Genomic DNA, 113,886 nt, shown 5'->3' with positions numbered 1-113,886 from the left:
GAAGTGCAGAACGTGGGCACCTACAACAGCCTCGAGCGCGACGGCAAGACCATTACCTACGGCGGCTACTCCAGTCAGATCGTGGTGGATGAGAACTATACCCTGAAAGTGCCCGAAAGCCTGGATCTGGCACGCGCCGCGCCGCTTCTTTGCGCCGGTATCACCACCTATTCGCCCATTATGGAGTGGAAGATCGGGAAAGGGCACCGCGTCGGTATCGTGGGCCTCGGCGGACTGGGCCACATGGCCGTGAAAATTGCCGCTGCCAAAGGTGCTGATGTAACGGTGCTGAGTACGTCGCCGAACAAAAAGCAGGATGCCATGGACCTGGGCGCGCACAACTTCGCCGTGACAAAAGATGAAGCCACCCTCAAGCAACTGCGCAACTCCTTCGATTTCATCATCGACACCGTATCGGCTCCCCACGACTACAACCTATACCTGTCCATGCTGAAACGGGACGGTACCATGATCCTTTTGGGCGCGCCGCCGGAGCCATCGACAGTGGCCGGTTTCAGCCTGATTGCTCGCCGCAAACGGCTGGTGGGTTCCATGATCGGCGGTATACCGGAAACACAGGAAATGTTGGATTTCTGCGCCGAGCACAACATCATGTCCGACATCGAGCTGATCAAGATGGAAGACATCAACGAAGCCTACGAACGCATGCTCCGCAGCGATGTGAAGTACCGTTTTGTGATTGATATGGCGAGTTTAAAGTAGGTATTACTGAGCTATGGCGCGAGCGTCCTCGCTCGTGTCTACTATAGTGGGGCCTCTGGCCGCTAGATATTTTAATAACTGGGCCAGAGGCCCCATGATAGCAAGTCACGAGCGAGGACGCTCGCGCCATGGAAAAGGCTCTCCTGTTTTTAGGAGGGCCTTTTTTACTAGCTTTATCGTTCTAACTCACGCTGCAGATTCTTTCTTGCTTTATCTTCAAATTCCACCTGAAAAGCGGGAGTCTTGTAGATATGATCTTGGTTAAGGAAATGCTGCAACACCTTGCGTCTGCCTGGTTTGTAGATAAGGTCAGGGTACATGCTGTATTCTTTTCGCACTCCCTGGCTATACCTGTTATAACGTGCCTTGTCCGCACCAAGAATAGCGAGGTCCAGATCAAGAAGTAGATTAGTTAGTTCAGTCTCCGCTGTCTGGTGGGTCTTGGTGGCGAGGATCATCTCTTTAACTTGTAGAATGTCGGTCTCAGGTATATCGAGGTTACGCAGTCGGTCTTGGGCGAGAGCGGCGCTCTGTTCTTCGTTATCAGAACGCGTGGCTTTGTACACGATGTCGTGGTAGAAGATGGCAAAGAGCAGCAAGTCGGATGGATGACCCGCTGGGCTATACCTGTGTGCCAGTTCCAGCATATAGTGGATATGCCCGAGGTTGTGGTAGTGCCTGTCTTTGGCGGTGTAGGCCTTCTCCAATTCATCCCACAACTGCCCGATCAGCTCATCATCTGAGCTATACCTGCGACACAACGCTTCCCATTCTGATTTTACAAAGTCCTCCATCCGGTTTTATTTTTCAGGTCTGAAGCGTACGACAATTCTCACCTCTTGATTGATTTTCTTGCCATCCTGCGTAGCCGCCTGCCATTTTGGTCCCTGCGCTACCAACCGCATGGCTTCATCGTCGCAAGGCTTGCAAAGGCTCCGGACTACTTCCAGATTTTCGAGTGAACCGCTAGTCGTAACCGTTGCCCGCACCACGACACGGCCTCTTATCATATCGGAGGTATAGCGCAGGTTTTCTGCCAAGTACTGACGATAAGCTTTATGGCCCGCTTCAGGTCTGGCCGACACAACAGGAGCTGGATTGGTAGGTTGACGCGTTACGACCACTTCGCTTAAGGCACGGTTGTCCACCTGCATGTCCATGATAATGGTCCCAGAATTGACATCCACCCCTTTTTCTCTGGTATGGTAACCGATATACCGGAAAGCAAGGGTTGCTTTTTCATCCGGCAAAGTCAGCACGAAATTACCCTGTGCATCGGTGGCTACTCCCTGTGTAGTGCCTTTCACTACAACCGACACGCCGGGCAGCGGCGTACCATCCTGATCGACCACCTGACCATGTACCTGGTTCTGGCCGATTTGTTCATTTCGCTGCACCTGCACACCAGCTATCCGTCCTTTTAGCGCTTTGGCAACTGCGGTACTTTCCGGCATCATTGTGTTTCGCAGCGGAGTTGGCGGTACTGTCACCTCGGCCAGCTTTTGAGACTGAGCAGTTACAACTCGCTCAGGTACAGACTCTGTCAGATCAGCCACATTTATCTCAACTTCAACCTCTTCAATGTCATCAGCTAAAAGTGTTTCTTCCCGAACAGACTGACTGTTCGTGCGAGCCCGAGGCGAGTGAAGTGGAGCCGGCCTGGAAATGGCTGCTATCTGGCTCGGGCGCACCGTATCTGGCTTTGCATCTGCCACGGTTTCAGGTATAGCCGGTGCCTGCTCTTCGCTAAAGTCCATCGCTTCCTGAATCGCCTTCTCCTGCTGGACGGCTATACCTTGCTGCTCGCGTACCTGCTGGTAGTTGTAATAGAAAACCACAACCGTGGAGAGCAGCACCAGGGCCACGGCAGCGGCAACGCGCCAATCGGTTAGGTATAGGGGCACCGGCTTACGACTCTGGCGGCGACTTTTAACTTCAATGTGGGAGTTGATGTCTTCTACCTGGCTTTCTGTCTGGGCGGCATCCGACACAGACAGTCCTTCCAGCACATCCGAGCACAGGTCGCAGTCCAGCAGGTGGCGCTCCAGCTGGTGGTGCAGGGCATTGGGCAAAGTGCCTGCCTGGTACTGCTCCAGCAGTTCCACGGAAGGGTGGTCGCCCCGGTCCCAAAGTATATGTCGCTTATCTGGCTGCATGGTTTTTCTCCATGATGATTTTCAGGTTTCGCTTTCCGTTCTGGATGTAGCTTTTTACTTTATTAAGGTCGCATCCCGTGAGGGCGCTGATCTCTTTATAACTCTTCTGCTGCAAATAAAACAGCTCGACACATTCCCGCTGTTGCGGTGGCAATTCCTTCAAGGCCGCATGCAAAGCCTGTTCCAGTTGCTCAGATTCCTCCGCGTGAGTAGGATGCAGTGGTTCTGCAGTTTCCATAAAAGGCGATGTATTATCGGAGAGCGGCACCGTGCTTTTGTGCTTATTTGCCCTGAGCTGCATCAGGCAGTAGTTTCGGGTGGTCACGTGTAGCCAGCTTTTAAAGTTGCTGACCTCGTGCTGTAGCAGCGCTTTCGAAACATGTTCGAACAGCTGCATGGTGGCGTCTTTACTTTCCTCGGGGTCCTGCAGGTATTTCTGGCAGACCAGGTATACGAGTTTGGAATGGCGCTGAAACAGTTCTCCCAGATGTTCCAGCTCGCCGGTCTCCTTATACAGCCGCACCAGCTCCTGATCGTCGGGAGGCGGCTTGGCGTTGGTGAAGAGTTTGATGAAAAAAGGGAGCATGTGCCGGAATTGTTTTCTAAAGAAAAGAAAAATATTCTGAAAATTTTATGGAAAGCCTGTGGAGGTGGCATCATGTCGGAAACCAAAACATAATAGCCATGAAAAAGAACCTCTTCCTGCTCTTCGCCCTGATGCTGTTCGGGCTGACTGCAATCGCTCAAAATCGCACCATCACCGGCACTGTAACCGACTTGAATGGCGGCAATCCACTGCCCGGCGTGAGCATTACCATTAAAGGAACATCTAAGGGTGCCGCCACCGACAAGCACGGCAAGTACAGCCTGGCTATACCTGGTGATGATGCCACGCTCATATTTCGCTATATCGGTTACATGACCCAGGAAGCAAAGGTGGGCAAGCGGAATGTAGTGGATATAAAATTACAGTTGGATACCCATACAATGCATGAAGTGGTTGTGGTAGAGCAAAGCATACCCCGCGCGCTGGCAGGAAAGGTAGCGGGAGTTTTCTCAAGGAGAGATGCTGCAGAAAATATGACCTATGCACCAGCACACGTACCTCTGCACGATGCCGCTCCGCTCGTGCACAACACCGAGAACTATGATTTCATCAAAGAGAACTCCTTCCTGGATGCGCAGAAAAACCCGCTTTCCACATTCTCCATCGATGTAGACAACGCCTCTTACAGTAATGTGCGCCGCTTCCTGAACCAAGGGCAGCGCCCGCCTGCCGATGCGGTGCGCATCGAGGAAATGGTCAACTACTTCAACTACGACTACCCGCAGCCAACTGGTGATGCGCCCTTCTCTATAACGACCGAGCTGTCGGCCAGCCCCTGGAACAAAAACAACCAGCTTCTACATATTGGTTTGCAGGGCAAACGTGTTGCCACGGACCAACTGCCGGCTTCTAATTTGGTATTTCTGATCGACGTGTCCGGTTCGATGTTTTCGCCTGACAAGCTGCCGCTCGTAAAGGCTGGTCTGAAACTGTTGGTAGAGGAACTTCGTCCGCAGGACATGGTGTCGATGGTGGTGTATGCGGGGGCGGCGGGATTGGTGCTGCCTTCCACCTCCGGAAAAGAAAAGAAGAAAATAATAGATGCCTTGGATAAGCTTGAAGCAGGCGGTTCTACGGCCGGTGGAGCAGGCATCAATCTGGCTTATAAAGTAGCTGAGGAGAGTTTTGTAAAAGGGGGCAACAATCGCGTGATTCTGGCATCGGACGGTGACTTTAACGTGGGCGTGAGCAGCGACAGCGAACTACAGCGCCTGATCGAGAAGAAGCGTGAGACAGGTGTGTTCTTGACTGTTTTAGGCTTCGGAACCGGTAACTACAAAGATTCCCGTATGGAGCAACTGGCCAACAAAGGCAACGGTAACTACGCTTACATTGACAACATCCGGGAAGCGCAGAAAGTGTTTGTGAACGAGTTCGGCGGCACGCTCTTCACCATCGCCAAAGACGTAAAACTGCAACTCGAATTTAACCCCGCCAAAGTAAAAGCCTACCGCCTGATCGGCTACGAAAACCGCGCACTGGCTAATGAAGAATTCAACGACGACAAGAAAGACGCTGGTGATATGGGTTCAGGCCATACTGTCACCGCACTTTATGAAATCGTACCAGCAGGGTCTTCATCTGAATCACAGGCAGGCAATGTTGATCCACTCAAGTACCAGAAAACAAATCTCGACCCGAAAGCCAAACGAACCGGCGAAATGCTCACCATGAAGCTGCGCTACAAAGAACCGGATGGCGAGACCAGCAGGTTGATGACCACCACGGTAAGTAGTCAGGCTATACCTGTTGCGCAAACTTCCGACAACTTCCGTTTCTCAGCCGCTGTAGCTGCCTGCGGCATGCTGCTCCGGGACTCCGAGCATAAAGGTAACGCCTCATTCCCGATGGTGCTGGAACTGGCGAAGAATGCCCGCGGCAAGGATGAAGAGGGGTATCGGATTGAGTTTGTCAATCTGGTGAAGTCGATGGGGTTGTTGAGTGATGGGAGGTAAGTAAATTATTGACTTGTTGTAAAGAGGAAGGAGCGGGGTGCTCCTTCCTCTTCTTGCTAATGGTATAGCCTCTATGGCGCGAGCGTCCTCGCTCGTGTCTGCTATCGTGGGGCCTCTGGCCAAGGTATAGTGGAAATGTGTTTATGTATAGAGCCAATTTTTAGCTAGCGTAGCGGCGATTTTTGCAGGTATAGCAAACTGTGTTTTTTCATAGCTTGCCCTGGCCGGGCGGGCCCTACTTTTTGTCTTGACACAAAAAGTAGGCAAAAAAGTCAAGACCCTTTAAGCTCGCTGAACGCTCAAACAGTGGAGTGTCGTAAAGGTGCACCTGGCTCAGGAGATTTGTTACATTGTCAACGTGCAAGTTACTCTTGCTATACCTGCCAGTGTTCTGAGCTATAAAACTTATACCTGTCAAAAAGCAACGGCAGACTCCTTCCCCTGTTTTGGGGGTAGGGGCCCTCGACAAAAGGGTAAGGCTGGGATGGGGTGAGACTCCCCCTTCGAAAGGGGCAGGGGGATGTTAATCGTGCACGTGAATCCTGTCAATTCTTTAATCCGTGGGGGTAGGGGCCCACTGTAAATCCTGATTCAGACGGCTTTCCGCACCACCCAAGTCGTCATTGCCCGATCCTGCTCTACGAGCACCGTCTTCAGCGGCTCCAGTCGCTCGGCTCCTGATTCTCTCTCCATCGCATTCACCAACTTTTCATCCGCCAGAAACCAGACCGGGCCGTGTGCCATCCGGTAAAATCGGTCCCCCACCTGCTGCAGTTTCCCTTCCAAACCGATGGTGGTGCTGAAGCGGGCGAAAAGCATGCCGCCTGGTTTGAGTACACGCCAAAGTTCCTGTACGATTCCCTTGAAGTGCTCCTCACTTCGTGCGAAATGCAGCACAGCACTGCAAAGGACCACGTCAAATTTTTCATTCTCGAATGGCAGCGCATCCAGATCAGTGGCTACAAAGTTTCTGGCAGGCAGTGTTGGCGCCATTTCCGATGCCAGCCTTCTGGTTTGTTCAATCGCTTCCGTTGAAATATCGACTCCGTATACCTGCACACCGGCCTGCATCAGGTAGGCGATGTTGCGGCCTGCTCCACAACCGGCGTCCAGCAATTGCATACCTTTCTGGATGCGGCCTTTCAGTAACTGGTCGAACAGGTAGATGTCGATGTCGCCAAACTGGGCGCGAAGGGATGAGAGTGGGATGTGAAACATAAGGACTATTGTTCAGACAATGATGAGACAAGGCGTGAGAGGCTGAAATTAAGCATGATTTTACTATCCTTTCTGCTCTTTTTTTAAGAATATTGAACAGAAATATACCACGATAGTCCCTATGAATAACGCAACTGCAACCGAAACTGTGAAACGCTCTGGCCTGTCTGTGAGCGAGTTTATCCAGAAATACGCCAACCATCCGACCTATATTCCGCCTACCGGCCCTGTGCTGAACGCCAAAAACTGGCAATCAGAAGCGGCGCTGCGCATGTTTCTCAACAACCTCACCGACGAGGTGGCCGAGGACCCGAGCCGACTGGTCGTATACGGTGGCATAGGTCAGGCGGCGCGCACCGTGGCGGATGCGCAGAAGATCATTGAAGTGCTGCTCAACCTGGAGTATGACGAGAGTCTGCTGGTGCAATCGGGTAAGCCGGTGGGCAAGGTGCGCACCCATGCCGAGGCACCGCGTGTGCTGATCGCCAACTCCAACCTTGTGCCGCATTGGGCAACCTGGGAGCATTTCAACGAACTGCGTGCCCGTGGCTTGATGATGTATGGCCAGATGACGGCCGGTAGCTGGATCTACATCGGGACGCAGGGTATTTTGCAGGGTACCTACGAAACGTTCGCCGCCTGCGGCAGAATCCACTTCAACGACGACTTGCGCCACAAATTGCTCGTAACAGGCGGATTGGGTGGCATGGGCGGCGCACAACCCCTGGCAGCTACAATTGCGGGCGCCACTTTCCTGGGCGTTGACATCGATCCGGAGCGCATCAAAAAACGCCTCGAAACCCGCTACATCGATAAAATGACCTACGACTACGAGGAGGCAAAACGCTGGGCACTCGAAGCCAAAGAAAAAGGAGAGGCGATCTCCATCGGCCTGGTAGGCGACATAGGCGATGTGCTGGAGAAGCTGATCCAGGATAATATCACCCCGGAGATACTCACGGACCAGACATCTGCCCACGACCCGATCAACGGCTATGTGCCGAATGGAATGACCCTGCAGGAAGCATTGGCGCTGCGCGAAAGTGATCCGCAGGAGTACAAAGCCCGCTCCCTCAAGAGCATGGCCCGCCACGTGGGCTTTATGCTGGAGTTGCAGCAGCGTGGCAGCCGTACCTTCGACTATGGCAATAACCTGCGTGAGTTTGCGCAGCAGGGAGGCGAACCGAATGCTTTTAATATACCTGGTTTTGTGCCGGAATACATGCGTCCGCTTTTCTGCGAAGGCAAAGGTCCTTTCCGCTGGGCCGCTCTTTCCGGCGATCCGGAGGATATCCGTGTAACCGACGAAGCACTGAAAGAACTTTTCCCGGAGAATACGCATATGATCAAATGGCTGAACGAAGCTGAAGAAAAAGTTGCGTTTCAGGGACTGCCGTGCCGCATCTGCTGGCTAGGTATGGGCGAGCGCGAAAAAGCCGGTCTCATGTTCAATCAACTCGTGCGCGATGGCAAAGTAAAAGCTCCGATCGTGATTGGTCGCGACCACCTCGACTGCGGATCTGTAGCCTCGCCTTATCGCGAGACCGAAGGTATGCTGGATGGCTCGGATGCCGTTTCTGACTGGCCACTGCTCAATCTCATGTCCAACACGGCGGGCGGTGCTACCTGGGTATCGTTTCATCACGGTGGCGGCGTAGGTATAGGCTACTCGCAGCATGCAGGTATGGTGATTCTGGCAGACGGTACCGAACGAGCCGATCGTTGCCTGAGCCGTGTACTTCACAACGATCCTGCCATGGGCATCTTCCGCCACGCCGACGCCGGTTACGAAACTGCGCAGGCTAATGCCGAGAAATTTGGCTTGAACTTGTAAGCTTAAATTTGCCCTAGCCTCGTAACAGGTGAGGGCAAATTTTTATAATCATTTCCTATAACTGAGAAGCAAGTTTTATTGATCCCTGATCTTTGAAACTGATTCACTTTTGATTTTCAGATTCTTTCGAAATGAAAGTCTGCGCAGGTATAACAGGCAACAGTTTAAAACTATGAAACAGGATAACAACCATACCTTAATTGGTCCCTTCAAACAGGTCGTTACAATGGCTAGCTTGCCGCAGGCGGGCCCAATTGTGGATGAAGAATTGGAGGTGCTTGAGAACGCCGGCGTACTGGTCTACGAAGGTCATATCGTGCTGGTCGGGAGATATGATCAACTGCTGAAAATTGCGCAGGAAGAAGGCTATACCTTGCAGGAAATTGGTGAGCCTATGGTGCTCCTGCCCGGCCTGATCGATGCGCATACACACATCTGCTTTGCCGGCTCCCGCGCCAACGACTATGCCATGCGCGTCGCTGGGAAAACTTACCTGGAGATTGCCCGCAGTGGAGGCGGTATACTGGACAGCGTCCGCAAAACCCGCGAGGCCAGTCTGGTAGAGTTGGTGGAACTGCTTAGGAAACGCTGTGACCGTCATCTGGCAGAAGGAGTGACCACCTGCGAGGTAAAAAGCGGCTACGGCCTGACCACTGAGGAGGAACTGAAAATGCTCGAGGCGATTCAACTCGTCAACAATCATCATGCGCTGGAGCTTATACCTACCTGTCTGGCTGCCCACATGCGCCCCCCGGAGCACACCGACTCGCGGCTATACCTGCAGGAAGTTGTAATGCAGCTTTTGCCGCAGATTAAAGAACAGGGACTTGCCAACCGGGTGGATATTTTCATCGAAGACACAGCTTTTAATGAAGAAGATTCGCTGGAGTACCTACATGCGGCCAGGGAAATGGGCTTTGAGTTAACGGTGCACGCCGACCAATTCAGCACAGGTGGCAGCCGCATTGCGGCCGAAGCCGGAGCTGTCAGCGCTGACCATCTGGAGGCCAGTGGTGACGCTGAAATCGCTTTGATGCGGGAAGCCGGTGTTCTAGCCACGGTATTGCCGGGTGCGTCATTGGGTCTGGGTATGCACTACGCTCCGGCCCGCAAAATGCTCGACGGCGGTCTGTGCCTTGCCATTGCTACCGACTGGAATCCGGGCTCTGCGCCGATGGGTGATCTTTTGATGCAAGCCGCACTGCTGGGCGCAGCCGAAAAACTCACCAGCGCCGAAACACTTGCAGGTATAACCGTTCGCGCAGCAAAGGCACTGAATTTGTCCGACCGGGGTACAATTGAGAAAGGCAGACTAGCCGACCTGATCGCCTTCCCAACCGACAACTACAGAGAAATCCTGTACCAGCAAGGCAAACTAAAGCCGACTAAGGTATGGAAGCGGGGCAGAGAGGTATAGCATCTGTTGCTGCCTAAGTTCCTGCTGCGTCCAAACTTAGGGTTTCTATAAGGTTCCCCGATTAACAATTTAACCATCAACAATTCAACCCATAAATACATGTACAAACCCACAGCACCCGGCACCTGGAAAGGCAGAGTAGACGCTACTGATGGCGAGGAAGGAAAGCGTTGGCACCAAGGTATACAGTTGCTCAATTTGAGTGAGGCGACTGAACCGGCCGAGGCTGAACAGGCGATTGCTTTTCTGGGTTTCTGTTGCGATGAGGGAGTACGGCGGAATCAGGGGAGGGAAGGAGCGGTGCAGGGACCACCAGCGCTGCGGCAGGCCATGGCTTCGTTTGCCTGGCACCTGGAGGAAGGCACAGCCTTGCTGGACGCCGGGGATGTGTACTGCACCAACCAGAACCTGGAAGAGGCCCAGAACCAACTCGGCAAAAAGGTACATGCGCTGCTGACAAACACCTATAAAACGATCATCCTTGGAGGAGGGCACGAAACAGCTTACGGACACTTCCTGGGGATAAAACAGGCGCTGCCTGCCGGCAAGCAACTTGGTATTATCAATTTCGACGCCCACTTCGATCTGCGTAGCTACGAGAAACAGTCAAGTTCCGGCACGCCTTTTCTGCAAATGGCCGACGATTTGATAAACAGCAACCAGGAGTTCAATTACTTATGCCTGGGTATCCAGCAGTATGGCAACACGCAGAAACTCTTCAACACAGCCAGGGAGTATGGTGCTGATTACGTGTTCGCACCCGCCATGCAGGTATACAATTATGAGGCGCTGCGCGAGAAACTTCAGCAATTTATGGCGCTGGTGGATGTGCTGTATGTGAGCATTGACCTGGATGTGTTCGCTGCGGCCTATGCTCCCGGCGTGAGCGCCCCGGCTGCCTTAGGTATACATCCGGAAATTGCCCTGATCCTGCTACAAGAGATCATCAGCAGCGGCAAACTGCTCACCCTGGATGTGGTAGAACTTAACCCGACGCTCGACATCGATAATCGAACCGCCAAACTCGCGGCCTCGCTACTCTACCATGTGGTGCAGCAATGGAGTCAGGTATAGGCTCCTTTCATTTTATACAGTAAACACAAGCGCCCCGCCACAGAACCTGCAGCGGGGCGCTTGTGTTTACTGTAAAATACTAACGACCGACCTTGAACTTAGTCCAGTAAGTCGTGTCAGGGGTGATCACTTCTACCTGATAGGTGTCCGGCCGCAACTTGCCCAGGTCAAAGCGCCAGGCGGTTTCTTTTTTAGCTACGCTGACAGGCTTCTTATAGACAAGTCTACCCGCCTTGTTTTTCACTTCCAATCGTGCGTTTTCAGTTAGCACCTGGTTGAAGTCCAGCACAAAAGTGCCTTTCTTGGTAGGGTTCAGAAATATACCCGACAACGTTTCCATGCGGGTGATAGTGTCCGTTTTAGCTACCTTGAGTTGGTCCTGCTCCACGGGTGGGAGTTGGGTTGAGCTTCCCTGCGCCATGGCGCTGAAACCGGCCAGTAGCACTGCACCAGCCAGTAAGTACGTTTGTTTCATCTTCATATTTTATCTCCAGCACTTTAGGTATACCGGACCTATACATAATTTAAGCCAGATTTTTCCTGGATCAGAAAATTTCTTTAAAAACAGTGCAATTTTTTTAGAATGTTACCCGGTAAGCGATCACGCGGTTGTCGAAAAAAGTGGGAACATAGAGCAGGCCCTGCTCTTCGGAATAGTAAACATCCGCAGCGTTAATTTTCTTGTTCTTTGTATCCTGTATCTTCCAGTTGCGGCCATTCGTGTCGACGTAGTAGAGTTCACCATTCCAATTCGACACCACATAGCCATCCGCACTGATGCGGGCTATCCCGTCTGCCGACGGAATCTTATCGGTCCAGTCCATGAATTCTTTTTGTTCCGTATCCAGGAAGCGGACTTTGCCTGTGTTGAAGGACGCCACGATCAGGCGGTTATTGTCATGCAGCAAGCCGTTCGGGCGCTCGCGTTTGGTGTCGAGCCAGTGACTCACGCGGCCATTTCGGAACAGATAAATGGCACCACGCTGTGAATCTGACACATATACATTGCCGGCCTCGTCTACAGTTACGTCATTAAGCATCTGGGCTTTGTCAGCTTTGTGGCGGGCCAGCACAGCACCAGTCTGGGTGGCGATGGCGACAATCTCGTCCATGTCCGCTACATAGAGAATGTTGTTGTGCAGTGCCAGTCCCTTAGGATCGTTCAGTCCTGAAACCCAGTACAGCTGCTCTACATCGCCATTGGGACTGAGGCGGGAGATAAAGCCGTCACCATCTTTGCGGTCTTTGCTGGATTCGTTGATGTTAGAGACGTAGAGCACATTGCGCTCCCGGTCAAAGACCACAGATTCAGGGGAGCGCAGGGTGTTGTCTGTGGCCCAGACTTCGGTTAGTGTTACCGGGTCTTTGGAGGAAAAGAGTCCGCCACTGCAGCCCTGAAGGGAAAGTGCGGTCAGTAAGATCAGACTAAGGAAGGAGAATGGTCGCATAGTAAGGAGTTTTGTTTTACCCTACTACGCGATAGCGTGCTACCTGTTCTAGTCAGTTTCCAGCCCTAGCTTCTGCATGGTGCGTAGGCGGGATAATTTGCCGGTGGCTGTCTCGGAGAAAGTGGGACTATAGTACACCTCTTTCGGCATTTCGAACTTGTGCAGCAGGTTGCGCATTTTGTCCATCACTTGCTGCTCGGCTTCTTCAGGCAGTGGTTTGCCTTCCAGCACCAGAATTACTTTTTCACCCAGCAGTTCGTCGGGCTGGGAGGCCACAAAGAAGCGTGGCGCCTGCTCCAACTCGGCAAGTGCTTCTGAAACGGCTACTTCCACTACTTCCGTCTGCACTTTTACGCCACCCGTGTTGATGGTATTGTCCGCACGGCCAATCCAGCGGAAGCGGGTTGGGGTGAGGATCTCGACAATGTCGTTGGTCACCAGCATTTCGTTTGCGGTGAGGTCTCCTGTAATCGTTAGGCAACCCCGGTTGTCCTGGCCGATGGTAACACCTTCAATGGTTTCGTAATAGTCGGCAGCATTAGGGCCGTTGAGAAGGCGCAGGGCAATGTGAGAAGCTGTTTCTGTCATGCCGTAGGTATGGTACACCGGTACCCGCAGTTGCTGCAATTCGCGCTGCAACGAAAAACTGACCGGAGCACCCCCAACCAGTATCGCTTTCATGTTATCCAGGCGCTCCAACGCATCGCCGTGCTCATGCAGAATGGTCTGCAACTGCATCGGCACAAAAGAAGAGAAATGGTATACTTCGTCAGCTGGGGTAAGGGTGAGTGGATTTCCGACGGGCTCCACAATAGTCATCTGCATTTCTGCCAGCAGCCCGCGTACGATCATCATCATGCCAGCAATGTACTCAGTATTGAGGCATACCAACATGTGCTCATCTGCCTTCAGGCCCAGTAACTTGATGGTGCGGCGGGCGCTGAGTTCCATCTGCTTGCGGGTGAGCGTGATCTGTTTTGGCGTGCCGGTAGAGCCGGAGGTATGGATAGGAAACTCCTGTACTCCATTGAGCCAGTCGCGGCAGAATTCGAGGGTTTTCGCTTCGTAGCCATTAAGCGGCACGCTGTTGCGGAAAGAATAGGCCGCTATTTCGTCGTAGAAAAACTTATTTCCATTTAGGGTCAGGAACCTTTGCGTCATGGGGTGTCTCAGTAGTTGAAGCATGAGCAGCATCCATACTGCCTTGCCACGTGTTCATTTTTTCTTTCCGGAGTCTGGCAGGTATAGCCTGCAGCTCGTTCGTGCTTTTTTATACCTTACGCTTTAGCGTGCCGTCCGACTATCCCTACGTGTTATTCGCAGGTATAGACGTCGTGAATTTTGCTCAAAATTACGAGAATCGGGTATTAAGACCTAAATATGGGAGTGTATAAATTTAGGGAAGTGCTCCGCAAAGCGACCTGTTCTGTACTAGCACAAATTTGAGTGAAAGAAATTCTACCACTTTCCAGTGCATCAGGTATAAGGGGAGCTTATGGATTAATTGATGTCGGGCGGGTGTACCTCTCTTTCCCTTCTCTTTGGCTAGAGAAAGCAACCGATGCAGGTGTCCCTAATTGGCAGGTATGGCTCAGAATCAGCCCCTCAAGACTAATAAAGTATGTCCCTCTCTGGTCGGCTGATCAGGTTGTCCACAGAAAGACGGCCGGAGCCCAGGATCAAGAAGACGATCAGCAGGATCAGGACGATGACAGAAGACCAGAGCTCGGTGTTCTCAGAGTAAAAGCCCCGTTGCGGGTTGATAAAAAACACAGCGCCCAGCAGGATGGGTATCTGAAACAGGATGGCGATGCGCGTAACCAGGCCCATGGCAATGAGCAATCCGCCTACCAGATGCACAAACGCCACATAATGGGCCAATCCCAACGACACCCACTGAAACTGGCTGTGGCTCATGATGCTTTGCAGTGCTTCCGTATCCTGAATAAACATGACGCCTTTCACGAATAAAAAGATACCCAGCGCCATGCGCAGAAAGTCTACCCAAACCGGATGGTGTGTATCAGCCCAATGCTCAATCCGGTGCATGTCTTGCGTTAAGTTCATGGCTGTAAAGTTTTAGGTTTAACAAATTGGTGTACAATTGTTTAAACGAATTGTGCTGTTAAATGGATGATTTAATAATGGATATATTGTAGGGTTATGCTTTTCGAATTAGTGTGGGAGGTAGCGTTTGCCTTTTAACTAATGCCTTTTGTAGGTATAGCAACCTTTTATGCTTTGTAGCTTCCCCTGTGCGGCGGGCACTCACTTTTTTCCTTGATGAAAAAAGTAAGCAAAAAAATTAAGACGATTTTAAACTCGCTGACCGCTCAAACACAAAATCGTCGTTTATGCACTTGGCAGATACTGTTTGTTTCATTGCCAGCGGGACAAGATAGTCTTGCTATACCTGCCAGTGGTGTGTGCTACACAGCTTATACCTATCGAATGGCAGTTACAGGTTCCCCGCCTTAGACAAGGAGGGGCTAGGGGAGGTGATTCCCCTCTTGGGGTAGGGGCCCTCTTTGAGGAGAGGGGCAGCGATGTGTTAATCTTTCACCAAAATCCTGAAAATCCTTTAATCCTGTAAATCCTGATTCTGACAAACCATACCTCCTATACCTTACAAAGTCTTCAACAGCGCCTGCTTATAAGCGGCAAACTCACCAGCATTCTCTTTGCTGTCAGTGAAGATTTCCAGTATGCCTGCTCCGGCTTCCGGGGCAAAAAAGGCGGGGAGTGCATGCTCCAGTTCCTCGAGCGAAGAGCAGGCGGTATAGGCCATACCAAAATCGTTGGCGGTGTTGCGGGCGTCAAGCTGCTGGCGGGTTTCGAAGTACTCCTCCAGTTCAGGCTGCCGCTTCGGGCCGTCGATCAGCCGGAAAATTCCACCTGCGTGGTTGTTGATGATTACGATGCGCAGGTTGGTCGGCAAGTAGTTGTGCCAGAGTCCGTTGCGGTCGTAGAAGAAGGCCATATCGCCGGTAAGCAGGGTGGTGATACGCTCGCTGCAGAGGGCGCAGCCAACGGTGGTGCTGGTGCTACCGTCGATGCCGCTCGTGCCGCGGTTAGCGTATACCTGCACGTCCTGTTCCGGTTGAAGGGCCAGGATGTTGGCGTAGCGCACAGCCATGCTGTTGGCCAGGTGCAGGTTGCTCTGCTGTGGCAGGCTGGCAAGTACGCGGCTGATGGCAACTAACTCGCTGTAAGGTGAGCTGGAGGTATACGCTTTCAAGAACTTTCCCGCACTGCCTTCTATACCTGCCCACGATTCGATATAGCCAGGGTCTACGCGGGTGCTGCCGGACATGCTGCGGAAAAAGCTGGCGGGTGTGCAACGGATGATGCGGGTGAGTGACTGAAACGTATCAGCCACCTGCCCGGCTGGTTGTATGTGCCAGTGCGCCTTTGGCTTATATTTTCGCAGGTATAGCTTCAGACTTTTAGAGATGACCGACTTGCCGAAAGTGATCAGCAGATCCGGCTGCAGGGACTGCATCTTCTCCGGATCGGGGCAGGCCAGAATAGCATCCTGATGCCGCACCACACCAGGCATTTGCTGCATGTTGCTGATAATGTCGCCCACCGCCACGGCACCTGTCGAACCCATGAACGCCTGAAGGGTAGGCAAAAGCCTCGGATCATGTTTTCCCTGTCCGGCCACAACCAGAACACGTTTGTAATAGAGCATTTCCTGCTCTAACTTCAAAGCCTGCATCTGGCTGAGTTCGCATGGATTGTGGTCTTCTTCGATCACTTTCACCTGTGCATCATAGGACAGGTTTTCTCCATCGGCAGGGTAGAAGGGCTCGCGCAGCGGCACGTTGATATGCACCGGCCCGGCCGGGTATGTCACGGCTTCATTCAGTGCCTCCGAAACCATGCGTTCTGTGTGCCACACAGCATCGGGGTGCTCAAGCGCTACCGGGAAGTCGAAGCTGCGTTTGATGTGCCTGCCGTATACCTGCTGCTGCCGAATGGTCTGACCGTCGAGCTGATCGATCCACTCAGGCGGACGGTCGGCGGTGAGCACCAGCAAGGGTACTTGCGCAAAATAAGCCTCCGCCACAGCGGGCGCATAGTTGAGTGCAGCCGTGCCGGAAGTACAGATCAGCACCGTTGGCTTACCTGTTGTCTGCGCCATACCGAGGGCGATAAAGGCCGCGGCGCGCTCATCGCTCACCGTGCGCACCGTCAGTTTCGGGTGTCGGGCAAAGGCTATCGTCAAAGGCGCACAGCGCGAGCCCGGCGACAATACCACGTTTTCCACCCCCTTGCGGGCACAAATCTCGGCTATATTGACAACTGGCGCTTGGATCATTTTTGAATTAGTGAGTTTGTGATTGAGTGAGTTAGTGATTGTATGGTTAAATTGTTGAATGATTAAATTGATGATTAAGCTTGAATAGAGTGAATTTGGGGAGTTATAGAATGAAGCCTTTGATTATACTCAATCGTCAATTTTAACGCTTACTCAAAAGTATTAAAAACCACTCATACACTCCATCACTCATTTAAAACTCACTCATCCACTCCATCACCCATTCGCTAATTTAAAAATCCGCCAGGATTTTTCCCATCGTTTGAAGTTTATGCTGCGTTTCCTGCCATTCCTTTTCGGGGGAGGACTCGCCGGTGACGCCGGCTCCCGCGTATAGTACGGCTTCGTGCTGCAATAGCTGCATGCAGCGCAAGTTCACATAAAGGTGCGTGCCGGCTTCGCTGTTTACGGGACCCAGAAAACCGCTGTAGTAGCTGCGGTCGTAGCCTTCGTGATTCAGTATAAAGCGCAAGGCCGGTTCTTTTGGTAGTCCGCACACAGCGGAAGTTGGGTGCAGCAAGCGTAGCATGTCGGTGCCGAGGGTAGGGAAGTCCACTTCCTTCAGGTCCACCTTAAAATCGGTGCGCAGGTGCATCAGGTTGCCGGCTATTACGGTGCGGGGACCCACTTCGGTGTACTCGCGCAAACGTAGTTTTTTGAAACAACTCAGCACGTAACGTTCCACCATACCCTGCTCTTCTATCTCCTTCTCCCGCCAGATGGCGTTGGCCGTGGAGCCATCTTCGCAAAGGGGTTGCGTGCCGGCCAGAGCCACGGTTTTGAATAGCTTATGCTGGTCCACACTCACCAGTATCTCCGGGGTAGCACCTAGCCAGGTGCCCACTCCAGGTATAGCCACCAGCGATACGAAGGCATTGGGGTAAGCCGAACACATTTTTTCAAAGGCCTTGTGCAGGCTGAAGGCATCGGGCAAAGGTACAGTAGTGGTTCTGGAAAGCACCACTTTTTCCATCGACTCCGCCCGGATGGCATCGACAGCGAGACTCGCAGCCGCCTGGAAGTTTTCTTCGTTCCGGTCTGAGTGGCGGGCAGGGTTGGCAGGTATAGGCCAGGCATTAGGCTTCCTGTTTTCAGTCTGATTCAATGCTTGTGTAAACAGGCTTACTTTTGCCGCGGTGGCATCGGGTGCTGAATTAAGTTGCTTCGTGAGCGAACTGTAGGTGATATCTGCTTTCAGGAAAATGTGGCCGTGTGTTCCTTCCGTTTCAAAAGGGCAGAAGAGAAAGCCAGCCGGGCTCGTTTCCAAGTCAGGTATAGCCGAAGTAGTTTGCGGCGCAAAAGAGATGCAGGCCTGCACTTCGGTTTGCAAAGGCAGTCGCCAGACGGCAATGGCCTGCTGCTGACGTAAAGCTGTCGACAGTACCTGTTCCAGGGTATAGTTTTTTACATTTTCTCCTCCAGCTGACTGCTCCATACCTTATTTCTTATCGATGATGGCCACCGTCATGCGGCTGAGGCATACCAGATCGCCCGCCTCGGATGTGATTTTGATTTCCCATACCTGGGTGCTGCGGCCCTGGTGCAGGGCTTTGGCCTCGCCGTATACCCAGCCTTCGCGCGCGCTGCGGATGTGGTTGGCGTTTATCTCCAGTCCCACGCAGGCCTTCTGGCTTAGGTCTACCGAAAGCGCAGCGCCAATGCTACCCAGCGTTTCAGCCAGGGCCACGGAAGCGCCACCGTGCAGCAAACCCATCGGCTGGTGGGTGCGCCTGTCAACGGGCATCTTTGCGGTTAAAACACCTTCCTTGAAAGAGAGAATTTCAATGCCAAGGTGCTCCACCATCGTATTTTTACTCCACTCCCGCAGCTTTTCTAACGTAGACTCCATGTTGTATAGGCTTTGATTGCTAACTTCGCATTCTAGTATTGGTAAAGAGGCAAAATTAGAACAATTTTGAGTATTAAGAAAATATACCTGATCCGCCACGGACAAACCGATTTCAACCTGCAGGGTATTGTGCAGGGCAGTGGTGTTGATGCGTCGCTCAACGATTTGGGTCGTAGACAGGCGGCCGCTTTTTTCGAAAAGTACCAGCATATTCCCTTCGACAAAGTTTATACCTCTGTTTTGCAGCGCAGCATACAGTCGGTGCAGGGCTTCATCGACAAGGGTATACCGCATGAACGCCATGCCGGTCTGAACGAGATCAACTGGGGCACACGCGAAGGGACGCGCATCACACCGGAAGAGGACGCCTACTACCATCGTATGCTGCAGTCCTGGACCGAAGGTGAGACCAGCCTGTGCATAGAAGGAGGGGAGAGCCCGGAACTGGTGGCTGCCAGGCAGAAGCCTGTGGTGGATTTGATTTTGAGCCGTCCGGAAGAGGAAACCGTATTGATTTGTATGCACGGCCGCGCAATGCGCATATTATTGAGCCAATTGCTGCGCTATCCGTTGCGCTGCATGGACCAGTTTGAGCACCAGAATCTGTGCCTTTATCAGCTCGATTATACGGGTAGTATGTTCAGTGTGAAGAAGTACTGCGACATAGCTCATTTGAAGGATGTGCAGGTATAAATTGCCTGTTGCAACAATTTAAGAGGTATAGTTTGAATAAAATATTTTTAGGTCTAATTTTGGGCTTTATTGATTAGACGAAACAGGCGAACAAACAAGACGATAAATTATGGCTGAAGTGATACGAATGCCTAAGATGAGCGACACGATGACGGAGGGGGTGATTGCATCTTGGCTTAAGAAAGTAGGTGACAAGGTTAGCTCAGGCGATGTGCTGGCCGAAGTGGAAACCGATAAGGCGACCATGGAACTGGAATCATACGAAGATGGCACTCTGTTGCACATTGGTCCGAAAAAAGGCGATTCTGTACCTATTGATGCTGTAATAGCGATCATTGGCAAGGAAGGCGAGGACATTTCCGGTCTGCTGGGTGAGGCTGGCGGAAGCGCGAAGCCTGCTGCCAAAGAGGCCCCGAAAGCAGAGAAAGAGGAAGCTCCTAAGCAGGAAGAGAAGAAAGAGGCGGCTCCGGCCAAAGCTGACGCTCCTGCTGCCAAAACTTCCGTGGACACGTCCAACATCAAAGCCTCCGTTATCCGCATGCCGAAGATGAGCGACACCATGACAGAAGGTGTACTGGTATCGTGGCTGAAGAAAGTGGGCGACAAAGTGAGCTCAGGCGATGTGCTGGCCGAAGTGGAAACCGACAAGGCGACCATGGAACTAGAGTCGTACGAAGACGGCACGCTGCTTTATACCGGCGTAAACGCAGGCGATTCTGTGGCCATTGATGCGATCATCGCCATCATCGGCGACAAAGACGCTGACTACAAGGCCCTGCTCGATGCCGAAGGTGGTAAAGAAGGACGATCACGCGAAGAGAACGCACAGTCTGACGAGAACATAGAAGCCCGTACCGAGGCAACAACAGAAGATAAAGTACAGGAAACAGAAGTGCCGGCTGGCGAAACAGAGCAAATTGCTGCTGAAGGAAACGGCCGTATCAAAGCGTCTCCGCTTGCCAAAAAAGTAGCGAAAGACAAGGGCATTAAGCTGAACCAAATCAAAGGATCAGGAGAAGGTGGTCGCATTGTACTGCGCGACGTGGAGAATTTCACGCCGTCTGCTGCCTCTGCTGCACCACAAAAAGAAACTGCCAAAGCTCCTGCCGCTGCTCCAACTGCACAGGCTATACCTGGCGCACCAGCTGATGCCTACGAAGAAGTTAACGTGTCGCAGATGCGCAAAGTAATCGCGCGTCGTCTGGCCGAGAGCAAGTTCTCAGCACCGCACTTCTACCTGACCATGGAAATCGACATGGACAAGGCGATGGAAGCACGTGTATCCATTAACGAAGTGTCTCCGGTGAAGGTATCTTTCAACGACCTGGTGATCAAGGCGGCCGCTGCGGCGCTTCGTCAGCACCCTGCCGTGAACTCTTCGTGGTTAGGTGATAAGATCCGTTACAACAAGCACATCAACATTGGTGTGGCCGTAGCGGTAGAAGAAGGCCTGCTGGTGCCGGTAATTCGCAATGCCGACTACAAGTCGCTGTCAGCCATCGCGGCTGAAGTGAAAGACCTGGGTGGCAAGGCGAAGAACAAGAAGCTGCAGCCAGCTGACTGGGAGGGCAACACCTTCACCATCTCTAACCTGGGCATGTTCGGCATCGAAGAGTTTACGGCCATCATCAACTCGCCGGATGCCTGCATCCTGGCAGTAGGTGCCATCAAGCAAACGCCTGTGGTACGTGACGGTCAGATCAGAATCGGCAACGTGATGAAGGTTACCCTGTCATGCGACCACCGCGTAGTAGACGGCGCCGTTGGTTCTGCCTTCCTGCAGACCTTCAAGAACCTGCTCGAAAACCCGGTGAGAATACTGGTATAGGTATAGACAGAAGACTTTTATATAAAGGACTTTTGAAAGTATAAATTTGTATAAAGTGCAAAGGGCCTCTCCGGAAACGGAGAGGCCCTTTGCTTTTGGCAGGTATGGTTAACCCGAGTGACTTCACAAGCTATACGCCTGCATGCTGCTGTGTAGGTATAGGCACGCCCTGAGCTTCTCGGCTTTCTTTCAGGATTCTGCTTGCTGCATCAGATGCCACTACCAGTCCGGCTGCCATCATGATGATGTCCTTGAGCACCAGCCGGCCTGCGCCTGACAGGTATGGGAAGCCATGATCGGGTCCGCCCAGGTCAGGTACGTATACCTCTGGCGTGGTGATGAGGAAGGAGAGTGTCACGACCGACATACCTACCGTGAGCAAACCTCCCAGCAAACCGATCTTTGCGTTGTAGATACCGAGCAGGGTCAGCAGACCGATGGCGATGATGACTGCCCCGAGGGTATAGGAGAAAATGTAGGTGCCGTTTTCCTGATGCCAGGCAATGTTTTTGGGGACAACCTCGCCTTCCTTGTTTTTGTATTGCTGGTACTCGGGTGCGTCCTTGGTATAGAAAAAGCTCATCAGCGGGCTGTTGGCTACAAAGGGCACAATGCCGTCCGCTTCGTAATGAAAGGCTTTCAGGCCGCCGATCCAGGCCATGACAATGAAAATGGATATTCTGGTAAAATGCACAAAATAGCGCTGGGAATTCGAAAGCGTTTGGAGTAGTTGCTGTACGTTGTCGTTCATCAGTTAAGTATAGGATTGGTGACTATACAAAACTAAAACCTTGCAAAGGGTAAAAGAATGGACGGATCGGGCTATCTCATGGACAAATCCGCCACAACCGAGATACCTACTTTCTCCCTGAAATGGGTAGGGGAGATGCCGGTATGCTTCTTGAAGTAGCGGCTAAAATAATGCTCGTCCTCAAAATTGAGCGCAGCCGCCACCTCTTTGATGCTCTTGTGCGTCAGGTGCAGTTGCTTTTTAGCCTCCAGAATCACCCGGTCCTGTATCAGTTGGGAGGGAGACTTGCCGAAGTGTTTTTTAATCTTCCTGGCGAAAGCGCTGTGGGATAGCGCCATCTGCTCGGCATAGAATAAAGTATTGCGTTGTGTCAGAAAGTGAAGTTCTACCAGTTCCCTGAACCGCTCAATGGGATGAAGCGTACTTTCCGCCTCCAACTGCTGCTCCCGTGTTTTGATTCTGCTCGCGATGGCGAGGATTAGCTGCAGATAACTCCGCAGGATCGGCTCCGAGTGTGGCTCATTATGGTTGAGCTCAGACCGGAGCTTGTCAAAGATCAGAGGAATTTCGTCGTCTTGTAAAGTGATGAACGGCTGCTTGTAAATGTTATTGAACAGCAGGCCATTGCAGGCCACTTCATTTTTATGGTATTCGATACAGTAAAAATCCCCGTGGAAGGTAAGCTGGTCTACTTCAAAGTTCGGGTCGGAAGTGATGCTCAGGTGTTGGTAAGGAGAAGTGAACAGCACTATCTTCCCGGCAAAGGGATAGTCAGTAAAGTCTACGTTTAGCGTACCACTGCCCTCCATCAGCAATATGTTGTAGAACTCAGAAGCGTAAGGCCGGGCAAATGCGCTGCTATGGTGTTTATGCAGCAAAAACATGTCCTGATAAGCTTCCATACACGCTGGGTTAACTGAGGCTAAAGATAGCAACAGCAGCGCTATTTATCCAAATGCCGGATCACCCGGCAAGGGTTGCCCGCTGCAAACACATCGGCAGGTATATCTTTCGTTACCACACTTCCTGCCCCGATTACACTGCGGTCGCCTATGGTTACACCGGGGCAAATGACCACGCTGCCGCCAATCCAGACGTCTTCGCCAATGCGGATGGGTTTGGCGTACTCCACACCCGAGGCGCGTACCCGATGATCCATGGGGTGGGTGGCGGTGTATACCTGCACGTTGGGCCCGAAAAGGGTGCGGCTACCAATACGCACTTCCATCACATCGAGCACCACACAGTTGAAATTGAAGAACACCCTATCGCCTACGACCATGTTGGAGCCGTAGTCGCAGTAAAAGGGAGGCTGTAGCCAGAGTCCTTCCCCCGCGTTCGGAATCAGGGCTTTCAGGATGCGGCTGCGTTCTTCTACCTGGTCTTCGCGGCTGTCGTTGAGTTCTTTCAGGAGCAGGCGCGTGCGTAGGCGCTCGTCACTCAATTGCTTGCCCAGTGGGTCGTACAGTTCTCCCGCCAGCATTTTCTCTTTCTCGGTTTTCATAGGCAGGTATACGGCAACCGGCATGTTTGGCTATACTGCTGCCGCTTCAAACCAGTCGCGTAGAAGCTCCCGGTCAATCTCCTGCACGTTTTTGATCTTGATGTGCCGCATGTCTTTTCCGGTTCCTTCCAGCAAACCGTTTGGGTCGTTAAGTTTTTCGAACTGAAAGAAGCCGAGCGTGACGTAGGCTTTGGCCGTTTTGAAGTAGGCGAAATCCTTTTCGGTGCGGAAAACAGGGCGACTCCACTTAAATTCTTCGGTTACGCCGGGCACCGTGTCGTGCAGGAGCTGGCGCAGGGCTTCGAGGGTCTCCTTGTGCTTATCGGATGTGTTGATGTAGTCGGTTACTTGCGGGTGCATGGGTTGCTGTTTTATATCAGGTGGGACGTTACTACATAAGTGTCAGGTTCTGTAAAATTTGCTGGGCAACCTTGCTGTTTTTGCGGTAGAGGATTCTGAAAAACCGGCCCTGGTGTGAGAAGTAGATCACCTGGTAGGTTCCGCTTCCGAGCCCGGTATTGGTCGTAAGTTGCTCCATTCCCTTCTTCGTCATAAAGGGCTCCCCAGTATTTACGTCTACCTCCAGTCCGTACGTGATAAGCCTTTTCTCGACATCAAAGCTAAATGCCTTGTTTCCCTTAAAGTCGATGAAGGTGCCATTGGAGTATTTGCCTAAGTTTGTGTTTTTCCGGGCCGCTTCGTAGGTCTGATGCCCGAAATCTGCTGTTGGTAGGTATGTAGTGTCGTGCAAACGGAGCTCTTTTTTGAGCATAGTCAGCGAAAAGTGCTTAGCCGTGATCAGTTGAATAGTGGAATCGGGAGGCAGGTAGCTAAGGGGGTGTAGCGGTTGCGAAGTGTCGAGTTCAAGGCTCCTGGAGGTATACGCTGTGTAGCCTACTTTTTTCGGGAAATGTATTTCAATACCGAAATAGGCGTTGCTATACCGTATACCATCGTTTGGCTGCCCTGCCGTAGGAACAAGCGCATAGCTTAATCCTAGAAAAAGTAACAGTGTTTTTACCATTTGGGGAGGGAAGCGTGTGGGTGGGATATTTATTGTTTAACGGGTTTGGGCTAGACACGCCTTGGTGTGGTTTAGGCATTTTTGGGTGCTGGCATTTTAATTCCAAAATTTATAATCGAAGATCTGGTCGTTTTCATCCATTATTTGCCCCTTTTGAATAACAATAAATGTTCGCTTTACTTCGAACTCGTCTCCTCTGTTAATATAGATTGTGACCTTATTATCATTAAGTTCATATTCTCCTTCAGAAACAAATTCACTTTTATCGAATAATGTTATTCCATCTTTTGCAGCATAGTTGACAACATTATTTTTCTTAAACAAGAAAGCTATGTAGTTTATACTTTCAAGTTTATGCCCTGCATGCCAATCAGTATATTTATGGCCATCAGACAAATAATAGCCACTTTCTGTTAGTAAATCCATTCTTTGATTATGCTTATACCCAGCGTTTTGTGCATAGTATGGGCAAGGCGTAGCTGCAGCCTACAATATGAACCGTGTTGTGTGTTGCTTTTTTTGTTAATTTCTGAACTCTTCTTCAATCTTTTAAAAGGATTTTATAATCAATTATTATCTGGCCTATTGCCTTAATCCATTTTAGATCAGCAATATAAAATTCGTATTTGTCTTTAAGGCTTTTTAGAAAGTTTTCATCTAGGTTAGCTTCGGATTCTACTGGCACCAAAGAAGAATATCCTTTTAAGTTTAGAAGTTCATAGATATGGCTTTCTTCTCCTTTACTATTTATGATGTTAAACTGAATAGTCATGCCTTCATAAAATATATGAATTGAGTTATTGTTGTTCTTACAAAAAATGCTGCTTTTATCTTTAAATATTATTTGAAAGTTGTATTCATTAATAACTTTCTTTAACACATACTCAACATCTTCCGCAAAACTATCAAACTCTATTGGTCTCATTTATAGTTAATTTTTCGGGGATCAGAGCCTGTCTTTTTTAAGAATGTATAATAAGGCTTCTTATTGGTAGTAGCACATAACGTTAAGTGTAAAATGCGTTTTAATGCATTTTTACACAGTGTTGTGTACAGTTTTCGATTGCGTTTAGTACTTTGTTTCCCTTTAAGAAAATCCTTATTACAGAATTAAGTTGTGCTATATCAATATTGCTTTCAATTAGCTTAGTATTATTTTTAAGAACTAAAATCTTCAGTTCCTTAAGGTCATTAATTGTCTTTGGTAGCTCAATAATAGATTCGCAATTACCTAAAATTAAAAGTTTAACATTTTTACAGTCGCCAATATTTTCTGGTATTTCAGAATCATCAGTTGTAATCATTAACCGACTTAAGTTATTTATTAAAGGAACTTTTGATAAAATATCTAGCGAAGTTCTCCTTCCGATATAAAGTTCTTCCAATGAAGTCATTTTTTCAATTTCAGGAATCTGTTCTGTTGAAATCCCCGTCAACATGAGAGACTTAAGCTTTTTATTTACAGACAAATTTTTTAAATCAACCTTATACCACTGAAAATGATTATATATTTCAACAAGCTTCAAATTTTCAAGACGTTCAAAGTTTTCAGGGATGACAATCGGAAAATTTTGAAGTCTTAAATATTCTAAAGATTTAAGCTTTACAATATTCGTTAAATTTCTATTAACAGAACCATAGTAGTTGCCTTCATCTATTTCTAATATTCTTAATTGACTTAATTCTCCAATTGAAGTTGGTAAATCCTCAAGCTCTTGAGCTTCATGAATCCTAAGTCTTTCTAGATTGGTGAGTTTACTTATATTGTTATCTATATTTTTTAGTTTACTCGTCCAGAACTCTAGATTTTTGAGTGAGGTAATATTATATAATGAATTAGGTAATGAATCTAATTTATGAATGTTTAATCGTAGTGATTTTATTTTATTATCCCTCGCTAGCTGTTTGAAGATTTCATCAATCTCCTCATAATTACTGAACCTTATATCAATCCCCTCATAGTTTGTTAAACTTTTGAAGTCTGCAAAATTGTTGACTTGTTCAAGTTCGAATTTGTTTGTCTCAATGTTATAAGGTAAGTCACTATTTATTTTAATCTTTGAGAAATTAGAATTCGACTGCTTCTCCAAATCCATTTTAATCAAAACGCTATTTAAAATGGAATTGCTTGTGAAATTAAAATAGTCATTATAAACTATAATTTCTTCTGAGTCTGTAGTTTGTGACATAGAATTTTGTCCAGTCAAAAGCGATATTAATAATAAAAATACTTTCTCTATTTTCATTGTCCTTAATTGTACACAACTACTGTATAAACGTCACTATGACGTTTATCTGCACTATGTGCGGTGTTGCTAGCTTCTACTCAAAATCGTCCTGGTCTGCCAGAAACTGGCTTATAAGCCTTTTTGAGCTATTATATCTTATTTATTCAATATAGAAACTCTTTCTGAAATCACATCATTTTTTAGCTGAAATATTTCCTGTCAGAGCTATTGAGGGGATTTCGGACTATATTTTGATCTAAGCTTTTCTTAGCGCGCTCTACCAATGAAAAGAATTGTGCGTTTCTAATATGTATGAAGGTATAGGAAGCGTAATTTATTGAGTAATTGTAGAGTATAAGGGTTCGATTAAGCGTGTATAATCGGGTATATCCGTTTATACACCCTTAATATATCGGATTCTTAAGTAGTTAGTTTTTAAAGAGGCTCAAACTTAGTAAGTGTTTGATTAAGAAGGCTATAAATTGTATTTATCTGCAACCGCTCTCCGGCAAAAACAAAAAAAGCCGCTCTTCAACAGAGCGGCTTTTATATTTCTATACCTTATGGCTATACCCTACGGAATCCACTTAATATCCGAAAAGTCCGGCTTGCGCTTCTCCAGGAATGCGTTGCGTCCTTCTTTGGCTTCGTCGGTCATGTAAGCGAGGCGGGTGGCTTCGCCGGCGAACACCTGCTGACCTACCATGCCGTCGTCGGTGAGGTTGAAGGCAAACTTAAGCATCTTGATCGAAGTAGGGGACTTGGCCAGAATTTCCTGCGCCCACTGGTAAGCCGTATCTTCCAATTCTTCGTGCGGAATCACGGCGTTCACCATGCCCATGTCGTAAGCATCCTGCGCAGAGTAGTTGCGGCCCAGGAAGAAGATCTCACGGGCGCGTTTCTGACCTACCATTTTGGCCAGGTAAGCCGAACCATAACCACCGTCGAAGCTGGTTACGTCAGCATCCGTTTGTTTGAAGATCGCGTGCTCTTTGCTGGCCAGCGTAAGGTCGCAAACCACGTGCAGCGAGTGTCCGCCACCAACGGCCCAACCCGGCACCACCGCGATCACTACCTTCGGCATAAAGCGGATCAGGCGCTGCACTTCCAGGATGTTCAGGCGCGGCATGCCGGCATCGTCCACGTAGCCCTGGTGACCGCGTGCATTCTGGTCGCCGCCGCTGCAGAAGGAGTAAACCCCGTCCTTGGTAGAAGGTCCTTCAGCTGAGAACAGCACCACGCCAATGGAAGTGTCTTCACGGGTATCCAGGAAAGCCTCGAACAGTTCGCCCACAGTTTTCGGGCGGAAGGCGTTGCGCATGTTTGGCCGGTTAAAGGCGATGCGGGCCACGCCATTGCATTTTTTGTAGGTAATGTCTTCGTATTCCTTAACTGTTACCCAGTTTGCTTTGCTCATATCGTCGTTTTTTGATGTAAAATTATCGCATTTTCAGCTCTACAGCAAACTTTGCCACCAGGAGGCTATTTGTGTGCGCTCAAAGACAGGTCTTTTCTGGTAAATTTTACGACATGCGGAAAATTCAGGGTATACTGGTCGCTTGCGGGTTCATGCTTATACGCTGTACCAAAAATGTGGAGCATCCTGTTGTATTTCTGCTGCATTTCCTCACTACTCGCATGCAGTTCCATCACGAGCTGCTGTATATCGTTCAAGCGGCCCGATTCGCTCAAGTCGCTTAAAAGTTTAAATTCTGCGCCTTCGATATCCACTTTCACAAAATCGACGACCCTGTTTTCAGGCAACAATCCCGATAGTCTGTAGGCAGGCAGGCGTTGCTTTGTACCCTTGGCAATAGATGGATTCAGGGAGCCATTTAATCCGGCAGTGGCGGCAGGTATGTAAAAGTCTACTTCACCGTCGGTATCCGATAACACGTAGTTAAACAGGCGCACACCCTTCAGTTTATTAGCGGCTACATTTTGCTGCAGCAGGGTGAAGGCATCAGGATTTGCTTCATAAGCCCATACCTCGCTGTCGGGGTATAGCTGCTTAAAAAACAGCACCGCCATACCTATGTTCGCACCGCACTCTACAATAAATGGTTGAGTCGATGTGCTCTCGAAACGGTATACCTGTTTGATGAAAATATCGGTGTAGAGTTCTGTCAGAGTCACGTAGCTATACCCAGATACCGTAAAGCCTCCCAGTTGCAGTTGAATGGGGCCATCAGTTTTTTTGCTGAACTTGGCCTGAGCGTAAATGCGCAGGAGCGTCAGAAAGGTGCTCATACGACCTGCCAGATGCGTGTTCTGCCTGCTGAAGGCAAGCTTCCATAACCTGAAAAATGTCAGCATACGATATGGATTAACAGAGCGACCGGCCATGGCTATACCTGACACAAATGCTCCTGTTCTGCAAGGTACGGTTTCTTCTACAAATGTATTGCTCGCTAAAGTTGCAGCAAACCGACAATTTGTCGGCTGCTATACCTTTGGCTTTTTGTTTGCAGATGCCCTGGCTATAGCACAAGCTTTTTAAGGTATAACCGTATACCTTCACATAAACCAAAACACAGCAATGGCAAAAATAAGATCGACTACTGTAGTAGGTATATACCACAACGGAGAAGTATGCGTAGGTGCCGACGGGCAGGCTACCATGGACAAGCACATCGCCAAAAGCAATGTTAGAAAGATCCGCAAGCTGCTCGACGGCAAGATCGTGACAGGCTTTGCAGGCTCCACTGCCGATGCCTTCACGCTGCTCGAGCGCTTCGAGGAAAAGCTGAACGCCTACCAGAGCAATATGAAGCGCGCTGCCATTGAACTGGCCAAAGACTGGCGAAAAGACCAGTACCTGCGTAAGCTCGAGGCCATGATGGTAGTGGCTAACAAAGAGGAACTGCTCATTATTTCCGGAACCGGCGATGTGCTGGAGCCCGATAACCAGATCGCCGCCATAGGCTCGGGCAGCATGTTTGCCCACGCAGCCGCTTTGGCACTCAAAAAGCACGCTCCGCACCTGACGGCAGAAGAAATGGTACGTGAAAGTCTTAACATCGCCGCCGACATCTGCATCTACACCAACCACAACCTCATCATCGAGAAACCGGCCAAATAACCTCAGGTATAGCGCACATGGTGCAGACCATCGAACAGGCCATCCGGCAATTATACCCCATTTCAGATAAAACCTTTGGACAGCTCACGGCGCTCATGCAGCGGCAGGAGTTGCCCAAAGGCCATATCCTTTTTCGGGAGGGGGAGGTGAGCCACAAGGTATACTTTATTGAACGGGGCATCGCGCGCGCCTTCTGCTACCGCAATGATCAGGAAGTGACCTTTTGGTTTGGTGCCGAAAGTGATCTTGTTTTTTCCTATTACAGCTATGTGGCCAACAAGCCCGGCTACGAAACCGTGGAGCTGCTCGAAAACGCGGTGGTGCACGCCATAGACCTGGCCCGCCTGCAGGACCTATACCTGACCAACATCGAACTGGCGAACTGGGGCCGCAAACTGGCCGAGTACGAACTTATCAAAACAGAGGAGCGGTTCATGGTTTTTCAGTTCCAGTCGGCCACCGAGCGCTACAAGGCCCTGCTCCAGCAGAACCCCGGCCTGATCCAGCGCGTGCCGCTCAACCAGATTGCCTCATACCTGGGCGTTACACAGGTTACCCTTAGCCGCATTCGGGCAGAAGTCCGGTGATTTTTTAACATTTGTTAAATTTCTTCTGCCACTGAGTCCCGACCTTTGTCAAAAAAGGAAAAATGGGCTGGCTGTACTTAATCATTGCGGGCATGTTTGAGATCGGGTTTACTACCTGCCTCAAGCTATCAAACAACTTTAGTGTGCTGAAGTGGTCAATCGGCTTCTTCATGTGCATCTCCCTCAGCTTTTTCCTGCTTAACAAAGCCATCCAAACCATACCCATGGGCACCGCCTACGCCGTCTGGACAGGTATAGGCGCGGTGGGCACGGTCATCGTCGGTATGATCCTCTACAAGGAGCCGGCCGATTTCTGGCGACTGTTCTTCATCTTCCTGCTCATCGGCTCCATTATCGGGCTAAAACTGGTGTCGAAGTAGGGAGGGCAGGGATGTCATTTTAAAGCTTATCTTTGCCGGAGTACATATTTTTTTAACTCATAGAGAGTTGCAGGAGTATAAACACGAATCAGTAAACAGCATAAACACAAGGAAATGGAAGTATCTAATTTTTTAAAGAAGCACTACAAGCACTTCAACGCTGCTTCGCTCATCGACGCTGCCGAAGGATATAAGACGCACCTCAACAACGGGGGCAAAATGATGATCACGCTGGCTGGTGCCATGTCTACAGCTGAGCTGGGCATCATACTGGCCGAGATGATTCGCCAGGACAAGGTGCACGCGATCTCTTGTACCGGTGCAAACCTCGAGGAGGATATCTTCAACCTGGTAGCCCACGATTTTTATGAGCGCGTACCACATTACCGCGAGCTGTCAGCTGCCGACGAGGAAGACCTGCTGAGCCGCCACATGAACCGCGTAACCGATACCTGTATACCTGAAGAGGAAGCGATGCGCCGTATCGAGCATACGGTGCTGAAGTTCTGGGAAAAAGCTGACCAGGAAGGTAAATCTTATTTCCCGCACGAGTTCTTCTATCAGATCCTGTTGTCAGGTGACCTGGAGCAGTACTACCAGATCGACCCGAAAAACAGCTGGATGCTGGAAGCTGCTAAAAAGAATCTTCCGATCATCTGCCCGGGCTGGGAAGACTCAACTTTGGGTAACATCTACGCCGGCCACGTGATCAGCGGCGACATCAAGAATGTGCACACGATGCGCACAGGTATACAGTACATGATGTTCCTGGCTGACTGGTATACCCAGAATGCGAAAGAGGAGTCTACAATAGGTTTCTTCCAGGTTGGCGGCGGTATAGCCGGTGACTTCCCGATCTGCGTAGTGCCGATGCTGCACCAGGATTTGCAGCGCACAGGTGTTCCGCTTTGGGGCTATTTTGCTCAGATCTCCGACTCTACGACCAGCTACGGTTCTTACTCAGGCGCTGTGCCAAACGAGAAAATCACCTGGGGTAAGCTCGGCAAAGACACACCGAAGTATATGATCGAGTCAGACGCCACCATCGTTGCGCCGCTTGTATTCGCGATTGTGCTGGATATGTAACTTTTGAGACCAGGGAATTTCCTGACAAGAGAAGTTTTGGATAATAGAGAAGCCCGCTGTTGATGCAGCGGGCTTTTTGTTTGGCTGACGCCTGGCATCTGCTATTAAATATAGAGGTAGTTTAGTGCCGACCTGTAAAAGGTATAGGGAGGCTGTATTCTAAAAGAAGGTATTCCGGTACCCGTACTGGGTAGTTGGCAGCAGTGTGGATGCGTGTATGAATGTGCACCCGGAGCAGGTATAGTGACAAACAGTTAGTGTGAATTCTGATCCGGTACGGGCATGAAAATACTGAGGCTGAATCTTATATCAGTATTTACCAGTATATTAATCCTGTTATATATTCATAACAACCTATTCATGAAAACGACCTTGACACTTATCTTACTTCTCACCTGTACGCTTGCCTTCGGGCAGAAGAAGTTTGTGGCGGGCCAGTACGTGACGCACCAGGGAGACACCGTGCAGGTGCACATAAATGACCAGAACTGGAAGAGGAGTCCCACCTTTATTGAAGTGAGGCACGACCTGGTCAGCACCAACACGCAGAGACTCGGTGTGGCCGACATTAAAAGCTTCTCGCTCACTTCAGGTGACAGGTTCGAGGTGCATGCTGTGGATAAGGAAAAGACTGTGACGAAAATAGGCAGCACCTACATCTACGACAGCCAATCCAGCATTGTGCGGGACACCGTGTTTTTGCGTGCCCTGGTCAAGGGCAAGATGAGTTTGTACACATTGAATGAACCGGATGCACAGGAGCGCATCTACATTCAGAAAGAAGGCGAGACCCCTGTTGAACTGGTTTACCGATCCATTATACAGCGTGCAGGCGGCAAAAGAGGTATTGTGAAACTGCCGGTGTACAGGGGAATGCTGACTGCCAGGATGACGGACTGCCAGGATTTGATCAACAAGATAAGCAAGGTGGCCTTCAAGCCGTCGGCTTTGAAAAGTCTGGTGCAGGATTACAATATATGCGCAAGTGGCAATGAGGGAGACTATGTGGCCGCTGAAGAAAAGATAAAGTTCAATGTTTATGCCTTGGGAGGCGTTTCCTATACCTCCCTGAACATTGATGGCCATCCGAACAGGGCACTAAGCGAACCGGATTTCAAAGGTATGGGCTATACCTTCGGTTCCTCCTTTGTGGCTACTTTACCCAGAAGCCATGGCAAATATGCCCTGATAGGGGAGCTGCTCTACAAAGCATATCGGACGGAGGGAACCTTCCAACATGTGAACACACAGACGGAGCAGGTGTACACGGAATATACCACCACTTTCGAGATGTCCCAGATGGCTATCAACGTATTAGGCCGCTACGGAATCCTGGACAAAGGTATACGGCCGTATATTAGCCTTGGCATCAGCAACAGTTTTATCTTAGATGATAAAAGCAGGCAACTGGTTTATACTCCATCCAGTTCAACAGGAAGCAACAAAGAAGGGAATCCGATGGCAAGTAGCATACGGAAGCATGAGCAGGCGCTGCTGCTGGGTATAGGGGGAGAGTGGAAGAACATGCAGACGGAAATAAGGCTTGAAACCGGAAATGGCTTCTCTGCTATTGAGGGAGTGAAAACTGTCAATAATACGGTGACCGTCCGGTTGGGCTATAAAATAAAATAGAACGAACGTTGCTATACGCAAAAAGCGCAGCCTGTTTAGAACTGGCTGCGCTTTTTGCGTATGTACATCGCTGGCTTATTTTACTTCACCAGTTTCTCTGCTCTGTACACAGGGTCTGCGGCCTGCAGAATTTTACCTTTCAGCTTTGGGTTGTAGTTCGGATGCTCGGCCAGGAAGGTGCGGATGGTTTGAGCAGCCGTTGGCGTCTGGTAATACCCAAAGGTTGATTGCAGCCAGTTGGTAGGGAAAAAGATGTCTCCGGTCAGCTGAATTTCCTCCACTAGTTCCAGACTCTCGCGCAGGTGTTTTTCTGAAGAAGCAGCCCGCAGCGGGTGGTGCAGGTATGAGAGCGCAGTACCTACCCAGGCCTCCTTGTCGCGGTTGCTGCGGTCTTTGAGCGAGGCAAAAAAAGCATCGCGCACTTGTTCTTCGCCAGACAGGGCCGGCATCAGGAACTGCAGGCGCTTCTGGCGGTCCGGGTTTTTGATGCGGGCCAGTTGCTGACGCAGTATACCTTCGGAGTCGGTGTAGTCGCGCACGGCCAAGGATTGAGACAGCGAGGTATAGTCGTCTTCGGTGAGGGTGACGCCTGCTGGTGCCTTCTGGCTTTGCCATACCTGATGCAGCCGGTCCAGCGCTTCTTTTGTCAGGGCAATGTTTTGGTAGGTTTTGAAAAAGAGCTTTTTGTTGTTGCCGGACTTTTGTTTTTCCATCGCTTCCCACAGATTTTTTTCGAAGGCCGGAGCTAATTTAGCTCTTTGCTCCGGACTGGTGAATTTCCAGAACGTTTCACTCAGGTAGCCCGTCAGTAGCTTCAGGTTCAGTTCTTCCTGTTCGTTAGGTGATTGCAGGAGGGTAATATAATGCATCATGTCAGGTGTAATATCTACTCCGTTGAGCATGTTTTCATACAGGTTGATGTAGCTCGAGGCGCGCATCACAGGGTTCTGCAGTTTAGGTAGGTAGCTTATGCCTCGTGCATCAATGGGGAAGGTCCCGTAACCTTGTCCGGAGGAGTTAAACAGCACATAAAGCGGCCACTCTTTCCCAATCACCTCCTTAAACTCAATAGAAGCTTGATTCATGTTGACAGTATATTCCTCTACACGGTCATCATAAACCAGCGCTACTTCAAAAAGCTGAGGCCACAAGCGTTCTGACCCATCTTCGCCCTTTTGTGAAATGGAAAAAACGCTGATTTTCCCATCTTCTACATCCAGCTTACTGTCGAAAACCGGACGGCCCGGTTCGTTCACCCATACCTTATTCCACGCTTGCAGATCCGCGGGCGTGCGTGCATCCAGTATCTCGATGAGTTGCGGCCAGGTAGCATTGCTGTTGGCATATGTTTTCAGGTATACCTGCAGACCCTCCTGAAAAGCTTTTTCGCCCATCAGCCGTTCCAGCTGTCGCATCATAATGGGAGCCTTGTGGTAGATGATGTTCCCGTAAAGCGAGCCGGCATCCTGCAGGTTAGCCAGGTCCTGACGGATTGGGTTAGCGCCTGCCGTGCGGTCCACGCTGTAGGCAGCCGGGAAGTGGTCGATCAGAAACTTGAGATCGTAATTGCTATCCTTCACCGTTGTTTTCGAAATCTTGTCCGCCATGAAATTGGCAAACACCTCTTTCATCCACACGTCGTTGAACCAGCGCATCGTCACGAGGTCGCCAAACCACATGTGCGCCGTTTCGTGTGCGATCAGGTTAGAGCGTGCCACCAGCTGGTCCTTGGTAGCGCCCTCGTCCAGGAACAGGGTAGAGGCCATATAGTCGATCGCGCCCACATGCTCCATGCCGCCGTACTGAAAATCAGGTATAGCCACAAAGTCGAACTTATGGAAAGGGTAGGGGATTTGGGTATAATCCTCCATAAAGGCCAGCGCATCGCGGTGTATGCTGAAGACCGGGTCTATACTTTTAAGCTTATCCTGATCGGTTTCGCGGTGGTAAAAATGCATGGTGCGGCCCCGATCGCTGTTACTCACCTTGCTGAAGTTACCGGCTACAAAAGTAAAGAGATATGTCGGTATGGTATCGGAAGGCAGGTAGGTATAGGTCTTGATCGCGCCTGTCATCACCGAGTCTTGTAACGGAGCATTGGCCAGGGCTTTCCAGTTTTGCGGCAACGTGAGCGTGAGTTTAAAGACAGCTTTCAGGTCCGGCTGATCGAAGCAAGGGAATACGGTGCGTGCGCGGTCTGGAACGAGCAAGGTATAGAGGTATTCCTCGTTGCGGTTGAGCGAGAGGTTGCCGGCCGTAAACTCGAGCTGCACCTGGTTCTGGCCTTCTTTTAGGTAGCGCGGATCGATGACGATGTGCTCGTTTTGGAACACGGTCGGTATCTGTTTTCCATTCACCCGAATGGTATGCAGGTGGTCCAGCTGCTCCTTAAAATCGATCTGCAGGGCCTGCTCTTTGCTGAGCAGATTAAAAGTGATAGTCTCAGTAGCAGGTATAGGTGCGTCTTTGCCAGCGGGGATCTGCAGTTTGATGTCATACTGCACGTTGCTCAAGGTCAGATTGCGGTGCTCCGCCAGTTCGCGCGAAACGCCGGTGTCGACTGGTAAGGTATAAGCGCTGTTCGCAGGGCCTTTGCTGCAGCCACTCAGTATTGCCAGAGACAAAGCCAGGGAGGCGAATTTAAAGGTATAGCTGTGTTTGGACATAGTTTGTGTTGAGGGTGTCTGTAAATATAAGGGATTTTGAGAAGCGGGGATGCCTATTCCTGGCGTTGTAGTAATAGCTTGTTGCAGGTATAGCTGCTTTGTAGCAACTGCTGTTGCAGGTGTGGCGGACTGAATTGCTTTGTAGCTTGCCCTGGCCGGGCGGGCCTTACTTTTTGTCTTGACACAAAAATCGAGGGCCCCTACCCCCACTCGCTGACCACTCAAACAGTGTATTGTCGTTTTGTGCACCGGGCAAGGTGATTTGCTTTGTAGCTACTGTGCAAGATGGTCTTGCTATACCTGCCATTCGTCTATGCTACAGCGCTTATACCTGAAAATCGGGCAGTAGCAGAAGTCCCCCTTCGAAGGGGGCAGGGGGATGACAATCGTGCACGGATAGCTGAAACTACAGTGCATATACCCTGAATATGGTAATTACACATTCCCCGCCTTAGAAAAGGAGGGGTTAAGGGTGGTTGGACCCGGCATCTGTGAGAACCCTGTCAATCCGTGGGGGTAGGGGGCTCTCTAATCTTGTAAATCCTGATTGAGAACCTCACCGGTCTGGAAGACACCGCGAGGTCTTTGCTTTCTCCTTGTTCATTAACAGTCCCTAATCATCCCACCCCGTAAAAAGCAAAAGCCGCGAAACTCGCGGCTTTTGCTCCAAACAAACAATCAATAACAAACATCTAAATTACTATGCCGGCGTCATGGATTTCTCACGGTCCCAGTGGCGATGCTTTTTAATGGCCTCAACAAACTTATTGGCAAACTCACCAGCGTCGGCGTTGGCTCCGGCCGTGATCACACCGGAGTGGGAAACTACTTTGCCCGACTCCTTGTCAGCAAAGTTCACGCCTACTACAAAAGCTTTTTCGAACATATTGATGCCGAAACCGGAAGTGGCGATCGGCTTGCAATGTTTGAAGGCTTCGGCCACAAAGTGCAGGGCGTCACCCAGGCCCATCATCTTGCGCACGCTCTTCTCTCCATCCGGAATGTAAACCGCGTCAAACATAATGGACCCTGTCGTCACGTGGCTCATGTCTACCTCCAGTTCCTGACCGGTGCTGGAGATGCGCTGGCCCTGTACCTTCGACACGATTTTGGCATGGACACCAGCAGCCTCCAAAGCTTCCTTCACCTGCATCACCTCGTTGTAGTCGAAGCCATCTTCTATGAGGATGGCGACTCTGCGGGATTTGGAACCCTCTACCTTGTCTTTATCCATGCTGATGCTCGGCGATTCTGCCACAGACTTGCCCTGGCTGATTTTCTGAGAAGCGGCATCCTTTACAAAATTTCCGGTCGGCTCCGAATCCTGGTCTACCGGCATTTTGATGCCTATACCTGCGGCCACCAGAGCAGCAAGCTGTGGGTCTACTCGATAGAAATTGGCCACCTGCCTTTCACGGATGGCTTTACGTTCTACCTTACCCAGTTCGAAGTGGGCAGCTGACACCAGGTGATCTTTCTCCGCCTCAGTAAGAGAGTTCCAGAACATGGTGGCCTGGCTGTAGTGGTCGTTGAAGCTTTCGCTGCGGGCGCGGATCTTGTGGCCTTCCACCTTCTCCATGTGGTGCACGTAACCGCCCATGTTCTCCGGGGCCATCATCGGGCAGCCATTGCCAATCGAGTTCGGCCAGTAGTTGGCCTTGCCCTTGCCAATGGTCATCTTCATGAAGCCCGCCCCGTGGTGATTGTGTACCGGAGCCACCGGTCTGTTGATCGGTACTTCGGTGAAGTTGATACTACTAAAGCGGTTGATCTGCGTGTCAAGGTAAGAGAAGAGACGGCCTTGTAATAGGGGGTCGTTGGTCACATCTATGCCGGGTACCAGGTTGCCCGGGTGAAACGCCACCTGCTCAGTTTCAGCGAAGAAGTTGTCCGGGTTGCGGTTGAGTACCATCTTGCCGACCGGACGAAGCGGCACCAATTCTTCCGGAATGATCTTAGTGGCATCCAGCAGGTCGAAGTCATACTTAAACTCATCTTCTTCCGGCACTAGCTGCACGGAGAGCTCATATTCCGGATAGTCACCCATCTCGATGGATTCCCACAAGTCGCGTCGATGCCAGTCAGGGTCTTTGCCAGCCAGTTTCTGGGCCTCGTCCCATACCAGCGAATGCGCCCCCAACATAGCGCGCCAGTGGAGTTTCACAAAGGTCGATTTGCCAGCCTCGTTTATAAAGCGAAAAGTGTGTACCCCGAATCCATCCATCATACGGAAACTGCGCGGAATAGCCCTGTCTGACAGCAGCCACATGATCATGTGGGTAGACTCAGGCATCAGGGAAATGAAATCCCAGAAGGTGTCGTGGGCAGCAGAGGCCTGTGGCATTTCGTTGTCCGGCTCCGGCTTCACGGCGTGCACCAGGTCGGGGAATTTGATACCATCCTGGATAAAAAATACAGGTATGTTGTTGGCCACCAAGTCATAGTTGCCTTCTTCGGTATAGAACTTTGTGGCAAAACCTCGGGCGTCGCGCACGGAGTCAGCAGAACCCCGGGATCCTGCCACCGTGGAGAAGCGTACAAATACAGGGGTTTTGGTGTTTGGGTCGGTCAGGAATCTGGCTTTGGTAAATTCCTTTAACGAGCTGTCGTAGGGCTGAAAGTACCCGTGCGCACCCGAACCACGGGCATGCACCACGCGCTCAGGTATAGACTCGTGGTCCAGATGGGTCATTTTCTCGCGGAAGTGGAAGTCTTCCATCAACGTTGGTCCACGCTGCCCAGCTTTTAGCGAGTCGTCGGTGTGGTTGACCCTAAGGCCTTGGTCAGTGGTCATGTACTGACCATCCCCGTCTGACCGGAAATGTTCCAGTTGTTTGTTTTTACTGTTTTCGTCGATGTGGGTAGGCGTTGTCTTGTCCTTGTCTTTCTCGTCCATGGTTTAGTTTGTTTTTGGATGTAGGTGAGGTATAGCTTTTTGAAATCGTGTGTGGAATTCACTCCAACAATACGGGCGAGTATTTTAAGTGGTTAAGAAAAAGTGAAACTAAACAAGATTAAAATGGAATTAAAATAAGACTTTAAGAATAGCCCAAGCAGCTATACCTGTGCTTTAGTTAGATAAAACACAGGTATAGCGCAAGCAAGATTAGGAGTATTTAAAGGAAATTCGTTATTGCTTAACGCCCGGATATCATAGACTAAGTTCCTTACGACCGAAGCTGTACTCGTCTTCCTTTAGGTAGTAATCGCCGCATTTCTGCAGAATGGTCAGGTTGTCGATCGTGATCTCCCAGTTGAAGTTGTAATTGAAAAGAAAAGTAAGGACCGGGCCCAGTAATTCGGGGGAGGTGTCACCGAGGGCCAGTGAAATATGAGGGAGCCACATATTAGGGTTATAATAAACGCCCATTTCGCTGCTCATCTCCGATATATCGCGGTGCAGGCGGTCGTGTAACTGGTTGAGCGGGGCGGTGCGGAGTACAGGTATGTAGATGACCGGCTTCTCACCCGGAAACACGCCCAGGCCTGTGGTACGAATTGTGAAGGGTTCGGTCTCACGGCTGGTCTCCTGCAGGTATTGCTGCAGTTCCTCCATATCCGGGATCTCGGCCGTCAGCAGGGTCAGGTGCGGGTATGGCGTCATCTTCACTTCATTAAGTCCGAATTGTGAGTCGAGTAACTCAGTCAGTTCAGTGACACGTGCAGAATGGGAAGGGTCGAGCAGGGATGTAACTGCGATCATAAAAGGTTATTTTTTATTGCTGTTCTCAACATCTCGCACACACATTTCTCAAAAGCATAAAGCTATAGAACGAGGCACATGTGATAATGTTTGCCTGTACAGGGCTTTTTGCGGTGGGCAACGTCTCATTTTACGTACGGGGCGACTTTTGGTCTGTGACCCTTTAAGCTGGGGATGTTTCCCAAAATAAGTACCTTTGTAACTCAGCTTTCTGAATCTATGATTTCTATCAATAACCTTAGCTTTCATTTTGGCAGCCGCCCTATGTACGAGGATGCCAACCTGCACATCAAACCCAAAGACAAGATTGCCCTGATCGGGCTGAACGGTACCGGCAAGTCTACACTGCTGCGCATTATTGTGGGTGAATATAAGCCTGACGGCGGAAGTATCCAAATGAGCCGGGACACGACCATCGGTTTCCTGAACCAGGACCTGCTCAGCTACGAAACGCACGAGAGCATTCTGTCGGTGGCCATGCAGGCTTTTGACGAGGCCATCTCGCTGCAGAAGGAGATCGACCAGGTGCTGGTAGAGTTTGAGCATAATTTCCATGATAAGCTGGTTGATAAACTGGCGGCGCTGCAGGAACGCTTTGAGGCGCTCGGCGGCTATACCATGCAGGCCGAAGCCGAGTCGATCCTGGAGGGCCTTGGCTTCACGACCGAAGAACTGAAGCAACCGCTGGCCTCTTTCTCTGGTGGCTGGCGCATGCGCGTGATGCTGGCCAAGATCCTTTTGCAGAAGCCCTCGCTGCTGCTGCTCGACGAGCCGACCAACCACCTGGACCTTCCCTCCATCAAGTGGCTCGAATCCTATCTGGACCGCTTTGAAGGTGCCGTGGTGATTGTTTCGCACGACAGGGAGTTTCTGGACAAGACCACCAACATTACAGTGGAAGTGTCAGGCGCGAAGCTAAACCTATACCCGGGCAACTACAGCTTTTATGTAGAAGAAAAAGCCCTCCGCAACGAGATACAGAAGGGGGCCTACGAAAACCAGCAGGCCCATATCCGGCAGACGGAGCGCTTTATTGAGCGCTTTAAAGCCAAGGCGACCAAAGCCAAGCAGGCGCAGAGCCGCATGAAGCAGCTCGAGCGCATGGAGCGCATTGAGGAGGTGGCAGGAGAGGCAGCAAAAGTGAACTTCAGCTTCCGCTTTAATGTACAGCCGGGCCGTCACATCTTCCGGTTGGAGCACATGAGCAAGAGCTTCGGCAGCAAGCTTATTTTCCGGGACACGAACGTGCACATCGAGCGGGGCGACAAGATTGCGCTCATCGGTGCTAACGGTAAGGGAAAGTCCACATTGCTGCGCATCATCGCTGGCACCGAGCCAATTCAGGGAAAGCGCGAAATGGGACATAATGTAATCATGTCCTTTTATGCGCAGCACCAGCTCGAGGCCCTGAACGTAGAAAATGAAATACTGCAGGAATTGCAGCAGGCCGGCTCCGGTAAGACGGAGGTCGAACTGCGCACGCTTCTGGGCTCTTTCCTGTTCACCGGCGACGATGCGTTTAAAAAGATAAAAGTGCTGTCGGGAGGGGAGAAGAGCCGCGTGGCACTGGCCAAAACACTGATCTCGGAGGCCAACTTCCTGATGCTCGACGAACCGACCAACCACCTGGACATGCAGTCGGTCAACATCTTGATTCAGGCGCTGGAGCAGTACGAAGGTACCTTCATCATCATTTCGCACGACCGTTACTTTGTAGAGAATGTGGCCACCAAGATCTGGTACATCGAAGACTACCAGCTGAAGGAATACCCCGGCACGTACCACGAATTTGAGACGTTTCAGGAGAAGCGGGAGAAAGAAACAAAACGAGAGGCCGCAGCGGCACCAGTTGCTAAGAAAGACGAACCTAAGCCAAAGCGTGACAACAGCGAGTTCAATGCCCTGAACAACCAGCTAAAACAGGTAAACCGACAAATAAGTGAGCTGGAAAAGCAGGTGCAGCAACTAGAAAAGGAACTCGCCAAATACGAAACGGAGCTGGCTGACCCGAAGGTATATGGTAACCCAAGCCTGTTGCAGGAAACTTCCCAAAAGTTTGAATCCGTGCAGAAGGAACTGGATGCTGTCAACCAGAAGTGGGAAAACCTGATGCTGGAGGCCGAGGAGTTAGAAGAGCAATTGGGTAGCTAGAAAGGTATAAGTATCAGCTGGCAAGTTAGGTATGCCTGATTAGACCAGTTCATGTAATTTAAAATTGAAGCAGCAAGCCACGTGTTTGCTGCTTTTTTTGTGCTGTGTGAGGTATATTTAGTTGATTGTCAATGTTTAGACACCTTCAATAACCTATACTTAAATACAAAAATATGCGTATGTAAAAATTGCACTTTGAAATAAATTGCAATTATGCTATTTTGTTCCCGATACGCACTTTTTGTCTATGAAAACTTACTTACTATTGTTCCTGCTTGGTTTGAGCAGTGTACTTAATTCTGCCTTTGCGCAGGCGAGCGGTGAAATTATTGTACAGAAAAAAGGCCTTGGATTTGCCTATTACCAGCATGGCTATCAAATTAGTAAAAAACAACTATTGCACATTTTGGATCAACATCCTGAAGCGCGACAGGAGCTTCATAAAGGCCAGCGCAATTCATTCCCAGCCACGGCGCTCACTTATGCAGGTGGTCTCCTGATCAGCTATACTATAAGCAGGCAGTTAACTGGTAACCAACCTAACTGGCTGGTCTCCGGAGCGGGGGCAAGCCTGCTGACTTGCAGCATCCCTTTCGCCGGAGCCAAAATGAAACGGGAACACCAGGCCATTTATGTGTATAACGAGGGTCTGCGTTATGCCAAACGGCCCAACACAGATCTTCGCGTTGGGTATGCTTATAACCGGGCTTCGTTGGTCTTTACTTTCTGATCAGTTACATTTCCTAAACGCTGGCGTTGCACGTCCTGGCGAGTCTAAGGTATGAAACAACCACACAACCAAGGTATGGTTGCTCGTAAAATGGCCAGGCGTTTTTCTGCTGAGCTGCTGTTTCCAGAGTAAAATGCAGCTGAAAGTGCAAGGCCAAGGTATAGATCAGGCAGTTCAGGCATCGGATCAGGCTTTTGCAGGAGATCAAAAGAGGCAGGCACGACACATACGAAGATAGCAGGAATCCGTAGGTATAGCTTTCTCTTAACATACCATCCGGTGCTTCGTATTTATTACGGTGTAAACCCCCTTTCAATGAACGAATCAGACATACTTCATCAGATAGGACAACAGAGTCCAAAAGTAATTTTTCAGTATAGCCTTACACAACACAAGTTCGACTATTTGTCTCCGGCATTTTATGATATCTGGCATGTTGAGGAGTCGCAGTCGCAGAAGTTTCCGCAGCTGCTGATAGACTCTGTGATGGAGGAAGACCGTCCGGCACTAGCGCACAACTGGCAAAAGCTGCTGAAGGGGGAGCATGTGGATGAAATGGTGCGCATCCAGCAGCGCGGACAGAGACGCTACATACGCTGCATCGCCCACCCGATCTTTGACAGTGCGCAGAAGGTGGTTGCCCTGGCAGGTATAGTCGAAAACGTAACAAAGCAGCAGGAATTCGTCAACTACCTGACCGAGTTCGGGCAGCGGAAGAACAGCGCACTCGAAATGGTGGCGCATGACCTTCGTGGTCCACTGGCAGTCGTAAAAAGTGTAGCATCCTTACTCCGCCAGGATATACAGGATGACAAAAAGCAGGAACTGGAGCACTATACCGACATCATTGAAACGGCCTGCGTTCAGTGTACCGACCTGATCCAGGACCTGCTCAGCGAAGAGCACCTGCAATCGCCGGAGGTATACGTGAACAAGATCCGCATGGACATAAGCGAGCAGATCAGAAGCGTGGTAGGTTTTTACCAGAAGGGCCGGTTAGTGCAGCAGCAGTTTGTACTGCAGCTGCCAGACGATCCTTTGATGGCGGAACTCGACCAGATAAAGTTCTCCCAGATATTGAATAACCTGATCTCCAATTCCATCAAGTTCACGCCTCCCACAGGCACGATCACCATCCGGGCTTATCAGGATGTGGACTGGGCGGTGGTGGAGCACAGCGACAATGGCATTGGTATACCTGAGCACCTGCTTCCCCAACTATTTGAACGGCGGAGCAACGCCTCCAGAAAAGGGCTAAACGGTGAAAAGTCGCGCGGACTCGGACTGGCGATCGTGTATGAATTGGTGAGGCTGCAGGGAGGGACCATCAGTGTTGAGAGCCGGGAGCATGAAGGCACACGTTTCACAATCAGGTTGCCCAGGTATGCTGCCTAAGGGTGCCCTTTACGGGCGCGATTTATATAGGCCAGGCTTGCTTCGTCGAGCGGTTTGTGAAGGAATCCGCGCACCAGCGGGTAGTCCAGGGACTGTTCCTTGTCACTGACAGCAATGGAGGAGGTCAGAATAAAGACGTCCAGCTTTCCCTTTAGCGCTTCTTCATAGGGACGCAGGACATCCAGAAAATCCCAGCCATTTTTAACGGGCATGTTCAGGTCGAGCAGGATGACGTCCGGCAGGGGAGGAGGCCCTGTTAAAGACAAGTCGGCCAACGCGTCGTCTGCCGAGCTGTACGTGCAGATTTCGTTGGCAAAGCCCGCTTCCTCCAACACCAGAGAGGTCAGGTATATACTGATGTCATCATCATCAATTATGTAAACCTTGCTGACCATAGGCTGCGTGCTTAAAATGTAAGATGAAGGTTGTACCTAATTCCGGCTCACTGTCTACCTCAATCTCTCCTCCAATGGCGTTCATCTGCATTTTCACCAGGTATAGCCCGATGCCTTTGCCATCAGGTCCTGCATGAAAGCGCTTGTAGAGCTGGAACAGATGCGGCTTTACCGCCTCCAGATCCATGCCACTGCCATTGTCCTTTACACGTAGTTGCAGACTGTCTTCTTTCCTTACGGTATTTAACTCAATAAGTAAGTCACGCTGCGCAGACTTATACTTGATGGCGTTCGAAATCAGGTTATGGAGGATGCTGTAGACGTAGGCGCGGTTGGCCCAAAGCAAGTCCTCCTGCTTCAGATTCAGCACGATATGTCCGTTGATCGGGGTTAGCAGGTGCTGCAGGCTCAGTACCACTTCCGCCGCTACATCGACCAGGCTAACCATCTCGTGGGCTGCCTGCAGGTTAGCGGAACGCACGGCCAGTATTTTGTTCAGGTCACTGATCACATCGTCAAGCCGGCGGGCGGATGTCTCCAGGTTTTGCAGGCCCTGCATAAAGCGGCCGCTGTTGGTGTCCAGCTTCTGGAGTATGGTAGAAAGGCCAACCAGGTTAGCGACAGGCGCACGCAGGTTGTGCGACACAATGTAGTTGAACTGCTGCAGGTCCTGGTTCTGATGGTATAGGTGTTCGGTGGTTTTGAGCAACTGCTCCTGGTCGAACTTGCGATCAGTAATATCGGTGTGGATGTAGACGTGCTTTTCTATCTGGCCCTGCTCATTTGCGATAGGTGAAATGGTGACATCAGCCCAGACCATCTCGCCGTTTTTCTTGTAGCCGCGTATTTCATTCCGGATAGGTACGCCCTGTGCCAGCTGCTCTCTTACCCAGGCGAGTTCTCGCAGATCGGTATCGTTGGAGGTCAGAATGTCACTCGGGCGCCTGCCGGCTACTTCTTCCAATTTGTAGCCGGTTGCGTTACTGAAAGCCTCGTTCACCCATTCTATCTCGAGCTGGCTATTGGTGATGATCACGCCGTTGGTGGTTTTGCTGGCCACCAGCGAGAGCTTGCGGAGTTCTTCCTGCGCTTTTACCTGCTCCGTAATATCTACAAACGATACCAGAATGCCATCTTCAAAAGGACTCAGCGTAAAGCGCAGCACAGCTTTCAGATTATCAAAACGCTCGTCAAACTGGACGGGCTTTCTGGTCCTGTCTACCTCTAAACATTTCTGATAAAACTGGGTGTCTACCAGGAAGGGGTATTCTTCCCAGATCTGGCGGTTCATCAACTCGTTGAGGGAACGGCCCAGGAAATTGGCGAAAACCGTATTGCCAAAGCTATAGCGCCATGCGGTGTCCAGAGCAAAGAAGCCTTCCACCATCGCCTCCAGGATGTTGTGCAGCTTCTGTGACTGGGCTTTTACCAACAGGTTGGCTTCTTTTTCGTTAGTAATGTCTTTGGCGATGCACTGTACAGCGAGCACCCGTCCTTCCAGCACTACCGGTACCAGCGTGACCGACAAGTAGCGCTTCTGGCCATGGCGGTGCCTGATGCAGGATTCAAAGGTACAGGATTGACCAGTCAAGGCATGATAGAAGGCCTCAAATGTTCCTGCATGGTATTCCGGCAGCACGAAATCAGCAAAGTGACTTCCGGGGAAATCTTCGCGGGTATAGCCAGTCAGGTTTACCACAGCATCGTTGCAGGCTTCCACCTGACCGCTTATGCTCAGCGTAAATACAAGATCGGGGTTGTTGAAGAAGAGCGCTTTATAATAAGCCCGGCTTTCCTTTTTCTGCTGCAAAGCCTCCATTTTAGAGGTAATATCGCGCGAATTGGTGACAATGCCCCGCACATGCGGGTCATCTAGCATGTTGGTGGATACGCAGCTTAGCCAACGCCAGTCGCCGTTTTTTGCCCTGAAGCGGAAAGGTGCCAGGCTTATTTGCTTTGTAAGGCCGGAAGTATGCTTCGAAAGCTCCTCTTCGATTATGGGTACATCATCCGGGTGGATGAGTTCGAGCACATGAGTACCCAGCAGATCTTCAGGGTCATACCCCAAACCGGGACCGACGGAGTCAGAAACGTACTGGTAGTTGCCTTCCCAGTTGATAACTGTGATGAGTTCGGATCCGTGCCGGACAATAGAGGTGTAGAAATCTGGCGTCAGGGCCAGCGCTTCAGGCTGCGTAAAATTTACCTTCATAGAGGTGTATTGACAAAAAAACTTCCTGAATGTAATTGTAATTAGACAATATGGGTTCAATTGTTTGCTAAAATATAGTAGATTATTCTAAATGTTGAAAAATGGCTGTCTTATATCCTATATCCGGGTTCTTTGAAACGGTTTTGTTTTGATACCCAAGGCGGTGTAAATTATTTAAGGTAAGGTCTGAATTGGATTATAGTAATGATTCGCTGCAATAAAAATTGTACAGTATAGAAAAGCAAAAGCCGGACTGTCATGACACAGTCCGGCTTTTGTTATGAAGGCAGGTATAACTTATTCTGTTACAGCACGCAAGGCGTTTACGCGGCCGTAGCCATAGTAAGGGTCGCGGCCGGGTTTACCTAAGTCATCTGCAGTGGCGCGTAGTTTGGCCAGTACATGGGCAGGATCCATCTTGCCGCCGTTCTTGCCAACGATGAGTGCTGCCACGCCCGCTGCGTGCGGGCCTGCCATACTCGTGCCTACAGACCAGTAGTAGGAAGCTCTTGTGGGGTCCAGGTTGCTACCCGTGCTGAAAACGTAGTCGAACACATAAACATACTGTCTGATTCCACCAATAGTAGCTATCTCACTACCCGGGTATACATAATCACCACCTGGTGCAGCGAAGTGTACATCCGAAGTGCCGTAGTTGGAGTAAGAGGCGAAGTCATCCATAAAAGTAGTGAACGGGGCAAGCGCCCAGCCACGAGGAGCGGTAGCCGAGATGGAGATCACACCGGTAGAGGAAGAAGGTATGTGAACCAGCGACTTATCTGCATTTCCGTTGTTGGAATCGTTACCGGCAGAAGCGATTACGGTTACCCCGTTCTTAGTAGCATAGCTGGTAGCGCGGTTGATGGCAATCAACAATTCCTGCACGGCTTTGGTATCACTTTCGATAAAGTCATCAGTCGGATCATTTGGTGTGCCGTTGTCGTTCAGGAACTTACCGTTGCGCGGAAGGGCGGCTCCAAGGCTCATGTTAATCACGTTTGCGCCCTGCTGCGTGGCATGAATGATGCCATCGATCATCCAAGAGAAGGAACCCGAACCAGAGTCACGTAGCACCTTCACCAGGATCAGTTTTGCCTCAGGGGCAACACCAATAATGCCAATGCCATTATCGGCTGCGGCGATGGTGCCGGCCGTGTGTGTGCCGTGGCTACCCACGCCCGGCAGGGCATAGCCCAGCTTCTCGCCCGGTACAAAGTTTTTGCTGGCTGCCATGTCAATGTTTGGGGCCAGGTCTGCGTGGTCTAGGTCGAAGCCGCTATCCAGTACGGCTACCCGCACACCTTGGCCACGGTGGCCGGCATTCCAGGCTTGTGGTGCCTTAATTGCGGCATGCCCCCACTGCAAGTCAAAATAGGTATCATTGTCGCCACTGGCAGGTGGTGTGCCCACGTCAGCCAGTTCTACAATTTTCATGTCGTCCGGGTTGTACCACTGTACTTCCAGGTCACGCACAACAGAGCGTACGCCATTGATTTTAGAGGCTTTGGCAGCAAAATTCGGGTCCTCTGAGTACACCGTGGCTACTCCGGCCTGCTCCATCAGGCTTGTTACCTCCCCATTGGCAGCGGTCAGTTCGAAGGCTATACCTGCAGGTAGTGTTTCACTGCTGGAAAGCACTACATAATGGTTTTTGCGCAGCTTTACATTCGAGTTCGGGGTTACGCCCTGCGCCATAAGCGAAGATTCCGCATTCAACTCATTTGTCGGGTTCATATCCTCTTCCGGATTACAACCAACCAAGCCGATAAAGGCGAAAAGGGCTGGATAGATCAGCTTTTTGCCAGCAAAAGTTTTGTTAAGCATGTGTAAAAGGTTTAGATGTATATAATAGATTTTAAGGTGTTACTAAATGCTTCTATATCAATAAGGGCAATGGCCCTGTAGCTCACCGAACGGCCATAGCGGACTCCGGGAGTGCCGACAGCGCTTCTGTCAGTAAAATGTTTTGCTTCAGTTGGTTCATTGTGCCGTGGTTATGAAACCAGGTCAATGCCATATGCCAGTTTGGCTGGTGTAAGAGGTGTTATTGTGATTAGATTATACCATTACGGGATGTTTAATTATGAGTTATACCTTTCTGCCAAAAAATGTTTATATTTAATATGTGTATTTTATATATAATTTGATTTAAGCTACTGGGAAGTGAAAACCCCTGATAAATTTTCTTTCAGTTCCGGGTAAGAAAATGTGACTGGCATGCGGGGAAAGGAGGAGAATAATGAACAGGATAAAAACATGTTTCAACAATGATTTGACAAGGCGCCTTCCTATTCATCTTTCTATATTCTTAATTCCCAATTAATCTATACCTTGTAGTAGAAAACAAACCGACCTCATGCAGCACAACACCCATCGCCCCTGACAAGCACTGAACAAAGCTTATATCCGACAGAAAACAGCCCGAAACGACATGGAGTGCTTTAATGCGGCCATGGTAACGGAGGTCAGGCTGCAGGTATACCGCTTCTACAATCTGACCTACTACGAAGTGTTTTTCGTGGACCTGACTTTTGCCATGCCGCGAGACGCATACGAAATGCACGAAGCCGCCAAGGTATAGCACCCTTTGTAGGGATAGGTCGCGACCTACCTGTAGGGCATGCAGCTGAACAGAACGTAACATCAAACTTTGACTTGAAAAACATCGACAAGCTGCCTATCGATAACGCTGCACATGACCAACTCAGAACCTCCTGTTACAAGCTGCTCGCCTGCACAGGTATAGGAGTGGATATGCTTGATTTTGAAAATGACAGCTTGCGCGTTCGGGTAGAGCTAGCTACTCTAAATAAATAACAGGTTGTTCAGTCAGATACACCTTATCATAAAGGCAAGGGTTCTGTTAGAGCCATTTTGTGGCAGGTATATAATACAGTATGAAACCCAATTTCATGTAGATAGCGCACCATTGGATAGAGAAGTGTAAAAGCTTATAAGCTGTCCCTTAACGATCTTATCAAACAGCTAGGTATAGCGGAAGAAGAAATAGGAGGGCTGCTCTCGGGCGAAGTTCCTTTAACGCAACAACAGATAGAGTTGCCCTTATTATTATTTCATAAACTAAGAACACAATAGCGATTTTCGTACAGCTTAGATAGCAGAAGACTGTCATTTAAAGCACTGTGAGCTTTTCGCACACCGCGAGCTCCGGAGACTGCTAGATGCGCCAAAAAATAAATTTAAAAAGATAACAACTTTTTAATATAGGTGAGCGTATATATAGAAAGCTAAGCGAAAGCTCATTTTGTGAAAGTATAAGCGGCTCCGGGGGTGAACGACCGGGGCCGCTTTTTTTATGCACCTGTATTAAACTTTAAGCCATTCAAGAACGGCCGCTGGTGTCGCAAAGGTAGCCACCTCGTACGATATTGCACCCGTCTTGAGGGCCTCTTCAATGTTGCGCTGGGCGCGCGCCTCATTATCCGGGTCAAAAGGCTGCAGGCGGGCTACTTTAGACAAGCGAGTGGCCGATAGCATAGCTGTGAATTCCATGGTAAGCTGCCGGTTCTCCTCATCATCAATCTCTATGGACGTTGTGCGGGCATCGAGCAGCATCTTGCGCACATCGTAATTTCGGATCGTCTGCACCATAATCTGCAGACTGTGTTTGATCTATGACATATGATAACGCTGCAAATCGGGGTAGCGCACCTGCAGAATGTCGGTAGCAGGGTCGTACTCCAGTCGCAGTATGCTGTTTTGCAAAAGAATCATGATCTGGGAATTGTCCTGAAGAATTTCGGGGATGAAGCAGCGCATTAATATACAAAACAGTAGTAGCCCCGCCAAGCAAAAATTGAGTAATATCACAAATATATACTAAATGCAGTTTTCTGTTTTGATTTTAAAACTCTAAGCCTTTTCTTGCAAACCCTAGTCGAAACAGCTAGGTTGAGGCTTGTCCGGGGCATAATTCCCGAATCGATTATACTGCTATTCGATGTGCCTATACCTACTCCTACAGACCGTATTGCAATGATAATATACAAAAAAGACTATATAAGCATTGCCTACTACGAGGCTGAAAAACTGCTCGAAGTTACCTGGCTGGCCTATGCCCCCAGCGCAGCGTATCGCGAGGCGATGCTCCAGTACATAGAGGCGCTCCAGAAATACGATGTAAAACGCTTACTCGATGACCTGCGCCAGGCCCGGGTGGTGCGCCTTTCAGATCAGAAGTGGACGAAAGAAGAGTGGGCGCCCCTTTTCCTTCAGCAGGTGAAGAATCTGGAAAAAATAGCTCGTGTCCGTTCAACAGACATCTCAGCCCGCATCAGCTCCGAAAATATGTTCAGGTACCTCGATTATAGCCAGCTCCAGTATGGTTTGATGGAGTTCGAGTTCTATGGTGAGGCCCGCAACTGGCTACTGGCCTGACCTTCCGGACGCGCTTCGTTAGCACTCCACTTAAATAGACACGGCACCTTATCACTGAAGATGATCATTCCCAACAAATTCCTGAAGCTAGATTATAACCCCACCTACGATGTCCTGTTTGTGGAATGGCCCAATATGCATGATTATACCATGCCGGAGGTTACGTACATCATTGACGAGGTGATAGAGGCGGTGCGCAGCTACGACATCAAGCGCATTCTTACCGACACACGTCAGTCGAAGGTGACAGTGCCGATGGAGGAGTACGCCAAGATCATCAACCAGCTGGCGTTGCAGCTGGCCACTACACGGCTGCAAAAGTTTGCCAAGCTGAATACCAGGGATGCCGACCGGGAAGCAGTTTCCTCTAATGCTGCCGCGCTGGTGGTAGGTTCTATCACTTATAGCAGCTTTGACGATCTAGACGAGGCTGTAGCCTGGCTGATTGAAAGTTGAGGAATTTAGGTGTTTGAGAGTTAGAGGTCCAGGACTAATTTGAAATTAACTAAGGTATGTAAATAGACATTTACCATATACTAACTCAATTACCTCGTATATTAAAGCTACCCAACTTCGCTAGCTCCCTAATTCAATCTCTTTAACTCCCAAACTCCTAAATTCTTAAACTACCATGCGCCCTTACATACTTGCCGAATCGAACTGGAAAGCTATCAAAGACCAGCAGGTTGAGGTAGCCATACTGCCTTGGGGCGCTACCGAAGCCCACAACTACCACCTGCCCTACGGCACTGACAACTACGAAGCCGAAGCAGTAGCCGCCGAAGCAGCCCGGTTGGCCTGGGAAGCAGGAGCCAAAGTAACAGTGCTTCCGGTCATCCCTTTTGGCGTGAACACCGGCCAGGCCGACATCACCCTTGACATTAACCTTAACCCCAGTACGCAGCTTGCCATCCTACTAGACATCGTCGAAGTGCTCAACCGACAGGGCATCCGCAAAATGCTGGTACTCAACAGCCATGGCGGCAACGATTTCAAACCGATACTGCGCGAACTTGGCCTGAAGTTCCCGGAGATGTTTCTGCTCACCTGCAATTGGTTTTTGGCCGCCGACCGCAAAGCTTTCTTCGACACTCCCGGCGACCACGCCGACGAAATGGAAACCAGCATCATGCAGCACCTCCGACCCGACCTGGTACTGCCGCTCAGCGAAGCGGGTGAGGGCAAAGAGCACAAATCTAGGCTGACAGGTATACGCGAAGGCTGGGCCTGGTCGGAGCGCCTGTGGTCGCAGGTAAGCGACGACACCGGCATTGGTAACCCTGCGGCTGCCACACCCGCTAAAGGCAAAGCCTTTTTCGAAGCCACCACCCACAACATCGCCCAACTCCTGCAGGAACTTGCCGCCATCGACCCGAAAGACAGGTATAAGAGAGTTTAGGAGCCGCCCCAGACCTCGCGGCGTCTTCCAGACCCGCGAAAGTCTAACCGATCGGCGGTTGAAAACCAGGTATATCCGCGGCCTTTGGTTTAGACACTTGCGGGAGCTGCGCACGCCGCGAGGTCACAACTTCCAAAACAAAAAACCATGCTGTACCCAGGCAGGTCCGCCCTCGTACAGCATGGTTTTTTTATAAACTGGGGAAATACTATTTCGCGGCGATGGTTCGCAGGGCGTCGCGCATTTCGGTGAGGAGCACTTCTTCTTTGGTCGGAGCTGGCGGCACAGCAGGGGCAGCGGCTTTTTTGCGCATCATGCGGTTCATCCCTTTCACGATCAGGAAGATGATGAAGGCCAGGATCAGAAAGTTAAGCGCTACCGTCACAAAGTTACCCCAGGCAAACACGGCGCCCAGTTTGCGCGCTTCTTCCAGCGCCAGGCCCTCTGGCACGGCATCGGCAAGCGGCACATACAGGTTCGAGAAGTCCATGTCGCCAAGGGCTGCACCTACCAGCGGCATGAACAAGTCATTTACAACGGAATTTACTAATCCGCTGAACGCTGCACCAATGATAATACCAATGGCGAGGTCCATTACGTTGCCACGCATGGCAAACTCTTTGAATTCTTTTATCATGCCCATAAGCGCTGATGTTTTAGAGTGAGGGGATTGTTGGTTTTTTTAATATGTAAATATATTCATTTGAAAGTATAAAGCAAGTTATTTTTAACTAAGTATTTAAACGGAACAACCCAACAAAAAATCCCGGTGCTCTACCTCTCAGCAGGCAGAGCACCGGGATTTCAATCAAGTCTATACCAGGGAAACAGCTATATCTAGCCCAGCTGGCGCTCCGCATAGAACCTGTCAAGACCTTTCGTTTCCATTTTGATGTTTTTGTAGGCGGCGGTGGCCTTAAAATCTTCAATGATCTCCAGCACGTCGTCATCTATGTGCACGGATTGGGAGCCATCTATCCGCACGGTGGAGTTCGGGGCTACGTGATCCAGCGTCAGCATGATGCTGGCCTTGTTGAGGAAGGTAACCTCCTGTGCCAGTACCAGTTCAATGTGCTCGCCTTCGTAATGCGCCTCACGGTCCACGAAAAACGGAGTGCGGTAATTATCACGCAGGATCATGAACACTGACACGGCACCACCGATCACGATACCCGTAATCAAGTCGGTGAGCATCACGGCCACCACGGTCACAAAGAAAGGTACAAACTGGCGCTTGCCAGCTTTCCACATGCGTCGGAACAGGGAGACGGACGTTAGTTTGTAACCTACCACAAACAGCACAGCCGACAACGAGGCCAGCGGGATTAGGTTGAGCAGGTGCGGAATTGCCATCACGCAGATGAGCATGACCGTACCGTGGGTAATAGTGGAGAGTGGCGTACGGCCTCCTGACGACACGTTGGCCGAGGTGCGCACAATCACGGCGGTAACCGGCAGGCCACCAATCATACCGGAAACAATGTTGCCGATGCCCTGGGCTTTCAGTTCGCGGTTGGTCGAGGACTTGCGCTTATAAGGGTCCAGTTTGTCACCGGCCTCTGTGCTGAGCAGCGATTCGAGTGAGGCGATAAAGGCAACGCTCAGCGCTACCGTCCAAAGCTGCGGGTTAGTGATCTGCGAGAAATCCGGGAAAGTGAAAAACGAGAAGAACTCCCCCAGACTACCAGCCGCCGGCAACTGCACCAATCGTCCGCCGCTTAGGGCAAGCTCCGGAAAGTACCCGATAAAGAGCTGGTTGATGCCAATGCTCGCCAGCACGGCGATCAGGGCAGAGGGCACAAACTTAAAGAAGGTATAGCGCTTGAGGGCGGGCTGGTCCCAGGCAAAAATGATGAGCAGTGATAGGAACGTGATAACGGTCGCCCCGATGCTGATGTAGTCTACAATCCCTGCGATTTCGCGAAAAATATTGGCGCTGAAACCACCTTCCATGCCGCCGAACAGTGCCTTGCCTGAGTACCCGAACGCATGCGGAATCTGGTTGATGATCAGGATAAGACCGATGGACGCCAGTATACCCTTGATCATGGAAGAAGGGAAGAAATAGGCGATGGTACCGGCACGCAGAAAACCCAGTACGATCTGGAAAACCCCGGCAATGATCACGGCGCTCAGCACGATCTGGAACGAGCCCAGCGATTCGATGGCCATGTAAATGACGAGTGCCACAGAAGCCGCCGGTCCGCTCACGTTCACTTTGGAGCCACTCAGGAAACCCACCACAATACCGCCCACTATACCTGCGATGATTCCCGAGAACAGGGGCGCACCCGAGGCGAGCGAAATGCCAAGGCAGAGCGGCAGGGCAATCAGGAAGACGACAAGGCCGGCGGGCAGATCGGTCTTTACGTGCGAGAATAGACTGTCTTTTGTTTTTGGTTGAAGCGGTGAATTATCGGATTGCATGTACTGTAAGTAAGTATAAAGTATGGTGTTTTTATTATTCGGGGTACTGTATACAGCCGACCGTATCGCACCTGCAAAGGCAAGCGACAAGGTATAGGCTATAAAAAACAGAGAATGTCCGAAGTCTATACCTGATCCGGATGGGCAGGTATAGGAAGGCCTTTATGAAAACGTGGCCAGCAGCCAGCGCGCATCAAGGGGGAGTAGGGGTGCTATGGATATACAGGTGCTGCATAAAGAGGTGCAAAAATACGGTTTTTCAGGGCCAAAACAAAAGCCAGGTATAAACGGCTATACTATTCTATACCTGGCTTTTGTTTTGGCAATACAGTGGCTTGAGCAATTGGAATAAAGTGGATCGCTCGCACTCCATTCGCAATGACTTTGGTGTAAGGTATAGCGCTATACCTCGTACAGAAAGAAAGGCTTCTCGTACCCCGACTTCTGTAGCACGGGCATCGATACGTTGTATACCTTCACGCCTGTGCTGGTTTTGCCCTCGAGGGTGCCCGCATGCGCGTGCCCATGGAAGGTGGCCAGCACATTCCGACGGTTCAATGGCTCCTCAAGGCGCGAGCAACCCAGGAAAGCGTGAATGGCCTCCGGTTCCCCCTCCACGGTAGCTTGTATAGGCGCGTAATGGAGCAGCACGATCTTTTTCATGTCGGTTTGCTGGCTGTCGAGCTGCGACAGGGCTGCATCTAGCTTCAGGGCCTCGGTCACGGCTTCCTGCACAAAATCCTTGTTGAGTTGCTCGCCGAACATACCCAGCATATACCTATCGAAACCGCCGCCATACCCTTTCACGCCGGCAAAACCTACATGCTCGATCACCGTGAAGTCGCCGTCGAGCAGCTGCAGGTTGGTCTGGGCAAACACCTTACGAAGTTTCTTTACCTGGTCGTGGTCGTAGTCGTGATTGCCCAGCACGGCCAGTACAGGTATAGAGCAGGCTCTGAGCTCTCCGGCCAGCACTTCGGCCTCGCTCTCGCGGCCCGTGTCGGTCAGGTCGCCGCAAAGCAGCAGCACATCTGCCTCCTCCGACACCTGCCTGAAAAAGTCAACCCATTTGCCAGTATCCTGCTCACTAACATGTATGTCGCCTACGGCCGCTATCCGTAGTTTCTTAGGTTCTATATTCTCGTCTTGCATCGTTTTTCGTTTTATTGAATGTAATACTACGTGCCAAGCCCACTTCAGGATAAGGGAGGCCGGCTATACCTGCTTTAAAAGAAACAGCCCCCGCAATTCGTGGTGCGGGGGCTGAGAAGGCTAACAAGTACTATTTATCTAATTTAATTCCCAGTTCTGTTGATCTCCTCCAGGCTATTGTTGCGTTTCTTCGCTTCGAAGTCTTTACCCTTTGCGAAATTGTAACGCAGGTTGATGCGGATGCTCTGGGTACCCTGGTACTGGTCGATGGCATTGAGGTTACCTTCCAGCATGGTTTTCACTTTCAGGACGCGGGTCTGAAAGATGTCGGTCGCGTTAAGAGCCAGCGTCAGGCGGTCGTCCATAAAAGTGCGCTTCAGGCCGGCATCAAGCCACCACTGGCTCTTGATCTCGTACAGGCCGTACACGGCTGGCCCCTGGAAGCCGGCGTTCAGCTCCAGGCGGATGTCCTTGGGCAGCTGGATATTCTGGTTGGACTGCACGTAAAACAGCACCTGGTCATTGATAACATCCTGCGCATTTACCTCTTTGGTATAACGCTGGTAGGCCAGGGTGGCCGTGTTGTTCATCTCCCACTTGCCTGAAAGCTGCACCGGTGCAACCAGCGTGGTATACAGGTTCTTGTAGCTCTCGATGTTACGCTGACCGAACACCGTGGTGTTGTCTTCGCTGTTGTAGGTCGGTATCTCGCCGATAAAGTCTGTGGTGATAGAGTAGCCGGCCATCAGGTTATAGCGCTCCTTCAGGGTCTGAGTGATCTCAAAGGAGTTAGTGTACTGCGGTTTCAGATTCGGGTTGCCCTGCGACCAGGTATAGGGATCGAGGTAGAAGATAAACGGATTCAGCTGGCCGTAGTAAGGACGGTTAATGCGGCGGCTATACTTGTAGCTTACCTGGTAGTTGTCGCTCACTTTCTGCTGCAGGAACAGGCTGGGGAACAGATCCAGGTAATTGCGTTTTTTGATATCCTTCAACGTGATAGAGTTGCCCTCGGAAGAGGTGTGTTCAGCACGAAGACCAGCCATTACTTTCCAGGTGTCGTTTAGTTTGGTAGAGTAGTTGGCATACCCGGCAAAAATATTCTCGGTGTACACAAAATGGCTGGTGCGGCGCGAGTCCAGCACCTGACGGCCGTCCGTTACCTCGTAGAAAAGCAGCTCGTTGTCAGACACCACATGGCTGGCCTTCGCGCCCAGTTCCAGTTTACCATCCTGGCCCAGTTTCTTGCCAAAGTCTACTTTCCCGGCCAGGATGTCGTAACCGGTTGGGTTAAAGCTGGTGAGGTGCTCCTGGCTTACGAGTTCATCGGTGCCCAGTACATACTGTCTGTTCTTGAACACAAAGTCCGTCTCGTCTGTGATGCGGGCATAGTCCACGTCAGCCGAAAGGGTGGTGCCTGCTGTGTCGAGTTTGCCGTTGTAGTGCAGGTTGAATGTGCCGTTGCGGTAGGTGCTCTTGTGTTCGTTGGTGGCGGAAATTTGTCGACTATCGGCTGTCTCCGGGCGGCGCAGGTCTGACTCCGTGTTAAAAATGCCCTCGTTGGAGTTGTAGAACAGGTTGCTCATAAAACCCACACTATGGCGCTCGTTGATCTCGTAATCAGAACCCAAACGCAGGGTAGGGCTGACGCGCTCACGCTCCTCTATACCTACCTGGTCGAAAAAGCTGCGTCCGGCCGGATCGTTGAACATTCGTTCCATCTCCATGTCACGGAAGTTGGTGCGGCGTGCGAAGTCCAGGCCAGCCGTAGTGTTCCACTTACCGCTCTTGTGGTTCAGGTCGAAGCCACCGTTGTACGAGTTCAGACGATTGTATTGGTAGCCCACGTACACATTGCCGTTCATGCCAAACGCTTCGTTCCTTTTCAGGTTGATGTTGATGATGCCGGATGCACCCTCCGCATCGTAGCGGGCAGATGGGTTGGTAATGATTTCCAGGTCCTTCAGGTTTTCAGCTGACATTCCCTGCAGCAGGTTCTGCAGCTGCTTGCCTGATAGGTACGACTGCTTGCCGTTGATCATGACCTGCACACCGGGCTTGCCGTTCAGGGTGATGTTGCCATCCTGGTCAATCCACACGCCCGGCGATTTCTCCAGCACTTCGTAGGCCGTGCTGCCTTGCGCCAGTCCAGTGCCTTCCACGCTCACCACCATCTTTTCAGCGTCGTTGGTAATAGTGGGGCGCATGGTCTGGATGGTCACTTCCTTCAGGGTTTTTACATCAGGTTTTAACTGTAGTTTACCAAAGTCACGACTAAAGTCGGGTCCTAACACTTCAAACGTCTCCGTTACCATTGGCAGGTAACCCAAACCGCTCAACTTCAACTTGTAGCTACCTTTAGTAGGCGTTTTGATGCGGAAGGCACCGTCCATCTCAGCAATGGTACCAGTCACGACTGCATCAGAGGAGGAAGAGAGCACAGCGACATTCACAAATCCCAGATCCTGCCCTTTTTCGTCCAGTATTTTACCTGTCAGCCAGCCTTCCTGTCTGGCTAAGACACTGTGAGATAAGGTAGTAAGGATTATAAGCGCGATGAAGTAAAATAATTTTTTCATAGTGTTATTTTGTTAGCGTGTATTGTAATAGGTTGATGCAAAATTATTGTATAGTACTTTGTTATGCAAGGTACTGTTTAGTTTTTTATATGAATCACCCCAAAATATCCGTTAACTGCGCTATAATTCGGACGAACGAGAATTCATCTTGAAGGAATTTGGTGAAAGCAACGGGTAGGTACCTGTTTCTAAGTCCCTTTTGCTGATAGATGGTAAAAGGAAGTGGTTAGTTGCTTTGCCTCTCATTAATTAAAGCAGAGGAACAAAAAAACCTCCAGTCTACCAGTGGAGGCAAACAGGAGGTTGTGAAGTTGGTCCGTTTAAAGTTCAGGACATGCTATCCCTTCGTGAGGCAGGAACAAATGCATTCACATTGATTAGGATACTTGCTTTTGATCAGCCGGAGCATGTATCGAAAAATAAAATAGTGTTCGTGCTGACGCTCTTTCTGGTCCAGGGAGTTCCTGTAATCCAAGGTCTCAAAGAGACTGGCTGTATCCTGGTAGAGGAGGTAGCTGTACACCTTAAAAAAACATTTTCTGACCCTTCGCTTTTTAACCCTCGCACCAGTCTCCTCGACCAGGGCACGTCTTAAATCTTTCATTCCCTTCCACCTCTTAATTGTGATAATGCTATTTAGTGCCGTATATTTTTATGCACGAAGGTTAAATCTACGAAGTGCAATCATTAGATAAAATGATTCTTATCACTTTCACTGTCAATGTGTTGAAAAAATACGTGGGCGGTTGCTTTGTAAGGCAAAATCTTCAATCTAAGTTCCTTTTGCATTGGAATACAGTAAGTTGGTAGTGTAAAATCTTAAATTTCACATAATAATAACAACAGACTAAGTATTTGTACGTTATATAACTATAACGATAAATAATATACCGTTATTAAGACATGAAATCACCGCCTTATTTCCAGATAAGCTATAACCCAAAACAAGGCCTACTTTCGAGCCAGTGGTTGCGGGTAGTAAACAGCACTGAATACCGGCAGGCACTGGTAAACGTATGCAAGCGGCTACGAAAGAGTAATGCCATGGGCTGGCTAGTAGACTTCAGCCACACAACTACACCTAATATGAGTGATCAGACCTGGACGATCGAACTGCTCGGTCACAGCCTGCCGCTGACCAAACTTCGCAAACTGGCGCTTGTGCTGCCCGACGATCTCTTTTTGGAAGTTGTTGTGGAGAAAGTTAGCAACAGCCTGCTCAGCATGTCCAACAACAAAGTGCAGATTGCCTACTTCGCCGATCCGTGCGCTGCGCAACAGTGGCTCACCTCCTCCAACGATCCTTGTGAGGGCTTATTCCGAAGTGCCCCTTAATAAGCCTGTCAAATTAGCCTTAAGTACCGCTCCACATTCGATTATTTAGCAGTAAGAGTGTCAGGTAATGTCATTTGCCTGATTTTACAATTTATTTGAAAAAAATCAGTAATAACATGAAATATTCCTGAACTTTTTATGAATAGTTCATGTAATAACCTTGCCAATAAGTTATAATCATTTGCACAAACTCACGACTATGAAAGAGCTTGAGAGAATCCAGAAAGCACTCCGACACAGCAACACCCTTGTATTGAAAGACCGGGAAAAGAATGTTGAATGTTCTTTTATAAGAGAAGGCCTTGTTTATGATAACTTCCCGATAGAAAACACCGTGCTGGCTTCAGCGCTGCAGGAAGCGAGCGTGAATGGCATTGTAGAAGGCTTACACTTTGAGCGACTTAGAAATACCTATGAATGGTTTGCGATTCGGGTTAAATCACGCATGCTCTTAGATACTTTGAAATAGTTAATTCCCATAGCTATAGAAAAAGCCCTCCGCTAAATGAAAGCGGAGGGCTTTTTTATGTTTGGTTAGCAGGTAACCTATACCTAGCGGATGCAGTACCTGCTGTATGACTTTATCCTTTGCGATCCATATCATCCTGCATATGACAGTGCCCGTACTGGTGGCGGTGCTGTTCTACAGAGATCAACTCCGTTTTGCTTCGCTTATGATGCTGGCAGGCTGGCTGATTGATTTTGACCATTTGCTGGTAACTCCCATCATCGACCAGGACAGGTGCAGTATTGGGTTTCACCTATTACACCGGTACTGGATTGTGCCAATTTATGCCATCCTGGCGCTCATCCCTAAAACCCGGCTGATCGGCCTGGGCCTGCTCATACATGTTGTATTGGATTGGATAGATTGTTATTTTTGAATTGAGTGGATTGGTGAATGAGTGATGGAGTGGTTGAGTGTTTTTGATTTAGTATTTGTGGATGAGAGATTGTGTAGTTGTGATAAATTATGAGAAAGCCAATAATTAAAAAGAGCTGATCAAATCTTTGATCAGCTCTTTTTAATTATTGGTTTGGGCTAAGTCCATAACCCATTTTTAAATTCACTAAATCACTCAATCACTCAATTAATTGATAACTTCCTCGTTGCTGCCACACTTGAGCATGCTGCTTCCAAAGTAGGGGTTACGGATTTCGGAATTTGTGCTCACCCAGTAGGCGCCCTGGTTGTTGTTTGCCATCGGGCAGTGCTGGTAGTATACTTTCTGGTCTGTGGCGCCAAATGCTTTGGTCAGCGAGAACACTGCTTCTGACAGGTCCTCCAACTGGTTGCGCTGCTCGCCCAAGTCGTTGGTGGCGGCAATGGCTGCGGCGGATTGGCGTACTTTTTCAACTTGTTCTTCTGCAAACGATTTCTGCTCCGGTACCTGCAGGGAGGCAACCGGCATCGCGTTCGCTGAGTTGAGGATGGTATTCGCAGCCTCTTTAGCTGTTTCTGGGTCAGACTCTACCATGGCATCTTTCAGGGCAATGTACTCGTCCAACAGCTGCGATAAATTGGCTTTCATAGGTTCTGCCACCGAATCAAAGGTAGGCGTTTCTACAACCACGGTGCCGGCTGCCGGTAGGTTGTCACCGTTTTCCATGCCGTCATGTTGCTCGTGGTCATACTCCTCGGTGGCGTCTGCCTGGTGCTGGCCGCTATCAGATGAACAGGAAGCGAATGCAAACATACCTACCAGCGCTGCAAATAATGTTGTCTTTTTCATAATGGTTTATCAGGAAATCGAAGTGTTAATTACAATTGTTTTATAAATCAGGCACCCTTGGCGGGCGATCCTTCTGCAAAGGTAAGCTTTTTAGCGAAATGGCGATGAAGTTACACCCTCAGCCTATCGGAGGCTTTTTCGTATCTTTGAGTAAATTAAATTTTAGAGATGATTACGATCTATCACAATAACAAATGCAGCAAAAGCCGCCAGGCGCTGGAGTTGCTGCGCGCAAAAGGAGTGGAGCTGCACGTAGTGGAATACCTGAAAGATACGCCCTCTGAAGAAGAACTGAAAGCCGTGCTCCACAAACTGGGCCTGCAACCCGAACAGGTGCTGCGCAAAGGCGAGCAGGTATACAAGGAGAATTTTGCTGGTAAAAGCTTTACCGACGAAGAGTGGTTGCAGATCATGGCTGATAATCCCATCCTGATCGAACGCCCGATTGTGGTGAAAGGCGACAAAGCGGCCATCGGCCGCCCGCCTGAAAAAGTGCTTGAGATATTGTAGCTCAGGTATGAGATATAAGGTATAGCCGCTTTTTACTGTTGCTATACCTGCCTGCTATACCTGATGCCTGCTTTAGAATGGATAGCCGATGGCAATGTTGAGCACCATGCCTTGCTTGCCTGGTTCGGGCTTGAACCTGAATTTAAAGTCGTCGAGTACGAAGCGGTCACCTTCTGGCAGGTATGGCACGCGCACAGGTATACCCAGGTCGAAGCGGATCACGAAGAACTCAATGTCTACCCGAAGGCCAAATCCTGTGCCTACTGCCAGCTCTTTGAACAGGTTGCCTGCCTTGAACTTAGGTTTATCCAGCAGCCCATCGCTGTTGTAAGTTTCGTTGATCAGCCAGATGTTACCGGCGTCCACGAAAACAGCTCCCCTGAAAAATCCGAATATCGGGAAACGGTACTCTGCATTTGCCTCCAGTTTAATATCGCCTACCTGGTCAAAAAAGGAGAAGGCGAGGGAGTCCGGCACGTTGTAGCTACCCGGCCCGATGCTGCGCGCCCGAAAGGCCCTGATGCTGTTCGGCCCTCCAATCGAAAACTGTTTCACATAAGGCATGGTCAGGGAGTTGCCATAGGGGTAGCCCACCCCTGCGATCAGGCGCGTCGCCAACTGGCTTGTTTTTGAAAAGTTGAAGTAGTAGCGGAAGTCGTTTTCGAGGCGCGTGTACTGCGAGTACGGCTGCCCGAAGATGGTGCGCGGTGGAATAGGCGGCTCTGAGGAATCGTCGCGCTTGTCACTGCCCAGCAGCGACTGCACCGCACTCACCAGGTTGCCCGACACATCGAGGGTGGTAGCATTGAAAAACTGGTGCGTTTTATTCTCCAGACTCAGCGTACTGAAGGTATGCTGGTAGATGGATCCGATGATAAATTGCTCCTCAAAACTACTTCTTAAAAATGGGTTCTCCTCAAGAATATCCATAAACTCGTCTGTCTGTTTGCCAAGGCGCACATACTGCAGGTTGATGGGGGTGAATTCGTGTGTGATCGTTTGCTTTGGGCGCCAGTTGTACCCATAGGAGGCGTTAAAGGAGTTCATCTGAAAGAACTGTACCCGGTTCAGGAAATTGTAGCCCAGCGTAATACGCGTATTGGGCACAAAGGCAGAGCGTAGGTTAGGCAGTTTGAAGGGTGCTACCAGCCTTGGGAAGGTGAGGCTGGTCTGTACCCCAAGCTCGTAGGAGCTGAGCCCGACCGGGTTCTCCTCCGGCGACTCGCCGCTGCTGACGACCCGCTGGCCCCCGACCTGGTTCTCGAACCGCCCTGTAAAATTTACGGTGAGCATCTCCGATCCTTTGAAAGCATTTCGGTTTCGGAATGATACGGAAACACCGGGTCCCGCCAGGTTATTGGATTTACTCACCATCTGTGCCTCCGCCCTAAGGGATTTTTTCATGTCAGGCGTCATGAAGATAAAAGCGTCCAGTCGGTCCTCTTTCAGAGTATCGCGCTCGTACTGGAGGTTCACGAACTTGTAGGCACTCAAGCCCGACAGCCTGCTTACAGTCAGCAGGTGGTTGCGCCGGCTGTACAAACTGTCCTTCGCTACAAAGAGGCCCGGCACAATATGCTTCGCCCGCACATAATTTTCGTTGGGAATGTAGTTGTAACCTTCAAAGCGTAGCGTATCGCTCACGGACAGGCTGTCGTTCAGAACGAAGTTTGCGTTGATGAAGATATCATCAATCTTATAGGAGCGCAGGGCGGGTGCCGGCATGTCGTTTTTGAGTCGCAGCACTACATCCACGCCTTTGTTGCCCACTGTGGTATCGGCACTGAAGATGAGCATATTGGGAGCAAAGAAGAAGTAGCCTCGGTTTTTGAGTGCCTGGTCTATCCGGGTCCTTTCCAGGATCATTTTATCCAGGTCGTAGGGCTCTTCCGGCTTGATCAGTGAGTTGGCCTGTAACTGCCTGATCTCTGCATGAAGGGGCAACGAGTCGCTGAGGGTATAGGCCATTTTCCGTATGCGGTAAGGCTCATGCACTGTAGCCTCCCAGGCAATGGTAGCTTTTTTCTTTTTGATGGTGGTATCGCTCTGCACGGTATTGTAAAAGTAGCCCCGGTTGTGCAGGCGGGCGCGCATCACTTCGTTGATGCTGGCAGTATCCACTTCCGATAGCAGCACAGGTGGCTCGCCCAGTTTAGTCTGTATCCAGTGTTTCAGGCCTTTGTCTTTCTCTGTGTAGAATGCGTTGTGGATCCAGAGCTTAGGGCGCATACCGAGGATCGAGGCGTTGGGCTTCGGGCGAACCGTGTTGCTCAGTTCGGTTTCCAATTCGGGGCCACGCTTGCTGCTGTCCTTCTCGTCGTTCACCTTCACCTCAAATCCGGCAAACAGGGCATCACCCTTCGGTACGGTTTTCGTGCTGCTGCAACCGGGCAGTAGCCAACTCAGTGCCAGACATAAAGCAATCAAGGTATAGCGTAAGGCTGTGGTCATAGGGGACTTATTCTTGTTCTTCTTTTACGACTTCTTCTACTTTCTCTTCAGCTTCCTGCTCTTCTTTTCGCTTCTCCCGCTGGTTAAACTTAATGGCCTCCTCCAGGCGACGTTCTTCTCTACGTGCCCCTCTGCTCTCCAGGCTTCGGAAAAGGTCGGAGAAATTGTCGTAGTCGCGCACAAAGATCAGGCCCACGCCGGTAGCCCGCACATCACCCTCCAGGAAGCCCTCGTACTGGTTGCGCTGGAAGGCGCGTACGCGCAGCCTGCCGTCTTTTGTAAGCGAGTATTCTACCGACACGTCCCCGCCGAAACCGCTCATGTTGCGCTGTTGTTCGCTCTGTCCTTCCAGCCCAACATCAGCACCAACACGCACCGTCAGGCGGTCATCCAGAAACTGCTGGCGCAAGGCCACGTTCAGGTCGGTGCGTCCCTCGGCTGAGCCGGAGGAGTAGTCTTCGTAGGAGCTCACACCCAGTTCCAGTCCGAGTCCGCCGGCATACCGGTTCGTCAACTGATTGAGTTGGTCTGTCATGACCTGGCTTAAGCTATTGCGGGCCGTAGAGCCCAAACCGCCACCACCGGAGCTCGACAGCGGGTCCTCTGCCATGAAACGGCCCAACACCAGCAGGGAGAATACCTGTTTGTTGAGTTCAGAATCACTCTGGCGCAAGGCACCCAGGCGGGCTTCCACAGTGCCATCCAAAGCCCCCCGCCGCTGTTCTTCCAGCTGAATGTCAAATCCGATCTCTGGTTTGAGTAACTCTCCGTTCAGGTTCACATATACCTCGAACGGTAATTGTGTACGATAGCGGTTGAGCTGGCCGGCATCTACGTCCAACTGATTAGACACCAGTTCCATAGGAGCCGCATCAATCCGGTAGATGGCTGAGATCTGCATGTTGGCCTGCATCGGGTCACCGGTCCAGTTGATATAGCTGCCTTTCGCAATCTCGAGTTTGCGTGACACCAGGTCATAAAAGTCCATGCTGTACATACCTTCTGTAATCTCATAGCGACCGCTCATGCTGATCTGTCCACTTGGCGTGATGCCGATGTAGAGGGGAGACGCATTGCCGCGCACGACCAGGTTATCCCCCGTGGTCGGATCTATCACAATGGTCACGGTGGTGGCATCCGTTACGTTGATCTGCGCGTCGACGTTGGCACCCATAAATCCGGCGGTCGTGTTTTCCTCAACCGCTCTTGCAAGTATGGCATTGAGTGAATCGTTGAGCGTGACAAATTCGACCACCCCTTCGCGCTCGGCAGCGGCCACCCCATCAGCCGGGATCACGGTAGTGAACGTGGAGCCATCGAGCACCGTCACGAATACTTCAATGTTTGGCGCCATCATATTGCCCGTTATACTGGCTTTCATCGCCATCTGCACATTGCCATAGAACAGGTCGTTGTCGTTGGCGGTGGAGTTCATGGCCAGGAAGCGGTCCGAACGCGCGCGCAGGTCGAAGGTATAGTCCGTGTAGTTCTGCGTTAGGATATTGCCGTTGATGTCGAGCGTGTTGCCCAGCGTGTCAGTTAGGGTGAAGTCGCGCATGCTGATGCCTTTCTCCGTGAACTCCAGCCGCTCGTTCTGTAAGGTATAGAGCGAGTTGAGCATGGTCAGGTTAAACTGCGCCTGGTTAAAATCAAGACCACCCCGGATAGCGGGCTGTGCCAGTGTGCCTGTGATGCGCAGCTTGCCGTTGGCGCTTCCGGCCAGTCTGTCTACCATACCTTGGGTGAAACCGCCGAACGAGGCCAGGTTCAGGTTGGCAATGTTGGCATCCAGGTTGAGCAGGCTCGTTTCAGGCTTCAGTTCGTAAGTACCACTTACCAGTACTTCGTTGCCATTGCCGGTCAGCCCCAGGTTCAAGTTATAGCGATTAGGGCCCGCTGTGTTGGCTTTCAGGGCAATATCGCCGATTGGTATACCTGTGTAGGCGAAGTCAGACAGGGTAAGGTCTGCGGTAAAGGCCGGATTGCCGGCCAGCAGATCCGTCAGCGTGGCGGTACCGTTCAGTACACCCGTCATCACGCTGTCCTGCTGTTGAAACGACGTCATGATATGGCCGATCTCAAAGTTGCCGAACTCTACCTGCAGCGGTGCATTCGGTTTAACCGGGCCCGTGCTATTGAGCAGTATATAGTTTCCGTTTCGCTCCAGTCGGATGTTCTGTGCATAAAGCAGGTTGGTGTCGAACTGCAGGTAGTTGTCCTGAGGTACCGACCAGGGCTCCCCATTGATGACGAGCTGCTTTGGATTAAAGGCAAAACGATAACCCGGCCCCAGGCTATTGAGCACGCCGCCAATTACAAACTGCTCCGCGCTGTCTGCGTCAGCCATGGCCAGTCGCACACTCATATCATTGTCGCGGGCTGCCCCGTTCAGGCTCACATTGTTGAGCAACAGGGAAGGGGAACGGATCTCACGCACGCCCAGGTTGTAGCCCATTTGCTCCCGGTTGCCGCGTACCTGAAGCGCCATATCCTGTATGTTATATTCGGTATAGGTCAGTTTGCTCACGTTCGCGTCCATGGCAAATTCCTGCGTCTCTCCGTTGTAGGAAGCCGTGATCGGACCATTTACCTGTAGTTCTTCCAGATCAGGCACAAAAGAGGCGATAATGTCCGGACGGCGAACGAGCATCGTAGCCTCAAAACTGCCCAGGTTGACGTTGGCCGGGTAGGGCGGATCAGGTTGAAGGTCGAAGTACGCAGAGAAGTGTTTAGCCAGGGCGGTAGGAAGCTCACCCAGATCATTGGCAAACCGCATGTCGGCGTTGAGGATGCTGGAGTTGAGCTCGATGGCAGTCCCCGGCATTTTCTGGATCAGGGTCAGCTGCAGCGAGTCGATGGGGTAGGAGACCCCTTGCAGACGCACGCGTACATTGTCGCCCTCTAGCGTGCCGCTGATATCGTTGGCATCCTTGCCGGCAAAGCGACCCCGCAGCTGCCCCCGCACGCCGAGCTCCTCTTCATAAAAATTGAGTGCTTTCAGGTCGACGCCTTTCAGGTCCAGGTCAAACACATACTCCCCCCGCTGGGCATTGCGCATATTAAAGTCGCCTTTCAGGTCGAAGTTCAGGTTCTCGTCGCGGGCGCGGGCGGCTACCTGGTACAGGTTGCGATTGATGCGGGCGTCCACGTCGACATTGTTATAGGCGTAATTGTTGTAGTTGGCCTCTTTGATGTGGGCCTTCACATCCGCGCGCATGGTTTCGGGACTTAAGCCGGTACCACGGGCTGTTGCCTCAAAAGCGACACGTCCTACACCATAGTCTTCTGTAAAGAGCTGCTTCAAATCAAAGCCCGCGGTTTTGACGGTCGCCCGGAAGGGCTCCGCTCCGGCTGGTCCCTCGTCCATATCCACAACGGCATTCAGGTTGCCAAAGGAACTTTTGATCGCAGCGTTCAGATCGAAGTTGGTCAGCGTGCCGCTATACCTGCCCGTCATGCTCAGGTTATTAGGAATCCTGATCTCAGGCGGAATCGTGCCAGGAGGGGCCAGTGCCAGGATGTCGGTGCGGGTGGTGGCCAGGCGGTTGATGTTGAGGTTCATGGCCAGGCGATCCGGGTCCATTGCATGGCGCACGTTGCCACTCACGTTCACTGCTGTACCCTGTAGACCGGCAACCTGCAACTGCTGTATGCTGATATTGTCCATTGGACCCTGCGCGCGTCCGTCGAGTCGAATGGTGGATTTTGCGATTTTGCGGAACGAAGGGTTCTCGGCAAGATCAGGCGCAAAAAGCAGCACATCCTGCATGCCGATGCGACTGTTGTCAATGTCGAGGTCCAACTGAACGGCGTCCAGATTATCGGTCAGGTCATCCCAGGAGGTATAGCGCAGTGACAGGTCTTTGCTGATACGGCTATTTCCGGTCTGCAGATCGAGGTTGGCCAGTCTGGCGTGCGTAGAGTCGAGCGTGATGTCAGATTGAAAATTGTTAACCTGGAAGCCACTCTGTTCCTTGAGCTTGAGTTGGTTGAGTTGCATGCCCATCTGGTTCAGACTATACCTGACGTCCTCGGCATCCATTTCGATGTTGGTGAAACGCAGGTGGTTGTAGTCCATCCCGCGCGCCTGCCGGGGCGCATCGGCATTCTCCATACCTGCTTCCAGTCCGCTTACGTTCAGCTTCCCCAGGTTCAGTACCCATTTTACCGGCTGGCCTTGAGTCTTTTCCACTGACTCATCCAGTTTGCGCACTGTTTCTGCCGGATTCACGGCCAGCGAATCAGTTGGTACCATTTTCTTTTGCACATAGAGCACCTTGGAGTCGTGCAGGTCGAAGCTGCGCAGGTCGATGCGGGCATTGGGCAGGTCGATGTCCTCAACGGTCAGCTCTGATTTGCCAAGTTTCAACTCAATGCGCTGGTCGGCAGGTATACTGACGTAGTTCAGGGCAAAGTTCTCCACTTCCACGCCGTTCATGTCAAAGTCAAAAGTAATGGGCTCCGGCTCTGTTACAGGCGGCAGTTTGGACTGCACATAGCTTATACCGGTGTTGCGCAGTTCTATTTCATCCAGCCGGTAGGTTTCCTCTTCCAGGTTCAGTTCTTCCATGGTGGTGGTCAGCTGGCCCACCCTTGCCCGGATGTGGTTGCCGCCTGCTTCGTCGTTGAAGTTGACATACACGTTCTCGAGGTTGATCAGCCCCAGGTCCAGCTGCATGGCCCCGGTCGTGTCGGCAGGCTGGGCGGCCGTGGTATCGGTTGCGAAAGCCTCCATTAGGAATTCGAAGTTGGACGTGGAGTCAGGGCGGATGTGCAGGTTGAGGGTGGCCTGCTGCAGGTCTATTTTACTGATGTTGATTCCGCCACTCAAGAGTGACCATACCTTAAGGTCCAGTCCGAGGCGTTGGCTATACCAGAGCGTGTCCTGCTGCTGGTCTTCCATGTACACATCTTCCAGCACGATGGCATTGCGCCAGTCAGTCTTAAAACGCCCGATCTCCACCCGCGTGTCGAGCATGCCGGACAGGTATGAGGCTCCTTTCTGCGCAGCAAAATTTTGTACTTTCGGGATTTGCAACGCGATTATAATGAGCAATAAAAGCCCCACTACGATGGCGAGGAACCACAGTATTACTTTGGCAATGATCTGTCCGATATGTTTAGCTGATGCGATAAGTCTGGTATTTATTTTTTGACTTTACGCAGGATTGCTAACAAGGATAGAATTTTTTACTAATGGCAGTCGTTGCGAAAATCCAGGCTTGCCGTGGAATAAAATTACTACCTTGCTTTACGCTGCGATCCCTAGCGGGCGCAAGTTGAAATATTTAGTGAAGGTTATGTTGTAACTGACTAATAGACAAACTACTAAATACAATTAGAGTACACTAGATAAGGCTTACTTTATTGCATTCTTTATGGCAGGTTCAGCTATACCCCCCGGGTTTGAGGATATGTTAAATTTTGGATTAGTGGAGGCCTTGTTGGGGCGTAGGTCGCGCCGCTTTTTCAGAGGTGCAGAGATTCCGGACGGGGTATTTGCCTACAGATCGAGGCATGAACCCATGCCGCTCTCAGAACTGGAGAAGCTTCTCGTGGTGACTGCCTGCGCAGGCAATACGGGTTGGCACAATATGATCTACCGCGCCCAGCGTTATGCTCCCTACCTCTCGAACTATGCAGGCGCAGCAGGAGGGCGCACTTTCCCTTCGGCAGCGGGCTTTCATACTTCCATGACTTTCTTTACGGATGACTCAGGCGTGTACGTCCTAAACAACCGGGACGCGCCCGCATCCGCCGATAGGGCAGCGGACGGCTCCATCGGGCTTGAAGATGTGCTGCAAGCCATGCAGCGTTACGTTACCAAATTACAGGACGGCCGGTTGAAGCTTCCTTCCGAGGTGCCATTTGTAGAAGCGCATAATACCTGGGTGAGCAATAGGCCCGGCACACTACTCGTCATTCCAGTGGCAGATCTGGCGCAGCATATGCTGCTGGGCCTTTGTTATATGCTGCAGAACGGACTCGTACTCTACGACGACATCAACAAACGGCAGATTCCAGGTATAGACCGTTTCAAAGCGCTAGCCGATCCGGATAGCACGTGGCCGATCACGTTTGTCGAACAGCTTTCGCTGGCGGAGGTTTCTGTTGAGATGTCGACCTCCTGCTACGCGGGGTCGCTGATGCTGCAGGCCATGGGGCTCGGCGGCTGGCTGTATGATGGCATCGATCCAATCAGTGTGTTAGGAGCAAGCGGCGTTGCGGGAGTAGATGGACTTGGTTTCCGTTACGACACCGATGACCGGTGGCCCTACCCAAACCCAACCGGGCTGGACGGGGTGATGGAAGCGCACTGTCCGCCACACTATGCTAATATGCGCGCTGCTGTGGATACAGTTTGTGATCGTAAATTCGGCAAAGGGGGGCCCTATCACCCGGCGACTCCGGGTCCGTGGAAAGATTCAGCAGGAGTGAGGCAAGCTGCGCAGGTACACGATGAAACGTTCAGGGAATGTGTGGCGCTACAGGCACAGTATGTGTATGATACGTTTGGCAAATTTCCAGGCACCGTGCCGTCGGTTTTCATCTGCACTTATCTGCAGGCGCATCATCTCGATCTGGAATTTTACGACAAGTTTTATCAGCCCGGTGCTTACCTGCACACGCACGCTAACCACATCAGGCAATGGCACCCGGATCACTCACAAAATCAGTAGAACTTTTCCTTAGGCCATCATCACGTTATAGCGACTGTACACGCCCATCAGTTCGCCCATAGCCAGCACATGCGGACCAAGCACGCGGAGCAGGCCCTGGCGGCCAGTGCCTTCTTTGATGTTGAGCATCACGTCCAGGGCGTAAATTCTGAAGTAGTAGTGATGCAAACCCTGCGGCGGGCAGGGGCCTCCGTAATGTAGCCTTCCAAAATCGTTGGTGCCCTGTATACCTGGCACATCACCTTCTTCAATCAGATTGGTGGGAGGTATGTTCCATACCAGCCAATGCGTCCAGATGCCCCGCGGCGCATCAGGGTCCTCTACAATTACCACTACACTTTCTGTATACTTAGGCAGATTTCGGATTTCAAGCGGGGGACTGATGTTCTCGCCGTCACAGGTATAGCGGGTCGGTATCCGCTCCCCCTGCGAAAAGGCAGGACTTGTCAGGTATAGCTTTCCTTGTGTTCTCGGCTGCATAGCGTTTCAGTTCCGGTTTAGTGTAAGTGTAACTGTCGTTCAGGTGGGTGGGTAAGGAAAATGGTGGCACATTAGTAGGAGTAATATTTATATTATAACTTTGTTTACTTATAAAGGTTGGGTTTTTAAATAAAAAAAGGTATATATTTACTAATAATTTTATAAGTTTATACCTCTATTAGCTACAAATCAGTTTAGATTCTTAAACCAGACAGCTGTTATTAAATTTTTTTGAAAATTTTTTCGTAAATAATTGAAAATTAGTCAGAACCTATTAACTTTCGTATATAAGGAAACTCGGATAAAAAAGCATGGGGTTATGGAGATATTTATCATCTTGACGGTACTGGCGATTTATGCAGTAGGCTACCTGTTGTACTACATGTATGGCAAAGAGGAGCGAAGCGACCGGAAGTACGACCGCTATCAGAAGTACGACCGTTACCAGGTATAAAGAGGAATCATACTGTTTGTGTATGCAGTCCCCGGACATTGCCCGCAACTGTTGCGCCATTAAAAAAGGTGCAGGTTAAAGTCCTGCACCTTTTTTAATGAGTCAATTAGGAAATTTGCTTGTCTAACTTGCTTTGCTGAGTTGGAGATAGTTCACCAGATCGTCAATAGAGTATACCGGAATTTCGTCCGGAATAACGACGCTGTACTTTTTCTCTACAGCCAAAATAATATCTACTACATCAACTATATCCATTCCATTTTCCCAAAGTCCTTTGGGGCCGGAAAGTTTATGGGGGGCAATTGCTTTTAACCTGCTAACCAGGCTAATTACCTCTTTGTAGAGGGTAGTTCTAGGATCTGCCATATGCATTATCATAAAGGGTAGTTTGGAACTTCGCCTTCCCCTTATCTCCTCCTGTCACTTTAACTGACAGGAGGAGAGGGGAGTGACATTAAGATCTTAGTGTGCAAACTCGTGTGCCATTTTCTTTTCTTCGAGCTCCCTGGTTTCGTGCTCCAGTTCTTCCAGCGATTTCTCTTCCAGTACAATTACTGTTTTCTTGTCCCAGCCAAACTTAGCGAGGATGCGGTCGAAGCCGTAGTAGATGATCGGCACCACGATCAGGGTAAGGAACATAGATGAGCTCAGACCACCGATCAAAGCCCAGGCCAGACCGTTTTTGGTCGCGGCCACGGAGCCACCCGCGAGCGCAATCGGCAGCATACCGATCACCATCGCCAGCGTCGTCATCAGGATTGGACGGAAACGGATTCGTACCGCTTCGGTCAAAGCTTCTTTTACTTCCACGCCTTCGTCTTTCAGCTTGTTGGTAAAGTCCACCACCATAATGGCGTTCTTGGCTACCAGACCGATCATCATAATAATACCCAGGATCGAGAAGATACTCAGCGACTGCTGTGCCAGCGCCAGGGCCAGCAAGGCACCAATGATCGCCAACGGTATAGAGAACAGTACCACCAGCGGGTACACGTAAGAATCATACAGGGCCACCATGATCAGGTACACGAAGATGATAGAGGCCAGCAAGGCAACACCCAGCGTGCCGAAGCCTTCGCTTTGGTTCTTCAGGTTACCACCGTACTCAATGCTCACACCCGCCGGCATGTCCACTTCTTCCATCAGCGCCTGGATGTCGGCACCCACTGTACCTGTCGGACGGCCGATTACCTGCGAGTTCACGTTAATGGACGTCACGCGGTTGTAGCGCTCGAGCTGCGACGGACCAGTTGACTGGCGTATGTCGGCAAACTGACCAAGGCGCACCAACTGCCCCGTGTTGTTCACAAAGGATAGGTTGGCAATATCAGTCACACTGCGGCGGTCAAACTCATCGAGGCGGATGTTGATGTCGTAGTCTTCGGTACCGGAACGGAACGTTACGTCGGAGTTGCCGCTAAAGGCCAGCTGCATGCTCGCACCCACGTTCTCCAGCGACAGGCCTACATTGGCCATCTTGTCACGGTCCACCACTACTTCAATCTCCGGGTTACCACCTTCTACCGACATTTCTACGTCGGCCGTACCTGCCACACCTTCTACCACACGCATTACCTGCTGCGAGAAAGCCATTACACTGTCCAGGTTAGAACCTGAGATGATGAGCTGAATAGGGGCCTGTGAGTTACCTACAAGACCTACCGGTACCGGCGTCACTTCCACGTTCGGAAGTTTGCTCTCGATGTCGGCCTTAGCCTGACGGCTGAACTGGTCGGTGCTGAAGATACGCTCCTTCACGTCCACCAGCGTAACGGATACCTCCGCTTTGTAAGCCGTGTTCTGGCCCTGCTGCGCCGATGAAGTGGTACCTACGGTGGTAAACACTTTCGATACTTCCGGGAAACCCTCTAAGTACTGCTCTACCTGGCGCGTTGCAAAGTTGGTTTGCTCCACAGTGGAGTTCTTAGGCAGCTCCAGCTGTAAGCTCACTTCACCACGGTCACCGGCAGGTATAAAGTCCGAACCGATAAAGCCGAGTGGCACCAGCGCAAAAGAAGCGACAAGCAGCAGGATCGTTACCGCCAATGTAATGAACTTGTGATTAAACGCCCACTTCAGGGCTGCTGTAAAGCCATCGATGATGTTGTCCAGGAAGCGCTCGAATGCCAGAATAAAGCGTCCGAAAATGTTCTTGTCCGAGATGTGCTCCAGGCGTGAGAAACGGCTGGCCAACAGCGGAATCAAGGTAAAGGCTACGAACAATGAGATCATCGTCGATACGGCTACCACTACAGCAAACTGACGCAGAATGTCTGATACCAGTCCTGATGAAAGGGCAATAGGTATAAACACTACTGAGATTACTAGGGTGATGGATGTTACGGTCGCCATGATCTCGCGGATACCGTCGTATGCAGCCTGTGCCGGCTTTTTGCCCATTTCCATGTGGCGGTGAATGTTTTCGATCACCACAATGGCATCATCCACCAGGATACCCACCACAAGCGAGAGTGCTAGCAGCGACATCAGGTTGAGCGAGTAGCCAAACAGGTACATGAAAATAAAGGTCGCCACCAAAGAGGCAGGTATAGAAACCATTACGATCACCGCATTTCGGAACGAGTGCAGGAACAGCAACATCACAACCGCCACCAGGATGATTGCGATCATCAGGTCGTGGAGTACGGAGTCGGCAGCCTCCAAGGTAAAGTCTGAAGAGTCGTTGGCAATGTTGAAGTTCAAGCCAACGTTAGCGTATGTCTTCTCCAGGTCAGCCAAGGCTTCCTTCGTCAAACGGCTCACCTCTACGGCGTTGGCGTCTGACTGCTTCTGAATCGTGATACCAACCGATGGACTGCTGTTCACGCGCGTTAGTACTTCAATGTCTTTCTGCGTATCCTGTACCTCGGCCACGTCAGCCAGGCGCACAATACCATTCTGGTCTTCACGAATAATCAGGCTGCGTAACTGGTCCAGCGACGCAAACTTTCCTGCCAGACGGATCTGTGTCTGTCCGCTTTCCTGCTTGATCTTTCCGGTAGGGAAGTCGAGGTTGGAGTTACGGATTTTCTGCTGCACCTGCAGGATGGAGAGGTTGTAGGCCTCCAGTTTGTTGGCGTCGATGTTTACTTTGATCTCACGCTCCTGGCCACCCAGAATTTTGATGGCAGCCATACCTGGTATGCGCGACAGCTCCGGCTTGATCTTCTTGTCGATCAGGTCGTAGAACTCAGTCGGAGACATGTTGGCGGTCGCACCCATTTTGATGATCGGAAGGTCGTCGAGGTCAAACTTGTTGAGCGTAGGTGACTCCGCATCATCGGGCAGGTTGGCCAGGATGGTGTTGATCTTTCGCTGCGCATCCTGCAGGGCCAGGTCCACGTTAGTGCCCTGGTTTAGCTCTACCACTATAATAGAGAAACTCTCAAGAGAGGTGCCGCGCATGGTCTTCACGTTCTCGAGTGACGACAGGGCTTCCTCGATCTCCTTGGTCACCGAGTTTTCTACCTCGTTCGGAGAGGCACCCGGATAAATGGTAGAGATGGTGAGCACCGGTGGATTGAACTTCGGAAGAAGCTCGTAGTTAAGCGACTGGTAGCTCGCAACACCAAGCAGTGTGAGGACCGTGAAGACCACGACCACCAGGGTTGAGCGCTGTATCGATATTTTGGTTATGTTCATTTTTTTTTGTTCTTAATGCTTTAATAGCGCGAGCCTCTTCGCTCGTGTTTGGTATTGTATGGCCTCTTGCCGCCTGTAATTATCGACTAGGCCAAAGGCCACGCTATAGTTATTCACGAGCGAAGAGGCTCGCGCCATATTCCATTATTTCAGCACTGTCACTTTGATGCCTTCACGCAGGTTGATCTGGCCGCTACGAACTACCTGCTCGCCTGGCTTCACACCGTCCAGGATCTCTACCTGGTCCTGCGTTACCACACCTACACGTACCGGGCGCTGGCTGGCCTGTCCGTCTTTCACCACATACACAATCGGGTTCTGGATGCTACCTACGATCGCTTCACGCGGCAACAGCATGGCGTCACGCTGGTCGGCTACGTCGAAGAAAGCGGTGCCATACATACCGGCACGCAGGTTGTTATTAGCGGCATTTTTTACTTCCACTTCCACATCAAACTTCAGGGTAGGGTCAGCCTGGGCGGCGATAGCCGTTACCACGCCTTCATACTCCTGGCCTGAACCTGCATCGGCTTTCACTTTTACCTTGTCGCCTTTGTTGATCAGCAGTACTTCGCTTTCAGAGGCTTTTACTTGCAGCTTCAGCTTGTCCACGTTCACAATGTCGTAAAGCTTCGTTCCTGCATTCAGGTATGAGCCTACTTCTACATAGATTTCGTTGATCTCGCCACTGATAGGAGCGGTGATACGTGTTTTGGTCAGGCGCTGACGGGCGGCTACCAATTGGCCTTCCGTAGCTTTTGCATTCAGGCGGGCATCTTCCAGCTGACGCTTGGTGATGGCATCTCCTGCAGCCAGGTTCTCGAAACGCTCGAGGTCACGCTTGGCTTTTTCAGCATTGGTTTGGGCTGTAGCAAGGTCGGCAGCCATAGTGTTGCTTTCGACTTGCACCAGCAGTTCGCCCGCTTTTACTTTATCGCCTTTTCGCTTGAGCACGCTTTTGATCTGGCCCTGCGTTTCAGATAGTAATGTCAGGCTCTGGATCGGAGCAAAGTTGCCTTGCGCTGTAAAAGACTTGTCGAGTTTGGAGGAAGCTACTTCGGTAATGGTGACAGGTATAGCATCGCTTTTGATGGAGGCAACGGCGGCATTGGCAGCCATTTGCTCTTTGTTGCTCATCAGCTTAAAGCCTATAGCGCCCAAAATCACGATTACGACTACGATATAAATCAGCTTTTTCATTTTGTTCTTTGTGATGCTTATTTAATTAATGTGTTTAGGTCGCCGGTAGCTTTCAGGTAGCCAAGTTGGGCCAGCTGGTACTTCAGCATTTCGTTGTTGAGATTTGTTTTGGCTTCGCGCAGACTCACTTCAGCTTCCAGTAGGTCAGTCAGCGGAGAGATGCCTTCTTTGTACAGGTCATTAGTGGTGTCGTATACCTCCTGGGCCAGGGCTACATTCTGCTCCTGCGCCGCTATGGACGACGAGCTGTTCTGCAGCTGGCTGATGGAGTTCTCAAGTGCCACTTCCAGGTTCTTGGTCAGTTTCTGGCGATCCGCCTCCAGCGACTTCAGCGTATATTCGGTCTGCTTGATCTGGGAATGCTTTTTCAAGCCATCAAAGATCGGGATGTTAAGCTGCAAACCGACGATACCAGTGCTAAACCAGGGCTGACTAGAGTCAAAGAAGTTAAACTCTTTGCGCATGGCATTGTACTGGAGCGTTCCGGTAGCAGACAGGGTAGGGTAGTAACCGGACTTGATGTTCTGCATTTGCAAATCTGTCAGTTCGGTCTGCTTGTTGAGTAACTCCAGTTGCGTTTGACCCTGCACCAGGTCTTTGCTGCTGTTAAATGCTGCAGCACCTGTATCGAGTGTAATGGTAGCGTCTGTCAGAGCTATACCTTCTTCTAGCGGCATACCCATAAAGAACTTCAGAACATTCATCTGCTGGTCAAGCGCGCTGGTCAGCGTCTGTAGCTGCGTCTCGAGGTTGGTTTTGTTTACCTTGATGCGGTTCACATCCACTTTGCGGGCCAGGTCGTTTTCGTATTGCAACTGCAGGATCTTGCCTAATTGGTCCAGTCGGGCCAGGTTGGCGTTGATGATCTCGAACTGCTCTTTTGTTTGCAAAATCTGGAAATAAGAAGAACTCACGTTGTACATCACTTCTTCTTCGGTCATGACTTTGCGCAGGCGGTAGAGGTCCTCGCTGCTTTTGGCTGCCTTAAGTCCTACAAAATAAGACTGGTTGAACAGCAATTGCGACAGCTGTATACCTGCTGAGGCATTGTATTTGGTACCGAACTGCACCGGGATCATCTCGTCTGGCTTGCCCTCAAACACGTTCGGGATTACCTGCACCGGGATGGCCGGATACATATTAAAATTACCGAAGCCATTTACCTGCGGCAAGCCATTGCTCTTGGCCTCTTTTACCATGTATTTGGCGCTCAGTTGGTCATACGAAGCCTTTTGCATGTCTTCGTTATGCTCCAGCGCATACGTAATGGCCTCCTGCAGACTCAGCGTCCGCACATCGGGCTTCTCCTGCGCCGCTACCGGCTTCACGAAAAGCATGGCCAATCCGACTACTAAATATTTGATTTTCACGTTGTTGGTTTATTGTGTTTAGATGTAACTAGTAAGTTCAGGATAAAATGAACTAAAAGAATAAAAAAATTATTTTCGGGATTTTTCCCACTCATCAATCAGGGAAGGCATTCTGTCTTTCATATAATCCAGAAAGCTGATGAAGTCGTTTAGCTTGGCATCGTAAATAGGAAGCTCCCGTTTTCTCACTTCCAGTACACGTTTCAACAGTCCGTTGAGATAGCTCAGGTCCTCCATCTTCTTTTCAAAGAGTTCGCGCCAATTAGAGGACTTGATGCGGAAATAGCGCTTGCGGTCGCCAGAAAAGGTCGTGTACTCGATGTGACCTGTGTTAAGCAGCATATTAAGCGCGTTGCTGGTGGCACTTTTACTTATATTCAATGCCTCACTGATTTCTTCGAAAGTAAGCTCCGCCTTATTTGATACAAGCAGTAAGCCCATCACACGAGCCACAGCCGGCTGAAAGCCGTTGTTCTCCTGATAAATGCCAAATTCTTCAATCAGTTGCCTTTGTTCGTTGTTCAATGTCATGTCTTTTGCTTTCTCTTATACAGATTAAACGTCACAAAGGTAATAGTTGGTTTCATTAGTTCATAATTTACAGAACTAAAAATTTACTATTATTTTAAAACCCTGATTCAACTTTATTCCAGCATGCGCCGCAGATAGTTGATCTGGCCCAAATGATAGTTTAAATGACCGCAGAGGTGTAGCAGGAAAAAACTGACAGTCATTTCGTAGCCGAGCACCTGCTCTGGATAGGATTTTTGCAGCTGATCTGGAGTGAGGTGCGCCAGCGTTCGGGCAACGGTATGCTTCACTTTGGTGATTTGTTCCAGCAATTCTTTTTTGGGTATGTTCCGAAGGCTGAATTCTGCATCCCTGTTTCGCATATAGCCACTCTGGCCCAGTATAGCTCCAATATAGGTATTAAGGTTACCAACAAGGTGCAGACAGAGGTTTCCGGCAGGATTAGTTACATGGCCTGTTACTTTCCAAAGATTTTCCTCCTGCTCAAATGCCTGGATCTCTTTATATAGTTTATCCAGGTCGCGTGTTATGATTAAACTTATCTCATTGATCATAAGCGTTTTGAAGTGGTCAGTTGGCTTTTGGTAAAGCCTGATTATACGGTTTTTGTTGCCATAAACGAATGCCACGCCTTTACGTTTTAGGCAAATAGAGCACCCTTATGTTTGTCTTTATTCATAAAACGATGAAAACAATTTGGAAAGAGTCGCCTGGCTACGGGTTGATGAAAATACACGATGACACCGCTGCCCGCAGGCTAGACTTTGATCTGCCCGATAAGTGCGGCCATACCTGTGCGCACTACCAGCGCCTGGATGTCAGTGAAGGAGAAGGAGGTGCTACTATGGTTTCAATACAAATTTCCTGATCAGCTATGAGTCTCGAGAAATATAACCAGAAGCGGAACTTCGGTGAGACGCCGGAGCCCGCTGGGAAGGAGCAACAACATAAAGGAAAACTGCGCTTCGTCGTGCAGCGACACGAAGCTTCCACCCTGCATTACGACTTCAGACTGGAAATGGAAGGCGTCCTGAAAAGCTGGGCTGTTCCCAAAGGACCCTCGCTCAATCCGGCCGACAAGCGCCTGGCCATGGAAGTGGAAGACCATCCATTTTCTTACCGCACCTTTGAGGGTACAATACCGGAAGGAAACTACGGCGCCGGCCGTGTGGCCATCTGGGACGAAGGCACCTACCATGCCGCCGAAACCGATGAACCTGAAAAAGAGGAGGAGTATCTTTTGCGTGGTTTGCAAGAGGGCAGTATCAAATTTGTGCTGGAAGGGAAAAAACTGCGGGGTGAGTTTAGTCTCATTAAAATGAAAGGGCGGCAGAAAGGAGCCTGGCTTTTGGTGAAGAAGAAAGATGATGCGGCGGTGACAGAAGACTATGACAGTGAGGAACATCTGGGTAATATTACTGTGACCAAACCAGCCAAACCGGCTAAAAAGGCTACTGAAAAAAATATCACCTCAGCCAAGCGAGTACCTGAATCCTCACCTGAAAAGAGTAGCAAAGACGATAGCAGGGACGAGATAGAAATTGCGGGGCAGACCGTTTCTTTCAGCAACCTCGATAAATTTTACTGGCCAGCGGAGGGCATTACAAAAGGAGATCTGATAGCCTATTACCAAGGTATAGCCGACGTGCTGCTGCCATACCTGCAAGACCGGCCGCAGTCGCTGTTGCGGCATCCGAACGGGGCCGAAAAGCCGGGCTTTTACCAGAAAGACATCGACCATACGCCCGACTGGGTGCGCACTGTGGCACTGCATGCAGAGTCTACGGGAAAAGATGTCGATTACCTGGTGTCCGATAACAAGGCGACGCTGGCCTATATGAATAACCTGGGCTGTATTCAGCTAAATCCCTGGAACTCGCGGCTGGCCCACCTGGAGAACCCGGATTACCTGGTCATTGACCTAGACCCGGATGAAAACCCCTACGATGAAGTAGTGGAAACCGCCCTGGTAACTAAAGAGGTGCTGGATAAGGCCGGGGCCGCCTCCTTTGTTAAAACATCGGGAGCCACAGGCATGCATATCTACGTGCCGCTGGGAGCCAGGTATACCTTTGAGCAAGCCAAACAGTTCGCACATGTGGTGGCCCGGATGGTGCACGAGCAGCTGCCCACCCTGACCAGTCTGGAGCGTAACCCGAAGTCACGCAAAGGGAAAATATACCTGGATTTTCTGCAGAATGCTATTGCACAAACGGTAGCTGCCCCTTACAGCGCCAGGCCAAGGGCAGGCGCTCCGGTTTCGGCTCCACTGCGCTGGGAGGAGGTAAAGCCCGGGCTGAGGCCAACTGATTTTACTATTTTGAACATGCCGGATAGAATACGCCAGCTGGGTGATATTTTCAGTGGCGTGCTGGGTAAAGGAGTGGACCTGCAAGCATGTCTGAAGAAACTTGATTCATCACAAACGTAGTCATTAGCTGTTCGATTGTAACTCCTGCACATCAGCTTAAACCAAACAAAAAGGCATCCGCTACTTCGCGGATGCCTTTTTGTTTTATCGGACATTGTCTTAATTCAAGGCTATGTTGTCATGCCTGCTGTTAACGCAACAAGGTCGCTATACCTTGTTTAGGATTGTTTTAGCCGGATGACCATCCCTTCATCGCCGCTCAGACTGACGTGCTTGCTGACTGTTCCGCCTTCCCGCTCCGGCAATGTGTCGATCTCGATGGTACCTTCGAAGTTGAAATGCTCCGGCGCGAAATGGCAAGGTTTGTGGCTCAGGTTAAGCAGAATCAGGAATCGCTCATCCGAGGTATAGCGGAGGTAGGCTAGAAGCGGTCCGCTGGCTACCACTGGCCGGTAGTCCCCGATGTGCAGGGCGGGCTCATCCTGGCGCAGTTTGATCAGGCGCTTGTAAAGAGCGTAGATCGAGAACTCATCTTCCAGCTGCGCCTTCACGTTCACACGGCGGTAGTCTTCAGGCAGGCGCAGCCAGGGCTTGCTGTTACTGAAACCGGCGTTTTCGCTGTTGTCCCACTGCATGGGGGTGCGCTGCGGGTCGCGACTCAGGTCAAGGCCGGGCATATTGAGCCCTTGTGGATCCTGAATTTCGTCTGGAGGTATAGGTACGTCCCGCATCCCGATCTCATCCCCATAGTAGATGGTAGGAGTTCCGCGCAATGTCAGCAATAGCAAGGCCGCCACACGGGCTTGAGCCTTACCTACCCGGCTCGTGATACGGGGTTGGTCGTGATTACCCAGTACCCAGTTCGGCCAGCCGCCATCAGGCAGAGCGCCTTCGTATTGGTTGATGTTTGAAGAGATTTCCGTAGCATCCCAGTCGATGGAGAGTAGCAGGAAGTTAAAAGGCAGGTGCGCTCCGTTCTTGTCAGTTCCGTAGTAGGTCATCAGTTTGTGAATGGGCAGGTATATTTCACCGATCATCATGCGTTCGTCGTAACTGTCGAGCACTTTGCGCATCTTGTGCACGATATCGTGTACCTCAGGCTGGTCAGTGGAGTAAGCCGGGATCAGTTTTTCATAGGTTGCCTGATGCGCTTTGTAATTAGGGTTCACCGGGTTATCGCGCAGCTGGTCGTCTTTGATCATGTGCCACATCACGTCCACCCTGAAACCGTCCACGCCTTTGTCGAGCCAGAAGCGCATCACATTCAGCATGGCCTCCTGCACCTCCGGGTTGCGCCAGTTCAGATCAGGCTGTTCTTTCAAAAAAGCGTGGTAATAGTACTGCCCGGTGTGCTCGTCCCATTCCCAGGCGCTGCCGCCAAACACGCTGAGCCAGTTGTTTGGCTCGGAGCCGTCTTCATTGGCGTCTTTCCAGATATACCAGTCGCGTTTTGGATTCGCTTTAGAAGAGCGCGACTCTTTGAACCATGGGTGCTCATCAGAGGTATGGTTGGGCACCAGGTCCAGGATCAGTTTCATGTCCCGGCCATGCACGGCCTCCAGGAGTTCATCAAAATCATCCATGGTGCCGAACAGCGGGTGTATGCCACAGTAATCAGAAATGTCGTAGCCAAAATCGGCCATGGGAGAGGAGAAGATCGGGGAGATCCAGATAGCTTTGATACCCAGTGACTTGATATGGTCGAGCCGTTGGATGATGCCCTGTAAGTCGCCCACGCCGTCGCCGTTGCTGTCCTGGTATGAACGTGGATAGATCTGGTAAATAACTCCTTCCTGCCACCACAGGTGCTTTTGCTGCATGTATTTCATAGTCCGGTCATTAAGCGATTTGTTCAATAGCCGCTAACTGCAGCTTTGATAAAAACTAAATGGCTTAATGTACGGGAGAAAGTGGGAGGGGATTTACTTCTCAGCTGAGTTGAGGTCATTTCCGGCAATATCTTCCCAAGTGTAGTAATGGAAAGTTTTATTACTTGACATCGCCACAAACAAACCTTTTCTGAACTGATCATTCAACCCGATACTGGTGACTTCTGAGCCATCACTTTCCAAAGTCTCGGTATTAATAGTCTTGACCAGCTCGTGCTGATGGGGCATATTGTTAGTGCCTTCACGGGTAAATATCTGAAATCTGTTATTTTGCTGATCTGAAACCAGTATATAGCCGGTACTGTCGGAAACTTCGTAAATGGATATGCCTTCCTGATCTTTTTTAAAGTCATTAGTAGCAAATAAGGCAAGTTCTGAGTTGCCGTTTTCTGGGTCGGCATAGTACTTTCGAACGCCCACTCTCTCATCAGAGTAATACACGTATCCCAACTTGTCATCTACTGCAATCGATTCAATTTCCTGTGCACCGCTGTAGTCCCCAAATTTACGAACCAGTGTAGCCTTTACTCCTCCTTCGCCATCATCTTCCAGTAAATACTGCCATAGGTAAGTCCCATTGGTCGGACCATCTTTACGACCTGCTATAGCATAGATCTTTCCGGATACAGGATTTTTGTAGAGAGAAATGCCCATCACTTCACGGTACCCATCTTTTGATTCACCTTCAAAAATGGAAATACCACCCTGGTCTATTGGCTCCATGTCTGGCATTTTAAAAATGCGGAGTTTGTGTGTGAGACGCTCGCTTACAACAGCAATATCGATGGAATCCCCATCAATTAGAAAGTTGTACTCAATATCTACATTGTTAGGACGTTTCAGGCCATCCACAACTTTATCTTCTATGATGTTCCCAGCCAGGTCGAATACATAAAGGGCTCCTTTTTCATGTTTGTCTGTGCCAATAATTAGACTGTTTTCGGGGGAACCTCTGTCTACCCAAATGGCAGGATCATCCGTGTCATATTTAACTTCTTCTGTTATGATGACCGGCATTATAGAGGCAACCGGTATTCGGTTTTTAACCTGAGGCTGTACTACTATTTCGTTATCTTCTCTTTCACAAGCCGAATAAAGAAATATTGAGAGAATGAAAGCGCAAAGCGATATAAACTTCATAAAGATGAGATTTCTGATTTCTAAAACTTCACAAACAAATATGTAAGGCCCCTGGTAGTACGGTTTATACAACCATATAACTGAACATTAAGGCAACAAAAGAGCCGATCTCATCAAAATGGATCTTATACTTTGTAATTTTAACTCCTATTTGTAATATTTTGTTCTGATGTTCACTGGTTAGTAACCATCGTTTGCCAGATATGTGTATAAAGTATAACTTTAGCTATATACTGATGTAGGCAGTAGATTCACTATACTGAAGCTTTGGTATCATCATGATTATCAGTGGGCTTGTTATGCTTGTGTTTGCCGTGTGTAGTGTGATCTGGTCTTACAACGATGCCCGGCGACGGGGTAAGTCTCCCTGGTTGGTGGCCCTGATGGTTTTGCTCATGGTCTGGCCAGTTGGCTTGTTCATCTGGTTATTGTTCCGCCCTCAAAAAAAGGAGCGGCAGGTATAAGCTAGTCCCAATTCACAATGTCGTCGTATTCTTTATGGCGCTTCACGTAGGCTTCCACAACTGGGCAGGAGGGTACAATCTGGCATTTGCATGCACGGGCGTGATCCAGCCCTTCTTTTACTAGTCTGTCGGCTATTCCCTGACCCCGGTGTTGCTCTGGCACATAGGTATGGTCAAAGTCCATTTGTCCCTGATTGGTAATAGAGTAAGTGAGTTCGGCCTCGCCACCATCGAGCGTGACATAAAAACGGGTGTCTTCTTCGTCGTGAATGATTTCCATGGGAATAGGTAAGAGGTTCGAAACAGGTATACGACCTGAAGGTGGAAGGTGTTGGAAAGCCAGTTCGGGGGAAAGCGATTTTTAATGTAATTTGCAGACAGATATTTAAAACCTGTGGGGGATTGATAGAGTACAATCAGCGGTCCTTCACAATTCACATCTATAAACTATGCATCAAAACGCTAACCTGACCGGCCGCATCGCGCAGCGGCTTTCTCTTTTCCTTTTCCTGTTCCTGATCACCGTGCTGGTGCAGGCGCAGACTATCACATCCCCGGACAAAAACCTGTCGATGACCTTTGAACTGGCCGCCAGCGGGGTACCCACCTACCAACTCACCTATAAAAAGAAGCCGGTAATCAAGCAGAGCAGGATGGGCTTCGAGATGAAGGACGTACCCTCGATGATGAACGGTTTCTCTGTAGCCAAAACCGAGCAGAACAGTGTGAACGATACCTGGGAGCCGGTTTGGGGCGAGCAGAAAACGATTCGCAACAACTACAACGAGTTGTTGGTGACGCTCAACCAAAAAGAGCACAAGGACCGCCATATCCAGATTCGCTTCCGCCTGTTCAACGACGGATTGGGCTTTCGCTACGAATTCCCGCAGCAGGATGATCTCAAGTACTTCATCATCAAAGAAGAACACACCGAATTCAATCTGACTGGTGATCACAAGATCTTCTGGATTCCGGGCGACTACGACACCAACGAGTATGCTTATACCACCTCGCAGATCTCTCAAATCCCGGGCCTGATGAAGAAGGCGACTATCGATGTGCATGCCCAGTTCCCGATCAAAACACTGGCGGTGCAGACGCCTTCCATGATGAAATCCTCAGACGGACTATACATCAACATTCACGAAGCGGCTTTGCTCAACTACCCTGCTATGCAACTGAACGTGGATCCAAAGACTTTTAAATTCAGTTCGCACCTGGTGCCGGATGCAGTGGGCAACAAGGGCTATATGCAGACGGAGACGCATACACCCTGGAGAACAATCGTGGTGAGCGACAAGGCCACCGACATCCTCGCCTCGAAGCTGATCCTGAACCTGAACGAGCCGACCGAATACGAAGACGTGTCGTGGATCAAGCCGGTGAAGTACATCGGCATCTGGTGGGAGTACTTTGTGGCTGGCAAGAGCACCTGGGCTTATGGCAAGGAGACGAATGTAAAACTGACCGACGACTTCACGAAACTGACGCCAAACGGACGCCACGGCGCCACCACCGAGAACGCTAAAAAGCACATTGACTTTGCTGCCGAGCATGGTTTTGACGCCGTGCTGATCGAGGGCTGGAACATTGGCTGGGAAGACTGGTTCGGTAACTGGAAAGAGGAGGTATTCGATTTCGTGACAGCCTACCCGGACTTTGATGTGAAGGAGGTACAGAAGTACGCGGAGTCAAAGGGCGTGCGCGTGATGATGCACCACGAAACGTCTTCCTCCGCCACGAACTACGAGCGCCGCCTGCAGGATGCTTTCCAGTTCATGAAAGACAATGGCTACAACTCTGTCAAGACCGGCTATGTGGGTAAGATCATCCCGCGTGGCGAGCACCACGACGGGCAGTGGATGGTGAACCACTATAACCACGTTGCGCGCACAGCGGCCAAGTATAAGATCATGATCAACAGCCACGAAGCGGTTCGCCCGACCGGCTTGCACCGTACTTTCCCGAACTGGCTGGCGCAGGAGTCGGCCCGCGGGACTGAGTTTGAAGCAATGGGCGGCCTCGCCCCGGACCATGCCACGATCCTGCCTTTCACCCGCCTGATGGGTGGACCGATGGACTACACGCCGGGTATTTTCCAGACGGACCTGTCCTACTACCATGGCGGTGAGCAGCGCGTGAATACGACGTTGGTGAAACAGCTAGCCTACTACGTGACCATGTACAGCCCGCTACAAATGGCCGCTGACATTCCGGACAATTATACCCGCTTCCCGGATGCATTCCAGTTTATCAAAGACGTAGCCGTGGACTGGGATGATACCTGGGTGCTCGAAGCAGAGCCTGGTGATTACGTGACGATTGGTCGTAAAGCCAAAGGCAAGAACGAGTGGTACATCGGCGGAATCACCGACGAGAACACCCGTACGGCCAACATCCGTTTCAACTACCTGCCAAAAGGCAAGACCTACATCGCCACCATTTATGCCGATGCCAAAGACGCCAGTTGGAACAAGAATCCGCAGAAATACGTGATCCGTAAGGTGCTTGTAAACTCAAAGAGCGTACTGAAGCAGCAACTAGCCCCGGGCGGCGGTGTGGCTATAAGTGTGAAGGAGGGAAGCAAGCAGGAGCAAAAGGGATTGAAGAAGCTCTAGTTGCTATACCTGATGAAATAGAAAAGCGCCATGCATTTTTGCACGGCGCTTTTTTTTTGCTAAAAATCGAATTATTTTAAGGTATAATTTGTATCTTTTTGATAATGAAAACTTTTAGCCACTTTACCTATGAACCCAGACGAATTTGAAGAAAATTATACCCAAATCCTTCACACGCTTCTAAAAGCTTTTGCAAACAGCTCCACAGTCGACCCCGAAAAGTTCTTTGACCTGGCCAATGTCATAGAAAAGCTGCGCGATGCCAGCCCGGCACTCTACGACGCTATCCAATCGTTAGAAGACGAAACGCGCGAAGCTGCTTAGTTTGTAAACCAGGCTGACGGTACTGCATTAACCTTACATGAACTAGGTTCTTACAGTACCGTCAGCTTTTTGGTGATCATCCCTCGTTCCGTCTGAATTTGCAGGAAGTATAGGCCAGCTTTAGTAGCCGGCAAACTGATCTCCACGACTTCCGGTCTTGGCCCGGCGATGTGCGTCTGGTGCAGTCGCTGGCCAGGGGCGTCATATACTTCGATCAGTTGTACATCAAAATCGGCATAGCGGAGACTCACAGTGAAAGTTCCGTTGTTGGGGTTCGGGTAGACGGTGATCGACTCAGCTGGCGCTAGCTCCTCTATCACAAAATTGGAGTTACTCTGAGCTTGTCCACCGAAACCGGTGATGGTCACTTTGCCGGTGCTTGCCCCCCGCGGCACGCGCACTTTATACCTGTTGCCAGAACTTTCAAGCACCAGGGCTTCCTGCCCATTGAATACAATTTTGTCCTGCAGGCCCATGATGCCGAAATGCTCACCTGTGATCTCGACCACAGTGCCCACTGTTTCCGAGGTTGGTTGCATGGCGGTGAATCTCGGACCCGGAATGACTTCAAAGTTAGTGGCAGTAGTTGCCTTTCCGCCGGGTGTTTCCACGGAGATCAAGCCGGTCTCGGCCTGCTCTGGCACACGCACTACGAGCTGTTGCGGACTAGCCTCCAACACCTCAGCCTGTGCTTTACCGAAATATACATGGTTGCGTGATTTGTCTATGGCAAAATTCTCACCGGTGATGGTGATGCTCGCGCCCACAATGTCGGTCTGCTTGCTCTGGCCCGTGATAACCGGGGCGTACCACACGGTAAAGGCAGAGCTGCTCACAGCCTCGCCGCCTTTTGTCTTGATCTGGAAATTACCAGTCGTAGCTTTTGCCGGCACACGCACCGTCACCGTGTTACCGTTGCTGCTCAGGATCTCGCAGTTCAGCCCGCGTAGTTTGATGCTTTCGATCAGATCGGTCTGCAGGTGCTCGCCCATAAGCGTTACTGTTTGGCCCACCATACCTTCAATTGGGCTAAAGGAGCTCAGCAGCGGCGGCTGGTATACCTGGAATTTATCTGTGGAGGTCACACCACCGTCAGGGGTAATGACCTTGATTTTGTCAGTGAAGGCGCCTGTTGGAACGATCACTTTCAACTCTGTGGCCGAGGCGCTGACAACCGTTGCTGGCTTACCATTCAGGTATACCTTATTGTCAGCTGGCTTTGAGGCAAAGCGCTGTCCGGTGATGATGATCTCGGCTCCCTGCTTGCCAGCGGCCGGGGAAAAACCCGCTATACCTGGTGTGGCCAGCACATCCTCCAGGTTCAACCGCACGCTTTCGTTGATCACCGGTGGCATGTCGTAGATGCGGTTTTGGGTGACGTTGGTGCGGATCGGGGAGTTGAAATCGAAGAAGATGTCAGCAAAGTTCTCCACCAGCGTCTTCTCCGGCAGGTCGGCTTTTGGCTTAATGCTGAACTGGATAAAACCGTGACTGCCAGGTTCATCAGCGGTAGAGTCAGGCAGCATGATGTTATCGAAAGTCCAGGTGAGGACGGGTTGGCCTTTGCCACTTACCTCCATACGGCCCGGGTGGGAGGTGGCCCCCAGCTGCAGTGTGCTCAAATCCAGGTGTTCGGAGAGGGTGTCGACCACCACGATGCGGTAGGCCACATCGGTGCCTGTGTTCTGGAAGCGTATTTTGTACTTGAGTGCAGTGTTGGTTGGGGTGTAGTGCTCTTCTGTGCGGCCTACTGGTGTCACCAGCTTGTCGTTCGGGTCATAGGAATCGGTGATCAGCATGCATTCCTCCGACTTCTCGGCCTCCTCGTCGTCGGTTGGCAGCAGGTTCACCTGCCCGGTGCTCACAGAGCTGCTCTCTTCGCCCGGACAACCCTCGATGGTGACGCTAACAGCCGTGTTGTCGCCGTTGCCGGCGGGCTGGTCAGCCTCCAGGCGCCAGGTATAGCCCAGCGAGGGTACCCAGAGTACGAGGCTGTCACCGGCGGCCAGTCGGAACTGCTCCTGCGAAGCCAGCAGGCCGTCGGCATACTTGCGGAATAGTTGCGGTGCATCCATGTCAGCAGTTCCGGTATTACGCACCACGAAGCGGATCATACCTGTCTCGGCTTTGCAGCGGCCGGTGATGGAAACGGTCGGTGTCGGCTCCACTGGCTTGTAGTTGGAGGGCGTGATCCAGGCGCGGGTGCAGACGGTGAGGCCCCGCACCGATTCGTCGCCGCAAAGTACTAGGTCCTGGATGGTGATAGTACCGTTTTGGCCGGCTGGCAAGTCGCCGATAGAAAATTCGTAGGTGCCGTCCGGCAGTAAAGTATAAGGCTTTTCGGCCCAGGTCAAGGCTACTTTAGGGGGTAGTTGCAGGTATACCTTGGCGTCAGGGGCAGTGGCATATCCAATGTTGGAATAGCTCAGGGTTGTTGTACTCTCGAAGCAACGGCGACGGCGGGTTGAAGAGACGCTCACGCGAAGGTATGGATAATCGTTTGCCCTAAAGCCAAAGTTAATGTTATCTGCCTGCCTGGTTTTGCCGGTAAGTGCAACCTGCTGAGGGGGGCAATCACTCACAATAAGTTTGCCGGTAAGATCGGGCGCAATACTGCGCACAGTATAAGTACCTGGATCGACAGGAAGGGTATAACGACCGTCCGGTCCGGTCAAGGTATAGAATGGTCCGGGAGTGGCTTCTATGACAACAGCAGGAAAAGGTTGATCTTCTTCCTCAAACGTGCAGTTCTGGTTGTTATCGGTAAAGGCGCGGCCACTGATAAGTGCCTGTGGTTCCTGATAGTTTGTTGCCCGAAATGAAGCGTAGGCTTCTGATTTATAATCGTTCCAAACCAGTCTAGAGGCCTTCCGGTCAACGGCTATATTCAGTACAACCAAATCATGCTCTTCATGCACCAGATTCGCTTGTTGGTCAAGTATAAAGAACCGGTAAGGTTGGATATTGGAGCTGTAGTAAAGATAACCTTTTCCGTCGACTGCTATACTACTCTGGGAGTTCTGGTAGTGCCATTCTATATTGGTGCTATTCCAGGCATGTGACCAAATGAACTTTCCTTGCGGATCAAACTTCTGCACCCGGCCACCATTGTGATCAAGTACATAGAGCTGTCCAAGCACATCAACGACAAGTGAGGTAGGTTTCACTATCCGGTCGCGTGTTTCGCCTGCACCATCCGTAACATATAATAACTGACCACTTGAGTTGAGTTTTCTGATGACGTTATCGGTGTAATCCGACAGGTAAATGTTACCACTGGCATCTACAGCGAGGTCAGTGAAGAAGTTGTGATTTGTACCAGTCCCAAAATCTGTAAATGTCTCCAACAAATTTCCGCCTGGATCAAATTTGAAGATAGCGGATGCGCTGTAGGTCCCAAAGCTGGTCATGGCGTAGATGTTACCCCAGTAGTCGATGGTGATGGCTTGTGGTGCCGTCATGGTAGAGTTACCTGATCGACCAAACTGCAGTACAACTTCTCCATCAGAATTAAACTTATTGATCGCGCCTGTTGCATCAAGTTGGTAAACAAAGCCCTGTTCATCCAGTGCCAGGTCTTTGGTGTGCCACCTGCCACCCCATACCTGAAGTACATCTCCAGCTTTATTATATTGGATGATTTTGCTACTGCCATTATGCCTTCTATCCGACACGATGAGATTGCCCTCACTGTCGAGTGTGATGCCGATGATAGTACCCCAAAGGCGCCCTTCACCGGATTGATGGTAGATTCTTTGCTGGTAATTGCCAGAGGTATCAAATACATAAATGCTACCGTAGCTTGTTTCTGTCACATATACTTGGCCAGTGCGTTGATCCACGGCTATGTGTGATGCGGAGTTTATCCTGTTTTGAGCTGGTCCGTTGTTGCCGAACTCTGCTATTTTTTCTCCTACAGCATTAAACTTCACCACTTTCGCACCTTCAAAATTAAACTGATAAAGGGCATAAAGATTATCATCTTTGTCGAAGGCAATACTATAAGGGTATTCTGCTTCCTGCTTGAGCGTATCCAGATCGTTGTAAATCATAATAGTCTGAAGCAAATCGAAGTCCTTGTCGAAGCGCTGGATACGACGGTTACCAGTATCTACTACATAGATTTCTCCCTTGGAGTTAACTGCGATTTCTTCCGGATTGATAAACTCTCCGGGCCCGGAGCCATACCCGCCAAGCTCGAATAAGAGAGAGCCATCTTTGTGAAACTTGGCTATCTTGGCATAGGTATAGCTCACTACATAGAGATTGTCTTCAGCATCAAAGGTCATACTGAACGTGCCATAGTTTTCATCATTTAACCCTTCTGGCATAAAGTCTTCATCCAGGTGACCTGCCTGGCTGAATTTTTTGATGTAAAAATTGGAGTAGTAAATGCTTCCTTCAGAGTCGACGGCTACATCACGGGGCATACTGATCTGGACCCCGATGCGTTTATCCAGGTTAAATCCTGGTAGGTTCGGGTTTGCAAGCTGCGCTAAAGTTGGCGCAGAACTCACAACGGCAAAAAGTAAGATTAAAACAGTGAGTAAAGTTGTTCTCATAGGCAAAAGTGGAAAATCGTATGGTGCTGTAAATGTAAAGATTAAAGTACAATTATATACCTGTTGAAACACTATTACAACAGGATTTTAGTAAAAAAACAACCTATGTTATACCTGCAAGGCTTAACTTTGCGATCCTATTATCTTTATCATACTGACCCAATAAAACATGCCCCATACCTACACCGGAAAAGTAATGTGGTCGCACCTGGATGCGAACATGCACATGCGCCATTCTGCCTATGCTGATTTTGCGGCCCAGGCCCGTATCGGAGCGCTTGACGAACTCGGGCTGGATCTCAAAACTTTCCAGCGCCTGCACATCGGCCCGATCTTGTTTAAGGAAGAAACTACTTATCTGCGGGAGATTGGCATAAACGAGGAGATCACCATCCTGACAGAACTGACTGCAGGGCGCAAAGACGGTTCGCGCTGGGCACTGCGGCACGAACTCTACAAAGCCAACGGTGTAAAGGCGGCCGTGATTAAAGTAGAAGGTGCCTGGATTGATGTTTTGAAAAGAAAGCTGGCGGCACTGCCAGAGGAACTGGCGCAGCATTTCATGGAGCTGCCGCGAAGCACCGATTATGTAGAACTGGAAGGCTAAGGCTTAACCTATACCTGTGCTCAGCTACAGGTATAGCAGGGGAGTCCTTATGCGGTTCTAGTTGATAATCAGAACCTCTTCTGTCATTCCGACGAAAGGAAGAACCTGTTTCCCTGATGGGTGTACCTCAGATTTCTCCCGTTGGTCGGAATGACAGCAGATGGCATAAGTATTTAGCACCGGGTATTAGGGCTTGTCAGTTGATTCGTCCATTTTCGCCTTAGCCTTCACGCACCAGAGCAGTTCCTGTAGGAAGTGGTCGGCTCGTTTGTCAGTGGCTTCTTTGTCAGCGGCGTTGCCTTCTTCGTCGTAATTGTCCTGCACTTTGGGTACGGGAAACATGGCGGGCACGGTCCAGGCGCGCATTTTCCAGAGCGAGAACTGCAGCGACGTGATGACCTGCGTACCACCAAAGGCTCCTCCTGAAACCGTTGAAATGGCCACCGGCTTGCGGTGCCATTCGTCGTAGAGCAGGTCCACCACGTTTTTGAGACTGGCCGGATAGCCGCCGTTATACTCCGGTGTCACAATGATGACACCATCTGCTTTCACAATCTTTTCCCGGAAGTCCTGCATGGCAGGCGTGGACTCCTCCAGCCGACTGTAGCGCTCATGAAACAACGGAAAGTCATAGGCCTTCAGATCCACGATCTCGGTTGTGGCCAATTGGTGCGCTTCGAGGTACTTTTGCAGGTATAGTGCTACGCGGTGACTCTTGCGGCCAGTGCGCACACTCGAAGAAATAATGGTGATGTGGGGCATGGAGTTGGTTTTGGTTTTATGCCGGACTACCCGACAATGAACTAACTGTCAAAAGTATACTTATTTTATGGGATCTGCTGCTGTGTCGTACCTTGGTATTGAAGGTATAGATTCCTTCGTCAGGAAAGCTTATTTTTCTAATTCACTGAGCAAATCTTGCAAATCAAGTGGCTGGGTGTACATGGTGATCTTGCCCTCTTCGTCGCGTGGCCAGTTTTCCTGCGGCCGATCCCAGTACAGCTCAACGCCATTGCCATCGGGGTCCGATAGGTATAGCGCTTCCGAAACGCCGTGATCGGATGCTCCGTCGAGGCGGTAGCCAGTCTCCCGGATTCGCTTCAGGATAGCAGCCAAATCTTTGCGGGTAGGGTAGAGGATGGCGGTATGAAAAAGACCGGTGCTGCGTGCCGGAGGCGGCGTGCCTCCTTTGCTATACCAAGTGTTCAGCCCGATGTGATGGTGATAGCCACCCGCCGAAATAAAGGCCGCATCCGGGCCATACATCATCATCAGTTCAAAGCCCAGCAAATCGCGGTAAAAAGCCAGGGCCCTTTCGAGGTCGGCTACTTTCAAGTGCACATGCCCAATACGGGTCTTGGCCGGGACGGTGTATTTTTCTGATGTCATGGCGTCTGATTTTTCGTGCTTATACGCTAGCCGCAGCTTTTTGTGTTAGAGCAAACAGAGGCACTTAGGTTACAGGCTGCTTTGCGCCAGTTCAAGCAGCACATCATAATAGGGGCGACGGAGCATTTTGGCTTTGAGCCAGGCATAAAAACTTATGGCCTGGATGTCGGTATTCTCAAACGATTCAAATTCCAAGCTCTGTTCGACCTGCTGAAAAAAGGCCTCACTGGCAACTGCCTCTGGTTGGTCCACCATATGCTTGATCAGCTGTAGGTATTGCTTCACATTGTAGTAAGCCGGTTGCTGCAACAGGTCTTTGAACGTGCGCTCAAACGCCCGGATCTTGTTCAGTACCAGGTCTTCATTGCTGAGTTCGTACTGCAGAATCAGTTCTCCCATTTTCTTCTTCAGCACCCACTCTCGCCCCATGGTTTGCTCCAGCCATTTGTCTGACCGCTTGATGCCCAGCAGCACACGGTTCGCTTTGCCAAAAGCGCCCTGCGCAAAGTAATTGAAGCTCAGGCCCAACAGGGCAGTTAACTGGTCACGCTGACTCAGGTGTACTTTGCTTTTGTAAAGCAGTTTTTCCATCAACCCAATGGCCTCCGCGTTGTTGCGCAGAAAGACCAGGTTGGCCACCATCAAAAAAATGTAGCGTGGATAAAACGTTGCGAAGTGGCTTTTGCCGTCGCCACTCATGCTGTTGTGCAAGAGCGCCAGGTAGTGGATAGACTCCACAAATTTCTTGTTCCGGTACAGCACGTGCGCGATCATGTAGAGGAGGCTGAGTTTGTAATACTGATGCGCCTTGATGAAGCCGTATTTCTGCTCTGTCTCCTGGTACTGGCTGATGATGAAAGGCTCAAAAGTGAGAAAGTCTTTGCGAGCCAGCACAGCACTCCGGGCAATGAACATCAGCTTGTAAAGCAATTGCGGACGTTTGCTTACCGCCTCGGTCAGGCTATAACTGCGGAGCACCTCCTGGATGATTCGGTCAAAGTGCAGGTCGCTGCCCTGGCGCCTGACAGCCTGCAGGCGCTGGCTGATGATGCTACTGGCAATGTTTGCCCGCTCTACTTCGTCGGCAGCCAGTTTGTTCAGATTACGTCTGGTAATGATCTCGTCCAGGTCCCCGGCAAACGCGCTTTCTGCTTTTTCGATCTGCAGGTTGTAGATCGAGTTGAGCAGGTCATACTGTTCGTTGGCTGCGGCCATCTTTTCGGCCTTAAGCAGGTAGTGCCAGGCCAGTCGCTCTACCTGCGCATCGAACAGGTAACGGGAGAGCGAGAGCAAACCCATGATCGTAGAAGCCGAGGTACTGTCTTCCTCCATCCGCTTGAGCATGATGAAGTCCGTGAGGTGGCGGGTGAGCCGTTTGCGGAGCGCATAGTAGGCCACCGGGTTGGGGTCCTCAGGGTATAGGCGGGCGATCAGTTGCTCCGGGGTGTAGAGCCTTTCCTGCAGCAGGAGTTTGTATAGCGCCAGATCCTTTCGACTCTTCTTCTTTTTCTGCCGCTGAATGAAAATGCCAAGCTCCCGACGGTCTTCCTCACCGAGCGTTTCCAGGGTTATTTTGAGATCATCCATCGTGTTTTCAGCAAAGGTTTTTAGTAAGGCGCACCGTTTAAAAGATTGAATTCTGTCAGATGAAGGTATAGCCAATCTTCTTTATTAAACTTTTAGCTATTTTTAAAATTTTGAAAGTCTGATACTGTGAATATAAGTGATTGTATACTAATAATATATACCTAATGAAGTAAAAATTAAAAAGTCCTTAAAGTCGTTTTGTTGGCTTTCTATACCTGTATGTGTGCTGTAATTTTGATCTATCAAAAACTAGAAATAAACATACACATAACACACATCGACCATGAAAAATTTATTGCTCACCATCATTGCCTGTCTCTTCTACTTTGCGGGCCAGGCGCAGGACGTGCTCATCCAACGAAACGGCGACGAGCTGGAAGTCAAGGTACTGGAGATCAACCTGCAGGAAGTCAAGTATAAGCGCTTCGACAACCTGGAGGGACCCGTTATCTCCATTGCGAAAGCGGACGTCTTTATGATCAAGTATGAGAACGGCACCAAGGTTATCATGAACGAGGCGCGCCCGGCTATGCAGCAACCGGTGTATGCCAGACCAAACAATCAGCAAAGCCTGAAACTGGGCGGTCCCCGATTGGGATTCACGGTGCTGAGCCAGAACTACCGCGACCACATCAAAGATGACTTCGACACAAACGTAAGCGCCCTGATGACCCAGTTTGGCTGGCAGTTTGAGACACGGGTTTTCACGCTCGAAAACGGCACTTCCGGTCTGTTCGAATTTGTGCCGCTGATAGGTGGCTTAGAACAGGGAAAATTTCTGCCGAGTCTGAGCGCGCTGGTAGGTATAAGAGGAGCGAAGGGACTTGAGTTTGGCATCGGTCCGAACGTATCGCTGGGTGGAGCCGGACTGGTACTGGCAGCGGGCACTAATTTTCAAAGCCAGGGCGTCAACTTTCCGGTGAACGTCGCCATCGCCCCCTCCTCAGACGGCATGCGCTTCAGTGTGCTCTTCGGCTTTAACTCACGCAAATACTAATCCTTAAACTGAATAGTCATGAAAAGAGCGATACTAATTCTACTGTTTTTCAGTGTGCAGCACCTGGCGCTGTCGCAGGATACAATCATAAAAAAGACCTGTGAAGAAATTCCTTCGCGCGTGTTGGAAATAACGCTGCACGAAGTCCTCTACCAGCACCCTGATTCCCTGCAAGGTATAACACGGCGGCTGCCGAAAGCCGAGGTGTTTATGGTGAAGTTTGAGAATGGGACAAAAGAGGTTTTCGAGCAGCTAGATAGTCTGTCAGGTATAGCACAAGGTATGACGCCGGACCAGCTGTATGCGCTAGGCAAAGAAGATGCGAAGCAGTACTACAAAGGCAACGGCGCCATGTGGGGTTCGGCGGCCAGTTCGATGGTCATGTTCCCGCTCGGGTTGGCCGGCAGTCTCGTTATTGGGGCCACGCCTCCTAAAGTAAAGCCTGACCATGTTTCCGATATCCGTTTGCTGGAAGATCAGGACTACATGAAAGGGTATAAAGAACAGGCCGCCCGCAAGAAAAGAGGAAAGGCCTTGGCGGGAGTGGGCATCGGTGCCGGCATTCAACTCGGTCTGATCATCCTGATCGTGTCCACGCTGTCGGCTGCGCCCTGATAGCAGGTATAGGAAAACAAGAACGGGAGTAGCCTTCTTAAAATTTTGCTACTCCCGTCTGTTTATATGATCAAATTAGCTTAGCAACAACCTCCACCCGGTGTACAGGCCAGGTTTTCGATAGGCTTGCTGCCGTATACCGTGATGCTGTAGATACCGGTGTTGCTTTCCCGGAATGCCTTTATACCTGCGGCATCCAGGTAGTCCTGCAGGATCTCGTCTGGCACCTGTATGGCTTTCTCTTTCTGCACAGTGATATTTTCAAAGCCCACTTCACGGATAATCTGCAGGTATTCGTCTTTTTGGATCGCACCTGACACGCAACCGGCGTACATCTCGCTGGCCTGCACAATGCCCTCTGGCAACTCGCCCACCAGCACTACATCTGAAATGCTGAAGTGTCCGCCTGGCTTCAGCACGCGGAAAGTCTCGGCAAAGGCCTGTCGCTTGTCCGGCACAAGGTTGAGTACGCAGTTGCTGATCACCACATCGGCACGGTTGGCCGCTATCGGCAGCGCTTCTATCTCACCTTGGCGGAACTCCACGTTGTTGAAGTTCAGCTTTTCGGCATTTTCGCGGGCTTTGGCGATCATTGCCTCAGTCATATCTACTCCAATCACTTTGCCGCTCTCACCGGCCAGGGCACGGGCCACAAAGCAGTCGTTGCCGGCGCCAGAGCCCAGGTCAACGACCGTATCGCCTTTTTTGATCTGGGCAAACTCGGTAGGCACGCCACAGCCAAGCCCGAGGTCTGCATCAGGGTTGTAGCCTTCCAGTTCGGTGTAATTGTCTGCAAAAATGGCGTAGTCTACGGTGCCGCAGCCGGTAGCACCACAGCAGGAAGCCTCGTTCTGCTCTTTGCTTTGTAGCGCGATCTCGCTGTACTTGTCACGCACTATTTTTTTAAGTTCTTCTGCCTTGTTCATATTGCTATAGTTTTTATATATCGGTAAATTACGATCAATTTTGGTAAATTTTTTTAGCAGCAACTGCTGTCGCAAGAGGTATAGCGTTTGAATAGCTCGCCCAGCGTTTCCTGCGCCTGTTTCCATACCTGTTCGTTGATGCAGTAGCATACCTTCTTGCCATCAATGTCACCCTGAATCAGGCCCACTTCCTTCAGTTCTTTCAGATGCTGCGATACCGTGGACTGCGACAGTGGCAGTTCATCCACAATGTCGCCGCAGATGCAGGCCTTTCGCTCCAACAGCACACGCAGAATGGCAATGCGGGCCGGATGGCCCAAGGCTTTGGCATAGCGGGCGATCAGGATATCTTCGTCTGTAAACTGTGCTGTCTTGGTAAGTTCCATGTAGTTGTTTTATGATCGTAAAATTACGATTGATTAATGAAGATTCAAAAGAAATTACCGGATTTTTTTGGCGCTATACCTAGACCGGATCAGGTCTGTAGATGTCTGCCCAGCTCCAACCATCCTGGTACAGAAGATAAGTAAGGATCTCGCGCCGTTGTTTGAAGGTTTCCGGGGAGTGAAAGTCACTTAAAAGTTCTGTTTTTAACGGAACGCCTGCTTCGATCAGGGCATCCCAATTCATCTCCGGGAAGGTATAGGGTGCCTGCTCTTCGTTTTTATGATGCCGCTCCAGTATATGCAGGTAGAAATCCTGCGCCCCCCGGATGGTAAGTAAGTCTGCATCAGAAGGTCTGGCCTCATCCTGCACCCCGAACTTCAGAAAATTGATGGCTTCGTCGAATATCGTGAGGTTGAGGATGACGGACTCCCGTTGTTCAATGCTGTGAAAGTAGTGGATGATGGGGTAGGCCTTGTGGTTCTGGCTGTGTTGTGTGATCATATCGGCCAGGTCGGCGTCGTGCTTGAGCAGCCGGTCGAAGTTCTTCCCGTTCCAACTGTTGAGCAGCATCTGCTGGGGCGAGTTGCCCAGGCTGTTGAGAAACACACTGAGTTTCACCTGCAGGATAACCGCCGACAGAACGGGCATGATGTAGGTGATGGAAACGGTAATAAAGGCAAGTCCGCTAAAGGCCAGTAGATTGGCTACAATATCCCACAGCCTGCTGCCCGGCTTGTAGTCGCCATTTCCCATAGTGGACAGGGTATAGCCGGCAAAGTAGAGTTTCTCGGAGGCCGAGGTGATTGCATCGGTCGTGCTGTTCAGCACTGAGGCAGGGTCGGAGAGGAGCAGTAGAAAAGAACCCAGCCACATACCTGCCACCCACGACGTAATGATGAGGATCAGCAGCATGTGGCCTATCCGCTCCATCATTTTCCTTTTGCCGTCCTTCCCAGCCAGTTTCAGACACAAACGCCAGGTGTTTTCTGCAATAAAATTCGTCAAACGACCGCCTCCCTGGAAGGACAGGGTGGTCGTGATCAGGTCTTTCAAAACAAACAGGATGAGGGCAATACCTGCGATTGCGTAGAGTATCTGCATAAACAGTAAGCGAGGTGGCGCACTAAGTACCTGTTTTACTTCCTAAGGCAACACGAGGTTCTGAAAAATATTGGCATGGCAGACAGGCGCAATCAGTTCATTCCCCGGCGCATCCGGTTCATGTGGGTGCTATCCATCATGCCACGCTGTTGCATGCGCGCCATCATACTGTTCATCATACCCGGATGCTGCAGCATGAGACGGGCCATTTCGTTGCAGGCAACCGTGTCGGAGTCGCACAGGGTGATCATCTGTTTCATGTGCTGCTGCACCTGCTGGCGGTGCAGGTTGACCATGCCGGACGTGTCGCCTACCATACCGCCCTGCATCATGCCACCGCGCATCATGCCCGCGCCCATGTTCTGGTCCCGAATCTGCGCCATCAGTTCGTTGCGCATCTGCTCATCTCCCAGTATGGTGCTGTATACCTGCTGGCGTTCCTCTTCGTCGCGCAGCATTTCCTGCACATTGTCAGGCTGCTGGCAGCCGCTCACACAGAGCAGTGCAAAAGAGAGGAGGATCAAGGAATTTCTCATGGTTCTATTTTCTTTGTTTATACGAAGCACGTTAATTTCTGCTGCTACTTGATCTGCCGGCGCAGCAGTTGCGCATTGATCGCCACGATCACAGTACTCAGGCTCATCAGCGCCGCACCCACGGCAGGCGACACCATGATGCCCTGCTTGTAGAGTACACCGGCCGCTAGCGGCAGTGCGATGACGTTGTAACCGGTTGCCCAGATCAGGTTCTGGATCATTTTGCGGTAGGTGGCTTTGCCGAAGAGAATGAGTGAGGCGATGTCCTGCGGATTGCTGTTGACCAGGATAATGTCGGCTGTTTCGGCGGCTACGTCTGTTCCGGAGCCAACGGCAATCCCCACATCGGCCTGCGCCAGGGCAGGTGCATCGTTCACACCGTCGCCCGTCATGGCCACAAACTCGCCTTTGGCCTGAAGCTCCTTCACCTTCTCCTGTTTCTGGTGGGGCAGCACATTGGCCAGGAAGCCGTCCATCTGCAATTTGTCGCTCACGCTTTTGGCCACCCGCTCGTTGTCGCCGGTCAGCAGCAGGTTTTTGATACCGTTCGCCTTCAGCACGCGGATGGCCTCTGCCGACTCCTCCCGTATCTGGTCGCGCATGGTGATGTAGCCGATGGGACGCCCGTCTACCAGTACGTACACCACCGTTTCCACACCTTCTTCGGCCTGGCTGGCCGGCACCTGTATATTGAATTCCCTGAGGTAGTTGGGGCCGACCACCTTCACATCCCGGTCCTCTACCTTACCTTCCAGCCCTTTGCCGGGCAGGTAGTTGAAAGATTGGGAGGGAGGTACGGCTATACCTTGTTCTTTCACTCTGCGGAGGATGCCCTGGGAGATAAAGTGCTCAGAGTTCTGTTCCACTGCAGCGGCCAGCCGCAGCATTTCCCGCTCGTCCACAGACTTATCAAACGTCACGACGGCGGCAATTTCATGTGAGCCCTGGGTGAGCGTGCCGGTCTTGTCGAAGATGACGGTGGTGATGAGTCGGGCGTTCTCAAAGGCGGTGCGGTTGCGGATCAGGAGGCCATTGTTGGCGGACACAGCTGTAGAAATAGCCACTACCAGTGGCACGGCCAAGCCCAGCGCATGCGGACAGGAAATGACCATAACCGTGACCATCCGCTCCAACGCAAAAGCCAGGTCGCGCCCTAGCATAAGCCACACGGCAAAGGTGCCAAAGCCCGCGGTCAACGCTACATAGGTTAGCCATTTGGCGGCTCGATCGGCCAGGCGCTGCGTATCCGATTTCGTTTTCTGGGCATCCTGCACCAGTTTGATCACCTTGTTGAGGTAGCTTTCCTTGCCGGTATGCTCCACCCGCACCCGGAGGGCGCCGTTTCCGTTCACGGAGCCGCCAATCACTTTATCGTCTATCGTCTTTTTAACCGGTTTACTCTCGCCGGTGAGCATGCTCTCGTTCAGGTGACTCTCCCCATCTTCCACCACGCCATCGGCAGGCACTTTTTCACCCGGCTTTACCAGGATCAGGTCGCCCTTCTGCAGTTCCTCGATGCGCACACGCACCGTTTCCCCATCCCTGATCAGCATGGCTTCGGCCGGCATCATGCTCACCAGCAGTTCCAGGGCTTTGGAGGCGCCCAGCACCGATTTCATCTCGATCCAGTGTCCGAGCAGCATGATCACGATCAGGGTGGCCAGTTCCCAGAAGAAATCCATACCCTCCAGCCCAAACACAATGGCTGAACTGTAAAGGTATGCCACCGTAATCGCCACCCCGATCAGTGTCATCATACCCGGCGCACCTTTTTTCACCTCTTCGACCAGTCCCGTCAGGAATGGCCAGCCACCGTAGAAATAAATTATGGAGGAGAGCATGAAGGCGATGTACATACTGTAAGGCACATCCAGCGAGAAGCCCAGGATGTGCTGCACCATCGGGCTGAGGAGGATGACAGGTATAGACAGTGCGAGCGAAATCCAGAAGCGTTTTTTAAAGTCCTCGATCATCATGCGGTGATGGTCGTGGCCATGCTCACCGTGTCCGCTGTGGGCATGCCCGTCATGTGGCGGGTGACCGCTGGTGTCTTTGGGTATGGCATGTGCATGTCCATGCAGCGCCGTTTCCTTCAGCTTTTCGGTTAGCTGGTCCTGTTGCTTTTTGGCCTGCTGCTGTTGGCTATCTGTATGGTGCCGGTGGTCGTGGTCCATGATTTTGGAGGATTTAAGCTCTCAACTTCTGCGCCATTTCAGGGGTGATGGCCTGCGCGTAGGGGCCGTAGGCATCCACCAGCACGCCTTTCACACCACTCGAAGAAGAGATGGCGTAGATCACCGAGTTGTCATCCGGATTGCTCATGCCCTCAAAGCGGTGTACTTCATCAATGTAAAACTCTTCAGGTTTCAACTCCAGCGATTTGGAGGCGCAGACAATGCAGTTTTCCTTCAGGTTAAAATCCTCGGTATACCCTCTTTTTTTGAGGTCGTTCAAAGCGCCGGATAGGGTGGGATAATTGTTATATGGCATAGTTTTTTAGGTTTAAGGTTCATGACTATAGCTTTGTACTACTCTTGCAAGGCTTTCGTTTTAACCTGCCCTTTCATTAAGCTTCTACAGCGTCATTAGTGCTTCATTGATGCCGGGTAGGGGAGTGTTTTAATTTCAGGAATAATTTGTAGCTTGTCCTCGTACATAAGTACTCAAAACAACTCAGAGCCATGAAAAAAACATCTACCCGAATAGCCTTAGGGCTTGCGCTCACTGCCACCCTGACGTATTGCAACCAGCCAGAGCAGAAAAACGAGCAGGAAACGCCTCCGGCACAAGAAAGCCATTCCGGACATAATATGCAACCAAGCGAGGGCGCAAACACCATCGGGGTGCAGGCAGAGCCGGATACCCTGAAAGGAAGCCTGAAGGCGGAGGCGCACGGCATGATCGGCGACGCGCACCTGACCATCGCCTACCACTCGCCGGCAGTGCGCGGACGCGTAATCTGGGGCGGACTGGTGGCCTATGACCAGGTATGGGTGACAGGCGCGCACACTGCTACCAGCCTGATGACCGACAAGGACATCACCATAGGCGGGAAGGAGCTACCGGCCGGCAAGTACGCCTTGTTCACCATACCGGGTGAGCAGGAGTGGACGATCATCATCAACAAAAACTGGGAGCAGCACCTGGCCGACGACTACAAGGAAGCAGAGGATGTGCTGCGCTTTACCGTGAAGCCCGAAGTGGCCCCTACCAAACAGGAAAGGCTGCGCTATGAAATCATTACAGGGGAGGACGGCGCAGGCAGCATCCAGATCACCTGGGATATGCTGCGCGTGACGCTTCCGGTGACTCATAGCTAAGCAGTTGGAACAATATTAAATAGAAAAAGGACAGGTGTATACCTGTCCTTTTTTGTTATTGCATCTTTTGTAGTGCCTACTGCTTCGGCATGATTTTCCAGAGCTCGCCGTTCTCCTGGTCGGTCACCAGGTATAGCGCTCCGTCCGATCCCTGGCGCACGTCACGTATACGCTGGTCGCGGTCGCGGAGCAGGTGCTCCTCGCCGGTCACGCGGTTGTTCTCGATGCGCAGGCGCACCAGCCCTTGCGCGCGGAGGCCGCCCACGAACAGGTTCCCCTTCCACTCCGGAAAAGCACTGCCCGTATAAAACTGCGCTCCTGAAGGGGCAATTACCGGATCCCAGTAATAGACAGGATCTACGAAGCCCTCTTTGGTGGTGACCGCGTTAGGGACAGGCTCACCGGAATATTCCTCCCCGAACGTGACTGCTGGCCAGCCATAGTTCTTTCCCTTTTCGACCAGGTTCAGTTCATCACCACCCTGCGGACCCATCTCCACGATCCAGAGCTGGCCCTGGTTGTTGAATGCGGCCGCCTGCACGTTCCGGTGACCAACACTCCAGATCTCAGGCAGGTTGTTTTCTTTCTTCACGAACGGGTTGTCGTTCGGCACTTTGCCGTCCGGCGCAATGCGGATGATCTTGCCCATGTGGCTGTTCATTTGCTGCGCCTGCGGACGTATCTCTATATCCGATCGCTCGCCCAGGGTGATGTAGAGCATACCATCCGGTCCGAAAGCCAGGCGGGAGCCGTAGTGCATCGTGCCGTCGTAAGTGGGCTGCGCCTGGAAGATCACCTGCACATTCTCTACGCGCGAACGGTCTTCGGAGAGCACCCCGCGGGCTACGCTGGTCGCGTTGCCGCCCTGGCGCGGTTCGGTGTAGCTCCAGTAGATCATGCGGTCTGAGCCGAACTTGGGGCCGAGGGCCACATCCAGCAAGCCGCCCTGTCCGCGGGCATCCACTTTCGGTATACCTGTTATCGGGTTGCCAATCTGTCCGGTGGCCGACACGATGCGCATCTGGCCTCCCTTTTCAGTGACAAGCAGGTTGCCATCCGGCAAGGGCTCCACGGCCCAGGGCTTTTTAAGGTTTTTGGTGAGCACCTGCACGTCCAGAGCCGTTTCAGATTTAATCTCACAGGCGCGGGTCTGACCTTCGAAGGTCGGCTTCTGCTCCGGAGAGTTGGGGGCGCCCCTGTCAATTGGCTGGCAGTCTTCCTGCGGCGTGGTGACTACGGGTTCCTGCGGGTCTTTGTCTTCCTGCTCGGTTGCCCTTTCTTCGCTGCAGGAAGCGCCCATGGTGGCCAAACCGATGGCACTCAGAAGGATGAGTCGGGATAGTTTCATAGTATCTTGTTTTTTGTGGTTGGTATAAATCGTTTAATCATTCGTTTTACTCCATTGTAACTAATTTGTTCGCAGCTGCCCGTAAACCACAAAGCCGCACGATTTGCAGGTGCGGCTTTGCAGGTATAGCATACGGATAGGGCTGGCCTAAGAATCCAGCGCTCTTTTCTTGAGGAGAATGAATTCTTCCTCAGTAATCGAGCCGCGCTCACGCAGATTCTCCAGCCGCTCGATGGTGGTGATGGAATCTTCTACAGGCTTGCTGCGGTAGTCTCTGCTATCGCTGCGGTCAGTTACACGCCTGGCGTGTGAATCACGGTCTGGGGTAGCATCGTGCACGGCATAGAAACGGTCCTCGTTAAACGACTCATCGTTGTAAAAGTCCGGATTGATACGGCGCGTCGTGGTGGCGTCGTGCTGCAGGGCATCGTCAAACTCAGACTTGTACTCGTTCTTGTCGTCAAAGGCGTCGCGGTGGGCGCGGCGGAAGTTGTCACGCACGGCGTATTCATAATCAGGCGAAATCGGTCCGCCCGGATAGGCCGGGTAGGTGGCAATGCTTTTCGCATCAACAGAGGCCACGAAGATGTTTTTGCCTTTGCGGTCGAGGGCAGCTGCGCCAATCGGTATGAGTAGGTAGGTATCACGGTCGCGGTCGAAGAAGCGGTGGTCTCCCAGCACGGAAAGGTAGCGCACTTTCATAGCGTCCATGTCCACTACCAAGTCTTTCACGTCGCCCAGCTTTTCGCCGTCGGCACCTACTACGCGCCAGCCTGTCACGTCGGTGTTGTTTTTGGCGACCTCGTAGTCTTTCAGTTCGCTCAGAGGCACCAGTCTTTCGTTTCTTAATTCGTTGTCGTTCATAAGTTCAATTTAAGTGCGTATCAAATCAGGTGTCAGTTCAGGGCTTGGCGCAGGCAACAGCGTGCTGACAGCGGCAAGCGCCTGGACTTGTCCGTCCTTCAGAAACAGTTCATAGACAGCCCAGCCCAGCAGGAGTAGTATTACGACCAGCAGGATCCAGGGCCACACAGGTTTTTTCTTTTTTTCGATGTGTATCTCAGCCATTTTGCGTTTTTATTTTTTCCATAGTTTTATCAGTTCACCGGCCCCTGAAAATTGAGTTCAGGGAGATGTTTTGCTTAATACGCTGTTGCAGAGATGATTGTTAAAAAGGTGCCCGCCTAGCCTGTGTAGAGGGAGTATTTAAGTAAGATTCTGTTTGCTGAGCCACTCCAGGGCATCCATCATGTGCTAGAAAAACCTTACCTCAGGTGTCTGGTTGCTGGCCTCTATTGGTTCCGGTAGCGGGTCCTCGGGTGGCAGCACGTAAGCAATGTAGCTGATGCCTTCTTCAACCAGCCCTTCCATATCCCAGTCAGACCACATCAGGTAATCGGCCGGCCCCTGGTGAAATTCCTGCACATCGTTCAGTATAGAGCGACAAGGGTATTTACGGATCACTTTTCTGAGCCCTATTGCCACATCCTTTATACCCTCCCTGGTTGCGGTATCTTTCCAGATAAGCTGGACCATTTTCCGCGATCTGAAGTAGCGGATGGTGCAGTATCGCTGGCCTAGACTGTTCCAGTAGTGTTTGAATGGTTTTAACGTGTACATTTTATGGCTGCTTGTAAGTGTAGGTTTATTTTCAATTAGATAGCGTGCTGTTTTATCTAGTACGTACTTGCGGTCGCCTTTCTGACAAACTTTATTTTATACCGGAAGCCGGATGCTAAATGTTGCCACGGAGGGAGTGGATAACCGAGTGAGTGAGAGACTGTATCTAATACGTTGCGTCAGGTAATTGATCACAGTCGATCACTGATCAGATACGGTATCAGATTTCTTCGTTAGTGCGAGCTTGTAGCTCGTGCTGGAATTAATAGCTTACCTTGCTTTGTAGCGGCGGCTGTTGCAGGTATAGCAGATGCGCTAATGCATAACTGGCTTTTGCCCTGGCCGGGCGGGCCCTACTTTTTTCCTTGATGAAAAAATCGAGGGCCCCTACCCCCAGTAGGCAAAAAAATCAAGACGCTCCAAATCGAGGGCCCCTACCACCACTCGCTGAACGCTCAAACAGTAGAGCGTCAATTGGTGCACCTGGCTAATGCTATAACTTCGTAGTTTCAGTGCAAGTTAGTCTTCCTATACCTGCCAGTAGTCTGTGCTAAGTCGCTTATACTTTTGAATTGGCAGTAACAGATTCCCCGCCTTGGATAAGGAGGGGTTAGGGGTGGTTGGACCCGGCGAAACACAGGAACTGCTATAACTACGAAGCTATACCTGTAAATTGGCAATGGCACAAAATCCCCTTTTGGGAGGCAGGGCCGTTAAGTTCTGCCGAAGAGTATCCCCTTGAGGGGATTATAGGGGTGTGTACTCTTGCGAATTTACTAGCATCGGCGCACACAAGCCGGCCGCTTTGTAGCCTTACACCCCTGTGGTCCCCTCAAGGGGACAGTTCCTGAGAATTAAGTTACATTCAAGAATAGTTATGGGACAGGGTAAGACTTGCAGCTTGTACCTGGGGTGGTGAAAATACCGGCTGTGTGTAGCGGCAAGGAGACGAGCGTAAGGACACTAGCTGCCTGTTAGCGCCAGCGGGGTACAGCTATGTGCCACTGTTTTGCAGAAAGCCGACAAAACATAAATTAAGAGAGTCTGGGGTGGGGCAGGCCTTGTTTAATATTGGTATATTGCAACGTGCACTACGCTGTCAAAAATATAGTCTTTGCGCTCTCGCTCTTTTTTGCTTTCTACGGAATGCAGACCAGGGCGGCGATGGAGATGCGGGCCCAATCGGTAAAGGAATGGGCCACGGAGGGCGAACCCTCTCATTTTGACAAAGGCAAACTTGGAAGCACGTCGGGACTCCTCCAGCCGGAAGAGCAACTGCGCTTAGGGCAGCCAAGACCTTCAGCACCGCTCAAGCAGGCGTACCCGGGACTGGCCGCCTTGATCTTGACACAGGAGTTCAGGTTGCAGCTGCAGGCGGTGCACTACCTGCAACGGGCCCGGTATTTTAGTACCGGCCTCACTATCCGCGACATCATTTTCCCCTTCCACTACTTCTGGTAATTTCTTTTCTTTTGTAGCGCCACGCAGGGTGTAAGCCCTGCTGATCAACACCATCAGGTATGAACCAGTCATTGCTCTGGCAGGCATACCTGTACCTAATCATTTTACATAAGTTTAAAAAGAAAAGAAAAATGGATACATCCACCATCGTCATGGGAATACTGGCTTTAGCCCTGTTTGTGATTCCAATTTATTATATACAACACAAACAGAAGTTGAAGTCAAACAAAGCAAAACAGCCTTTTATGGAGGCGGCAAACCGGCAGGGGCTGCAACTGGGCGAGCATGATTTCTGGAACGAGCAGTACGGCATCGGTCTCGACGAGGCCAATAACCGCCTGTACTTCTGGCACAAAGAGGATAACGATCCGCAGGAAACAATCCTGGACCTGGGTTCTGTCAAGCAAAGCGCTGTAGAAAATGCGCACCGCGATGTGAACGGCAACCGCATCATTGACGCGATCGGGCTGCGCATCGCCTTGTACGGTGCGAAAGCGACCAGCGTATACCTGCCGTTCTATGTCACGAAAGATATCATGATGCTGAAAGGCGAGCTGCAACTTGCTGAGAAATGGAATGCGATCATTCAGAAGAGGATCGTGCAGACTCCGCAGGCCGTGAAGGTATAGGAAACCTGGTAAGATAAAAGGCCAGTGCAGAGGTATACCGTATCACGGTTTTGCCTTTGCACTGGCCTTTTTATTTGAGTTGCAGCAGGGAGTCTAGCTTGTTCTCTACGTTGTTATTGCTGATGTTGTAGGTATAGGTATAGCGTTGTTGTAGTCGCTGTTGCTTTGCACTACCGGGTCCAACCACCCCTGCCCCTCAGAGCTACGCTCGCTACCTTCGAACTCGCGTTCTCGGTAGTCCAAGGAGGGGAGTTTCTGCCGCTGCAAACTCCAAGGTAAAAGCGCAGTAGGATTTGACACATACCACACGCACCACTTGCACGCATCGAAAGACTAACTTGCCCCGAAAGCTTTCGGGATGTTCCACTTACTTCTTTCATCAAGTCGAAGATCCCGATCTTGATTCGGGAGAAAAAAGTGAGGCCCGCCTGGCCAGGGCAAGCTATAAAACATAAAGGTTGCTTTACTGGCATTAGCATTAGCAACAATGCACTTATACCTTGAAATGGCAGCAACAGACTCCCCTCCTTAGACAAGGAGGGGCAGGGGTGGTTGGACCCGGTATAGCAGAACAATTACTACGAAGCTACACCTGTAAACAGGCAGCTACAGGAAATTCCCCTCTCAAGAAGGACAGGAGTCTGTTATAGCTACTGCTGAATCTCCCTTTAACCAGGATACTTCCAGGAAGACAGCTGGGAGAACAGCAGCCGAGAATCCACTTGGCAAATTATACCAACCCTACACACCAAATTGGTTTAAGTGGTGGTCGAGGTGTTTGTAGAACATGTTGTTCCACTCCTGGCTGGTGAGCGGGCCGAAGGAATGGGAGTCAAGGCCTTCGAAATGCGCGGCTCCCAGGGCTTCTGTCTGGCGGATGTACTGCAGGAGGCGTTCTTTCTCGGTTGCAAAGTCTTTGTCGCTCTTCATCTTGAGCTGTGGTGCGGTGGCGCTGTTTTGCTTGTAGGGTTTTTCGTTGACTACCGTGTTTTTCAAAAGCAGTCGCAGGATGGTCCGCTTGAAGGCGTTGGGCTTCGGGTGCTTGTCTTCATAAGCCATCTCGTAGATGACGTTGCAGTGGGCGAGCATCTGGGCGGCGTTCATTTTTCCCCACAGTTGTTTTGTGTCAGGTGCAAGCTTGTTGATGCGCTGGGTAAGTGCTGCTGTAGTAGTTGGGGTGAAGAGGTTCTCCATGGGTTGAGTGTTTAAGGTGAGAGTACAGGTTTCCGAATGCCTGAAGATAAACTTTATAGCAGGTATATCAGCACCTGTACCTGGTTTATTCAATGGAATCAGGAAGCAAAAGAAAGCTGCTGCCTGCTGAGGTATACCTGAAAAGGGAGAAGGAACAACAAAGCCCCTGGGGCTTGGTGCTTTCTCCTCAGGCCTTCACCTTGCCCTCTATCTCTGACAGCGGATGCCGGTAAAGCGTGAGACCGAACCAGGCGGCCAGGCCGGCATAGATGGCGCAGAAAATCCAGAGGATGAAGGGCTGCTCCGGGTAGCGGAACAGGAACTTGAGCATCGCCATCGCGCCAATGAAAAAATGGGTGAAGTTGGCGATGCAGATCGGGCGGTTGTAGATGCCGCCGATCAGGCTGCCTTTGGCCATCCAGTTGAGCATGGCAAAACCCAGGTATAGTGCCCCCAGCACTTGCAGCAGCACCACAATAAGCGGATCCGGCTCCGAGCCCAGGTATACCGCTAACTCTTCTGGCAGGAAAGTGAAAGCTATACCTAGCACGGCCAGTAAAGCGGCGCTAAAGGTCATCATGATTCTGGTTTGCATAAGTTATTCGTCGGTTTAAGTGTGTGATTAGTTCGTGTTTATTTAAGCAATTCATGAAGTGAAAAACTGACAATCTCCTCATCCAACCACATCGTTTCACCTGGTTTTATCGCTTCTTTGGAATAGCCATGGTGAGAGTCGAATACTTCACCTATCTTCCAGTAGTTCTTGCATTTACAGCACTTAAAAATAGTCAGTTTCAAATGCCCGCCTATCCATTTCTCGGTTTTTAAAACCTTCATTTCCTGTAGCAACCAACCTTCGCAGGTTAGTCGCCTGATCCTATCCTGGTCAGGCTCAAAATTGCAATATGGCTGCTTAACCGGCATTGATTTATCTTGAAATTCAGTTTTCTTATTGTCTTAAAAGCTTCCCCGCTCTTTCGGATTCATAATCCTCATGGTAAAGGCCGATATTCAGGCTTAACTGACAGGTGGCGAACCCGGGATAACAATTGCTGTACGTCTGGCAGGCTATACCTGCTTTTTAGGTTGCTGCTGCCGTTGTCTGTATAATGTCGCGGTCGCTCGTCGGGCGCTGGTATGGTAGCTGCAGTTAAGCGTGGTATCTTAGCACTGAAAATTATCTCCCCCAAATGAAGAAATTACTTTATCTAGCCCTCGCTTTTAGCACTGTATCCTGCTCCTCAGACAATAACCTGGAAGACACCTTTTACAATGTTGTAGAATCCGGTGCCACGATGGTCATTGACTCGCTGCACCATACCGCCAACAAGGAGCTGGAACGCTACACCGGCATCGACTCACTTGCCAACAAGATCGGTGCGGCCGATACCATTAACGTGGAGCGCGAAATAGAGCGCGGCGTTAAGCGTAGGATTATCGAAGAGCTGTCCAAGTAAAGGAGAGCTATACCTGCGACTAAACCACCTTTCCTCGCTGCGTTCATTTCCGCTCTTTCGGGTTTGCAATCTGAAAGGATAGTGGTTTTGTAATATAAACAAATGTGTTTGTATTTTGCTATATTCCGGATTGGGTGTTGCTATTATTTTAGGTATAGCGGTGTGAAGTAGGGGCTGTAAAGTGATTTTGAGTTAGCTATACCTATACCTTTCTTATATCTGTACCGAATCTTTTACCTATACCTGTACCGGGTCCAACCACCCCTGCCCCTCCTTGTCTAAGGAGGGGAGTTTTTCTTACTACATCAGCGTTCTAGCGTTTACTTGCTTGCTTACTTATTGCTTTTTACTTACTGAAGCAGGTTTTGATTTCTTGTAGGACGGCATCTAGCTGTTGGAATACTTCTTTGTTCTCGAAGCGAAGAACTTTAATACCTAATTCATTTAGTTTTTGATCACGCTCCATGTCTGCTTGTTCGGTAACAGAATGTTGATGCACTTGACCGTCCAACTCAATGGCGAGTCGCTCAGAGGGGCAGTAGAAGTCAAGAATGAAGTTAGCTATGCTGTGCTGCCGTCTGAACTTGCGACCTTCCAGTTGACCACTTTTCAAATGCCTCCAAAGTTCAGCCTCTGCCGATGTTAAACTACTCCTCAGAATTTGCCTGTTCTCTTTCAAATATTTCCTGTTGTGCAAACCCATAACATTCAGCTTCTTGTGGAGTACACTTAAACGCAAGAAAGCTAAAGAAGGAAGTAATAAGTAACTAACTAAACGCGAGAACGCCAAAGTAGTAGGAAAAACTCCCCTCCTTAGACAAGGAGGGGTAGGGGTGGTTGGACCCGGCACAGGTATAGGTATAGTTACAGGTATAACAACAAGCACAGGTATAGCCCAGACGCTCGCGGGACCTTCAGACGCCGCGAGACCTTTACTTCACATACTGCTCCTGCTCCGTTTTCCTAAGCAAACCCAACCCATGAAGCGTTTGCAGCAGGCTGTCGATCTGCTGGAGGCGTTGCGATTGCTGGGGCTTGGCCACGGGCTTGAACTGGCGCACCAGGTCTTCGGCGGTGGCGGGGCGCTCGTGCAGCTGCAAGGCCCGTTGCACGGCCTGCGCCTGCTCGGCCAGCGTTTTCGGCCAGGCCAGCACTTCTTTGGCGGTGGCCAGGACGGTTTTGCCTGCTTTTTTGCTTTCTATACCTAGCTCGCCCTGCTGCGTCCCCTGCGGATTCTGGTACTCGGGGCGGAGCCAGCGGATGAGGCCGCGAGCCTCTTCGGCGGAGCGCTCTTTGTTCAGGGCCACCAGGCGCTCGAGTATTTCTTCTTCGGGCAGGTTGGCGGGCCAGCCGTAAGCGGCGGCCACGGCTGCGTCGAGCTCGTTGTGGAGTTGCAGCAAAATACTCACCAGCCCCTGCTCGTGGGTCTTCTGCTCTTTGGCCGAAAGCGCCTCGCCCGACCGCAGTTTCTCCAGCACGTTATACATGTCGGTGATGGTGAGCGAAGGGTGCTGCGCCTGCCGCTGCTTGCGGTGCGCGTCCAGCTGCTCGGCTATATCTCGGATCTGCTCCTTCTGCGATTCGGTTGGGGTAGGGAAGGGGAAGGTTTGGAAACACCTCGTTTTGTTATACCTTGGTGTGTTTCCTCCTAAATCGCTACCTGTTGCGAGTGCCCATATAACATGAATTTTGCTTGATAATATACCTAAGTGATATGCGTCTTCTACAGCAATTGCAATAAGCATATTGTCGGGTAAAATAGACTTATCTAGAAAGGTGAAAAAGCGATGCTTGGAAGTCTCTACAGTGACGACATACCTTTCGAGTCCTTTAAGCATACTTCTTAACTTAGGGTTCGTTTCTCCGAAAAGCCACCAGTTTTCTCTTCTTGATGCCCTTTTATTTTGATCTCTTTCAGGTTTAACTCTTTCATAAACCCATTGATAAACTTCAGGATATAATACCCTTACTTCTTCACCTTTTAAGCCAAACAGATCAATAACTTTAACACCCCTTGGCTTATCAGTTAAATCTTTGCCATTCCTGTAGGATCTTATATGATTCTCTAGGCCTTCAATTCTGTCTAATCCTAATTGATTAGCTTGTTCTGGAGTAATAATGAAACCGGCACCATGCAGTTTTACACCTGGATTACTAGTGTCTCTGTTTGCAGTCAATGCTTTGACGGAAGCAACATCAGCACCAATAGTTAAGTCTGCATGAATTTTACCATCCTTTTCAGCAAAAGAAACTAGTACTTCAAGTCCATCAGTTTTGCTTTCTGAAACTATAGATAAAAGTCTACCTATAGAATCTCCCTTTTCAGCAACGCTCATAGCAATTTCTACAGC

At 50.6% G+C, this 113,886-nt stretch carries 105 protein-coding genes (2 of these 105 running past the window's edge); 39 read left to right on the top strand and 66 right to left on the bottom strand.

Annotated features, from left to right (window positions below; genetic code table 11):
- Positions 1-723: the 3' portion of an NAD(P)-dependent alcohol dehydrogenase gene (locus AC4QZR_RS06400; RefSeq protein ID WP_494480156.1), read on the top strand. 324 nt of this gene lie to the left of the window's left edge; the window shows 723 of its 1,047 coding nt (coding positions 325-1,047); its start codon lies beyond the left edge, outside the window; the stop codon is at positions 721-723.
- Positions 724-896: 173 nt separating this feature from the next.
- Here the strand turns inward: AC4QZR_RS06400 and AC4QZR_RS06395 are convergent, their stop codons facing one another.
- The 3 genes from AC4QZR_RS06395 to AC4QZR_RS06385 are packed head-to-tail and all read right to left on the bottom strand — an operon-like array spanning position 897 to position 3,465.
- The gene (locus AC4QZR_RS06395) at positions 897-1,517 is read right to left on the bottom strand and encodes an HD domain-containing protein (RefSeq protein ID WP_494480155.1); all 621 of its coding nucleotides are present in this window, start codon (positions 1,515-1,517) and stop codon (positions 897-899) included.
- Positions 1,518-1,523: 6 nt separating this feature from the next.
- The gene (locus AC4QZR_RS06390; protein ID WP_494480154.1) at positions 1,524-2,879 is read right to left on the bottom strand and encodes a TonB family protein; all 1,356 of its coding nucleotides are present in this window, start codon (positions 2,877-2,879) and stop codon (positions 1,524-1,526) included.
- Positions 2,866-3,465 (bottom strand): RNA polymerase sigma factor, encoded by a 600-nt coding sequence (locus AC4QZR_RS06385; protein WP_494480153.1) that lies wholly within the window; start codon positions 3,463-3,465, stop codon positions 2,866-2,868. Before AC4QZR_RS06385 ends, AC4QZR_RS06390 begins: the two co-directional genes overlap by 14 nt.
- A gap of 98 nt (positions 3,466-3,563) precedes the next feature.
- Between AC4QZR_RS06385 and AC4QZR_RS06380 the strand changes: the two genes are divergently transcribed.
- The gene (locus AC4QZR_RS06380) at positions 3,564-5,441 is read left to right on the top strand and encodes a vWA domain-containing protein (RefSeq protein ID WP_494480152.1); all 1,878 of its coding nucleotides are present in this window, start codon (positions 3,564-3,566) and stop codon (positions 5,439-5,441) included.
- Positions 5,442-6,032: 591 nt separating this feature from the next.
- Here AC4QZR_RS06380 and AC4QZR_RS06375 read toward each other — a convergent pair.
- A complete protein-coding gene (locus AC4QZR_RS06375; protein WP_494480151.1) occupies positions 6,033-6,659 on the bottom strand; it encodes a class I SAM-dependent methyltransferase in 627 nt (208 codons plus the stop codon).
- A gap of 121 nt (positions 6,660-6,780) precedes the next feature.
- Here AC4QZR_RS06375 and hutU point away from each other — a divergent pair, with 121 nt between their 5' ends.
- From hutU to hutG, 3 genes are all read left to right on the top strand, one after another.
- A complete protein-coding gene (hutU, locus tag AC4QZR_RS06370; protein WP_494480150.1) occupies positions 6,781-8,493 on the top strand; it encodes a urocanate hydratase in 1,713 nt (570 codons plus the stop codon).
- A gap of 172 nt (positions 8,494-8,665) precedes the next feature.
- Positions 8,666-9,910 carry an imidazolonepropionase gene (gene hutI / locus AC4QZR_RS06365; protein ID WP_494480149.1) on the top strand — a complete coding sequence of 415 codons (1,245 nt, stop codon included), beginning with the start codon at positions 8,666-8,668 and terminating at the stop codon, positions 9,908-9,910.
- A gap of 99 nt (positions 9,911-10,009) precedes the next feature.
- A complete protein-coding gene (hutG, locus tag AC4QZR_RS06360) occupies positions 10,010-10,984 on the top strand; it encodes a formimidoylglutamase (protein ID WP_494480148.1) in 975 nt (324 codons plus the stop codon).
- Between the two features lie 79 nt (positions 10,985-11,063).
- On the opposite strand, the gene AC4QZR_RS06355 is transcribed toward hutG, so the two are convergent.
- The 7 genes from AC4QZR_RS06355 to AC4QZR_RS06325 form a co-directional block, all read right to left on the bottom strand.
- Positions 11,064-11,465 (bottom strand): hypothetical protein, encoded by a 402-nt coding sequence (locus AC4QZR_RS06355; RefSeq protein WP_494480147.1) that lies wholly within the window; start codon positions 11,463-11,465, stop codon positions 11,064-11,066.
- Between the two features lie 97 nt (positions 11,466-11,562).
- On the bottom strand, positions 11,563-12,432 hold the full coding sequence (locus AC4QZR_RS06350) for an SMP-30/gluconolactonase/LRE family protein (protein WP_494480146.1): 870 nt from the start codon (positions 12,430-12,432) through the stop codon (positions 11,563-11,565).
- A 48-nt stretch (positions 12,433-12,480) separates the two neighbouring features.
- A complete protein-coding gene (locus tag AC4QZR_RS06345; RefSeq protein ID WP_494480145.1) occupies positions 12,481-13,593 on the bottom strand; it encodes an AMP-binding protein in 1,113 nt (370 codons plus the stop codon).
- A gap of 450 nt (positions 13,594-14,043) precedes the next feature.
- Positions 14,044-14,499, bottom strand: a complete 456-nt coding sequence (locus tag AC4QZR_RS06340; RefSeq protein ID WP_253403878.1) for a DoxX family protein — start codon at positions 14,497-14,499, stop codon at positions 14,044-14,046.
- 559 nt (positions 14,500-15,058) lie between these two features.
- Positions 15,059-16,756, bottom strand: coding sequence for a 2-succinyl-5-enolpyruvyl-6-hydroxy-3-cyclohexene-1-carboxylic-acid synthase (gene menD / locus AC4QZR_RS06335; RefSeq protein ID WP_494480144.1), 1,698 nt, complete (start codon positions 16,754-16,756; stop codon positions 15,059-15,061).
- A 232-nt stretch (positions 16,757-16,988) separates the two neighbouring features.
- Positions 16,989-18,191 (bottom strand): isochorismate synthase, encoded by a 1,203-nt coding sequence (locus AC4QZR_RS06330; protein WP_494480143.1) that lies wholly within the window; start codon positions 18,189-18,191, stop codon positions 16,989-16,991.
- 3 nt (positions 18,192-18,194) lie between these two features.
- Positions 18,195-18,605 carry a hotdog fold thioesterase gene (locus AC4QZR_RS06325; RefSeq protein ID WP_494480142.1) on the bottom strand — a complete coding sequence of 137 codons (411 nt, stop codon included), beginning with the start codon at positions 18,603-18,605 and terminating at the stop codon, positions 18,195-18,197.
- Positions 18,606-18,671: 66 nt separating this feature from the next.
- Here AC4QZR_RS06325 and AC4QZR_RS06320 point away from each other — a divergent pair, with 66 nt between their 5' ends.
- Both AC4QZR_RS06320 and AC4QZR_RS06315 read left to right on the top strand, forming a co-directional pair.
- Positions 18,672-19,298: a histidine phosphatase family protein gene (locus AC4QZR_RS06320; protein WP_494480141.1), complete on the top strand. Its 627-nt coding sequence runs from the start codon at positions 18,672-18,674 to the stop codon at positions 19,296-19,298.
- Between the two features lie 109 nt (positions 19,299-19,407).
- Positions 19,408-21,126, top strand: coding sequence for a pyruvate dehydrogenase complex dihydrolipoamide acetyltransferase (locus tag AC4QZR_RS06315; protein WP_494480140.1), 1,719 nt, complete (start codon positions 19,408-19,410; stop codon positions 21,124-21,126).
- A gap of 130 nt (positions 21,127-21,256) precedes the next feature.
- On the opposite strand, the gene rclC is transcribed toward AC4QZR_RS06315, so the two are convergent.
- The 10 genes from rclC to AC4QZR_RS06265 form a co-directional block, all read right to left on the bottom strand.
- A complete protein-coding gene (gene rclC / locus AC4QZR_RS06310; protein ID WP_494480139.1) occupies positions 21,257-21,877 on the bottom strand; it encodes a reactive chlorine resistance membrane protein RclC in 621 nt (206 codons plus the stop codon).
- Between the two features lie 71 nt (positions 21,878-21,948).
- Positions 21,949-22,779: an AraC family transcriptional regulator gene (locus AC4QZR_RS06305; protein WP_494480138.1), complete on the bottom strand. Its 831-nt coding sequence runs from the start codon at positions 22,777-22,779 to the stop codon at positions 21,949-21,951.
- Positions 22,780-22,820: 41 nt separating this feature from the next.
- Entirely contained in the window at positions 22,821-23,381 is a 561-nt protein-coding gene (locus tag AC4QZR_RS06300) for a sugar O-acetyltransferase (RefSeq protein WP_494480137.1), read from the bottom strand.
- A 30-nt stretch (positions 23,382-23,411) separates the two neighbouring features.
- Positions 23,412-23,741 (bottom strand): DUF1801 domain-containing protein, encoded by a 330-nt coding sequence (locus AC4QZR_RS06295; protein WP_494480136.1) that lies wholly within the window; start codon positions 23,739-23,741, stop codon positions 23,412-23,414.
- Positions 23,742-23,772: 31 nt separating this feature from the next.
- Positions 23,773-24,405, bottom strand: a complete 633-nt coding sequence (locus tag AC4QZR_RS06290; RefSeq protein ID WP_494480135.1) for a hypothetical protein — start codon at positions 24,403-24,405, stop codon at positions 23,773-23,775.
- 96 nt (positions 24,406-24,501) lie between these two features.
- Positions 24,502-24,831 (bottom strand): hypothetical protein, encoded by a 330-nt coding sequence (locus AC4QZR_RS06285; protein WP_494480134.1) that lies wholly within the window; start codon positions 24,829-24,831, stop codon positions 24,502-24,504.
- Positions 24,832-24,946: 115 nt separating this feature from the next.
- Positions 24,947-25,330, bottom strand: coding sequence for a hypothetical protein (locus AC4QZR_RS06280; protein WP_494480133.1), 384 nt, complete (start codon positions 25,328-25,330; stop codon positions 24,947-24,949).
- A 100-nt stretch (positions 25,331-25,430) separates the two neighbouring features.
- Positions 25,431-26,651 (bottom strand): leucine-rich repeat domain-containing protein, encoded by a 1,221-nt coding sequence (locus AC4QZR_RS06275; protein ID WP_494480132.1) that lies wholly within the window; start codon positions 26,649-26,651, stop codon positions 25,431-25,433.
- A gap of 556 nt (positions 26,652-27,207) precedes the next feature.
- Complete coding sequence (locus AC4QZR_RS06270; RefSeq protein WP_494480131.1) at positions 27,208-28,050, bottom strand: 1,4-dihydroxy-2-naphthoyl-CoA synthase; 843 nt, start codon at positions 28,048-28,050, stop codon at positions 27,208-27,210.
- A 65-nt stretch (positions 28,051-28,115) separates the two neighbouring features.
- Positions 28,116-28,949, bottom strand: a complete 834-nt coding sequence (locus AC4QZR_RS06265) for an FkbM family methyltransferase (protein WP_494480130.1) — start codon at positions 28,947-28,949, stop codon at positions 28,116-28,118.
- A gap of 28 nt (positions 28,950-28,977) precedes the next feature.
- Here AC4QZR_RS06265 and AC4QZR_RS06260 point away from each other — a divergent pair, with 28 nt between their 5' ends.
- The 6 genes from AC4QZR_RS06260 (at position 28,978) to AC4QZR_RS06235 (ending at position 33,400) form a co-directional block, all read left to right on the top strand.
- A complete protein-coding gene (locus AC4QZR_RS06260) occupies positions 28,978-29,133 on the top strand; it encodes a hypothetical protein (protein ID WP_494480129.1) in 156 nt (51 codons plus the stop codon).
- A gap of 39 nt (positions 29,134-29,172) precedes the next feature.
- Positions 29,173-29,715: an ATP-dependent protease subunit HslV gene (gene hslV, locus AC4QZR_RS06255; RefSeq protein ID WP_220624287.1), complete on the top strand. Its 543-nt coding sequence runs from the start codon at positions 29,173-29,175 to the stop codon at positions 29,713-29,715.
- Between the two features lie 17 nt (positions 29,716-29,732).
- Positions 29,733-30,302: a Crp/Fnr family transcriptional regulator gene (locus AC4QZR_RS06250; RefSeq protein WP_494480128.1), complete on the top strand. Its 570-nt coding sequence runs from the start codon at positions 29,733-29,735 to the stop codon at positions 30,300-30,302.
- Positions 30,303-30,364: 62 nt separating this feature from the next.
- Positions 30,365-30,682, top strand: coding sequence for a DMT family transporter (locus tag AC4QZR_RS06245; RefSeq protein WP_494480127.1), 318 nt, complete (start codon positions 30,365-30,367; stop codon positions 30,680-30,682).
- Positions 30,683-30,796: 114 nt separating this feature from the next.
- Entirely contained in the window at positions 30,797-31,768 is a 972-nt protein-coding gene (locus AC4QZR_RS06240) for a deoxyhypusine synthase family protein (RefSeq protein ID WP_253403943.1), read from the top strand.
- A gap of 360 nt (positions 31,769-32,128) precedes the next feature.
- On the top strand, positions 32,129-33,400 hold the full coding sequence (locus AC4QZR_RS06235) for a porin family protein (RefSeq protein ID WP_494480126.1): 1,272 nt from the start codon (positions 32,129-32,131) through the stop codon (positions 33,398-33,400).
- An 80-nt stretch (positions 33,401-33,480) separates the two neighbouring features.
- On the opposite strand, the gene AC4QZR_RS06230 is transcribed toward AC4QZR_RS06235, so the two are convergent.
- The 3 genes from AC4QZR_RS06230 to AC4QZR_RS06220 form a co-directional block, all read right to left on the bottom strand.
- The gene (locus tag AC4QZR_RS06230) at positions 33,481-36,066 is read right to left on the bottom strand and encodes a M1 family metallopeptidase (RefSeq protein WP_494480125.1); all 2,586 of its coding nucleotides are present in this window, start codon (positions 36,064-36,066) and stop codon (positions 33,481-33,483) included.
- A gap of 700 nt (positions 36,067-36,766) precedes the next feature.
- Positions 36,767-38,962 carry a catalase gene (locus AC4QZR_RS06225; protein ID WP_494480124.1) on the bottom strand — a complete coding sequence of 732 codons (2,196 nt, stop codon included), beginning with the start codon at positions 38,960-38,962 and terminating at the stop codon, positions 36,767-36,769.
- A gap of 255 nt (positions 38,963-39,217) precedes the next feature.
- Positions 39,218-39,769: a 2'-5' RNA ligase family protein gene (locus AC4QZR_RS06220; protein ID WP_253403951.1), complete on the bottom strand. Its 552-nt coding sequence runs from the start codon at positions 39,767-39,769 to the stop codon at positions 39,218-39,220.
- 219 nt (positions 39,770-39,988) lie between these two features.
- Here AC4QZR_RS06220 and abc-f point away from each other — a divergent pair, with 219 nt between their 5' ends.
- Together abc-f and AC4QZR_RS06210 are read left to right on the top strand one after the other, a co-directional pair.
- The gene (gene abc-f, locus AC4QZR_RS06215; RefSeq protein WP_494480123.1) at positions 39,989-41,920 is read left to right on the top strand and encodes a ribosomal protection-like ABC-F family protein; all 1,932 of its coding nucleotides are present in this window, start codon (positions 39,989-39,991) and stop codon (positions 41,918-41,920) included.
- A 247-nt stretch (positions 41,921-42,167) separates the two neighbouring features.
- The gene (locus tag AC4QZR_RS06210; RefSeq protein ID WP_494480122.1) at positions 42,168-42,650 is read left to right on the top strand and encodes a hypothetical protein; all 483 of its coding nucleotides are present in this window, start codon (positions 42,168-42,170) and stop codon (positions 42,648-42,650) included.
- A 13-nt stretch (positions 42,651-42,663) separates the two neighbouring features.
- Here AC4QZR_RS06210 and AC4QZR_RS06205 read toward each other — a convergent pair whose 3' ends face one another.
- Positions 42,664-42,921, bottom strand: coding sequence for a hypothetical protein (locus AC4QZR_RS06205; RefSeq protein ID WP_494480121.1), 258 nt, complete (start codon positions 42,919-42,921; stop codon positions 42,664-42,666).
- Between the two features lie 44 nt (positions 42,922-42,965).
- Between AC4QZR_RS06205 and AC4QZR_RS06200 the strand changes: the two genes are divergently transcribed.
- On the top strand, positions 42,966-44,045 hold the full coding sequence (locus tag AC4QZR_RS06200) for a PAS domain-containing sensor histidine kinase (protein WP_494480120.1): 1,080 nt from the start codon (positions 42,966-42,968) through the stop codon (positions 44,043-44,045).
- On the opposite strand, the gene AC4QZR_RS06195 is transcribed toward AC4QZR_RS06200, so the two are convergent.
- The 3 genes from AC4QZR_RS06195 to AC4QZR_RS06185 all read right to left on the bottom strand — a co-directional run bounded on the left by AC4QZR_RS06195 (position 44,042) and on the right by AC4QZR_RS06185 (position 48,476).
- Positions 44,042-44,440, bottom strand: coding sequence for a response regulator (locus tag AC4QZR_RS06195; protein ID WP_253403959.1), 399 nt, complete (start codon positions 44,438-44,440; stop codon positions 44,042-44,044). The genes AC4QZR_RS06200 and AC4QZR_RS06195 overlap by 4 nt on opposite strands.
- Positions 44,415-46,652, bottom strand: coding sequence for a PAS domain-containing sensor histidine kinase (locus AC4QZR_RS06190; protein ID WP_494480119.1), 2,238 nt, complete (start codon positions 46,650-46,652; stop codon positions 44,415-44,417). Before AC4QZR_RS06190 ends, AC4QZR_RS06195 begins: the two co-directional genes overlap by 26 nt.
- 297 nt (positions 46,653-46,949) lie before the next feature.
- The gene (locus AC4QZR_RS06185; RefSeq protein ID WP_494480118.1) at positions 46,950-48,476 is read right to left on the bottom strand and encodes a S8 family peptidase; all 1,527 of its coding nucleotides are present in this window, start codon (positions 48,474-48,476) and stop codon (positions 46,950-46,952) included.
- Positions 48,477-49,083: 607 nt separating this feature from the next.
- Here AC4QZR_RS06185 and AC4QZR_RS06180 point away from each other — a divergent pair.
- Together AC4QZR_RS06180 and AC4QZR_RS06175 are read left to right on the top strand one after the other, a co-directional pair.
- Positions 49,084-49,233: a hypothetical protein gene (locus tag AC4QZR_RS06180; protein ID WP_253403965.1), complete on the top strand. Its 150-nt coding sequence runs from the start codon at positions 49,084-49,086 to the stop codon at positions 49,231-49,233.
- 74 nt (positions 49,234-49,307) lie between these two features.
- The gene (locus AC4QZR_RS06175) at positions 49,308-49,469 is read left to right on the top strand and encodes a hypothetical protein (RefSeq protein ID WP_494480117.1); all 162 of its coding nucleotides are present in this window, start codon (positions 49,308-49,310) and stop codon (positions 49,467-49,469) included.
- Between the two features lie 510 nt (positions 49,470-49,979).
- Here AC4QZR_RS06175 and AC4QZR_RS06170 read toward each other — a convergent pair.
- Both AC4QZR_RS06170 and AC4QZR_RS06165 read right to left on the bottom strand, forming a co-directional pair.
- Entirely contained in the window at positions 49,980-50,264 is a 285-nt protein-coding gene (locus tag AC4QZR_RS06170) for a hypothetical protein (protein ID WP_494480116.1), read from the bottom strand.
- A gap of 21 nt (positions 50,265-50,285) precedes the next feature.
- On the bottom strand, positions 50,286-50,432 hold the full coding sequence (locus tag AC4QZR_RS06165; RefSeq protein ID WP_494480115.1) for a hypothetical protein: 147 nt from the start codon (positions 50,430-50,432) through the stop codon (positions 50,286-50,288).
- Positions 50,433-50,648: 216 nt separating this feature from the next.
- On the opposite strand from AC4QZR_RS06165, the gene AC4QZR_RS06160 reads away from it, so the two are divergent.
- From AC4QZR_RS06160 to AC4QZR_RS06150, 3 genes are all read left to right on the top strand, one after another.
- Complete coding sequence (locus AC4QZR_RS06160; protein WP_494480114.1) at positions 50,649-51,050, top strand: hypothetical protein; 402 nt, start codon at positions 50,649-50,651, stop codon at positions 51,048-51,050.
- Between the two features lie 60 nt (positions 51,051-51,110).
- Positions 51,111-51,506, top strand: a complete 396-nt coding sequence (locus tag AC4QZR_RS06155; RefSeq protein WP_253403971.1) for a hypothetical protein — start codon at positions 51,111-51,113, stop codon at positions 51,504-51,506.
- 175 nt (positions 51,507-51,681) lie between these two features.
- Complete coding sequence (locus tag AC4QZR_RS06150) at positions 51,682-52,449, top strand: creatininase family protein (RefSeq protein WP_494480113.1); 768 nt, start codon at positions 51,682-51,684, stop codon at positions 52,447-52,449.
- Positions 52,450-52,657: 208 nt separating this feature from the next.
- Here AC4QZR_RS06150 and mscL read toward each other — a convergent pair whose 3' ends face one another.
- The 4 genes from mscL to AC4QZR_RS06130 form a co-directional block, all read right to left on the bottom strand.
- The gene (mscL, locus tag AC4QZR_RS06145; RefSeq protein ID WP_229733891.1) at positions 52,658-53,092 is read right to left on the bottom strand and encodes a large conductance mechanosensitive channel protein MscL; all 435 of its coding nucleotides are present in this window, start codon (positions 53,090-53,092) and stop codon (positions 52,658-52,660) included.
- Between the two features lie 194 nt (positions 53,093-53,286).
- The gene (locus AC4QZR_RS06140) at positions 53,287-54,876 is read right to left on the bottom strand and encodes a SulP family inorganic anion transporter (protein WP_494480112.1); all 1,590 of its coding nucleotides are present in this window, start codon (positions 54,874-54,876) and stop codon (positions 53,287-53,289) included.
- Between the two features lie 402 nt (positions 54,877-55,278).
- Positions 55,279-56,028, bottom strand: a complete 750-nt coding sequence (locus AC4QZR_RS06135) for a metallophosphoesterase family protein (protein ID WP_253403986.1) — start codon at positions 56,026-56,028, stop codon at positions 55,279-55,281.
- Between the two features lie 143 nt (positions 56,029-56,171).
- A complete protein-coding gene (locus AC4QZR_RS06130; protein ID WP_494480111.1) occupies positions 56,172-58,607 on the bottom strand; it encodes a TonB-dependent receptor in 2,436 nt (811 codons plus the stop codon).
- Between the two features lie 903 nt (positions 58,608-59,510).
- On the opposite strand from AC4QZR_RS06130, the gene AC4QZR_RS06125 reads away from it, so the two are divergent.
- The 3 genes from AC4QZR_RS06125 to AC4QZR_RS06115 all read left to right on the top strand — a co-directional run bounded on the left by AC4QZR_RS06125 (position 59,511) and on the right by AC4QZR_RS06115 (position 60,826).
- Positions 59,511-59,942 (top strand): STAS/SEC14 domain-containing protein, encoded by a 432-nt coding sequence (locus AC4QZR_RS06125; RefSeq protein WP_494480110.1) that lies wholly within the window; start codon positions 59,511-59,513, stop codon positions 59,940-59,942.
- Between the two features lie 199 nt (positions 59,943-60,141).
- Positions 60,142-60,411, top strand: a complete 270-nt coding sequence (locus tag AC4QZR_RS06120; protein WP_494480109.1) for a hypothetical protein — start codon at positions 60,142-60,144, stop codon at positions 60,409-60,411.
- A gap of 106 nt (positions 60,412-60,517) precedes the next feature.
- A complete protein-coding gene (locus AC4QZR_RS06115; RefSeq protein WP_494480108.1) occupies positions 60,518-60,826 on the top strand; it encodes a DUF6122 family protein in 309 nt (102 codons plus the stop codon).
- 207 nt (positions 60,827-61,033) lie between these two features.
- On the opposite strand, the gene AC4QZR_RS06110 is transcribed toward AC4QZR_RS06115, so the two are convergent.
- Positions 61,034-61,675, bottom strand: a complete 642-nt coding sequence (locus AC4QZR_RS06110; RefSeq protein WP_494480107.1) for a DUF3347 domain-containing protein — start codon at positions 61,673-61,675, stop codon at positions 61,034-61,036.
- 168 nt (positions 61,676-61,843) lie between these two features.
- Between AC4QZR_RS06110 and arsC the strand changes: the two genes are divergently transcribed.
- Positions 61,844-62,185 carry an arsenate reductase (glutaredoxin) gene (gene arsC, locus AC4QZR_RS06105; RefSeq protein ID WP_494480106.1) on the top strand — a complete coding sequence of 114 codons (342 nt, stop codon included), beginning with the start codon at positions 61,844-61,846 and terminating at the stop codon, positions 62,183-62,185.
- Positions 62,186-62,257: 72 nt separating this feature from the next.
- On the opposite strand, the gene tamL is transcribed toward arsC, so the two are convergent.
- Together tamL and AC4QZR_RS06095 are read right to left on the bottom strand one after the other, a co-directional pair.
- Positions 62,258-64,636, bottom strand: a complete 2,379-nt coding sequence (gene tamL / locus AC4QZR_RS06100; protein ID WP_494480105.1) for a translocation and assembly module lipoprotein TamL — start codon at positions 64,634-64,636, stop codon at positions 62,258-62,260.
- A gap of 7 nt (positions 64,637-64,643) precedes the next feature.
- On the bottom strand, positions 64,644-69,728 hold the full coding sequence (locus AC4QZR_RS06095) for a translocation/assembly module TamB domain-containing protein (RefSeq protein ID WP_494480384.1): 5,085 nt from the start codon (positions 69,726-69,728) through the stop codon (positions 64,644-64,646).
- A 322-nt stretch (positions 69,729-70,050) separates the two neighbouring features.
- Between AC4QZR_RS06095 and AC4QZR_RS06090 the strand changes: the two genes are divergently transcribed.
- A complete protein-coding gene (locus AC4QZR_RS06090; protein WP_494480104.1) occupies positions 70,051-71,316 on the top strand; it encodes a hypothetical protein in 1,266 nt (421 codons plus the stop codon).
- Between the two features lie 9 nt (positions 71,317-71,325).
- Here AC4QZR_RS06090 and AC4QZR_RS06085 read toward each other — a convergent pair whose 3' ends face one another.
- Positions 71,326-71,796 (bottom strand): YbhB/YbcL family Raf kinase inhibitor-like protein, encoded by a 471-nt coding sequence (locus tag AC4QZR_RS06085; protein WP_494480103.1) that lies wholly within the window; start codon positions 71,794-71,796, stop codon positions 71,326-71,328.
- Positions 71,797-72,115: 319 nt separating this feature from the next.
- On the opposite strand from AC4QZR_RS06085, the gene AC4QZR_RS06080 reads away from it, so the two are divergent.
- Positions 72,116-72,250, top strand: coding sequence for a hypothetical protein (locus AC4QZR_RS06080; RefSeq protein ID WP_256488587.1), 135 nt, complete (start codon positions 72,116-72,118; stop codon positions 72,248-72,250).
- Between the two features lie 123 nt (positions 72,251-72,373).
- Here the strand turns inward: AC4QZR_RS06080 and AC4QZR_RS06075 are convergent, their stop codons facing one another.
- From AC4QZR_RS06075 to AC4QZR_RS06050, 6 genes are all read right to left on the bottom strand, one after another.
- On the bottom strand, positions 72,374-72,616 hold the full coding sequence (locus AC4QZR_RS06075; RefSeq protein ID WP_253404013.1) for an acyl carrier protein: 243 nt from the start codon (positions 72,614-72,616) through the stop codon (positions 72,374-72,376).
- Between the two features lie 96 nt (positions 72,617-72,712).
- Complete coding sequence (locus AC4QZR_RS06070; protein WP_494480102.1) at positions 72,713-75,892, bottom strand: efflux RND transporter permease subunit; 3,180 nt, start codon at positions 75,890-75,892, stop codon at positions 72,713-72,715.
- 144 nt (positions 75,893-76,036) lie between these two features.
- Entirely contained in the window at positions 76,037-77,092 is a 1,056-nt protein-coding gene (locus AC4QZR_RS06065; RefSeq protein ID WP_494480101.1) for an efflux RND transporter periplasmic adaptor subunit, read from the bottom strand.
- A gap of 17 nt (positions 77,093-77,109) precedes the next feature.
- Positions 77,110-78,462: a TolC family protein gene (locus AC4QZR_RS06060; protein WP_494480100.1), complete on the bottom strand. Its 1,353-nt coding sequence runs from the start codon at positions 78,460-78,462 to the stop codon at positions 77,110-77,112.
- Between the two features lie 69 nt (positions 78,463-78,531).
- Entirely contained in the window at positions 78,532-78,993 is a 462-nt protein-coding gene (locus AC4QZR_RS06055; RefSeq protein WP_494480099.1) for a GbsR/MarR family transcriptional regulator, read from the bottom strand.
- Positions 78,994-79,106: 113 nt separating this feature from the next.
- Positions 79,107-79,622, bottom strand: coding sequence for a DinB family protein (locus tag AC4QZR_RS06050; protein ID WP_494480098.1), 516 nt, complete (start codon positions 79,620-79,622; stop codon positions 79,107-79,109).
- Positions 79,623-79,678: 56 nt separating this feature from the next.
- Between AC4QZR_RS06050 and AC4QZR_RS06045 the strand changes: the two genes are divergently transcribed.
- Positions 79,679-79,861 carry a hypothetical protein gene (locus AC4QZR_RS06045; RefSeq protein WP_494480097.1) on the top strand — a complete coding sequence of 61 codons (183 nt, stop codon included), beginning with the start codon at positions 79,679-79,681 and terminating at the stop codon, positions 79,859-79,861.
- A gap of 6 nt (positions 79,862-79,867) precedes the next feature.
- On the top strand, positions 79,868-81,424 hold the full coding sequence (gene ligD, locus AC4QZR_RS06040; protein WP_494480096.1) for a non-homologous end-joining DNA ligase: 1,557 nt from the start codon (positions 79,868-79,870) through the stop codon (positions 81,422-81,424).
- A 158-nt stretch (positions 81,425-81,582) separates the two neighbouring features.
- Here the strand turns inward: ligD and AC4QZR_RS06035 are convergent, their stop codons facing one another.
- Together AC4QZR_RS06035 and AC4QZR_RS06030 are read right to left on the bottom strand one after the other, a co-directional pair.
- Positions 81,583-83,193, bottom strand: coding sequence for an alpha-amylase family glycosyl hydrolase (locus AC4QZR_RS06035; RefSeq protein WP_494480095.1), 1,611 nt, complete (start codon positions 83,191-83,193; stop codon positions 81,583-81,585).
- A gap of 93 nt (positions 83,194-83,286) precedes the next feature.
- Complete coding sequence (locus tag AC4QZR_RS06030) at positions 83,287-84,393, bottom strand: phytase (protein WP_494480094.1); 1,107 nt, start codon at positions 84,391-84,393, stop codon at positions 83,287-83,289.
- A 278-nt stretch (positions 84,394-84,671) separates the two neighbouring features.
- Here AC4QZR_RS06030 and AC4QZR_RS06025 point away from each other — a divergent pair, with 278 nt between their 5' ends.
- Complete coding sequence (locus AC4QZR_RS06025; RefSeq protein ID WP_494480093.1) at positions 84,672-84,857, top strand: hypothetical protein; 186 nt, start codon at positions 84,672-84,674, stop codon at positions 84,855-84,857.
- Between the two features lies 1 nt (position 84,858).
- On the opposite strand, the gene AC4QZR_RS06020 is transcribed toward AC4QZR_RS06025, so the two are convergent.
- Positions 84,859-85,137, bottom strand: coding sequence for a GNAT family N-acetyltransferase (locus tag AC4QZR_RS06020; RefSeq protein WP_494480092.1), 279 nt, complete (start codon positions 85,135-85,137; stop codon positions 84,859-84,861).
- Between the two features lie 169 nt (positions 85,138-85,306).
- Between AC4QZR_RS06020 and AC4QZR_RS06015 the strand changes: the two genes are divergently transcribed.
- On the top strand, positions 85,307-87,475 hold the full coding sequence (locus AC4QZR_RS06015) for a glycoside hydrolase family 97 protein (RefSeq protein ID WP_494480091.1): 2,169 nt from the start codon (positions 85,307-85,309) through the stop codon (positions 87,473-87,475).
- Positions 87,476-87,604: 129 nt separating this feature from the next.
- Positions 87,605-87,799, top strand: coding sequence for a hypothetical protein (locus AC4QZR_RS06010; RefSeq protein ID WP_253404103.1), 195 nt, complete (start codon positions 87,605-87,607; stop codon positions 87,797-87,799).
- A 50-nt stretch (positions 87,800-87,849) separates the two neighbouring features.
- On the opposite strand, the gene AC4QZR_RS06005 is transcribed toward AC4QZR_RS06010, so the two are convergent.
- Positions 87,850-92,361 (bottom strand): DUF7619 domain-containing protein, encoded by a 4,512-nt coding sequence (locus tag AC4QZR_RS06005; protein ID WP_494480090.1) that lies wholly within the window; start codon positions 92,359-92,361, stop codon positions 87,850-87,852.
- A 169-nt stretch (positions 92,362-92,530) separates the two neighbouring features.
- Here AC4QZR_RS06005 and AC4QZR_RS06000 point away from each other — a divergent pair, with 169 nt between their 5' ends.
- Positions 92,531-92,968: an acyl-CoA thioesterase gene (locus AC4QZR_RS06000; RefSeq protein WP_494480089.1), complete on the top strand. Its 438-nt coding sequence runs from the start codon at positions 92,531-92,533 to the stop codon at positions 92,966-92,968.
- Positions 92,969-93,154: 186 nt separating this feature from the next.
- Here AC4QZR_RS06000 and AC4QZR_RS05995 read toward each other — a convergent pair whose 3' ends face one another.
- From AC4QZR_RS05995 to AC4QZR_RS05985, 3 genes are all read right to left on the bottom strand, one after another.
- Positions 93,155-93,730 (bottom strand): NADPH-dependent FMN reductase, encoded by a 576-nt coding sequence (locus tag AC4QZR_RS05995; protein ID WP_494480088.1) that lies wholly within the window; start codon positions 93,728-93,730, stop codon positions 93,155-93,157.
- Between the two features lie 129 nt (positions 93,731-93,859).
- Entirely contained in the window at positions 93,860-94,357 is a 498-nt protein-coding gene (locus AC4QZR_RS05990) for a VOC family protein (protein WP_494480087.1), read from the bottom strand.
- Between the two features lie 69 nt (positions 94,358-94,426).
- A complete protein-coding gene (locus AC4QZR_RS05985; RefSeq protein ID WP_494480086.1) occupies positions 94,427-95,944 on the bottom strand; it encodes a hypothetical protein in 1,518 nt (505 codons plus the stop codon).
- A 283-nt stretch (positions 95,945-96,227) separates the two neighbouring features.
- Here AC4QZR_RS05985 and AC4QZR_RS05980 point away from each other — a divergent pair, with 283 nt between their 5' ends.
- Both AC4QZR_RS05980 and AC4QZR_RS05975 read left to right on the top strand, forming a co-directional pair.
- Entirely contained in the window at positions 96,228-96,941 is a 714-nt protein-coding gene (locus AC4QZR_RS05980) for a hypothetical protein (RefSeq protein WP_494480085.1), read from the top strand.
- Positions 96,942-96,959: 18 nt separating this feature from the next.
- Positions 96,960-97,556 (top strand): hypothetical protein, encoded by a 597-nt coding sequence (locus AC4QZR_RS05975; RefSeq protein ID WP_494480084.1) that lies wholly within the window; start codon positions 96,960-96,962, stop codon positions 97,554-97,556.
- 80 nt (positions 97,557-97,636) lie between these two features.
- Here the strand turns inward: AC4QZR_RS05975 and AC4QZR_RS05970 are convergent, their stop codons facing one another.
- The 6 genes from AC4QZR_RS05970 to AC4QZR_RS05945 all read right to left on the bottom strand — a co-directional run bounded on the left by AC4QZR_RS05970 (position 97,637) and on the right by AC4QZR_RS05945 (position 102,996).
- Complete coding sequence (locus tag AC4QZR_RS05970) at positions 97,637-98,482, bottom strand: arsenite methyltransferase (protein WP_494480083.1); 846 nt, start codon at positions 98,480-98,482, stop codon at positions 97,637-97,639.
- Positions 98,483-98,535: 53 nt separating this feature from the next.
- The gene (locus AC4QZR_RS05965; protein WP_494480082.1) at positions 98,536-98,868 is read right to left on the bottom strand and encodes an ArsR/SmtB family transcription factor; all 333 of its coding nucleotides are present in this window, start codon (positions 98,866-98,868) and stop codon (positions 98,536-98,538) included.
- 79 nt (positions 98,869-98,947) lie between these two features.
- Positions 98,948-99,970, bottom strand: a complete 1,023-nt coding sequence (locus AC4QZR_RS05960) for an ion channel (RefSeq protein ID WP_494480081.1) — start codon at positions 99,968-99,970, stop codon at positions 98,948-98,950.
- Positions 99,971-100,062: 92 nt separating this feature from the next.
- Positions 100,063-100,506 carry a hypothetical protein gene (locus tag AC4QZR_RS05955; protein ID WP_494480080.1) on the bottom strand — a complete coding sequence of 148 codons (444 nt, stop codon included), beginning with the start codon at positions 100,504-100,506 and terminating at the stop codon, positions 100,063-100,065.
- Positions 100,507-100,550: 44 nt separating this feature from the next.
- Entirely contained in the window at positions 100,551-102,680 is a 2,130-nt protein-coding gene (locus AC4QZR_RS05950) for a copper-translocating P-type ATPase (protein WP_494480079.1), read from the bottom strand.
- 13 nt (positions 102,681-102,693) lie between these two features.
- On the bottom strand, positions 102,694-102,996 hold the full coding sequence (locus tag AC4QZR_RS05945) for a phosphoribosylpyrophosphate synthetase (RefSeq protein WP_253404146.1): 303 nt from the start codon (positions 102,994-102,996) through the stop codon (positions 102,694-102,696).
- A gap of 191 nt (positions 102,997-103,187) precedes the next feature.
- Between AC4QZR_RS05945 and AC4QZR_RS05940 the strand changes: the two genes are divergently transcribed.
- Positions 103,188-103,826: a DUF2911 domain-containing protein gene (locus AC4QZR_RS05940; RefSeq protein WP_494480078.1), complete on the top strand. Its 639-nt coding sequence runs from the start codon at positions 103,188-103,190 to the stop codon at positions 103,824-103,826.
- 76 nt (positions 103,827-103,902) lie between these two features.
- On the opposite strand, the gene AC4QZR_RS05935 is transcribed toward AC4QZR_RS05940, so the two are convergent.
- From AC4QZR_RS05935 to AC4QZR_RS05920, 4 genes are all read right to left on the bottom strand, one after another.
- A complete protein-coding gene (locus AC4QZR_RS05935) occupies positions 103,903-105,174 on the bottom strand; it encodes a PQQ-dependent sugar dehydrogenase (RefSeq protein ID WP_494480077.1) in 1,272 nt (423 codons plus the stop codon).
- Positions 105,175-105,321: 147 nt separating this feature from the next.
- Positions 105,322-106,038 (bottom strand): PRC-barrel domain-containing protein, encoded by a 717-nt coding sequence (locus tag AC4QZR_RS05930; protein ID WP_494480076.1) that lies wholly within the window; start codon positions 106,036-106,038, stop codon positions 105,322-105,324.
- Positions 106,039-106,047: 9 nt separating this feature from the next.
- The gene (locus tag AC4QZR_RS05925) at positions 106,048-106,242 is read right to left on the bottom strand and encodes a hypothetical protein (RefSeq protein WP_494480075.1); all 195 of its coding nucleotides are present in this window, start codon (positions 106,240-106,242) and stop codon (positions 106,048-106,050) included.
- Positions 106,243-106,428: 186 nt separating this feature from the next.
- A complete protein-coding gene (locus tag AC4QZR_RS05920; RefSeq protein WP_494480074.1) occupies positions 106,429-106,794 on the bottom strand; it encodes a hypothetical protein in 366 nt (121 codons plus the stop codon).
- Between the two features lie 1,146 nt (positions 106,795-107,940).
- Between AC4QZR_RS05920 and AC4QZR_RS05915 the strand changes: the two genes are divergently transcribed.
- A complete protein-coding gene (locus AC4QZR_RS05915; RefSeq protein ID WP_494480073.1) occupies positions 107,941-108,255 on the top strand; it encodes a hypothetical protein in 315 nt (104 codons plus the stop codon).
- A 131-nt stretch (positions 108,256-108,386) separates the two neighbouring features.
- Entirely contained in the window at positions 108,387-108,884 is a 498-nt protein-coding gene (locus AC4QZR_RS05910; RefSeq protein WP_494480072.1) for a hypothetical protein, read from the top strand.
- Positions 108,885-108,989: 105 nt separating this feature from the next.
- Here AC4QZR_RS05910 and AC4QZR_RS05905 read toward each other — a convergent pair whose 3' ends face one another.
- The 3 genes from AC4QZR_RS05905 to AC4QZR_RS05895 form a co-directional block, all read right to left on the bottom strand.
- On the bottom strand, positions 108,990-109,127 hold the full coding sequence (locus AC4QZR_RS05905) for a hypothetical protein (protein WP_494480071.1): 138 nt from the start codon (positions 109,125-109,127) through the stop codon (positions 108,990-108,992).
- 498 nt (positions 109,128-109,625) lie between these two features.
- Entirely contained in the window at positions 109,626-110,078 is a 453-nt protein-coding gene (locus AC4QZR_RS05900; RefSeq protein ID WP_494480070.1) for a DUF1569 domain-containing protein, read from the bottom strand.
- A gap of 187 nt (positions 110,079-110,265) precedes the next feature.
- Positions 110,266-110,673, bottom strand: coding sequence for a hypothetical protein (locus AC4QZR_RS05895; protein WP_494480069.1), 408 nt, complete (start codon positions 110,671-110,673; stop codon positions 110,266-110,268).
- A gap of 595 nt (positions 110,674-111,268) precedes the next feature.
- On the opposite strand from AC4QZR_RS05895, the gene AC4QZR_RS05890 reads away from it, so the two are divergent.
- Positions 111,269-111,535, top strand: a complete 267-nt coding sequence (locus AC4QZR_RS05890) for a hypothetical protein (protein ID WP_494480068.1) — start codon at positions 111,269-111,271, stop codon at positions 111,533-111,535.
- 346 nt (positions 111,536-111,881) lie between these two features.
- On the opposite strand, the gene AC4QZR_RS05885 is transcribed toward AC4QZR_RS05890, so the two are convergent.
- Together AC4QZR_RS05885 and AC4QZR_RS05880 are read right to left on the bottom strand one after the other, a co-directional pair.
- Complete coding sequence (locus tag AC4QZR_RS05885; RefSeq protein ID WP_494480067.1) at positions 111,882-112,238, bottom strand: endonuclease domain-containing protein; 357 nt, start codon at positions 112,236-112,238, stop codon at positions 111,882-111,884.
- 229 nt (positions 112,239-112,467) lie between these two features.
- Positions 112,468-113,886: the 3' portion of a class I SAM-dependent DNA methyltransferase gene (locus AC4QZR_RS05880; RefSeq protein ID WP_494480066.1), read on the bottom strand. Its footprint extends 2,100 nt past the window's final position; the window shows 1,419 of its 3,519 coding nt (coding positions 2,101-3,519); its start codon lies off the right edge, out of view; its stop codon occupies positions 112,468-112,470.

Source organism: Pontibacter sp. YIM B11418 (assembly GCF_059278805.1).
This window is presented reverse-complemented; position numbering and strand designations above follow the sequence as displayed.

What these genes read in the sequence shown, in the direction of transcription:
- AC4QZR_RS06195 (WP_253403959.1), bottom strand. Translation starts at nt 44,440, where the DNA reads ATGGTCAGCAAGGTTTACATAATTGATGATGATGACATCAGTATATAC.
- AC4QZR_RS06155 (WP_253403971.1), top strand. Translation starts at nt 51,111, where the DNA reads ATGATCATTCCCAACAAATTCCTGAAGCTAGATTATAACCCCACCTAC.
- AC4QZR_RS06125 (WP_494480110.1), top strand. Translation starts at nt 59,511, where the DNA reads ATGAAATCACCGCCTTATTTCCAGATAAGCTATAACCCAAAACAAGGC.
- menD (WP_494480144.1), bottom strand. Translation starts at nt 16,756, where the DNA reads ATGATCCAAGCGCCAGTTGTCAATATAGCCGAGATTTGTGCCCGCAAG.
- AC4QZR_RS05930 (WP_494480076.1), bottom strand. Translation starts at nt 106,038, where the DNA reads ATGAACGACAACGAATTAAGAAACGAAAGACTGGTGCCTCTGAGCGAA.
- AC4QZR_RS06340 (WP_253403878.1), bottom strand. Translation starts at nt 14,499, where the DNA reads ATGAACTTAACGCAAGACATGCACCGGATTGAGCATTGGGCTGATACA.
- AC4QZR_RS06350 (WP_494480146.1), bottom strand. Translation starts at nt 12,432, where the DNA reads ATGCGACCATTCTCCTTCCTTAGTCTGATCTTACTGACCGCACTTTCC.
- AC4QZR_RS05900 (WP_494480070.1), bottom strand. Translation starts at nt 110,078, where the DNA reads ATGGAGAACCTCTTCACCCCAACTACTACAGCAGCACTTACCCAGCGC.
- AC4QZR_RS06305 (WP_494480138.1), bottom strand. Translation starts at nt 22,779, where the DNA reads ATGGAAGCTTATCAGGACATGTTTTTGCTGCATAAACACCATAGCAGC.
- AC4QZR_RS06300 (WP_494480137.1), bottom strand. Translation starts at nt 23,381, where the DNA reads ATGAAAACCGAGAAAGAGAAAATGCTGGCGGGAGAACTGTACGACCCA.
- AC4QZR_RS06035 (WP_494480095.1), bottom strand. Translation starts at nt 83,193, where the DNA reads ATGAAATACATGCAGCAAAAGCACCTGTGGTGGCAGGAAGGAGTTATT.
- AC4QZR_RS06275 (WP_494480132.1), bottom strand. Translation starts at nt 26,651, where the DNA reads ATGAAAATAGAGAAAGTATTTTTATTATTAATATCGCTTTTGACTGGA.
- AC4QZR_RS06130 (WP_494480111.1), bottom strand. Translation starts at nt 58,607, where the DNA reads ATGAAAAAATTATTTTACTTCATCGCGCTTATAATCCTTACTACCTTA.
- AC4QZR_RS06010 (WP_253404103.1), top strand. Translation starts at nt 87,605, where the DNA reads ATGAACCCAGACGAATTTGAAGAAAATTATACCCAAATCCTTCACACG.
- AC4QZR_RS06025 (WP_494480093.1), top strand. Translation starts at nt 84,672, where the DNA reads ATGATTATCAGTGGGCTTGTTATGCTTGTGTTTGCCGTGTGTAGTGTG.
- hutI (WP_494480149.1), top strand. Translation starts at nt 8,666, where the DNA reads ATGAAACAGGATAACAACCATACCTTAATTGGTCCCTTCAAACAGGTC.
- AC4QZR_RS06085 (WP_494480103.1), bottom strand. Translation starts at nt 71,796, where the DNA reads ATGCAGCCGAGAACACAAGGAAAGCTATACCTGACAAGTCCTGCCTTT.
- AC4QZR_RS06135 (WP_253403986.1), bottom strand. Translation starts at nt 56,028, where the DNA reads ATGCAAGACGAGAATATAGAACCTAAGAAACTACGGATAGCGGCCGTA.
- AC4QZR_RS06345 (WP_494480145.1), bottom strand. Translation starts at nt 13,593, where the DNA reads ATGACGCAAAGGTTCCTGACCCTAAATGGAAATAAGTTTTTCTACGAC.
- AC4QZR_RS06290 (WP_494480135.1), bottom strand. Translation starts at nt 24,405, where the DNA reads ATGGTAAAAACACTGTTACTTTTTCTAGGATTAAGCTATGCGCTTGTT.
- AC4QZR_RS06115 (WP_494480108.1), top strand. Translation starts at nt 60,518, where the DNA reads ATGACTTTATCCTTTGCGATCCATATCATCCTGCATATGACAGTGCCC.
- AC4QZR_RS06235 (WP_494480126.1), top strand. Translation starts at nt 32,129, where the DNA reads ATGAAAACGACCTTGACACTTATCTTACTTCTCACCTGTACGCTTGCC.
- AC4QZR_RS05945 (WP_253404146.1), bottom strand. Translation starts at nt 102,996, where the DNA reads ATGCCATATAACAATTATCCCACCCTATCCGGCGCTTTGAACGACCTC.
- AC4QZR_RS05975 (WP_494480084.1), top strand. Translation starts at nt 96,960, where the DNA reads ATGAAAAGAGCGATACTAATTCTACTGTTTTTCAGTGTGCAGCACCTG.
- hslV (WP_220624287.1), top strand. Translation starts at nt 29,173, where the DNA reads ATGGCAAAAATAAGATCGACTACTGTAGTAGGTATATACCACAACGGA.
- AC4QZR_RS06380 (WP_494480152.1), top strand. Translation starts at nt 3,564, where the DNA reads ATGAAAAAGAACCTCTTCCTGCTCTTCGCCCTGATGCTGTTCGGGCTG.
- rclC (WP_494480139.1), bottom strand. Translation starts at nt 21,877, where the DNA reads ATGAACGACAACGTACAGCAACTACTCCAAACGCTTTCGAATTCCCAG.
- AC4QZR_RS06285 (WP_494480134.1), bottom strand. Translation starts at nt 24,831, where the DNA reads ATGGATTTACTAACAGAAAGTGGCTATTATTTGTCTGATGGCCATAAA.
- AC4QZR_RS05910 (WP_494480072.1), top strand. Translation starts at nt 108,387, where the DNA reads ATGGATACATCCACCATCGTCATGGGAATACTGGCTTTAGCCCTGTTT.
- AC4QZR_RS06015 (WP_494480091.1), top strand. Translation starts at nt 85,307, where the DNA reads ATGCATCAAAACGCTAACCTGACCGGCCGCATCGCGCAGCGGCTTTCT.
- AC4QZR_RS06390 (WP_494480154.1), bottom strand. Translation starts at nt 2,879, where the DNA reads ATGCAGCCAGATAAGCGACATATACTTTGGGACCGGGGCGACCACCCT.
- AC4QZR_RS06225 (WP_494480124.1), bottom strand. Translation starts at nt 38,962, where the DNA reads ATGGACGAGAAAGACAAGGACAAGACAACGCCTACCCACATCGACGAA.
- AC4QZR_RS06260 (WP_494480129.1), top strand. Translation starts at nt 28,978, where the DNA reads ATGGCTATACCTGACACAAATGCTCCTGTTCTGCAAGGTACGGTTTCT.
- AC4QZR_RS05925 (WP_494480075.1), bottom strand. Translation starts at nt 106,242, where the DNA reads ATGGCTGAGATACACATCGAAAAAAAGAAAAAACCTGTGTGGCCCTGG.
- AC4QZR_RS06140 (WP_494480112.1), bottom strand. Translation starts at nt 54,876, where the DNA reads ATGCAATCCGATAATTCACCGCTTCAACCAAAAACAAAAGACAGTCTA.
- AC4QZR_RS06325 (WP_494480142.1), bottom strand. Translation starts at nt 18,605, where the DNA reads ATGGAGTCTACGTTAGAAAAGCTGCGGGAGTGGAGTAAAAATACGATG.
- AC4QZR_RS05950 (WP_494480079.1), bottom strand. Translation starts at nt 102,680, where the DNA reads ATGGACCACGACCACCGGCACCATACAGATAGCCAACAGCAGCAGGCC.
- AC4QZR_RS06330 (WP_494480143.1), bottom strand. Translation starts at nt 18,191, where the DNA reads ATGGAGCAGTCAGCTGGAGGAGAAAATGTAAAAAACTATACCCTGGAA.
- AC4QZR_RS05935 (WP_494480077.1), bottom strand. Translation starts at nt 105,174, where the DNA reads ATGAAACTATCCCGACTCATCCTTCTGAGTGCCATCGGTTTGGCCACC.
- AC4QZR_RS05955 (WP_494480080.1), bottom strand. Translation starts at nt 100,506, where the DNA reads ATGAGAAATTCCTTGATCCTCCTCTCTTTTGCACTGCTCTGTGTGAGC.
- AC4QZR_RS06070 (WP_494480102.1), bottom strand. Translation starts at nt 75,892, where the DNA reads ATGAACATAACCAAAATATCGATACAGCGCTCAACCCTGGTGGTCGTG.
- AC4QZR_RS05890 (WP_494480068.1), top strand. Translation starts at nt 111,269, where the DNA reads ATGAAGAAATTACTTTATCTAGCCCTCGCTTTTAGCACTGTATCCTGC.
- AC4QZR_RS06030 (WP_494480094.1), bottom strand. Translation starts at nt 84,393, where the DNA reads ATGAAGTTTATATCGCTTTGCGCTTTCATTCTCTCAATATTTCTTTAT.
- AC4QZR_RS06220 (WP_253403951.1), bottom strand. Translation starts at nt 39,769, where the DNA reads ATGATCGCAGTTACATCCCTGCTCGACCCTTCCCATTCTGCACGTGTC.
- AC4QZR_RS06315 (WP_494480140.1), top strand. Translation starts at nt 19,408, where the DNA reads ATGGCTGAAGTGATACGAATGCCTAAGATGAGCGACACGATGACGGAG.
- AC4QZR_RS06150 (WP_494480113.1), top strand. Translation starts at nt 51,682, where the DNA reads ATGCGCCCTTACATACTTGCCGAATCGAACTGGAAAGCTATCAAAGAC.
- AC4QZR_RS06280 (WP_494480133.1), bottom strand. Translation starts at nt 25,330, where the DNA reads ATGAGACCAATAGAGTTTGATAGTTTTGCGGAAGATGTTGAGTATGTG.
- AC4QZR_RS06265 (WP_494480130.1), bottom strand. Translation starts at nt 28,949, where the DNA reads ATGCTGACATTTTTCAGGTTATGGAAGCTTGCCTTCAGCAGGCAGAAC.
- AC4QZR_RS06110 (WP_494480107.1), bottom strand. Translation starts at nt 61,675, where the DNA reads ATGAAAAAGACAACATTATTTGCAGCGCTGGTAGGTATGTTTGCATTC.
- abc-f (WP_494480123.1), top strand. Translation starts at nt 39,989, where the DNA reads ATGATTTCTATCAATAACCTTAGCTTTCATTTTGGCAGCCGCCCTATG.
- hutG (WP_494480148.1), top strand. Translation starts at nt 10,010, where the DNA reads ATGTACAAACCCACAGCACCCGGCACCTGGAAAGGCAGAGTAGACGCT.
- AC4QZR_RS06385 (WP_494480153.1), bottom strand. Translation starts at nt 3,465, where the DNA reads ATGCTCCCTTTTTTCATCAAACTCTTCACCAACGCCAAGCCGCCTCCC.
- AC4QZR_RS06245 (WP_494480127.1), top strand. Translation starts at nt 30,365, where the DNA reads ATGGGCTGGCTGTACTTAATCATTGCGGGCATGTTTGAGATCGGGTTT.
- AC4QZR_RS06250 (WP_494480128.1), top strand. Translation starts at nt 29,733, where the DNA reads ATGGTGCAGACCATCGAACAGGCCATCCGGCAATTATACCCCATTTCA.
- AC4QZR_RS05985 (WP_494480086.1), bottom strand. Translation starts at nt 95,944, where the DNA reads ATGGATGATCTCAAAATAACCCTGGAAACGCTCGGTGAGGAAGACCGT.
- AC4QZR_RS06000 (WP_494480089.1), top strand. Translation starts at nt 92,531, where the DNA reads ATGCCCCATACCTACACCGGAAAAGTAATGTGGTCGCACCTGGATGCG.
- AC4QZR_RS05915 (WP_494480073.1), top strand. Translation starts at nt 107,941, where the DNA reads ATGCAGACCAGGGCGGCGATGGAGATGCGGGCCCAATCGGTAAAGGAA.
- AC4QZR_RS06355 (WP_494480147.1), bottom strand. Translation starts at nt 11,465, where the DNA reads ATGAAGATGAAACAAACGTACTTACTGGCTGGTGCAGTGCTACTGGCC.
- AC4QZR_RS06165 (WP_494480115.1), bottom strand. Translation starts at nt 50,432, where the DNA reads ATGCGCTGCTTCATCCCCGAAATTCTTCAGGACAATTCCCAGATCATG.
- AC4QZR_RS06270 (WP_494480131.1), bottom strand. Translation starts at nt 28,050, where the DNA reads ATGAGCAAAGCAAACTGGGTAACAGTTAAGGAATACGAAGACATTACC.
- AC4QZR_RS06090 (WP_494480104.1), top strand. Translation starts at nt 70,051, where the DNA reads ATGTTAAATTTTGGATTAGTGGAGGCCTTGTTGGGGCGTAGGTCGCGC.
- AC4QZR_RS05980 (WP_494480085.1), top strand. Translation starts at nt 96,228, where the DNA reads ATGAAAAATTTATTGCTCACCATCATTGCCTGTCTCTTCTACTTTGCG.
- AC4QZR_RS05885 (WP_494480067.1), bottom strand. Translation starts at nt 112,238, where the DNA reads ATGGGTTTGCACAACAGGAAATATTTGAAAGAGAACAGGCAAATTCTG.
- AC4QZR_RS05895 (WP_494480069.1), bottom strand. Translation starts at nt 110,673, where the DNA reads ATGCAAACCAGAATCATGATGACCTTTAGCGCCGCTTTACTGGCCGTG.
- hutU (WP_494480150.1), top strand. Translation starts at nt 6,781, where the DNA reads ATGAATAACGCAACTGCAACCGAAACTGTGAAACGCTCTGGCCTGTCT.
- AC4QZR_RS06230 (WP_494480125.1), bottom strand. Translation starts at nt 36,066, where the DNA reads ATGTCCAAACACAGCTATACCTTTAAATTCGCCTCCCTGGCTTTGTCT.
- tamL (WP_494480105.1), bottom strand. Translation starts at nt 64,636, where the DNA reads ATGACCACAGCCTTACGCTATACCTTGATTGCTTTATGTCTGGCACTG.
- AC4QZR_RS05920 (WP_494480074.1), bottom strand. Translation starts at nt 106,794, where the DNA reads ATGTACACGTTAAAACCATTCAAACACTACTGGAACAGTCTAGGCCAG.
- AC4QZR_RS05970 (WP_494480083.1), bottom strand. Translation starts at nt 98,482, where the DNA reads ATGAACAAGGCAGAAGAACTTAAAAAAATAGTGCGTGACAAGTACAGC.
- AC4QZR_RS06205 (WP_494480121.1), bottom strand. Translation starts at nt 42,921, where the DNA reads ATGTTAAGAGAAAGCTATACCTACGGATTCCTGCTATCTTCGTATGTG.
- arsC (WP_494480106.1), top strand. Translation starts at nt 61,844, where the DNA reads ATGATTACGATCTATCACAATAACAAATGCAGCAAAAGCCGCCAGGCG.
- AC4QZR_RS06395 (WP_494480155.1), bottom strand. Translation starts at nt 1,517, where the DNA reads ATGGAGGACTTTGTAAAATCAGAATGGGAAGCGTTGTGTCGCAGGTAT.
- AC4QZR_RS05940 (WP_494480078.1), top strand. Translation starts at nt 103,188, where the DNA reads ATGAAAAAAACATCTACCCGAATAGCCTTAGGGCTTGCGCTCACTGCC.
- AC4QZR_RS06240 (WP_253403943.1), top strand. Translation starts at nt 30,797, where the DNA reads ATGGAAGTATCTAATTTTTTAAAGAAGCACTACAAGCACTTCAACGCT.
- AC4QZR_RS06185 (WP_494480118.1), bottom strand. Translation starts at nt 48,476, where the DNA reads ATGCTTAACAAAACTTTTGCTGGCAAAAAGCTGATCTATCCAGCCCTT.
- mscL (WP_229733891.1), bottom strand. Translation starts at nt 53,092, where the DNA reads ATGGGCATGATAAAAGAATTCAAAGAGTTTGCCATGCGTGGCAACGTA.
- AC4QZR_RS06120 (WP_494480109.1), top strand. Translation starts at nt 60,142, where the DNA reads ATGAAAGAGCTTGAGAGAATCCAGAAAGCACTCCGACACAGCAACACC.
- AC4QZR_RS05960 (WP_494480081.1), bottom strand. Translation starts at nt 99,970, where the DNA reads ATGCAGATACTCTACGCAATCGCAGGTATTGCCCTCATCCTGTTTGTT.
- AC4QZR_RS06055 (WP_494480099.1), bottom strand. Translation starts at nt 78,993, where the DNA reads ATGACATTGAACAACGAACAAAGGCAACTGATTGAAGAATTTGGCATT.
- AC4QZR_RS06045 (WP_494480097.1), top strand. Translation starts at nt 79,679, where the DNA reads ATGAAAACAATTTGGAAAGAGTCGCCTGGCTACGGGTTGATGAAAATA.
- AC4QZR_RS06020 (WP_494480092.1), bottom strand. Translation starts at nt 85,137, where the DNA reads ATGGAAATCATTCACGACGAAGAAGACACCCGTTTTTATGTCACGCTC.
- AC4QZR_RS05965 (WP_494480082.1), bottom strand. Translation starts at nt 98,868, where the DNA reads ATGGAACTTACCAAGACAGCACAGTTTACAGACGAAGATATCCTGATC.
- AC4QZR_RS06170 (WP_494480116.1), bottom strand. Translation starts at nt 50,264, where the DNA reads ATGGTGCAGACGATCCGAAATTACGATGTGCGCAAGATGCTGCTCGAT.
- AC4QZR_RS06375 (WP_494480151.1), bottom strand. Translation starts at nt 6,659, where the DNA reads ATGTTTCACATCCCACTCTCATCCCTTCGCGCCCAGTTTGGCGACATC.
- AC4QZR_RS06080 (WP_256488587.1), top strand. Translation starts at nt 72,116, where the DNA reads ATGGAGATATTTATCATCTTGACGGTACTGGCGATTTATGCAGTAGGC.
- AC4QZR_RS06200 (WP_494480120.1), top strand. Translation starts at nt 42,966, where the DNA reads ATGAACGAATCAGACATACTTCATCAGATAGGACAACAGAGTCCAAAA.
- AC4QZR_RS06295 (WP_494480136.1), bottom strand. Translation starts at nt 23,741, where the DNA reads ATGCACCCGCAAGTAACCGACTACATCAACACATCCGATAAGCACAAG.
- AC4QZR_RS05990 (WP_494480087.1), bottom strand. Translation starts at nt 94,357, where the DNA reads ATGACATCAGAAAAATACACCGTCCCGGCCAAGACCCGTATTGGGCAT.
- AC4QZR_RS05995 (WP_494480088.1), bottom strand. Translation starts at nt 93,730, where the DNA reads ATGCCCCACATCACCATTATTTCTTCGAGTGTGCGCACTGGCCGCAAG.
- AC4QZR_RS06210 (WP_494480122.1), top strand. Translation starts at nt 42,168, where the DNA reads ATGAAAACTTACTTACTATTGTTCCTGCTTGGTTTGAGCAGTGTACTT.
- AC4QZR_RS06065 (WP_494480101.1), bottom strand. Translation starts at nt 77,092, where the DNA reads ATGAAAAAGCTGATTTATATCGTAGTCGTAATCGTGATTTTGGGCGCT.
- AC4QZR_RS06005 (WP_494480090.1), bottom strand. Translation starts at nt 92,361, where the DNA reads ATGAGAACAACTTTACTCACTGTTTTAATCTTACTTTTTGCCGTTGTG.
- AC4QZR_RS06180 (WP_253403965.1), top strand. Translation starts at nt 49,084, where the DNA reads ATGGAGTGCTTTAATGCGGCCATGGTAACGGAGGTCAGGCTGCAGGTA.
- ligD (WP_494480096.1), top strand. Translation starts at nt 79,868, where the DNA reads ATGAGTCTCGAGAAATATAACCAGAAGCGGAACTTCGGTGAGACGCCG.
- AC4QZR_RS06075 (WP_253404013.1), bottom strand. Translation starts at nt 72,616, where the DNA reads ATGGCAGATCCTAGAACTACCCTCTACAAAGAGGTAATTAGCCTGGTT.
- AC4QZR_RS06160 (WP_494480114.1), top strand. Translation starts at nt 50,649, where the DNA reads ATGATAATATACAAAAAAGACTATATAAGCATTGCCTACTACGAGGCT.
- AC4QZR_RS06190 (WP_494480119.1), bottom strand. Translation starts at nt 46,652, where the DNA reads ATGAAGGTAAATTTTACGCAGCCTGAAGCGCTGGCCCTGACGCCAGAT.